This is a genomic window from Pseudomonas sp. Eth.TT006 (genome assembly GCF_054456575.1).
Window position 1 is genome coordinate 288,358 of sequence record NZ_JBTJEN010000005.1, and the last position, 87,056, is coordinate 375,413.

81 protein-coding genes and 2 pseudogenes (1 of these 83 running past the window's edge) are annotated in these 87,056 nt (G+C 61.2%); 30 read left to right on the forward strand and 53 right to left on the reverse strand.

All coding sequences use genetic code 11. The features are described 5' to 3' along the window. The 3 genes from ACXR0M_RS10840 to ACXR0M_RS10850 all read left to right on the forward strand — a co-directional run. Nucleotides 1-323 carry the 3' portion of a transporter substrate-binding domain-containing protein gene (locus tag ACXR0M_RS10840; protein WP_458831890.1) on the forward strand. Its footprint begins 475 nt before the window's first position, so the window shows 323 of its 798 coding nt (coding positions 476-798); its start codon lies off the left edge, out of view; its stop codon occupies nucleotides 321-323. Between the two features lie 131 nt (nucleotides 324-454). Beyond that, the gene (locus ACXR0M_RS10845; protein ID WP_458831891.1) at nucleotides 455-1,414 is read left to right on the forward strand and encodes an amino acid ABC transporter permease; all 960 of its coding nucleotides are present in this window, start codon (nucleotides 455-457) and stop codon (nucleotides 1,412-1,414) included. Further along, nucleotides 1,407-2,141 (forward strand): amino acid ABC transporter ATP-binding protein, encoded by a 735-nt coding sequence (locus ACXR0M_RS10850; protein WP_458831892.1) that lies wholly within the window; start codon nucleotides 1,407-1,409, stop codon nucleotides 2,139-2,141. Before ACXR0M_RS10845 ends, ACXR0M_RS10850 begins: the two co-directional genes overlap by 8 nt. A gap of 154 nt (nucleotides 2,142-2,295) precedes the next feature. Here the strand turns inward: ACXR0M_RS10850 and ACXR0M_RS10855 are convergent, their stop codons facing one another. From ACXR0M_RS10855 to ubiE, 11 genes and pseudogenes are all read right to left on the reverse strand, one after another. Continuing rightward, entirely contained in the window at nucleotides 2,296-3,168 is an 873-nt protein-coding gene (locus ACXR0M_RS10855; protein ID WP_458831963.1) for a methyl-accepting chemotaxis protein, read from the reverse strand. Beyond that, a pseudogene (locus ACXR0M_RS10860) lies at nucleotides 3,154-4,212 on the reverse strand (methyl-accepting chemotaxis protein); the annotation flags it as partial. The pseudogene ACXR0M_RS10860 and the gene ACXR0M_RS10855, both read right to left, overlap by 15 nt. Nucleotides 4,213-4,411: 199 nt before the next feature. Then, on the reverse strand, nucleotides 4,412-5,119 hold the full coding sequence (locus tag ACXR0M_RS10865; protein WP_458831893.1) for a 16S rRNA (uracil(1498)-N(3))-methyltransferase: 708 nt from the start codon (nucleotides 5,117-5,119) through the stop codon (nucleotides 4,412-4,414). Next, nucleotides 5,116-5,907, reverse strand: coding sequence for a twin-arginine translocase subunit TatC (gene tatC, locus ACXR0M_RS10870; protein ID WP_458831894.1), 792 nt, complete (start codon nucleotides 5,905-5,907; stop codon nucleotides 5,116-5,118). Before tatC ends, ACXR0M_RS10865 begins: the two co-directional genes overlap by 4 nt. Beyond that, the gene (gene tatB / locus ACXR0M_RS10875) at nucleotides 5,904-6,347 is read right to left on the reverse strand and encodes a Sec-independent protein translocase protein TatB (RefSeq protein WP_458831895.1); all 444 of its coding nucleotides are present in this window, start codon (nucleotides 6,345-6,347) and stop codon (nucleotides 5,904-5,906) included. Before tatB ends, tatC begins: the two co-directional genes overlap by 4 nt. A gap of 10 nt (nucleotides 6,348-6,357) precedes the next feature. Then, nucleotides 6,358-6,639 carry a twin-arginine translocase TatA/TatE family subunit gene (locus tag ACXR0M_RS10880; protein ID WP_003220847.1) on the reverse strand — a complete coding sequence of 94 codons (282 nt, stop codon included), beginning with the start codon at nucleotides 6,637-6,639 and terminating at the stop codon, nucleotides 6,358-6,360. Nucleotides 6,640-6,664: 25 nt separating this feature from the next. Further along, nucleotides 6,665-6,997 carry a phosphoribosyl-ATP diphosphatase gene (locus tag ACXR0M_RS10885; protein ID WP_003220849.1) on the reverse strand — a complete coding sequence of 111 codons (333 nt, stop codon included), beginning with the start codon at nucleotides 6,995-6,997 and terminating at the stop codon, nucleotides 6,665-6,667. Further along, nucleotides 6,990-7,391, reverse strand: a complete 402-nt coding sequence (gene hisI / locus ACXR0M_RS10890) for a phosphoribosyl-AMP cyclohydrolase (protein ID WP_458831896.1) — start codon at nucleotides 7,389-7,391, stop codon at nucleotides 6,990-6,992. Before hisI ends, ACXR0M_RS10885 begins: the two co-directional genes overlap by 8 nt. Before the next feature lie 120 nt (nucleotides 7,392-7,511). After that, the gene (ubiB, locus tag ACXR0M_RS10895; protein WP_458831897.1) at nucleotides 7,512-9,116 is read right to left on the reverse strand and encodes a ubiquinone biosynthesis regulatory protein kinase UbiB; all 1,605 of its coding nucleotides are present in this window, start codon (nucleotides 9,114-9,116) and stop codon (nucleotides 7,512-7,514) included. Continuing rightward, nucleotides 9,113-9,736: a ubiquinone biosynthesis accessory factor UbiJ gene (locus ACXR0M_RS10900; RefSeq protein WP_458831898.1), complete on the reverse strand. Its 624-nt coding sequence runs from the start codon at nucleotides 9,734-9,736 to the stop codon at nucleotides 9,113-9,115. Before ACXR0M_RS10900 ends, ubiB begins: the two co-directional genes overlap by 4 nt. Further along, nucleotides 9,736-10,506 (reverse strand): bifunctional demethylmenaquinone methyltransferase/2-methoxy-6-polyprenyl-1,4-benzoquinol methylase UbiE, encoded by a 771-nt coding sequence (gene ubiE, locus ACXR0M_RS10905; RefSeq protein WP_003220857.1) that lies wholly within the window; start codon nucleotides 10,504-10,506, stop codon nucleotides 9,736-9,738. The genes ACXR0M_RS10900 and ubiE overlap by 1 nt, the downstream gene beginning before the upstream one ends. Before the next feature lie 166 nt (nucleotides 10,507-10,672). On the opposite strand from ubiE, the gene ACXR0M_RS10910 reads away from it, so the two are divergent. The 3 genes from ACXR0M_RS10910 to ACXR0M_RS10920 all read left to right on the forward strand — a co-directional run bounded on the left by ACXR0M_RS10910 (nucleotide 10,673) and on the right by ACXR0M_RS10920 (nucleotide 12,509). Next, nucleotides 10,673-10,948, forward strand: coding sequence for a polyhydroxyalkanoic acid system family protein (locus ACXR0M_RS10910; RefSeq protein WP_127648617.1), 276 nt, complete (start codon nucleotides 10,673-10,675; stop codon nucleotides 10,946-10,948). A gap of 249 nt (nucleotides 10,949-11,197) precedes the next feature. Next, entirely contained in the window at nucleotides 11,198-11,620 is a 423-nt protein-coding gene (locus ACXR0M_RS10915; RefSeq protein ID WP_458831899.1) for a phasin family protein, read from the forward strand. 10 nt (nucleotides 11,621-11,630) lie between these two features. Next, nucleotides 11,631-12,509 (forward strand): phasin family protein, encoded by an 879-nt coding sequence (locus ACXR0M_RS10920; protein ID WP_458831900.1) that lies wholly within the window; start codon nucleotides 11,631-11,633, stop codon nucleotides 12,507-12,509. Nucleotides 12,510-12,765: 256 nt separating this feature from the next. On the opposite strand, the gene ACXR0M_RS10925 is transcribed toward ACXR0M_RS10920, so the two are convergent. From ACXR0M_RS10925 to ACXR0M_RS10970, 10 genes are all read right to left on the reverse strand, one after another. Beyond that, nucleotides 12,766-13,386: a TetR/AcrR family transcriptional regulator gene (locus tag ACXR0M_RS10925; protein ID WP_283437986.1), complete on the reverse strand. Its 621-nt coding sequence runs from the start codon at nucleotides 13,384-13,386 to the stop codon at nucleotides 12,766-12,768. 30 nt (nucleotides 13,387-13,416) lie between these two features. Beyond that, nucleotides 13,417-15,099 (reverse strand): class II poly(R)-hydroxyalkanoic acid synthase, encoded by a 1,683-nt coding sequence (gene phaC, locus ACXR0M_RS10930; protein ID WP_458831901.1) that lies wholly within the window; start codon nucleotides 15,097-15,099, stop codon nucleotides 13,417-13,419. Nucleotides 15,100-15,238: 139 nt separating this feature from the next. Then, nucleotides 15,239-16,093, reverse strand: a complete 855-nt coding sequence (gene phaZ / locus ACXR0M_RS10935; RefSeq protein WP_458831902.1) for a poly(3-hydroxyalkanoate) depolymerase — start codon at nucleotides 16,091-16,093, stop codon at nucleotides 15,239-15,241. A 153-nt stretch (nucleotides 16,094-16,246) separates the two neighbouring features. Then, complete coding sequence (gene phaC / locus ACXR0M_RS10940; protein ID WP_458831903.1) at nucleotides 16,247-17,926, reverse strand: class II poly(R)-hydroxyalkanoic acid synthase; 1,680 nt, start codon at nucleotides 17,924-17,926, stop codon at nucleotides 16,247-16,249. Between the two features lie 259 nt (nucleotides 17,927-18,185). After that, complete coding sequence (locus ACXR0M_RS10945) at nucleotides 18,186-18,557, reverse strand: gamma-butyrobetaine hydroxylase family protein (protein ID WP_458831904.1); 372 nt, start codon at nucleotides 18,555-18,557, stop codon at nucleotides 18,186-18,188. A 104-nt stretch (nucleotides 18,558-18,661) separates the two neighbouring features. Then, nucleotides 18,662-19,999 (reverse strand): ATP-dependent protease ATPase subunit HslU, encoded by a 1,338-nt coding sequence (gene hslU, locus ACXR0M_RS10950; RefSeq protein ID WP_458831905.1) that lies wholly within the window; start codon nucleotides 19,997-19,999, stop codon nucleotides 18,662-18,664. Between the two features lie 55 nt (nucleotides 20,000-20,054). Further along, nucleotides 20,055-20,585 (reverse strand): ATP-dependent protease subunit HslV, encoded by a 531-nt coding sequence (gene hslV, locus ACXR0M_RS10955; protein WP_090280391.1) that lies wholly within the window; start codon nucleotides 20,583-20,585, stop codon nucleotides 20,055-20,057. Nucleotides 20,586-20,871: 286 nt separating this feature from the next. Next, nucleotides 20,872-21,588, reverse strand: a complete 717-nt coding sequence (locus ACXR0M_RS10960) for an SPOR domain-containing protein (protein WP_458831906.1) — start codon at nucleotides 21,586-21,588, stop codon at nucleotides 20,872-20,874. Nucleotide 21,589: 1 nt separating this feature from the next. Continuing rightward, nucleotides 21,590-23,326, reverse strand: coding sequence for an arginine--tRNA ligase (gene argS, locus ACXR0M_RS10965; protein WP_458831907.1), 1,737 nt, complete (start codon nucleotides 23,324-23,326; stop codon nucleotides 21,590-21,592). A 213-nt stretch (nucleotides 23,327-23,539) separates the two neighbouring features. Next, a complete protein-coding gene (locus ACXR0M_RS10970) occupies nucleotides 23,540-25,759 on the reverse strand; it encodes a primosomal protein N' (RefSeq protein ID WP_458831908.1) in 2,220 nt (739 codons plus the stop codon). 287 nt (nucleotides 25,760-26,046) lie between these two features. Here ACXR0M_RS10970 and rpmE point away from each other — a divergent pair, with 287 nt between their 5' ends. The 3 genes from rpmE (at nucleotide 26,047) to ACXR0M_RS10985 (ending at nucleotide 28,544) form a co-directional block, all read left to right on the forward strand. Then, nucleotides 26,047-26,268 carry a 50S ribosomal protein L31 gene (rpmE, locus tag ACXR0M_RS10975; RefSeq protein WP_064585593.1) on the forward strand — a complete coding sequence of 74 codons (222 nt, stop codon included), beginning with the start codon at nucleotides 26,047-26,049 and terminating at the stop codon, nucleotides 26,266-26,268. Nucleotides 26,269-26,309: 41 nt separating this feature from the next. Beyond that, nucleotides 26,310-27,092, forward strand: coding sequence for a thermonuclease family protein (locus ACXR0M_RS10980; protein WP_458831964.1), 783 nt, complete (start codon nucleotides 26,310-26,312; stop codon nucleotides 27,090-27,092). 183 nt (nucleotides 27,093-27,275) lie between these two features. Next, complete coding sequence (locus ACXR0M_RS10985) at nucleotides 27,276-28,544, forward strand: malic enzyme-like NAD(P)-binding protein (RefSeq protein WP_458831909.1); 1,269 nt, start codon at nucleotides 27,276-27,278, stop codon at nucleotides 28,542-28,544. A gap of 231 nt (nucleotides 28,545-28,775) precedes the next feature. On the opposite strand, the gene ACXR0M_RS10990 is transcribed toward ACXR0M_RS10985, so the two are convergent. Then, nucleotides 28,776-31,223, reverse strand: a complete 2,448-nt coding sequence (locus ACXR0M_RS10990; RefSeq protein ID WP_458831910.1) for a penicillin-binding protein 1A — start codon at nucleotides 31,221-31,223, stop codon at nucleotides 28,776-28,778. Between the two features lie 215 nt (nucleotides 31,224-31,438). Here ACXR0M_RS10990 and ACXR0M_RS10995 point away from each other — a divergent pair, with 215 nt between their 5' ends. The 11 genes from ACXR0M_RS10995 to hemE all read left to right on the forward strand — a co-directional run bounded on the left by ACXR0M_RS10995 (nucleotide 31,439) and on the right by hemE (nucleotide 47,243). After that, nucleotides 31,439-32,503, forward strand: a complete 1,065-nt coding sequence (locus ACXR0M_RS10995) for a pilus assembly protein PilM (protein ID WP_458831911.1) — start codon at nucleotides 31,439-31,441, stop codon at nucleotides 32,501-32,503. Then, nucleotides 32,503-33,069, forward strand: a complete 567-nt coding sequence (locus ACXR0M_RS11000; protein ID WP_458831912.1) for a PilN domain-containing protein — start codon at nucleotides 32,503-32,505, stop codon at nucleotides 33,067-33,069. Before ACXR0M_RS10995 ends, ACXR0M_RS11000 begins: the two co-directional genes overlap by 1 nt. Then, nucleotides 33,066-33,689: a type 4a pilus biogenesis protein PilO gene (pilO, locus tag ACXR0M_RS11005; RefSeq protein WP_458831913.1), complete on the forward strand. Its 624-nt coding sequence runs from the start codon at nucleotides 33,066-33,068 to the stop codon at nucleotides 33,687-33,689. Before ACXR0M_RS11000 ends, pilO begins: the two co-directional genes overlap by 4 nt. Next, entirely contained in the window at nucleotides 33,686-34,213 is a 528-nt protein-coding gene (locus tag ACXR0M_RS11010) for a pilus assembly protein PilP (RefSeq protein ID WP_458831914.1), read from the forward strand. Before pilO ends, ACXR0M_RS11010 begins: the two co-directional genes overlap by 4 nt. A gap of 13 nt (nucleotides 34,214-34,226) precedes the next feature. Further along, nucleotides 34,227-36,299 (forward strand): type IV pilus secretin PilQ, encoded by a 2,073-nt coding sequence (pilQ, locus tag ACXR0M_RS11015; protein ID WP_458831915.1) that lies wholly within the window; start codon nucleotides 34,227-34,229, stop codon nucleotides 36,297-36,299. A gap of 4 nt (nucleotides 36,300-36,303) precedes the next feature. After that, the gene (aroK, locus tag ACXR0M_RS11020) at nucleotides 36,304-36,822 is read left to right on the forward strand and encodes a shikimate kinase AroK (RefSeq protein WP_027611316.1); all 519 of its coding nucleotides are present in this window, start codon (nucleotides 36,304-36,306) and stop codon (nucleotides 36,820-36,822) included. Nucleotides 36,823-36,973: 151 nt separating this feature from the next. After that, nucleotides 36,974-38,074 (forward strand): 3-dehydroquinate synthase, encoded by a 1,101-nt coding sequence (gene aroB / locus ACXR0M_RS11025; protein WP_458831916.1) that lies wholly within the window; start codon nucleotides 36,974-36,976, stop codon nucleotides 38,072-38,074. Between the two features lie 10 nt (nucleotides 38,075-38,084). After that, nucleotides 38,085-39,674 (forward strand): AAA family ATPase, encoded by a 1,590-nt coding sequence (locus ACXR0M_RS11030; protein ID WP_458831917.1) that lies wholly within the window; start codon nucleotides 38,085-38,087, stop codon nucleotides 39,672-39,674. Nucleotides 39,675-40,024: 350 nt separating this feature from the next. After that, the gene (gene gltB, locus ACXR0M_RS11035; RefSeq protein WP_458831918.1) at nucleotides 40,025-44,470 is read left to right on the forward strand and encodes a glutamate synthase large subunit; all 4,446 of its coding nucleotides are present in this window, start codon (nucleotides 40,025-40,027) and stop codon (nucleotides 44,468-44,470) included. Between the two features lie 33 nt (nucleotides 44,471-44,503). Then, entirely contained in the window at nucleotides 44,504-45,922 is a 1,419-nt protein-coding gene (locus ACXR0M_RS11040; protein ID WP_007909438.1) for an FAD-dependent oxidoreductase, read from the forward strand. Nucleotides 45,923-46,175: 253 nt separating this feature from the next. Then, on the forward strand, nucleotides 46,176-47,243 hold the full coding sequence (hemE, locus tag ACXR0M_RS11045) for a uroporphyrinogen decarboxylase (RefSeq protein ID WP_458831919.1): 1,068 nt from the start codon (nucleotides 46,176-46,178) through the stop codon (nucleotides 47,241-47,243). Between the two features lie 177 nt (nucleotides 47,244-47,420). On the opposite strand, the gene ACXR0M_RS11050 is transcribed toward hemE, so the two are convergent. Next, the gene (locus tag ACXR0M_RS11050; RefSeq protein ID WP_458831920.1) at nucleotides 47,421-48,695 is read right to left on the reverse strand and encodes an MFS transporter; all 1,275 of its coding nucleotides are present in this window, start codon (nucleotides 48,693-48,695) and stop codon (nucleotides 47,421-47,423) included. Between the two features lie 118 nt (nucleotides 48,696-48,813). On the opposite strand from ACXR0M_RS11050, the gene ACXR0M_RS11055 reads away from it, so the two are divergent. Then, nucleotides 48,814-49,707, forward strand: a complete 894-nt coding sequence (locus ACXR0M_RS11055; RefSeq protein ID WP_458831921.1) for a LysR family transcriptional regulator — start codon at nucleotides 48,814-48,816, stop codon at nucleotides 49,705-49,707. A 150-nt stretch (nucleotides 49,708-49,857) separates the two neighbouring features. On the opposite strand, the gene ACXR0M_RS11060 is transcribed toward ACXR0M_RS11055, so the two are convergent. The 3 genes from ACXR0M_RS11060 to ACXR0M_RS11070 form a co-directional block, all read right to left on the reverse strand. After that, nucleotides 49,858-50,298: an excinuclease gene (locus tag ACXR0M_RS11060; protein ID WP_458831922.1), complete on the reverse strand. Its 441-nt coding sequence runs from the start codon at nucleotides 50,296-50,298 to the stop codon at nucleotides 49,858-49,860. 350 nt (nucleotides 50,299-50,648) lie between these two features. Continuing rightward, on the reverse strand, nucleotides 50,649-50,903 hold the full coding sequence (locus ACXR0M_RS11065; RefSeq protein ID WP_458831923.1) for a hypothetical protein: 255 nt from the start codon (nucleotides 50,901-50,903) through the stop codon (nucleotides 50,649-50,651). A gap of 69 nt (nucleotides 50,904-50,972) precedes the next feature. Next, on the reverse strand, nucleotides 50,973-51,296 hold the full coding sequence (locus tag ACXR0M_RS11070) for a DUF6124 family protein (RefSeq protein ID WP_458831924.1): 324 nt from the start codon (nucleotides 51,294-51,296) through the stop codon (nucleotides 50,973-50,975). A gap of 375 nt (nucleotides 51,297-51,671) precedes the next feature. Here ACXR0M_RS11070 and ACXR0M_RS11075 point away from each other — a divergent pair, with 375 nt between their 5' ends. After that, nucleotides 51,672-52,274, forward strand: coding sequence for a helix-turn-helix domain-containing protein (locus tag ACXR0M_RS11075; RefSeq protein WP_458831925.1), 603 nt, complete (start codon nucleotides 51,672-51,674; stop codon nucleotides 52,272-52,274). Beyond that, nucleotides 52,258-53,136, forward strand: coding sequence for a queuosine precursor transporter (locus ACXR0M_RS11080; protein WP_458831926.1), 879 nt, complete (start codon nucleotides 52,258-52,260; stop codon nucleotides 53,134-53,136). Before ACXR0M_RS11075 ends, ACXR0M_RS11080 begins: the two co-directional genes overlap by 17 nt. 53 nt (nucleotides 53,137-53,189) lie before the next feature. Here ACXR0M_RS11080 and queC read toward each other — a convergent pair whose 3' ends face one another. The 22 genes from queC to ACXR0M_RS11190 all read right to left on the reverse strand — a co-directional run bounded on the left by queC (nucleotide 53,190) and on the right by ACXR0M_RS11190 (nucleotide 72,805). Further along, on the reverse strand, nucleotides 53,190-53,888 hold the full coding sequence (queC, locus tag ACXR0M_RS11085) for a 7-cyano-7-deazaguanine synthase QueC (protein WP_458831927.1): 699 nt from the start codon (nucleotides 53,886-53,888) through the stop codon (nucleotides 53,190-53,192). Nucleotides 53,889-54,155: 267 nt separating this feature from the next. Next, nucleotides 54,156-54,599 (reverse strand): excinuclease, encoded by a 444-nt coding sequence (locus ACXR0M_RS11090; protein ID WP_458831928.1) that lies wholly within the window; start codon nucleotides 54,597-54,599, stop codon nucleotides 54,156-54,158. A gap of 29 nt (nucleotides 54,600-54,628) precedes the next feature. Next, the gene (locus tag ACXR0M_RS11095; protein WP_458831929.1) at nucleotides 54,629-55,855 is read right to left on the reverse strand and encodes a beta-ketoacyl-ACP synthase; all 1,227 of its coding nucleotides are present in this window, start codon (nucleotides 55,853-55,855) and stop codon (nucleotides 54,629-54,631) included. Continuing rightward, nucleotides 55,855-56,583 carry a 3-oxoacyl-ACP reductase FabG gene (gene fabG / locus ACXR0M_RS11100; protein WP_458831930.1) on the reverse strand — a complete coding sequence of 243 codons (729 nt, stop codon included), beginning with the start codon at nucleotides 56,581-56,583 and terminating at the stop codon, nucleotides 55,855-55,857. Before fabG ends, ACXR0M_RS11095 begins: the two co-directional genes overlap by 1 nt. Beyond that, nucleotides 56,576-57,040 (reverse strand): hotdog family protein, encoded by a 465-nt coding sequence (locus ACXR0M_RS11105; protein ID WP_458831931.1) that lies wholly within the window; start codon nucleotides 57,038-57,040, stop codon nucleotides 56,576-56,578. The genes fabG and ACXR0M_RS11105 overlap by 8 nt, the downstream gene beginning before the upstream one ends. Then, the gene (locus tag ACXR0M_RS11110; RefSeq protein WP_458831932.1) at nucleotides 57,037-58,233 is read right to left on the reverse strand and encodes a beta-ketoacyl-[acyl-carrier-protein] synthase family protein; all 1,197 of its coding nucleotides are present in this window, start codon (nucleotides 58,231-58,233) and stop codon (nucleotides 57,037-57,039) included. The genes ACXR0M_RS11105 and ACXR0M_RS11110 overlap by 4 nt, the downstream gene beginning before the upstream one ends. Next, entirely contained in the window at nucleotides 58,230-58,841 is a 612-nt protein-coding gene (locus ACXR0M_RS11115; protein WP_458831933.1) for a hypothetical protein, read from the reverse strand. The genes ACXR0M_RS11110 and ACXR0M_RS11115 overlap by 4 nt, the downstream gene beginning before the upstream one ends. Beyond that, a complete protein-coding gene (locus tag ACXR0M_RS11120) occupies nucleotides 58,841-59,566 on the reverse strand; it encodes a class I SAM-dependent methyltransferase (protein ID WP_458831934.1) in 726 nt (241 codons plus the stop codon). Before ACXR0M_RS11120 ends, ACXR0M_RS11115 begins: the two co-directional genes overlap by 1 nt. Continuing rightward, nucleotides 59,563-60,810, reverse strand: coding sequence for an NAD(P)/FAD-dependent oxidoreductase (locus ACXR0M_RS11125; protein WP_458831935.1), 1,248 nt, complete (start codon nucleotides 60,808-60,810; stop codon nucleotides 59,563-59,565). The genes ACXR0M_RS11120 and ACXR0M_RS11125 overlap by 4 nt, the downstream gene beginning before the upstream one ends. Continuing rightward, entirely contained in the window at nucleotides 60,797-61,960 is a 1,164-nt protein-coding gene (locus tag ACXR0M_RS11130; RefSeq protein WP_458831936.1) for a cation:proton antiporter, read from the reverse strand. Before ACXR0M_RS11130 ends, ACXR0M_RS11125 begins: the two co-directional genes overlap by 14 nt. Further along, nucleotides 61,957-64,296 carry an MMPL family transporter gene (locus tag ACXR0M_RS11135; protein ID WP_458831937.1) on the reverse strand — a complete coding sequence of 780 codons (2,340 nt, stop codon included), beginning with the start codon at nucleotides 64,294-64,296 and terminating at the stop codon, nucleotides 61,957-61,959. The genes ACXR0M_RS11130 and ACXR0M_RS11135 overlap by 4 nt, the downstream gene beginning before the upstream one ends. Next, nucleotides 64,280-64,882, reverse strand: coding sequence for an outer membrane lipoprotein carrier protein LolA (locus ACXR0M_RS11140; protein ID WP_458831938.1), 603 nt, complete (start codon nucleotides 64,880-64,882; stop codon nucleotides 64,280-64,282). The genes ACXR0M_RS11135 and ACXR0M_RS11140 overlap by 17 nt, the downstream gene beginning before the upstream one ends. Next, a complete protein-coding gene (locus ACXR0M_RS11145; RefSeq protein WP_458831939.1) occupies nucleotides 64,879-65,304 on the reverse strand; it encodes an acyl-CoA thioesterase in 426 nt (141 codons plus the stop codon). Before ACXR0M_RS11145 ends, ACXR0M_RS11140 begins: the two co-directional genes overlap by 4 nt. Beyond that, nucleotides 65,297-66,841: an HAL/PAL/TAL family ammonia-lyase gene (locus ACXR0M_RS11150; protein ID WP_458831940.1), complete on the reverse strand. Its 1,545-nt coding sequence runs from the start codon at nucleotides 66,839-66,841 to the stop codon at nucleotides 65,297-65,299. Before ACXR0M_RS11150 ends, ACXR0M_RS11145 begins: the two co-directional genes overlap by 8 nt. After that, the gene (locus ACXR0M_RS11155) at nucleotides 66,822-67,769 is read right to left on the reverse strand and encodes an LpxL/LpxP family acyltransferase (RefSeq protein ID WP_458831941.1); all 948 of its coding nucleotides are present in this window, start codon (nucleotides 67,767-67,769) and stop codon (nucleotides 66,822-66,824) included. The genes ACXR0M_RS11150 and ACXR0M_RS11155 overlap by 20 nt, the downstream gene beginning before the upstream one ends. Further along, the gene (locus tag ACXR0M_RS11160; protein WP_458831942.1) at nucleotides 67,766-68,500 is read right to left on the reverse strand and encodes a glycosyltransferase family 2 protein; all 735 of its coding nucleotides are present in this window, start codon (nucleotides 68,498-68,500) and stop codon (nucleotides 67,766-67,768) included. The genes ACXR0M_RS11155 and ACXR0M_RS11160 overlap by 4 nt, the downstream gene beginning before the upstream one ends. Before the next feature lie 77 nt (nucleotides 68,501-68,577). Then, entirely contained in the window at nucleotides 68,578-70,257 is a 1,680-nt protein-coding gene (locus tag ACXR0M_RS11165; RefSeq protein ID WP_458831943.1) for an AMP-binding protein, read from the reverse strand. Next, nucleotides 70,254-70,799 carry a COG4648 family protein gene (locus tag ACXR0M_RS11170; RefSeq protein ID WP_458831944.1) on the reverse strand — a complete coding sequence of 182 codons (546 nt, stop codon included), beginning with the start codon at nucleotides 70,797-70,799 and terminating at the stop codon, nucleotides 70,254-70,256. The genes ACXR0M_RS11165 and ACXR0M_RS11170 overlap by 4 nt, the downstream gene beginning before the upstream one ends. Next, nucleotides 70,796-71,050: an acyl carrier protein gene (locus ACXR0M_RS11175; RefSeq protein ID WP_458831945.1), complete on the reverse strand. Its 255-nt coding sequence runs from the start codon at nucleotides 71,048-71,050 to the stop codon at nucleotides 70,796-70,798. Before ACXR0M_RS11175 ends, ACXR0M_RS11170 begins: the two co-directional genes overlap by 4 nt. A gap of 9 nt (nucleotides 71,051-71,059) precedes the next feature. Beyond that, complete coding sequence (locus ACXR0M_RS11180) at nucleotides 71,060-71,320, reverse strand: phosphopantetheine-binding protein (protein WP_458831946.1); 261 nt, start codon at nucleotides 71,318-71,320, stop codon at nucleotides 71,060-71,062. Continuing rightward, complete coding sequence (locus ACXR0M_RS11185) at nucleotides 71,301-72,110, reverse strand: lysophospholipid acyltransferase family protein (protein WP_458831947.1); 810 nt, start codon at nucleotides 72,108-72,110, stop codon at nucleotides 71,301-71,303. Before ACXR0M_RS11185 ends, ACXR0M_RS11180 begins: the two co-directional genes overlap by 20 nt. Then, nucleotides 72,086-72,805, reverse strand: a complete 720-nt coding sequence (locus ACXR0M_RS11190; protein ID WP_458831948.1) for a beta-ketoacyl synthase chain length factor — start codon at nucleotides 72,803-72,805, stop codon at nucleotides 72,086-72,088. The genes ACXR0M_RS11185 and ACXR0M_RS11190 overlap by 25 nt, the downstream gene beginning before the upstream one ends. Nucleotides 72,806-73,167: 362 nt before the next feature. Here ACXR0M_RS11190 and ACXR0M_RS11195 point away from each other — a divergent pair, with 362 nt between their 5' ends. Further along, complete coding sequence (locus tag ACXR0M_RS11195; RefSeq protein WP_458831949.1) at nucleotides 73,168-73,938, forward strand: ParA family protein; 771 nt, start codon at nucleotides 73,168-73,170, stop codon at nucleotides 73,936-73,938. Nucleotides 73,939-74,063: 125 nt separating this feature from the next. Here the strand turns inward: ACXR0M_RS11195 and trxC are convergent, their stop codons facing one another. Next, nucleotides 74,064-74,498, reverse strand: coding sequence for a thioredoxin TrxC (gene trxC, locus ACXR0M_RS11200; protein WP_458831950.1), 435 nt, complete (start codon nucleotides 74,496-74,498; stop codon nucleotides 74,064-74,066). 191 nt (nucleotides 74,499-74,689) lie between these two features. Between trxC and ACXR0M_RS11205 the strand changes: the two genes are divergently transcribed. Both ACXR0M_RS11205 and ACXR0M_RS11210 read left to right on the forward strand, forming a co-directional pair. Further along, nucleotides 74,690-74,986 (forward strand): type II toxin-antitoxin system HigB family toxin, encoded by a 297-nt coding sequence (locus tag ACXR0M_RS11205; RefSeq protein WP_458831951.1) that lies wholly within the window; start codon nucleotides 74,690-74,692, stop codon nucleotides 74,984-74,986. Next, nucleotides 74,983-75,384, forward strand: a complete 402-nt coding sequence (locus ACXR0M_RS11210; protein WP_458831952.1) for a helix-turn-helix domain-containing protein — start codon at nucleotides 74,983-74,985, stop codon at nucleotides 75,382-75,384. The genes ACXR0M_RS11205 and ACXR0M_RS11210 overlap by 4 nt, the downstream gene beginning before the upstream one ends. A gap of 6 nt (nucleotides 75,385-75,390) precedes the next feature. On the opposite strand, the gene selO is transcribed toward ACXR0M_RS11210, so the two are convergent. The 4 genes from selO to ACXR0M_RS11230 form a co-directional block, all read right to left on the reverse strand. Then, nucleotides 75,391-76,854 carry a protein adenylyltransferase SelO gene (gene selO, locus ACXR0M_RS11215; RefSeq protein ID WP_458831953.1) on the reverse strand — a complete coding sequence of 488 codons (1,464 nt, stop codon included), beginning with the start codon at nucleotides 76,852-76,854 and terminating at the stop codon, nucleotides 75,391-75,393. A 48-nt stretch (nucleotides 76,855-76,902) separates the two neighbouring features. After that, a complete protein-coding gene (gene mscK / locus ACXR0M_RS11220; RefSeq protein ID WP_458831954.1) occupies nucleotides 76,903-80,256 on the reverse strand; it encodes a mechanosensitive channel MscK in 3,354 nt (1,117 codons plus the stop codon). Between the two features lie 34 nt (nucleotides 80,257-80,290). Next, nucleotides 80,291-82,033, reverse strand: a complete 1,743-nt coding sequence (locus ACXR0M_RS11225; protein ID WP_458831955.1) for a potassium/proton antiporter — start codon at nucleotides 82,031-82,033, stop codon at nucleotides 80,291-80,293. A 531-nt stretch (nucleotides 82,034-82,564) separates the two neighbouring features. Then, a complete protein-coding gene (locus ACXR0M_RS11230; RefSeq protein WP_458831956.1) occupies nucleotides 82,565-84,190 on the reverse strand; it encodes a methyl-accepting chemotaxis protein in 1,626 nt (541 codons plus the stop codon). A gap of 279 nt (nucleotides 84,191-84,469) precedes the next feature. Here ACXR0M_RS11230 and ACXR0M_RS11235 point away from each other — a divergent pair, with 279 nt between their 5' ends. From ACXR0M_RS11235 to ACXR0M_RS11250, 4 genes and pseudogenes are all read left to right on the forward strand, one after another. Then, on the forward strand, nucleotides 84,470-84,700 hold the full coding sequence (locus ACXR0M_RS11235) for a hypothetical protein (RefSeq protein WP_458831957.1): 231 nt from the start codon (nucleotides 84,470-84,472) through the stop codon (nucleotides 84,698-84,700). Then, entirely contained in the window at nucleotides 84,697-84,999 is a 303-nt protein-coding gene (locus tag ACXR0M_RS11240; protein WP_007967308.1) for a cell division protein ZapA, read from the forward strand. The genes ACXR0M_RS11235 and ACXR0M_RS11240 overlap by 4 nt, the downstream gene beginning before the upstream one ends. Before the next feature lie 145 nt (nucleotides 85,000-85,144). Next, nucleotides 85,145-86,170: pseudogene (locus tag ACXR0M_RS11245) on the forward strand (HAMP domain-containing protein); the annotation flags it as partial. Between the two features lie 135 nt (nucleotides 86,171-86,305). Continuing rightward, on the forward strand, nucleotides 86,306-87,037 hold the full coding sequence (locus tag ACXR0M_RS11250; protein ID WP_458831965.1) for a methyl-accepting chemotaxis protein: 732 nt from the start codon (nucleotides 86,306-86,308) through the stop codon (nucleotides 87,035-87,037). The last annotated feature ends 19 nt before the right edge of the window (nucleotides 87,038-87,056 follow it).

The following is an 87,056-nucleotide window of genomic DNA, read 5'->3' on the forward strand; positions in this document are numbered from 1 at the left end:
GGAAGCTGATAGCCAAAGCCAAATACCACGGCTATGACAACGAGCAGGAAGCCGTGCTCGACGTGGTCAACGGCAAGGCCGACGCGTTCATCTACGACGCGCCGTACAACGTGGTCGCGGTGAACAAGGTCGGCGCCGGCAAACTGGTGTTCCTCGACAAGCCGTTCACCTACGAGCCGCTGGCCTTCGGCCTGAAGAAGGGCGATTACGACAGCCTCAACTTCATCAACAACTTCCTGCACCAGATCCACGAAGACGGCACCTACGATCGCATCCATGACAAGTGGTTCAAGAGCACCGAGTGGCTCAAGGACATGGAATAAGCCCGGTCAGACAGACCGAGTCGCCCCATTCGCGAGCAAGCCCGCTCCCACATTTGAAATGCATTCCAATGGTGGGAGCGGGCTTGCTCGCGAGGAGGCCCTCCAGAGCAACATAAAATCCGGAACCTGCAATGAAACAGAAAAAAGCCCAATGGCCCTGGCACGTCCTGACCGTGCTGGTGCTGGTCGGCCTGGCGGGCGCGTTGTATTACGCCACGTCGCTGATGTCCTACGAATGGCGCTGGAATCGCGTGCCGCAATACTTCGCCTATCAGGCCGAAGAATCCCAGCGCGCCAGCGACATCTCCACGGTCACCGAACTGGTGCGCAAGGGCGGCAGCGCGCAAGTCACCCTGCGTAACGACGCCGGTGACGAGCAGCACCTGACCGTCGACGAGAACAGCCTGCAATTCGCTCAGGGCGACGATGTGGCTGAAGGCGACGTCGTGGGTGTGACCCGGCATTGGGCGGCAGGGCCGCTGTTGTGGGGGCTGTGGACCACGCTGTGGCTATCGGTAGTCTCGGGTGTGCTCGGGCTGCTGATCGGTCTGGTCACCGGGCTGTGCCGCCTGTCGAGCAACCCGACCCTGCGCGACCTGTCGAGCACCTACGTCGAACTGGTGCGCGGCACGCCGTTGCTGGTGCAGATCTTCATTTTCTACTTCTTCATCGGCACGGTGATGAACCTGTCCCGCGAGTTCGCCGGGATTGCCGCGCTGTCGCTGTTTACCGGCGCCTACGTGGCCGAGATCATCCGGTCCGGCGTGCAGTCGATCGCCCGTGGCCAGAATGAAGCGGCGCGTTCGCTCGGTCTCAGCGCCGGTCAGTCGATGCGTCACGTGGTGCTGCCGCAAGCGTTCAAGCGCGTGCTGCCGCCGCTGGCCGGGCAGTTCATCAGTCTGGTCAAGGACACTTCGCTGGTGTCGGTGATCGCGATCACCGAACTGCTGAAAAGCGGTCGCGAAGTCATCACCACCTCGTTCTCGCCGTTCGAAATCCTGTTCTGCGTCGCCGGCCTGTACCTGTTGATCAACCTGCCGCTGTCGAAATTCGCCAGTCGGCTAGAGCGGAGGCTCGCGCAAAGTGATTGAAGTCCGCGATCTGGTAAAAGTCTTCGACACCCGTGGTCAGGTGGTGCGTGCCGTGGATAACGTCAGCACCACGGTGGCCAAGGGCGAAGTGCTGGTGGTGATCGGCCCGTCCGGTTCCGGCAAATCGACCTTCCTGCGTTGCCTCAATGGCCTGGAAGCGTTCGATTCGGGCTCGGTGAGCATCGACGGCCTGCAACTGGCCGACCCGAAAACCGACGTCAACGCCTACCGCCGCGAAGTCGGCATGGTGTTTCAGCATTTCAACCTGTTCCCGCACATGACCGTGCTGGAAAACCTTTGTCTGGCACAGAAAGTCGTGCGCAAGCGCGGCAAGAAAGAGCGCGAGGCCAAGGCGATGGAGCTGCTGAAAAAGGTCGGTATCGCACAAAAGGCCAACGAGTTTCCCTCACGCCTGTCCGGGGGTCAGCAACAGCGTGTGGCGATTGCCCGGGCGCTGGCGATGGAGCCGAAAGTCATGCTGTTCGACGAACCGACGTCGGCCCTCGACCCGGAAATGGTCGGTGAAGTGCTGGACGTGATGAAGAACCTGGCCGTGGAAGGCATGACCATGGTCTGCGTCACCCACGAAATGGGCTTCGCCCGGGAAGTGGCGGATCGGGTGCTGTTCTTCGATCACGGCAAACTGCTGGAAGATGCCGCACCGCACGAGTTCTTCGATGCACCGAAGGATCCGCGTGCGCAGGCTTTCTTGCGTCAGGTCCTGTAACTGCGGCGTCCCCTCCGACGCCATCGCTGGCAAGCCAGCTCCCACAGTGATCGGGTTGAACACAACCTTTGTGACCGACACAAATCATGTGGGAGCTGGCTTGCCAGCGATAGCATCACCTCGGTCCAAAGCGAACCGAGATGGATGAATCACCTCAAACCTTGAACCGTCCCACCAGCGTCTGCAAATGCGTCCCCAACCGTGCCAGCTCGACACTCGACGCCGCGGTCTCTTCGCTCGCTGCCGAGGTCTGCTCCGACACATCCCGCACATTCAACACGCTACGGTTGATCTCCTCGGCCACGGCGCTCTGCTGCTCGGCCGCTGCGGCGATCTGCTGGTTCATCGCCTGAATCGCCGATACGGTCTGGGTGATGCTTTCCAGTGAGCTGCCAGCACGGCGGGTCAGTTCGACGCTGCTGTCGGTCAGGCTGCGGCTGTTGTCCATGATGGTCGCCACTTGCTGGGTGCCGTTCTGCAGACCCACGATCAGTTCTTCGATCTCTTCAGTGGACTTCTGGGTGCGCTGGGCGAGGCTGCGCACTTCGTCGGCGACCACCGCAAAACCACGCCCGGCCTCACCGGCACGGGCTGCTTCGATCGCGGCGTTGAGCGCCAGCAGGTTGGTTTGCTGGGCCACGGACTTGATCACGTCGAGCACGCTGCCGATCTTGTCGCTCTCGCGCTTGAGTTCGCCCATGGCGTCGGTGGAGTGGCTGACTTCCGCCGCCAGACGCTCGATCTGGGCGATGGCTTCACCCACCACCTTGTCGCCTTCACGGGCCTGCTGGTCGGCGGCCACTGCAGCTTCCGAGGCTTCCTCGGCGTTGCGCGCAACTTCCTGCACGGTGGCGGTCATTTCGTGCATGGCAGTGGCGACCTGATCGGTCTCGACCTTCTGATTGTTGACCCCGGCGCTGGTCTGCTCGGTAACGGCGGACAGCTCTTCAGCGGCGCTCGCGATCTGGGTAACGCCGTCGCTGATCCCGCCGATCAATACGCGCAGGCCTTGGGTCATGCTCTGCATCGAACGCTGCAACTGGCCGAGTTCGTCTTGGCGCTGCGACACCAGATTGTGAGTCAGATCGCCGGCAGCCACTTGTTCGGCGACTTTCAGGGTCTGGTTCAGCGGAATGATGATCTGCCGGGTGATCGCCCACGCCGCAAGCAAACCGAACGACACCGCCAGCAGGGTGGCGATGATCAGCATGTTCTTGGCGTGAGCGGCATCGGTGTCGCGCACGACGGTCTGCGATTCGGTGAGTTTCTTGCTGACGTCGAGCAGGATATCGCCCTGAGCGGTCATGGTGAGCCCGGCCTTGGCGTTATTCACCTGGGAGTCACGGAACTGGCTGACGGCGGCGCGGTAGGCCTTGATCGAATCGGTGGCCTGTTGCAGGTTGGCGATGTGCTGTTCCGGCAGTTTCGACGGCAGGCTCTCGAGATTTTTCAGGGCGTTGTCGATGGCGTCCAGCGCCGGCTGTTCCGCATCTGCCTTGCCGCTGTAGGTGTAACCACGCACCTGATAGCGCGCCTGCTGCAGCAGCTTGCTCAGCTCGATCACGCTGTTGAATTGCGCGACGCTGTCGCCCTGCAGCATGGATTTCTCGACTTCGCTCACCTTGGCCACGGCATTGTCGGCGTTGGCGCCGAGCTTGCTGCGGGCGTCTTCGCGTTGCACGGTGGCTTGGGTCATTTGGCCAAAGGCGCGTTTGTACTCGGCGACGGCGGCCAGTTGCTGATCGACCATGGCCGCATCGGATGGCTGCTCGATCAGGCTGCGCGCGGTCTGCAGGCCACTTTCCAGTTTGGTCAGCAAGTCGTTGACCGCGCCCGGGCCCTGTTCGCCACGGCGTGCTTCATAGTCCAGGCGCGCCAGGCGCAGGTCCTTGGTCAGTTCGTTGAGGCTGGAGATAAAGCCGAGCTTGTCACCGCGGCTGATAATGCCGCTCATGCCGGTCCAGCCGGTGAAGGTGATCAACAGCGTCAGCAACAGCACCAGGCCGAAACCGATTCCCAACTTGCGTTTGACGCTGACGTTTCCAAGACTCTCGGCTAACCAACGGTACATGCGACGACTCCCCTCGGACCACTACTAATTGGACTTATGAAGAGGGTATCGGCCGGGTGATGGCAATCTGTAAGCCATTTATCCACAGGTTCCGCACGCTCCCTGTAGGAGCTGCCGCAGGCTGCGATCTTTTGATGTTGTTTTTTAGAAGCAAGATCAAAAGATCGCAGCCTTCGGCAGCTCCTACAGGGGAGGGGGGTCAGAACAGGCGGGCGAGGAGGGCGGTGACGGCGGTTTCGACGCGCAGGATGCGCTCGCCCAGCTGCACCGGTTGCAGGCCGGCTTTGCCCAGCAGATCGATCTCGTAGGGAATCCAGCCGCCTTCGGGGCCAATGGCCAGGGTCACCGGTTCGTTCAGGGCGCGCGGGCACGGCGGGTAGTTGCCGGGATGGCCGACCAGGCCGAGGGTGCCTTCAGTGATCGCTGGCAGACGGTCTTCGACAAACGGTTTGAAGCGCTTCTCGATGATGATCTCAGGCAGCACGCTATCGCGGGCCTGTTCGAGGCCAAGGATCAGATTCTCGCGAATCGCTTCCGGTTCCAGGAACGGCGTCTGCCAGAAGCTTTTCTCGACCCGGTAGCTATTGACCAGAATCACCTTCGACACGCCCATGGTCGCCACGGTCTGGAACACCCGGCGCAGCATCTTCGGGCGCGGCAGGGCCAGCACCAAGGTTAGCGGCAACTTGGCCGGTGGTGGCTGATCGAGGCTGACGCGCAGTTCCGCTTCATCGGCTTCAAGGCGCAGCAATTCGGCCGAACCCATCAGCCCGTTGATACGCCCGACCCGCAGGCTGTCACCGACTTGCGAGCGATGCACTTCCTGCATGTGGGTCAGGCGCCGATCACGCAGCACGACGCGGTCGGCCGCGATGAAGTCGGCCTCTTCGAGCAACAGCAGGTTCATGCCTGGGTCGCTGGCGGCTGGTCGTTGTGATCGTCGGCCGGGTTTTCGTCCGGACGTTCGCGCCTGCTGACCAGGCCTGCGAACAGAATGCCGATTTCAAACAGCATCCACATCGGCACCGCCAGCAGGGTCTGCGAGAAAATGTCCGGCGGGGTGAGGATCATGCCGACCACGAAGCAGCCGATGATCACGTACGGGCGAATCTTCTTCAGGTATTTGACGTCGACCACGCCGATCCACACCAGCAGCACCACGGCCACCGGAATCTCGAACGCCACACCGAAGGCGAAGAACAGCGTCATCACGAAGTCGAGGTAACTGGCGATGTCGGTCATCATTTCCACGCCGGCCGGGGTGGCGGCGGCGAAGAACTTGAAGATCAGCGGGAACACGAAGTAATAGGCGAACGCCATGCCGGTGTAGAACAGCAGGATGCTCGATACCAGCAGCGGCACGGCAACGCGCTTTTCATGCTTGTACAGGCCCGGTGCGATGAAGCCCCAGATCTGATGCAGGATCACCGGAATCGCGAGGAACAGCGAGACCATCATCGTCAGTTTGAGCGGCGTCAGGAACGGCGACGACACGTCAGTGGCGATCATCGTTGCGCCGACTGGCAGGTACTGGCGCAGCGGGGTCGAGACGAAGGTGTAGATCTGCTGGGTAAAGGCGAACAGCCCGGCAAAGATGATGAAGATCGCCGCCACACAACGCAGCAGGCGGGTGCGCAACTCGGTCAGGTGCGAGACCAGCGGCATGTGCTGGTCGTTTTCGGGGAGATCGCTCATGGGGCTCGCGGCGGCAGTGTTGGGTCGTGAGGCGCTGGTGTGATCGGCGCGGCGGTTTGAGCTACGTGTTCAACCGATTGTTCTGCAGCAGCAGGCGCAGGTGTTGTCGGTGCTATCACGGGCGCAGGCACAGGCACTGCAGGCGCATGAATCGTCTGCTCCCCCACAGGCTCGACCGGCGTCGGCTCCTGCTGAACCGGGGTGAAAATCTTCCGCGCTTCCTGCTCCAGCGACAGGATGTGCTCGTTGTGCAGCTGCCGACGGATCTCGTCGGCACCGATTTCACGTTCAACTTCCTGTTTGATCGCATTGAAGCTGCGCTTCAGGCGCCCGACCCACAGGCCGGCGGTGCGCGCAGCGCCCGGCAGACGCTCGGGACCCAGCACCAGCAGGGCAACGAGGCCGACCAGCAGCAGTTCAGAGAAGCTGATACCAAACATTAGTCAGTGCTCACACGTCTTTGCGGATCGGCTCTTCGACTTTCTGCGCCTGCACGTCGATGGTGTGCGGCGGGTTGGCCTGAGCGGTGGCTTGCGGCTGTACCGGTGGTACCGGTTGCGCAGGCGTTACGGTCGGATCGGCAGCAGGTTTCTCGTCGTCGTTCATGGCTTTGCGAAAGCCCTTGATCGACTCACCGACGTCGGTGCCGAGGTTTTTCAGTTTCTTGGTGCCGAACACCAGCACCACGACAACCAGAATGACGATCCAGTGTTTCCAGTCAAAAATGCCCATGTTGCTGTTCCTCTCTAAAAAGTGTTCAGGCGGACGGGCGCGAGGCTTTCTCGACGTGTCCGGACAGGCCAAAGCGGCGATCCAGTTCATCCAGCACGGCCTGCGGATGCTGCCCCAGTTGGGCGAGCATGACCATGCTGTGGAACCACAGGTCGGCGGTCTCGTAGATCACATCGCTGCAGTCACCGCTGATGGCGGCATCCTTGGCGGCAATAATGGTTTCGACCGACTCTTCGCCGACTTTCTCCAGAATCTTGTTCAGGCCCTTGTGATACAGACTGGCGACATACGAGCTGTCGGCTGCGGCGCCTTTGCGCTCCTCCAGCACCTGGGCCAGACGGGTCAGGGTGTCACTCATGTTTGTGTCCTGCGCAGTAGATAGCGTGCGGGTCTTTCAGCACCGGATCGACGGTCTTCCAGTCGCCGTTCTCGAAGACCCGGTAAAAGCAGCTTTGACGGCCGGTATGGCAAGCGATGTCGCCAATCTGTTCGACCATCAGGATGATCACGTCGGCGTCACAGTCCAGACGCATTTCATGCAGCGTCTGTACGTGGCCGGACTCTTCGCCCTTGCGCCACAGCTTGCCACGGGAACGTGACCAGTAGATGGCACGGTTTTCCGCTGCGGTCAGCGCCAGGGCTTCGCGGTTCATCCAGGCCATCATCAGCACGCGTCCGGTCTTGTGATCCTGGGCAATCGCCGGCACCAGGCCATCGGCGTCCCACTTGATCTCGTCCAGCCAGTTTTTCATCTTCAATTCCCGAAACGCAGCTACAAGCGTTGAGCTTCAAGCTGCAAGTAAAAGCAGATTGCGGTGTCACGGTAACGTCCGGCTTGCAGCTCGCAGCTTATAACTTGCAGCTTATTCCTGCTATCGGCGAACGACCAGATACAAACCGACTGCCACCATGATTCCGGCCGGCCAGTGCCCCAACTCCTGCAGCGGGCCGCCGATGGCGAGGATCGCCCCGCCGGCAAGATGCGCGCAACCGAGCAGGCGCAGGAACCAGTCGTCCTTGCGTCGGTGCCACGGTGGTGGCGGGTCGTAGGCGTGCGGTTGCGACATGCGTTCGAGCAAATCGCGGGCCATGTTGGCCAGATGCGGCAGTTGTTCGAACTGGCTCTGCACGTTGCCCAGCAAGGCTTTCGGGCTGACGCGCTCGCGCATCCAGCGCTCGAGGAAGGGCTGCGCGGTGTTCCACAGATCCAGATCCGGGTACAACTGACGGCCGAGGCCTTCGATGTTCAGCAGAGTCTTTTGCAGCAGCACAAGCTGCGGCTGGACTTCCATGTTGAAGCGCCGAGCGGTCTGGAACAGGCGCATCAGCACCTGGCCAAATGAAATATCTTTTAACGGTTTTTCGAAGATCGGTTCGCACACGGTGCGGATCGCCGCTTCGAATTCGTTGAGCTTGGTTTCCGCCGGCACCCAGCCCGAATCGATGTGCAACTGCGCCACGCGGCGATAGTCGCGCTTGAAGAAGGCGAACAGGTTGCGCGCCAGATAGTCCTGGTCTTCCGGGGTCAGGCTGCCGACGATGCCGCAGTCGATCGCGATGTACTGCGGACTCCACGGGTTGACGGTGCTGACGAAGATGTTGCCCGGGTGCATGTCGGCGTGGAAGAAACTGTCGCGGAACACTTGGGTGAAGAAGATCTCCACGCCGCGCTCGGCGAGCATTTTCATGTCGGTGCGCTGATCGGCGAGGGTCGCCAGATCCGTCACCTGAATCCCGTAGATGCGCTCCATCACCAGCACTTTCGGCCGGCACCAGTCCCAGTAGACTTGCGGCACGTAGAGCAGCGGCGAGCCTTCGAAATTGCGCCGCAACTGGCTGGCGTTGGCCGCCTCACGCAGCAGATCGAGCTCGTCGTAGATGGTCTTTTCGTAGTCCAGCACCACGTCCACCGGGTGCAGCAGGCGCGCATCGGCGGAAACTTTTTCGGCGGCGCGGGCGAGGATGAACAGCCACGCCAGGTCCTGGGCGATCACCGGTTTCAGGCCCGGACGGATCACCTTGACCACCACTTCTTCGCCGGTTTTCAGCTGTGCGGCATGCACTTGCGCCACCGAGGCCGAGGCCAGCGGCTCGACATCGAAGCGGCTGAACACTTCGCTGATCTTCTTGCCCAGTTGCTCTTCGATCAGCTTGACCGACAGCTGCGAATCGAATGGCGGCACGCGATCCTGCAGCAGCATCAGCTCATCGGCGATGTCTTCCGGCAGCAGATCGCGGCGGGTCGAGAGAATCTGCCCGAACTTGATAAAGATCGGCCCCAGATCCTGCAACGCCAGGCGCAGGCGCGCGCCACGGTTCAGCTCCAGCTTCTTGCGCGGCAGCCAGCGCCACGGCAACACATAGCGCAGCGCCAGAAGAAACCACGGCAGCGGCAGCTCGAACAGCAGGTCATCGAGGCGGTAGCGGATCACGACGCGCTGAATGCGCAACAGACGGCGGACGGCAAGCAGCTTCATGCGTTATCGCTTGGGTCGAGGGATCGGGAAAGGCGCTCGAAACGCGCCTCGAGACGTTCCAGATCAAGTTTGATCCGGTCCAGTTCGCTGAATCGCGCTTCGGCTTCGCGCTGCCCGACGAGGGTGCGCGATTCTTCGGCGAGGTATTCGGCGAGGTTCTGGTTGAGGCTGGCAAATCCTTGTTGATACCAGCGTGCGCGGCTGCGCAGGTGACCGCCAATCAGTTGCGTGGCGACCGGGCCGAGCCAGCGCGAGAGTTCGTACTCCCAGTCCAGCTCGAGGTCCTGCAGCACACCAGCCAGTTCCAGCAGCACGCCGCTGTCACCGTCGAGCTCGACTTCCGGGGCGTGCAGCACCGCGGTCTTGTCTTTGCTTACGGCCAGTTTCGCCAGGCTCGACGCGGGCGCGCGCAAGGTGCAATCCACCCCGGTTTCCCAGTGGGACGCCAGCATCAAACCTTCGTCGCTCGGCAGGATAAACAGTTGCAGTGCCGGGTTGCGGCAATCGACGGCAATCACCTTGCCGGTCAGATGCGCCAGCCGCGGCAGCGCCGTGCTGTCGAGCCGCAGCACCCGGTTCAGACCGAGTTCGACGCTGGCGAGCAGCCCGGTGAGCAGCATCAGGGTTTGATGCCGCGGTGCAGGGCGACGATGCCTGCGGTCATGTTGTGATAGGTCACGCGGTCGAAGCCGGCGTCGACCATCATCGACTTCAGGGTTTCCTGATTCGGGTGCATGCGGATCGATTCGGCCAGGTAGCGATAGCTTTCCGAGTCGTTGGTGATCAGCTTGCCCATCAGCGGCATGAAAGCGAACGAGTAGGCGTCGTAGGCCTTGGACATCAGCGCGTTGGTCGGCTTGGAGAACTCCAGCACCAGCAGGCGCCCGCCGGGCTTGAGCACACGCAGCATCGAGCGCAGGGCGTCTTCTTTGTGCGTCACGTTGCGCAGGCCGAAAGCGATGGTCACGCAATCGAAGTGGTTGTCCGGGAACGGCAGCTTTTCCGCGTCCGCCTGAACGAATTCGACGTTGCCCGATACACCCAGGTCCAGCAGGCGGTCGCGACCGACCTTGAGCATCGATTCGTTGATGTCGGCCAGTACCACTTGGCCGGTCGGGCCGACCAGATGCGAGAACTTTTTGGTCAGGTCACCGGTGCCGCCGGCGATATCCAGCACGCGGTTACCGCTGCGCACGCCCGACAGTTCGATCGCAAAGCGCTTCCACAGACGGTGCATGCCGCCCGACAGAAGGTCGTTCATCAGGTCGTACTTGGCGGCTACCGAGTGGAACACCTCAGCGACTTTTTCCGCTTTCTGGCTTTCCGGAACGTTTTTGAAGCCGAAGTGAGTGGTGGGTTCGGCATCGCTGCCTTTGCGCTGATCAGTCATATCGCTGTCACCAAAAGAGAATGCGCGACATTCTAATCCCCAAGCCATGCTTTGTCTTGGAATGGCTAAAGGTAAGATGGGCAACCTTCGGGACGATTTGCCGCAGACGCGGTCAAGATTTACCGACAAGCATTCATCGCTACATTCAAAAATCAGGAGTCCTGTCATGGCCAAAATCAGTGTTGAGCGTGCCCACAACCTGGGCAAGGAAGCCGCCCGCGAGAAGGCCGACAAGCTGGCGCAGAAACTCTCCGACCAATACGGTCTGGAGCCGCAGTGGTCCGGCGACACCCTGAACCTCAAGCGCTCGGGCGTGAAAGGCGCGGTACACGTGGCCGACGACTCGATCAGGGTCGATGTGGAACTGGGCCTGATGATGTCGGCCATGAGCGGCATGATCAAAGCCGAGATCGAGAAGGCGCTGGACAAAGCGTTGGTTTGACGCTTTTTTTGCTGAATCCCGAATCCCTGTGGGAGCGGGCTTGCCCGCGATGGCGGTGGGTCAGTTAACAGAGTTTCTGGATGTGCCGCCCTCATCGCGGGCAAGCCCGCTCCCACAGGTTTCGTGTTTGTCCTGACGTGCTTTTATGTCAGTTGTTAGGGTGCCGTTTCTAATTTTTCTCCCTACTTTGTGCCTGAGCCCGACACATCTGCGGGCAGTTCCTCAAACCTTCTGCGCGTGAGGTGCACCATGGCCAAAGTCATTTTGAAGAAAAAAATCGACGCTTCGAATTCTGCTCTGAGCGACGTCAAATCCTATGCCCGCAAGATCTGGCTGGCAGGCCTGGGGGCCTACGCCAAGGTTGGCCAGGAAGGTAGCGACTACTTTCAGGAGTTGATCAAGGCTGGTCAAACGGTTGAAAAGAAAGGCAAAAAGGTCGTCACCGCAAAACTCGAAGCGGCCAACGCCGAGATCGATGAAGCCAAGGGCGAAGTCAGCTCGTTCAAAGGTCGCGTCGAAGACCGGCTCGACAAGGTCGAGAAGGCGTTCGACTCCCGTGTGGCAAGCGCCTTGAATCGTATCGGCATTCCGTCTAAACATGACGTTGAGACACTCTCTGCTAAGCTCGATGAGCTGACGGCATTGCTCGAACGCGTCGCGCGTAAATCTTAAGGAGAACGGGATGGCTGGCAAAAAGAACACCGATAAAGAAGGCAGCTCGTGGATTGGGAAAGTCGAAGACTACTCCCGCAAAATCTGGCTGGCTGGTTTAGGCGTGTACTCGAAGATCGACACTGACGGCAGCAAGCTCTTCGAGTCACTGGTCAAAGACGGCGAGAAAGCCGAGAAGCTCACCAAGTCGGCCGTCGGCAAAAAAGTCGATGCCGCCAAGGACTCCGCTTCCTCAGCCAAGTCGCGCATCAGCGGCGTGAAAGATCGCGCACTGGGCAAGTGGGACGAGCTGGAAGGGGCTTTCGACAAGCGCCTGAACAGCGCGATTTCGCGCCTGGGTGTGCCAAGCCGCAATGAAGTCAAAGCGCTGCACAGCAAGGTTGAAACCCTGACCAAGCAGATCGAGAAACTCACCGGTCTGAAAACCCAACCGGTCGCGGCGAAAACCGCTGCCGCCAAGCCGGCCGCCAAAACTGCCGCGGCTAAACCTGCGGCGAAAACCGCAGCCAAGCCACTGGCCAAAGCTGCAGCCAAACCCGCAGCAAAAGCCGCGGCCAAGCCTACGGCGAAAACTGCAGCGGCAAAACCAGCGGCAAAAACCGCCGCCGCCAAGCCCGCCGCGAAAGCTGCAGCCAAACCGGCAGCCGCCAAAACTGCAGCGAAACCGGCCGCCAAACCAGCGGCGAAAACCGCTGCGGCCAAACCGGCTGCCAAGCCTGCGGCGAAAAAACCGGCAGTGAAAAAACCGGCCGCGCCGAAAGCCGCTGCACCAAAACCGGTGACCACGCCGGCCGCACTGGCAAGCACGTCGAACTCCGCCTCGGCCCCAACCCCGGCGCCTGCTCCGACTGCTGCATCGACGCCGTCGACGCCAACCAGTCAGTCCTGATTCTTCAGGGCAAAAGCCAACGCCCGGCCTGTGAAGGTCGGGCGTTTTTGTGTGTCTGATCCAGGAAGCCCCTCACCCCAGCCCTCTCCCAGAGGGAGAGGGGGCCGACCGAGGTGTCTGGCGTTATACATCGACCTGAAAGTTCGCGTCGATTATGGATTCGGTACAACACTTTCAGGTCGGCGTAATTACCAAGCATCTCGCGGTCAGTCCCCTCTCCCTCCGGGAGAGGGTTAGGGTGAGGGGGCTTTTGGGGTCAGTCGTGATCTTCGAGATATTGCAATGCCATCCGCTCGGTCGCCACCTTCACCGGCGGCAGCAAATGCGGCGCCACCAGCATCATGATCTGGTACACGACCAGCCTGACCTCACCCTCGCGATCAAGAATCCGCTGATAGTCCAGCGAAAACAGCAGGGTCATGGTGATCTGCTCCACCAGTTGCCCCAGCGCCTGGGTATCACTGACCAGTTGCCCTCCTGCTTTCAACCGCGCCAGCAACGACGCCAGCGTGCGCTTCAAGGCATTGAGCAGGTTGCGAATGCCCTTGGCCAGTTTCGGCAGGCGTCCGGCGAGGTTCGACAGGTCCTGGAACAGAAAGCGGTACTGCGCCAGGCGCTCGACGATCAGGTGCAGAAACAGCCAGTAATCCTCCGGCGCCAGCTCGACATCCGACGGCGGATCGAGCAGTGGTGCCAGTTCGTTCTGGAAGCGCTCGAACAGTCCAAGAATCAACGGCTCCTTGCCGTGGAAGTGGTAGTAGAGGTTGCCGGGGCTGATCCCCATTTCATTGGCAACTTCCATGGTGGAGACATTGGGCTCACCCTTTTCGTTGAACAGTTGCAGGGCACATTCGAGAATCCGGTCGCGGGTTTTCATCCAGTCTTCTTAGAAAAATTCGGTTAAGCGTCAGCGCACATGCACGTAGGTGCCGGGTGCTGCCTCCATCGGTGGATAGTTCGGGTTGCCGAGGGTCATCAAGGTCTCGCGCTGGGCGCCGGAGCGCTGTTGAATCCATTCCAGCCACTGCGGCCACCAACTGCCATCAACCCGTTTGGCGTCGTAGTACCAGGCGCGCGGATCGCTGCTCAGCTTGCCGTTCTCGACGTAAGTGGCTTTCGGGTTGCTCGGCGGGTTGAGGATGCTTTGCACATGGCCGCTGTTGGACAGCACGAAGCGCCGCTCACCGCCGAGCAACAGGGTCGAGCGGTACACCGCGTCCCACGGCGTGATGTGGTCGTTGATGCCGGCCACGCTGAAGCTGTCGACCGTGACTTTCTGCAGATCGATCGGCGTGCCGCAGACTTCCAGACCGCCGGGGTGGGTCAGCGGGTTGTGCTTGAAGAAGTCCAGCAGGTCGCCATGGAACGCGGCGGGCAGGCGGGTGTTGTCGTTGTTCCAGTAGAGGATGTCGAAGGCTGGCGGCTCTTTGCCCAACAGGTAATTGTTGACGAAGTAGCTCCAGATCAAATCGTTGGGGCGCATCCAGGCGAACACCTTGGCCATGTCGCGCCCGTCGAGCACACCTTTCTGATAGGAGCGGCGCTTGGCGGCTTCGATGGTCTGCTCGTCGGCAAACAGCGTGGTCGGGGTTTCGATCTCGCTGTCGAGCAGGCTGACCAGATAGGTCGCGCTGGAGACTCGCCGCAGCTGCCGTTTGGCTTGCAGATGGCCCTGCAGCGCGGCGATGGTCAGGCCGCCGGCGCAGGCACCCACCAGGTTGACGTCGCGAGCGCCAGTGATCGCCCGGCAGATGTTCATCGCCTCTTCCACGGCCTCGACATAGGTCGACAGGCCCCATTCGCGATGGCGCACATCCGGGTTGCGCCAACTGATCATGAAAGTCTGCAGGCCGTTCTTCAGGGCGTACTGGACGAAGCTGTTGTGCGGGCTGAGGTCGAAAATGTAGTACTTGTTGATTTGCGGCGGCACCACCAACAGTGGCTTGGCGTACTGCTTTTCGCTCATCGGCCGGTACTGGATCAGTTCCAGCATCTCGTTGCGAAACACCACGGCGCCGGTGGTGGTGGCGACGGTCTTGCCAACCTCGAAAGCCTGTTTGGTCACCTGGCGCGGCAGGCCGTCGTTGTGCAGCAGATCATCGAACAGATGGCTCAGGCCGCGCACCAGGCTGTGGCCACCGGAGTTGAACATCTCCTTGACCGCCAGCGGATTGAGCAGGGTGTTGGAGGGCGCCACGGCGTCGTTGAGCAGGCTGAAGGCAAAGTGCGCACGGGCGCGGTCGTCCTCGCTCATGCTGCCTTCGTCAATCCAGCTCTTGACCTGTTTCTGCCAGGCCAGATACGCCTGCAGGCTGCGCCGGTAAAACGGATTGAGGCTCCACGCCGGGTCGGCGAACCGCGCATCCTGCGGGTTGATCGGGTGCAGGGTTTCACCGAGCAGCACGCGCCCGAGCTGGCCGCCGAGTTTCAAGGCGTGCCGGGCACTGTGCAGCGGATTGCGCAGACCGTGGGCCGCGACGCTGCGCAACGTCGAGATCAAGTCGCGGCCACGCAGGCCGGTCATCGCACTTTGTGCATTGATGAACACGGCAGGACTGGGCACTGTGCCCGTCGCAGGTTTGTCGCGCATGACTCAACACTCCTTCGTCTTCAGGTCAAAAACAAACTCACCGAACCAGAACACCATAGTCGCTGTTATGGGTTGTTGCCTGCGCCGCGTCCTGCCACGCTTTTCGTCGAAAACCCTGCATAAAACCTGCCGCTGCGCTTCAGCCGCCCAACGGTGTCGGGTGCGGGTGCATTACGGCGCGCTGCCGTTCTTCCTCGAGGAACTTCATGATGATCGGCGCCACGGCTTCGGCGCGGGTGATCAGGAACAGATGACCATCATCGATGATGTGCAACTGGGCGTTGGGAATGCGCCAGGCGAGCATGCGCATGTTGATCAGCGGGATCAGCGGATCGTCGTCGCCGGCCAGTACCAGGGTCGGCTGATGGATCTTGTGCAGCCAGTGAATGCTGGTCCAGCCCAGGCCCGCGAACAGTTGCCAGTAGTAACCGAGCTTGCCCGCCGAACGCACCTTGGCCGCATGGCTGGCAGCCAGCGTCGGGTCGCGGCGGAACGAGCCGCCGTAGATCATCGGCGCGATGCGGATCACGTGCGAGGGCTGGATGTAGCGTCGCGGGCTGGCCATCATCCACAGCACTTTCGGCTTGCCCGGCACCATCACTGCGCCGGCCGCAGTCGCGGCCAGCACCAGTTTCTTGCAGCGTTCGGGATAGTCGTGGGCGAACTGCTGCGCCAGCGCACCACCCCAGGACACGCCGATGACGTTGACCTGACCGTAGTCGAGGTAATCGAGCATCCGCGCCGTCAGTTTGGCCAGCCCGGGGAAACGATACGGTCGGCTCGGCGTCGACGAACCGCCGACACCGGGCACGTCGAAGGCGATCACTTCCAGATCCGGGTCCAGCGCCGCGACAAACGGAAACACCAGCTCCAGGTTGGCGCCGATGCCGTTGAATATCAGCAAGGGCGTCAAATGAGGCTTGCCGGGGCGTACCGCGGTGCGCAGGGTCTGCCCATCCAGGTCGACGGTACGGAAAACGAACGGTTGCGGCATGCGTCAAGGCCCTGTGGGTCAATCTCAGTATCACCTCGTACACCTGTGGGAGCGGGCTTGCTCGCGAAGGCGTCGTGTCAGTCGCCATTGATGTTGGCTGATCGACCGCTTTCGCGAGCAAGCCCGCTTCCACAGGTGAGTGAGGTGCGTCAGTTATCGCTCGTGAACGTAAGTGCCCGGCGAAGCCTCGCCTGCCGGGAATGCCTTGTTGCCGAGTTTCGTTGGTGCTTTCTTCAATTCGCCCGAGCGCTCGGCCTGCCAGGCCTGCCAGTACAGCCACCAGGAATCAGTGTGCTTGGTCGAGTTCTCTTGCCATTCATCGGCATTGGCGGCCAGGCCTTCGCTGGTCATGTAGCGCGATTTCGGGTTGCCCGGCGGATTCAGAATGCTCTGGATATGCCCGCTGCTCGACAGCACGAACTCGACCTTGCCGCCAAACAGCTGGGCCGACTTGTAGCAGGACTTCCACGGGGTGATGTGGTCGTTGGTGCCGGCGAGCGAGAAGATGTCGGCGGTGACCTGCTTGAGGTCGATCGGCGTGCCGCACACTTCCAGTGCATTGGGGCGGGTCAGCGGGTTGTTTTTGAACATTTCGATCAGGTCGCCGTGGAACGCGGCCGGGAGTCTGGTGGTGTCGTTGTTCCAGAACAGGATATCGAACACCGGCGGCTCATTGCCGAGCAGGTAGTTGTTGACCCAGTAGTTCCAGATCAGGTCGTTCGGACGCATCCATGCAAAGACCTTGGCCATGTCCTTGCCTTCGAGCACGCCGGCCTGATACGAGTGACGCTTGGCGGTCTCCAGGGTCTGTTCGTCGACGAACAGGGCGACATCGCTGTCCAGGGTGGTATCGAGCACGCTGACCAGCAACGTCAGGGCGTTGACCTTGTTCTCGCCGATCGCGGCGTAGTGGCCGAGCAGGGCGGTGCAGGTGATGCCGCCGGAGCAGGCGCCCAGCATGTTCACGTCTTTGCTGCCGGTGATCGCGGTGACCACGTCGACCGCTTCCTTCAGCGCATCGATGTAGGTCGACAGGCCCCACTCGCGCTGGGCCTTGGTCGGGTTGCGCCAACTGATGATGAAGGTCTGCACGTTATTGCGCAGGCAGAAGCGCGCCAGGCTCTTGTCCGGGCTCAGATCGAAGACGTAGAACTTGTTGATCTGCGGCGGCACCACGAGCAGCGGCCGCTCGTGAACCTGCTCGGTGATCGGCTTGTACTGGATCAACTCCAGCACGTCGTTGCGAAACACCACCGCGCCTTCGGTGATACCAAGGCTCTTGCCGACCTCGAACGCGCCCATGTTGACCTGGCTCGGCATGCCGCCGTTGTGCACCAGATCCTTGGCCAGATGCGAGAGGCCATCGAGCAGGCTTTTGCCGCCGGTCTCGAAGAAGCGTTTGACTGCCGCAGGGTTGGCCGCCGTGTTGGTCGGGGCCATGGCTTCGGTCATCAGGTTGATCACGAAGTGCCCGCGGGCGATGTCTTTGGGCGACAGGCTGCTGTCGTCGATCCAGGCATGGAGCTCCTTGCGCCAGGCCAGGTAAGTTTGCAGATAACGTTTGTAGAGCGGGTTCTGACTCCAGGCCGGATCGGCGAAGCGACGGTCATCGCTGGCCGGTTGCAGTTCGGATTTGCCGAACAGCACGTTCTTCAGCTCGAGACCGAAATGGGTCACGTGCTTGACGCTATGGATCGGTTGTCTGATGGCCTGGGTCAGCACCATTCGAGCAGAGGCCAGCAGATCCTTTCCGCGCAGCCCAACGACGGGATTAAGCCCCAGGGTGTTTTCCGAGGCTTGATACTTCAGGTCATCGTTATTCTTGTTACTCATCTACGACGCTCCATTGTCCTGAGACGAGTACCCGGTTTGGTGCTGTGCAGTTCCACAGCCAGATGCCAGGTACTACTGCTCGGGTGACCGTTAATTCTGCATAGCTGCTTTACAGTCGTAGAGCATTGCAGGGAACTTGCCAGCTCCATTGGTTACCCGAGTTTAATTTTTTTCGCAAGCAGGCCGATCCTCGGCCACACAGCGGAGCATTCAAACAGATGAATTTAGAAAATGCCCTCTAAAGAGCAAGAGTCTCGGACTAGAGCATCAGCTTGACGATCGACTGGTCCGGATCGCGGGTTTTCCCGGCGGCTTTGAGCTCGGCGAGATAATCGGCCCAGAGTGCGTCATGGCGTCGCCCCAGCTCGTACAGGTAATCCCAGGTGAACAGGCCGCTGTCGTGACCGTCGTCGAAGGTCAGTTTCAGTGCGTAGTGACCGGCCGGTTCCAGACCGCTGAGGCCGACATGCAGCTTGCCGAATTGCAGGATCGGTTTGCCGTGGCCCTGGACCTCGGCGGAGGGGGAATGCACGCGCAGGAATTCTGCGGGCAGGGTGTACTCCTCGCCGGACGCGTATGTGAGCGTCAGGGTTTTCGAGGCTTTGTGCAGTTTGATGTCGGTAGGAATCATAAAAACAGCCTTGAGCTGCAAGCAACAAGCTGCAAGCTTAACTCAGCTTGCAGCTTGCAGCTTGCAGCTTGCAGCTTGCAGCTTGCAGCTTGCAGCTTGCAGCTCTACAGAATGTAGCGGGACAGGTCTTCGTTCTGCGCCAATTCGCCCAGGTGGCTGTTGACGTACTCGGCGTCGATCAGGATCGGCTTGTCATCGTGTGCGCTGGCGAGGTCGCCGGCACTGAACGATACCTCTTCCAGCAGACGCTCGAGCAGCGTGTGCAGGCGACGGGCACCGATGTTTTCGGTCTTCTCGTTGACCTGCCAGGCGATCTCCGCCAGACGCTTGATGCCTTCCGGCTGGAACTGGATGTTCAGGCCTTCGGTTTTCAGCAGTGCGCAGTATTGCTCGGTGAGCGAGGCGTGCGGTTCGCTGAGAATGCGTTCGAAGTCTTCCGGGCTCAGCGCCTTGAGTTCGACGCGGATCGGCAGACGACCCTGCAGCTCTGGCACCAGATCGCTCGGCTTGCTCAGGTGGAACGCACCGGAGGCGATGAACAGGATGTGGTCGGTCTTGACCATGCCCAGTTTGGTGTTGACGGTGCAGCCTTCGATCAGTGGCAGCAGGTCGCGCTGTACGCCTTCACGGGACACGTCGGCACCGCCGACATTGCCGCGCTTGGCGACTTTGTCGATCTCGTCGATGAACACGATGCCGTGCTGCTCGACCGCTTCCAGTGCCTTGGCTTTCAGCTCTTCTTCGTTGACCAGACGCCCGGCCTCTTCATCGCGCACCAGCTTCAGCGCTTCCTTGACCTTGAGCTTGCGTGCCTTTTTCTTGCCCTTGCCCATGTTGGCGAACAGGTTCTGCAACTGGCTGGTCATCTCTTCCATGCCCGGCGGCGTGGCGATTTCGATGCCGGCCACTTCAGCCACTTCGATCTCGATTTCCTTGTCGTCCAGCTGGCCTTCGCGCAAGCGCTTGCGGAACAGCTGACGGGTGTTGGAATCGCTGCTTGGCGCTTCTTCGTTGCTGAAGCCCATGCGTGCCGGTGGCAGCAGGGCGTCGAGGATGCGGTCCTCGGCGGCGTCTTCGGCGCGGTGACGCACGCGGGTCATTTCCTGCTCGCGGAGCATCTTGATCGCGGCGTCGGCCAGATCACGGATGATCGATTCGACGTCGCGGCCAACGTAGCCGACTTCGGTGAACTTGGTCGCTTCGACCTTGATGAACGGCGCGTTGGCCAGTTTCGCCAGACGCCGGGCGATCTCGGTTTTACCGACACCGGTCGGGCCGATCATCAGGATGTTCTTCGGGGTCACTTCAACGCGCAGCTCTTCAGGCAGCTGCATGCGGCGCCAGCGGTTGCGCAGGGCAATCGCGACGGCGCGCTTGGCATCGTCCTGGCCGATGATATGGCGATTGAGTTCGTGGACGATTTCGCGGGGAGTCATGGACATAATAATTGGCGGTCCTCAAGCAGAAACAAGCCGTGGCACACAGGCCGCGTCAGGCTTATTCAGCGAGATCCTGCTCCTCAATGGTCTGGGTGTGGTTGGTGAATACACAGATGTCGCCGGCGATGCCGAGGGCGGTTTCGACGATCTCACGGGCCGACAGGTCGGTCTTTTTCAACAGCGCGCTGGCCGCCGCTTGGGCGAAGGCGCCGCCGGAACCCATGGCGATCAGGCCGTCTTCGGGTTCGACCACGTCACCGTTGCCGGTGATGATCAGCGAGGCGTCCTTGTTGGCGACCGCGAGCATGGCTTCGAGGCGGCTCAGGGAGCGGTCGGTACGCCATTCTTTGGCGAGTTCGACGGCGGCGCGGATCAGGTGGCCCTGGTGTTTCTCGAGCTGGCCTTCGAAACGTTCGAACAGGGTGAAGGCGTCGGCGGTGGCACCGGCGAAACCGGCGATGACCTGGCCGTGGTACAGGCGGCGAACTTTCTTCGCGTTGCCTTTCATCACGGTGTTGCCGAGAGAAACCTGGCCGTCGCCGCCCATGACGACTTTGCCGTGGCGGCGGACTGAAACGATGGTGGTCAAGGGAAGAGTCTCCACGCAGCGGGGCGAAAGTGCCTTATGCCCATTCATATGGGGGTGCTGGAGAGGATTTCAACCGGGAAGGGTAATGGGAGACGAATGGTGTGTGACGACTGTGGCGAGGGGATTATCCCCGATGGGACGCGAAGCGGCCCTTGAACCTGCAATTGCAATCGGTCTGACACACCGCGAATGCCGGATTTACGACTGCTGCGCAGCCGGTCGGGGATAAATCCCCTCACCACAGGGATTGTGGGCAACCTCCGGGAGAGGTGCCCACGATGGATAATCAGCGGCTCTGGCGTTGTTGTAACAACAGGTTGCTGAAGCCGGCGCCGGCCAGTTGTTTCTGTGCCGTGGTCAGTTGTTCGCGGTTGCTGAACGGGCCGACCAGGACGCGGTACCAGGTTTCGTCCTTCACCGTGCCCGACTCGACCGAAACGGCCTGGCCCAGCAGGATGATCTGCGCTCGAACCTTGTCGGCATCGGTTTCCTTGCGGAACGAGCCGGCCTGTAGGAAGAACTTGGTCACGGGCGCGGCTTTGCTCACCGGTGGCGCTGGCGGCGGGGTGATCCCGGCCAATGCTGCCTGCGCACGCGCGGTGTCGATCTTCGCCGCTTCTGCCGGGGTTACCGGCGTCGTCGGGATGTTCGGCACTTGCGGCGTCGGCAGGGTTTTCTCCGGCACGGCGTCCGGCGGCACGATCACTTCCGACTCCGGCAGCAGGGTGTAGAAGTCGTACTTCGGCTTCACTGGTTGCGTCGGGCTCGGCGGGGTCTTGTTGGCCTCGGCGATCTTCGACGCTTTCTGCTGTTGTGCCTGCTCGACTTTCTCGCGCTTGACCGTGTCGCTGCCCTTGCCCGGCTCCAGTTTCATCAGGAACACGATGAACGCGCCGACCGTCAGGCCGATGGCCATCCACAGCCAGCCCGGGATCGGTTGCTTTGCAGGAGCTTGGTAACGGCTGGCGCCACGCTTGGGTGCAGGTTTTTTCTTGGCAGCCAACTTACATGCGCTCCAGAGTTTCCAGGCCCAACAGTTCCAGGCCTTGCTTGAGAGTACGGCCGGTCAGCGCGGCCAGACGCAGACGGCTCTGCATCTGGACCGGCGTTTCGGCGGCGAGGATCGGGCAGTTCTCGTAGAAGCTGGAGAACAGACCGGCAACGTCGTACAGATAGGTGCAGAGGATGTGCGGGGTGCCTTTTTCCGCAACGTTGTTCAGCACTTCGCCGAACTGCGCCAGCTTGGCTGCCAGCTCCTGCTCGTGTGCGGCTTCGAGGACGATCTGGCCGTCGACTTCGCTGAAATCCTTGCCCAGTTTGCGGAAAACGCCAGCCACACGGGTGTAGGCATACAGCAGGTAGGGCGCGGTGTTGCCTTCGAAGTTGAGCATCAGGTCGAAGTTGAAGCTGTAGTCGCTGGTGCGGTGCTTGGACAGGTCGGCGTATTTCACCGCACCGATGCCAACCACTTTGGCGATCTTGCGCAGTTCGTCTTCGGCCAGCTCCGGGTTCTTTTCCTTGACCAAGTTGTAGGCACGTTCCTGCGCTTCGGTGAGCAGGTCGATCAGTTTCACGGTGCCGCCGTCACGGGTCTTGAACGGACGGCCATCAGCGCCGTTCATGGTGCCGAAGCCCATGTGCTCCATCTCCATCGGATGGGTCACGAAACCGGCCTTGCGTGCCACGGCGAACACTTGCTGGAAGTGCAGGGCCTGACGCTGGTCGACGAAATACAGCGCGCGGTCAGCCTTGAGCTTGCCGCTGCGGTAGCGCACGGCGGCCAGGTCAGTGGTGGCATACAGGTAACCGCCGTCAGCCTTGACGATGATCACCGGCAGCGGCTCGCCGTCGGCATTCTTGAACTCGTCGAGGAACACGCACTGGGCGCCGTTGCTTTCCACCAGCATGCCGGCGGCTTTGAGGTCGTTGACCACGTTGATCAGGTCGTCGTTGTAGGCGCTTTCGCCCATCACGTCGGCCATGGTCAGTTTGACGTTGAGCAGTTCGTAGATCTTCTGGCAGTGCGACAGCGAGATGTCCTTGAACCGGGTCCACAACGCCAGGCACTCGGCGTCGCCGGCCTGCAGCTTGACCACCAGACCACGGGCACGGTCGGCGAACTCCGGGGATTCGTCGAAACGCTGCTTGGCAGCGCGGTAGAAGTTTTCCAGATCGGACAGCTCGTCGCTGGTGATCGGGTTTTCCTGCAGATAGGCCATCAACATGCCGAACTGGGTCCCCCAGTCGCCGACGTGGTTCTGACGGATCACTTCGTCACCGAGGAACTCGAGAACGCGCGCCACGCCGTCGCCGATGATGGTCGAGCGCAAGTGGCCGACGTGCATCTCCTTGGCCAGGTTCGGCGCCGACAGGTCGACCACGGTACGCTGCGCCGGGCCGGCCTTGCGCACGCCAACGTGAGCGTCGGCCAGGGCGGCGTCGAGGCGCGAGGCCAGGGCCTGGGTGTTCTGGAAGAAATTGATGAAGCCCGGGCCGGCGATTTCCGCCTTGCTGACGTTTTCGTCGGCCGGCAGCGCGGCGATGATTTTCTCCGCCAGATCGCGCGGCTTCATGCCCGCAGGCTTGGCCAGCATCATGGCGATGTTGCTGGCGAAGTCGCCGTGAGTCTTGTCACGGGCGTTCTCCACCTGAATCGCCGGCGACAGGCCTTCAGGCAACACACCTTCGTTGACGAGTTGGGTGAGGGCTTGTTGGATCAGCTGGCGAATGGTGTCTTTCATGGTCTTCTCTTTCGACCGCAAGCGCGGCGGCGCATCGATGCGCGGGTGGAAAAACTGGGCATTATCCGTTGCGAAGACGGGCTTGCCAACCTTAGCAGGCAGGATGTGGATATGTGGTGACATTAGAAGCAAAAGATCGCAGCCTGCGGCAGCTCCTACACAGGGTTTAGCGTTTTTCTGCAGGAGCTGCCGCAGGCCGCGATCTTTTGCTCTTCAATACAAATCGACCGGATCAACATCCAGCGACCAGCGCACCGCGCGCCCGCTCGGCATCTGCTCCAGCTCCAGCAACCAGCTGGCGAGCAACCGATGCAGCGGTGCCCGCGCCGTCGCCTGCACCAACAGCTGCGCTCGATAGCGCCCGGCACGCCGCTCCATCGGCGCCGGCACCGGCCCGAGCAGCTCAATACCACCCAGACGGTGTTCGGCGAGCAAACGCTCGGCGGCGCTGCAGGCTTCATCGAGAAAGCCCTCTGCCTGGCCCGGCTTGTGCGCTTCGGCGCGCAACAGCGCCAGATGCGAAAACGGCGGCAGCCCGGCGGCGCGGCGCTCACTCAAGGCCTGCTCGGCAAAGGCGAAGTAACCCTGCTCGGTCAACTGCACCAATAACGGATGGTCAGCGAGGTGCGTCTGGATGATCACCTTGCCCGGCTCTTCAGCCCGCCCGGCGCGCCCGGCCACCTGCACAATCAATTGCGCCATGCGCTCGCTGGCGCGGAAGTCGCCGGAGAACAGTCCGCCGTCGGCGTCCAGAATCGATACCAGCGTAACCCTTGGGAAGTGATGCCCCTTGGCCAACATCTGAGTGCCGACCAGAATGCACGGCTGACCTTTCTGGATTGTCGCGAACAACTGATTCATCGCGTCCTTGCGCGAAGTGCTGTCGCGGTCGACGCGCAGCACCGGGTAGTCCGGGAACAGAATCGCCAGCCGCTCCTCGGCGCGTTCGGTGCCGGCGCCCACGGGACGCAAGTCGACCTTGTTGCACTTGGGGCACTGGCGCGGCGTGCGCTCGACGTTGCCGCAGTGGTGGCAGCGCAGTTCGCCATAGCGCTGGTGCACGGTCATCCGCGCATCGCAGCGCGAACACTCGGACATCCAGCCGCAATCGTGGCACAGCAGCGTCGGCGCAAAGCCGCGGCGGTTGAGGAACACCAGCACCTGCTGGCCGGCGGCGAGGGTCTGGCCGATGGCTTGTTGCATCGGCCCGGAAATCCCGCTGTCCAGCGGACGGCTTTTCACATCCAGACGCAGGAAACGCGGTTGTTTGGCGCCACCGGCCCGCTCGTTGAGGCGCAGCAAACCATAGCGCCCGGTGTAGGCGTTGTGCAGGCTTTCCAGCGACGGTGTGGCGGAGCCGAGCACGATCGGAATGTTTTCCTGGCGGGCGCGCACCAGCGCCAGATCCCGAGCGTGGTAGCGCAGGCCTTCCTGCTGTTTATAAGAGCCGTCGTGTTCTTCGTCGATGATGATCAGCCCCGGGTTTTTCATCGGGGTGAACAGCGCCGAGCGGGTGCCGATAATAATGTCGGCCTCGCCGTCCCGGGCGGCGAGCCAGGCATCGAGCCGCTCGCGGTCGTTGACCGCCGAATGCAGCAGGGCGATGCGTGCGTTGAAGCGCTGCTCGAAACGCGCCAGGGTCTGCGGCCCGAGGTTGATTTCCGGGATCAGCACCAGCGCCTGCTTGCCGGCTTCGAGGGTCTCGCGGATCAGTTGCAGATAGACTTCGGTCTTGCCGCTGCCAGTGACGCCCGCCAGCAAAAACGCGTGATAACTGTCGAACCCGGCGCGGATCGCCTCGTAAGCGGCGCGTTGTTCACTGTTCAGCGGCAGTTCCGGCTGCGCCAGCCAGTGTTCGTGCCGTACGCCCGGGGCGTGCCGGCGGATGTCCACCTGCACCAGACCCTTGGCCAGCAGCAGATCGAGGCTGTCTTTGCTCAGCATCAGCTTGCTCAACAACTGATGGGCGACGCCGTGCGGATGCTGCGCCAAGGTCGCCAGTGCTTCGCGCTGGCGTGGCGCGCGGGCGATGCGCGGATCATCGAGGCTGGCGTCGGGCGTAATCGACCAGAAGCGCTCCTGGCGAGCCTCGGCCGGTTCGCCCTGACGCAGCAGCACCGGCAACGCCCAGCTCAAGGTGTCGCCAAGGCTGTGCTGGTAATACTGCGATGTCCACAGGCACAGCTTGAACAGGGCTGGCGGCAGCGGCGGTTCGGTATCGAGCAGGGCCAGCGCCGGTTTGAGTTTTTCCAACGGCACGTCGCTGGTGTCGGTGACTTCGACCAGAATCCCGATCATCTCGCGCCGACCGAACGGCACCCGCAGGCGCATGCCCGGCTGCAACCGGTCACGCGACACCCCGGCCGGCGCTCGATAATCGAACAGGCGGCGCAGGGGCGAAGGCAGGGCGAGGCGCAGAATGGCGTCGGGCACGCGGGGAGATCTCTATAAACGCAAGGAAGGGGCAAGCGCAGATCAATTGTGGGAGCGGGCTTGCTCGCGAATGCGGTGTGTCAGGCACTGAGTCATTAACTGGCACGACGCATTCGCGAGCAAGCCCGCTCCCACAATGGAATGCGTTAAAGGCCGGGAGCCTAGCAGACGGTCGGTCTCAGGGACAGCTTGCGCGATTGACATTGTCTGGTAGAATCCGCGGCCTAATTACGTGCGGTATTCAACAATAGTGTTGGATGGCGGCACGCTAGCCTGAGGAATGCACCATGAAAGCCGATATCCACCCGAATTACCCAGAAATCGCTGTTACCTGCTCCTGCGGTAACAAGTTCGAAACTCGTTCGACCTTCGGCAAAGCCCTGGCGATCGACGTTTGCAACGAATGCCACCCGTTCTACACCGGTAAGCAGAAGACTCTGGACACCGGCGGCCGTGTGCAGAAGTTCGCAGACCGTTTCGCTACTTTCGGCGTCGGCAAAAAAGCCTGAGGCTGATCATTTTGGAAAGTCGTTTCGACTTCTCCAGACTGATGAAAAAGGCGTCCCTTGTGGGCGCCTTTTTTGTGTCTGCGATTTGGCTGTCCGCGGCCCAGGCCTTTTGCCCGGCGCCCGCCGGCCTGAGCAGTGTCAGCGTGCAGCGCGTGGTCGACGGCGATACGTTGCGCCTGAGCGATGGGCGCAGTGTGCGCATGATCGGCCTCAACACACCGGAACTGGGCAGGCAGGGGCGCGGCGACCAGCCCTTCGCCGTGGCCGCGCGCAAACGCCTCGAAGCCTTGGTGGCGGACAGCGGCGGTCGGGTCGGTTTGCTGCCGGGCAAGCAGGCCAAGGACCATTACGGCCGCACCCTAGCGCACGTCTACAGTGCCGGCGGCGCCAATCTTGAAGCGCAAATGCTCGCCGACGGCCTCGGATTTCAGGTCGCGGTGGCGCCGAACGTCGATCTGGTCGCTTGCCAACAGGCAGCCGAGCGCAGTGCGCGGCAGACCGGTCGCGGCCTCTGGCGCCAGTCGCCTGTACTGAAAGCGCAGCAGATTGAGGATTCCGGTTTCGCCGTGATCAGCGGGCGTGTGAGCAAGGTTCAGCGCAATCGTGGCGGAATCTGGATCGAGTTGCAGGGTTCGGTTGTATTGCGCGTTGCGCCCAATCTTGTCGGACAATTCGACGCGTCCCGCTGGCAGGCGCTGAAAGGCACGCAGATCGAGGCGCGCGGGTGGATCGTTGATCGATCACGGCGCGGCGGCCTGAAATCGGGGCAACCGCGCTGGCTGTTGCCACTGACCGATCCATCGATGCTGCAAAGCGCTCGCTGAAAAAAGTTGTAGACATTTTTTCTGTCGATTGTGAACAGTCCAACCCTTGTGCGCCGTGGCTCTTGGCCCAAAGTCGTAGGACAGGGCGCTTGACAGGGGTGACTGCTCAGTCTTGTGGGGACTATGCGAGGCGCGTATCCTCGCTGACCAGTCTGTCCAACAGTAAAAAAGCGGAATGCCAAAATGTCTGATCTGAAAACTGCCGCTCTCGAATATCATGCCAATCCTCGTCCGGGGAAGCTGAGTGTCGAGCTCACCAAGGCCACTGCTACTGCCCGCGACCTGTCGCTGGCCTACAGCCCCGGCGTAGCTGAACCAGTACGTGAGATCGCCCGCGATCCTGAACTGGCCTACAAGTACACCGGCAAGGGCAACCTGGTTGCAGTCATTTCCGATGGCACCGCGATTCTCGGCCTGGGTAACCTCGGCCCATTGGCTTCCAAGCCAGTGATGGAAGGTAAAGGCGTACTGTTCAAGCGCTTCGCCGGTATCGACGTATTCGACATCGAAGTCGATTCCGAAAGCCCGCAAGCCTTCATTGACACCGTAAAGCGCATCTCCATCACCTTCGGTGGCATCAACCTGGAAGACATCAAGGCACCTGAGTGCTTCGAGATCGAACGTGCTCTGATCGAGCAGTGCGACATTCCGGTGTTCCACGATGACCAGCACGGTACCGCGATCGTGACCGCGGCCGGTATGATCAACGCCCTGGAAATCGCCGGCAAAACCCTGCCGGAAGCCAGGATCGTCTGCCTCGGCGCCGGCGCAGCAGCCATCTCCTGCATGAAGTTGCTGGTGAGCATGGGTGCCAAGGTCGAGAACATCTTCATGGTTGACCGTACCGGTGTGATCCACTCCGGCCGTGACGATCTGAACCAGTACAAAGCTGTCTTCGCTCACGCGACCGACAAGCGCACCCTGGACGACGCCATCAATGGTGCAGACGTGTTCGTCGGCCTGTCCGGCCCGAACCTGCTGACCGCCGAGCAACTGAAGCTGATGGCCGCCAACCCGATCGTGTTCGCGTGCTCCAACCCGGATCCGGAAATCTCCCCGGAACTGGCTCACGCCACCCGTAGTGACGTGATCATGGCCACCGGCCGTTCGGACTACCCGAACCAGGTCAACAACGTCCTGGGCTTCCCGTTCATCTTCCGTGGTGCTCTGGACGTTCGCGCCAAGCGCATCAACGAAGAAATGAAAATCGCTGCCGCCAATGCCCTGCGTGAACTGGCCAAACTGCCAGTGCCACAGGACGTGTGCGACGCCTACGGTGGCGCGCCGCTGGAATTCGGTCGTGAGTACATCATTCCGAAGCCAATGGACAAGCGCCTGATCACCCTGATCTCCGACGCCGTGGCCAAAGCCGCGATCGAGACTGGTGTGGCGACCCTGCCGTATCCGAAGAACTACCCGCTGAAAAGCGTGGATGAAGTGTTCAACGGCTAAGTCGTTGTAGCGCTTCAACCGAAAGCCCCGGCTCGTGAGAGTCGGGGTTTTTTATTAGGTAGATCAAAAGATCGTCCGAACGCGGCCCGAGCCTTCGGCAGCTCCTACAGGTTCAGTGTTCGTTCGTGAATACTGTAGGAGCTGCCGAAGGCTGCGATCTTTTGATCTTCGCTCCAGGCAATAAAAAGCCCCGCACTTCAATCGAAGGCGGGGCTTTTCAATGTTGCTGGATCAGAACAAATCGATCGGCGCCTGCTCATCCGCCGGCAGCGGGCTGCCCGGTACGACGCCGTTACCCAGCTCGTTCACCGATGGCGGGGTATCTTCGGACTTGAACAGTTCGAAGTAGGCCCCAGGCGTGCTAGGCGTCGCTGCCCGGCCGCTGACCGGATCCACCCGCAGGCTGAGGATGCCTTCCGGCTCAGGCTGCACATGCGGCGGCTTGTCCTTCAGTGCCGCCGACATGTAGTTCATCCATATTGGCAGCGCCACGGTGCCACCGAACTCGCGGCGACCGAGGCTTTCCGGCTGGTCGAAACCGGTCCATACGGTGGTCACGTAATCGCCGTTGTAGCCGGAGAACCACGCATCTTTCGATTCGTTGGTGGTACCGGTTTTGCCTGCGATGTCGCTGCGGCCCATGGCCAGTGCGCGGCGGCCGGTGCCGAGCTTGATCACGTCCTGCAACATGCTGTTGAGGATGTAAGTGGTGCGGCCGTCGACAATCCGCTCGGCCACGGCCGGCGTCTGTGGCGCGGCGGTAGCGCCCGGGGCTTCACCCGGAACCGGCGCGGCGTTGACGGTGATCGGCTGAGTGGCTGGTGCAGCCAGGCCGTCGGTGGCCGACACGCCTTGTGGCACGGTCGGCGGGTTGGCGACGAACAGCGTGTCGCCATTACGGCTTTCGATCTTGTCGATGATATACGGGGTGATCTTGAAGCCGCCGTTGGCGAAGGTGCTCCAGCCAGTGGCGATTTCCATCGGCGTCAGGGTTGCGGTGCCCAGCGCCAGCGACAGGTTCGGCGGCAGATCCTGCTTGTTGAAGCCGAAGCGGGTGATGTAGTCGATGGTCTTGCCTACACCCATCGCCTGCAGCAGACGGATCGACACCAGGTTACGCGACTTGTACAGCGCCTCGCGCAGACGGATCGGGCCGAGGAAGGTGTTGGTATCGTTCTTCGGCCGCCAGACCTTGTCCAGGTATTCGTCGACGAACACGATCGGCGCGTCGTTGACCAGGGTCGCTGCGGTGTAACCGCTGTCCAGCGCGGCGCTGTAGACGAACGGCTTGAAGCTCGAGCCCGGCTGACGCTTGGCCTGCAGCGCACGGTTGTAGTTGCTCTGCTCGAAAGCGAAACCACCGACCAGCGAGCGAATCGCACCGTTCTGCGGATCCAGCGACACCAGCGCGCCTTGCGCCTGCGGAATCTGGCTGAACTTCAGCGAGTTGTTCGGCTGACGCTGCACGCGAATCAGATCGCCGACCTGCGCCACATCCGACGGCTGGCGCGGCGCGGCACCCATGCTGTTGGTATTGAGGAACGGTCGCGCCCATTTCATGGTGTCCCAGGCGACGTGTTCTTCGCCGGTACGGGTCAGCACCTGCAAGCCGTTCTTGTCGACCTGCGTGACGATGGCCGGCTCCAGGCTGCTGATGGTGCGCTGCTTGGTCAGCTCGGTGGCCCATGCTTCGTGGGTCTTGCCCGGCAGACGCGACTCGGGGCCACGGTAACCATGGCGCTGGTCGTAGGTCATCAAGCCTTCGTGCAGGGCGGTGTTGGCCATTTCCTGCAGGTTGCTCGGTACCGTGGTGGTGACGCGGAAACCTTCGGTATAGGCGTCGCTGCCGTAGCGGCCGACCATTTCGGCGCGGGCCATTTCAGCAATGTACGGCGCGTTCACTTCCGGGGTCGGTACGTGATAGCTGGCGTTCAGCGGCTCGTTGATCGCGGCGGTGTAGTCGGCCTCGGAAATCTTCCCGAGCTTGTACATGCGCCCGAGGATCCAGTCGCGACGCTCTTTGCTGCGCGCCGGGTTGGCCAGCGGGTTGAAGCGTGACGGGGCTTTCGGCAGGCCGGCGATCATCGCCATCTGCGCCAGGCTGATGTCGCGGATCGACTTGCCGTAATACACCTGCGCAGCGGCCTCGATGCCGTAGGCGCGGTTGCCCAGGTAGATCTTGTTCACGTACAGCTCGAGGATCTCGTCCTTGGTCAGCTGCCGTTCGATCTGCAGGGCGAGGAGAATTTCCGTGGTTTTGCGCGAGAAGCTGCGTTCGCTGGTCAGGAAGAAGTTCTTGGCCACCTGCATGGTGATGGTGCTGCCGCCGGACTGGATGTGGCCGCTTTTCACCAGTTGGGTCGCCGCACGCATCAGGCTGCTTGGATCGACGCCATAGTGGTTGGCGAAATTGTCGTCTTCAGCACTTAGTAACGCATTAATGAAATTGGGCGGAATGTCGGCGAAACGGATCGGAGTCCGGCGCATTTCGCCAAATTCTGCGATCAACTTGTTGTCGCTGCTGTAGACGCGCAGGGGAATCTGCAACTGAATGCTTCGCAGCGCCTCCACAGACGGCAAACCCGGACTAAGGTAAAGAAACGCGCCGCTGAGACCTAAAAGCAGTCCGCAGAAAACGGCGACGATGGACCAACCGAAAAATTTCAGCAGACGAATCAAGGCTTTTGAACATCCAGGCAAAGAATGAATGTGGCGACAGGGTTCCGGGAACACACAGAACGACCTGGGCCGGCAGTAAAAAGCGGAAAAAAACGCTGCGCATTATAAGCACTTTTCTGCTGGGGGCGTCATTTGCGCTTCTGTCAAGACGGGGTGAAGGAACGCAATGCGTATTACAGAGTCCGTAACTCACGGAAAGTCATAGGGAATTGGTAGTGCTGGGACTCTTCAATAAAAAGACCAATACGTTACTGGGGATCGACATCAGCTCCACCTCGGTGAAGCTGCTGGAGTTGAGCCGGCAGGGCGACCGCTACCGGGTCGAGGCCTATGCAGTGGAGCCGCTGCCGCCCAGCGCTGTGGTCGAAAAGAATATCGCCGAACTCGAAGGCGTGGGCCAGGCCTTGTCCCGGGTGCTGGCCAAGGCGCGCACCGGCACCCGCAGCGTGGCGGTGGCGGTGGCCGGCTCGGCGGTGATCACCAAAGTCATCGAAATGGATGCCGGGCTGACCGACGACGAGCTGGAAAACCAGCTGAAGATCGAGGCCGATCAGTACATTCCCTATCCGCTGGATGAAGTGGCCATCGATTTCGAGGTCCAGGGTGTTTCGCCGCGCAGCCCGGAGCGAGTCAATGTGCTGCTGGCCGCCTGTCGCAAGGAAAACGTTGAAGTCCGCGAGGCGGCGCTGGCGCTGGCCGGGCTCACCGCGCGGGTGGTCGATGTCGAAGCCTACGCGCTGGAGCGCTCGTTCGGCCTGCTCGCCACCCAGCTGGCAGCCTCGCAGGAGCGCCTGACCGTGGCGGTGGTGGACATCGGCGCGACCATGACCACCCTCAGCGTTCTGCATAACGGCCGCATCATCTACACCCGCGAGCAACTGTTCGGTGGCCGGCAACTGACCGAGGAAATCCAGCGCCGCTACGGCCTGACCGTCGAGCAGGCTGGCCTGGCGAAGAAGCAGGGCGGTCTGCCCGACGACTACGTCAGCGAGGTGCTGCAGCCATTTCGCGAGGCGCTGGTGCAGCAGGTGTCGCGCTCGCTGCAGTTCTTCTTTGCCTCCGGGCAATACAACGCGGTCGATCACATCCTGCTGGCCGGCGGCACGGCCTCGGTGCCGGGACTGGATCGCCTGATCGAGCAGCGTCTGGGCACGCCGACCCAGGTCGCCAACCCGTTTTCCAACATGGCCTTGAGCAGCAAAGTCAACGCCGGGGCCCTGGCCAGTGACGCGCCGGCCCTGATGATTGCCTGCGGGCTCGCGCTCAGGAGTTTCGACTGATGGCGCGGATCAACCTACTCCCCTGGCGTGAGGAGCGCCGCGAAGAACGGCGCAAACGCTTTCTGCTGATCCTGACCGGGGTTTTCGTCGGATCGGTGGGCGCGTTGTTCATCGCCGATCAGATCTTCAGTGCCGCCATCGAGCGGCAGGCCGCGCGCAATGCCTATATCGGCAAGCAGATCGCCGTGGTCGACGAACGAATCAAGCAGATCAGTGACCTCAAGGCGCGGCGTCAGCAACTGGTCGAACGCATGCGCATCATCCAGGACCTGCAGGGTAACCGACAGATCAGCGGGCGGATTTTCGATCAACTGGCGCGCACGCTGCCGGATGGCGTGTATTTCACCAGCGTGAAACTGCAGGGCAAGACCCTGTCCATCAGCGGTGCAGCCGAGTCCAACAATCGGGTGTCGGAGCTGATGCGCAATCTGGATGCTTCCGACTGGTTTGATGCGCCCAGCCTCAACGAGGTGAAAGCGACGACCGCCGGTCAGGTGGATCAGGCCAACGTCTTTCAGTTGACCGTCCGTCAAACGCAGCCAGCCATTGTGGAGGGCGATAAATGAAACCGTCCGAATGGCTGCAGGGTTTGCGCAATATCGACTTCAACGATCTGGATACCAGCAACATCGGCTCGTGGCCGGCCGCGGTGAAGACCATCGCCGGGGCACTCTTGGCGGTGCTGGTGTTGGCGCTTGGCTATAACTTTTTCATCAGCGACATGGAAAACCAGCTGCAAGCCAAGCGTCAGGAAGAAGACACCTTGAAGGAACAATTCGCCAGCAAGGCGCGCATGGCCGCCAATCTGGAGCCGTACACCGAGCAGATGAAGGAAATGGAGAACTCCTTCGGCGTGCTTCTGCGGCAACTGCCCAGCGATACCGAGGTTCCGGGGCTGCTGGAGGACATCACGCGCACTGGTTTGGGCAGCGGGCTGGAATTCGAAGAAATCAAGCTGTTGCCCGAAGTCACTCAGCCGTTCTACATCGAACTGCCGATCCAGATCACCGTCACCGGCGCCTATCACGACCTCGCCACCTTCGTCAGCGGCGTCGCCGGGTTGCCCCGGATCGTCACGCTGCATGATTTCGAACTCGAGCCCGCCAACCCGGATGGCGGGACCAAGCTGCGCATGAGCATCCTCGCCAAGACTTACCGCTATAACGACAAGGGGCTGGAAAAATGACCCCGATGCGTTATTTCGCCCTGTCGGTGCTGTTGCTGGGGCTGAGCGGTTGCGGCAGCAGTGATGAATTCGGCGACCTCGATGCCTACATGAACGAAGTGCGCCTGAGGCCGGCTGGCCGGATCGAACCGACGCCGACTTTTCACTCTTATCCGACGTTCACCTACAGCGCGGCCAACTTGCGCAGCCCGTTCTCGCGTCAGGTGCGGGTCGATCTGGCCGGGCAGCAGCGTGGTGCGCGCAATGTCAAACCCGACCCGCACCGGGTCAAACAGTACCTGGAAGGTTTCAACATCGAGCAGTTTGAAATGGTCGGCACGATCTCCAACGCCTCCGGCTCCTTTGCCCTGCTGCGCGGCGCGGGTGGCGTGCATCGGTTGAAAGTCGGCGATTACCTGGGGCGCAACGACGGGCGCATCGTCGCCATCAGCGCCACCCAGGTCGATGTGGTCGAGATCGTGCCCGACGGCGAAGGCGCCTGGCTGGAGCGTCCGCGCACCATTCCTTTGAAAGAGCACTCATAGTGGAAGTCGAACAATGAACAGGATTTTTTCCACCCTCGGTTTTTCGCTATGGATAGCGCTGTTGTCACCGATGGTTCAGGCGGCCAGCCTCAAAGCGCTGGATGTCGCGGCGTTGCCCGGTGACCGGGTCGAGCTGAAGCTGTCGTTCGACGGACCGCCGCCACAGCCCAAGGGCTACACCACCGAATCCCCGGCGCGCATCGCGCTGGATCTGCCGGGCGTTTCCAGCCAACTGACGAACAAGACCCGTGAGTTGGGCAGCGGCAACGCACGCAGCGCCACGGTGGTCGAGGCCAACGACCGGACACGCCTGATCATCAACCTGACGCAACTGACGCCCTACGCTGCGCGGGTCGAAGGCAACAATCTGTTGGTGGTGGTCGGGCAGGGCGCCAGACCTGCGGCTACGCGCCCCGCTGCGGTTGCGCCGCGCCCGGTCGCGGCGCCGGCGAAGGCTTACGCGCCTGTTGCCAAGGCCATTCGTGGCGTCGATTTTCAGCGCGGTGCGGCGGGAGAGGGCAACGTGGTCATCGATCTGTCCGACCCGACCATTGCCCCGGACATTCAGGAACATGATGGCAAGATCATCCTCAGCTTTGCCCGGACCCAGTTGCCCGACCGCCTGCGGGTACGCCTCGACGTCAAGGATTTCGCCACCCCGGTGCAATACGTCAACAGCGCCGCCACCGGTGATCGCGCTGTCATCACGGTCGAACCCAGCGGCACGTTCGACTATTCGACCTACCAGACCGATAACAAACTGACCGTGAGCATTCGGCCGATGACGGTCGACGATCTGCAAAAGCGCAACGTCGACCGCAACAGTTACAGCGGTGAAAAGCTTTCGCTGAACTTCCAGGACATCGACGTACGCTCGGTGCTGCAACTGATCGCCGACTTCACCAACCTCAATCTGGTGGCCAGCGACACGGTGCAGGGCGGGATTACCTTGCGCCTGCAGAATGTGCCGTGGGATCAGGCACTGGATCTGGTGCTGAAAACCAAAGGCCTGGATAAGCGCAAGATCGGCAACGTGTTGCTGGTGGCGCCGGCTGATGAAATCGCCGCCCGCGAGCGCCAGGAACTGGAATCGCAGAAGCAGATCGCCGAACTGGCGCCGCTGCGGCGCGAATTGCTGCAGGTGAACTACGCCAAGGCAGCGGACATTGCCAAGCTGTTCCAGTCGGTGACCAGCGCTGAAGCGAAGATCGACGAGCGCGGTTCGATCACGGTGGATGAGCGCACCAACAACATCATTGCCTACCAGACCCAGGATCGTCTCGACGAACTGCGGCGGATCGTGGCGCAACTGGATATTCCGGTGCGTCAGGTCATGATCGAGGCGCGGATCGTCGAGGCCAACGTCGATTACGACAAGAGCCTGGGCGTGCGCTGGGGCGGTTCGGTCCAGAACAAGGGCAACTGGAACACCTCCGGGGTGAGTAACGGCACCTCGACCACCATTGGCACCCCGGGCAGTACCAGCAGCAACTCGCCGTTCGTCGACATGGGTACGGTCGGCAATACCTCGGGGATCGGCATCGCCTTCATCACCGATAACGTGCTGCTCGACCTTGAACTGACGGCGATGGAAAAGACCGGCAACGGCGAAATCGTCTCCCAGCCGAAAGTGGTCACCTCGGACAAGGAGACGGCGAAGATCCTCAAGGGCACCGAGATTCCATATCAGGAGGCCAGCTCCAGTGGCGCGACGTCGGTGTCGTTCAAGGAGGCATCGCTGTCACTGGAAGTGACGCCGCAGATCACCCCTGACAATCGCATCATCATGGAGGTCAAGGTCACCAAGGATGAACCGGACTACCTGAACAAAGTGCAGGATGTACCGCCGATCAAGAAGAACGAGGTCAACGCCAAAGTGCTGGTAAACGACGGCGAGACCATCGTGATCGGCGGCGTTTTCTCAAATACTCAAAGCAAGGTCGTAGATAAGGTGCCATTTCTTGGCGATGTGCCGTATCTTGGCCGCCTTTTCCGGCGTGATGTGGTTTCGGAGAAAAAATCCGAGCTGCTGGTATTTCTCACTCCGCGTATCATGAATAATCAGGCGATTGCTGTGAGTCATTGATTCTGTGCGAAATTTGATTCTTGTAGGACCGATGGGCGCTGGCAAAAGCACCATCGGCCGGTTGCTGGCCAAAGAGCTGCGCCTGCCGTTCAAAGATTCCGACAAGGAAATTGAGCTGCGCACGGGTGCCAATATCCCGTGGATCTTCGACAAGGAAGGCGAGCCCGGCTTTCGCGACCGTGAGCAGGCGATGATCGCCGAGCTGTGCGCGTTCGACGGCGTGGTGCTGGCGACCGGCGGCGGCGCGGTGATGCGGGACGCCAACCGCAAGGCCCTGCATGCGGGCGGGCGGGTGGTGTATCTGCACGCATCCGTTGAACAGCAGGTTGGCCGCACTTCCCGCGATCGCAACCGGCCGTTGCTGCGCACCGCCGATCCGGCAAAAACCCTGCGTGACTTGCTGGAGATCCGCGATCCGCTGTACCGGGAGATCGCCGATCTGGTGGTGGAAACCGACGAACGGCCGCCGCGCATGGTGGTGCTCGATATTCTCGACCGCCTGGCACAGCTTCCACCCCGTTAAAGCGCCGCCGGAAATGCGCTATCCTCGGCGACCTGTCACGGCCGTCGAGGTTGTGGCGGATGGCATGCGAGCGGCGTCACATCAGCCAAAGGTCGCGGACATCCAATCATTCAAGGCAGGACGCCTGCTTCCATCTTCACTGTGGGGACACATGCAGACACTCAAGGTCGATCTAGGCGAGCGCAGCTACCCGATTCATATTGGCGAAGGTTTGTTGGGTCAGCCCCAGTTGCTGGCGCCGCACATCCATGGGCGGCAAGTGGCAATCATCTCCAACGAAACCGTTGCGCCGCTCTATCTTGAACGTCTGACCCAAAGCCTTGCGCAGTACTCGGTGATTTCCGTGGTGCTGCCGGACGGCGAAGCCTTCAAGACCTGGGAAACCCTGCAACTGATCTTCGACGGCCTGCTGACTGCCCGTCACGACCGCCGGACCACGATCATCGCCCTCGGCGGCGGGGTCATCGGTGACATGGCCGGTTTCGCTGCTGCCTGCTACCAGCGCGGCGTCGACTTCATCCAGATTCCTACCACACTGCTGTCGCAGGTCGATTCGTCGGTGGGCGGCAAGACCGGCATCAACCATCCGCTGGGCAAGAACATGGTCGGCGCGTTCTATCAGCCGAACGTGGTGCTGATCGATACCGCGTCGCTGAAAACCCTGCCGGCGCGTGAGCTGTCGGCCGGTCTGGCGGAAGTCATCAAGTACGGGCTGATCTGCGATGAGCCGTTCCTGAGCTGGCTCGAAGAGAATGTCGATGCCCTGCGCGCGCTGGATCAGCAAGCCCTGACTTATGCGATCGAGCGCTCCTGCGCCGCCAAGGCTGCAGTGGTCGGCGCCGATGAGAAGGAAACCGGCGTGCGCGCCACGCTCAACCTCGGCCACACCTTTGGCCACGCCATCGAGACCCACATGGGCTATGGTGTCTGGTTGCATGGTGAAGCGGTGGCCGCTGGCACCGTGATGGCGCTGGAGATGTCCGCGCGTCTGGACTGGATCAGCGAGCAGGACCGCGATCGCGGCATTCGTCTGTTCCAGCGTGCCGGTCTGCCGGTGGTTCCGCCGCAGGAGATGAGCGAAGCCGATTTTCTCGAACATATGGCAATTGATAAAAAAGTGATCGACGGTCGTCTGCGCCTGGTGCTGCTGCGCCGGATGGGCGAAGCGGTGGTGACCGCCGATTATCCGAAAGAGGTTCTACAGGCCACGCTGGGTGCGGATTACCGCGCTCTGGCTCAGCTTAAAGGTTAATAAGATTCCGATGACTAGTTTGCATGCCGACGAGGCGTTCCTCGGCCATTTCCAGTTAAGTCACGACCCTTTCGCGCCGCGGGTCCCGGGCTTCAAATTCTTTCCCGCCCAGCGCAAGCCGGTGCTCGGTCAATTGCACCACCTGGCGCGTTACAGCCAGCTGCTGCTGGTAGTCACTGGCCCGCAAGGCAGCGGCAAGACGCTGCTGCGTCAGGCGCTGGTTGCCAGCACCAACAAGCAATCGGTGCAGAGCGTGGTGGTTTCCGCCCGTGGCGCCGGTGATGCGGCTGGCGTGTTGCGTCAGGTGGCCCAGGCGCTGGACGTGGCGCAGGCCGAAGTCGGTGCGATTCTCGCGCAGGTTGTACAGCTCGCCCTGACCGGTCAGGAAGTCTATCTGCTGGTGGACGACGCCGAGCAGCTCGACGAATCCGCCCTCGAAGCATTGATGGCGCTGGGTGCCGGTGCACCGGAAGGGCGCCCGCACGTGTTCCTGTTTGGTGAATCGTCGCTGATCGCGCAACTGGAGGCCTTGCACCTCGAGGAAGAGCGCTTCCACGTCATCGAACTGCAGCCGTATACCGAAGAAGAGACCCGCGAATATCTCGACCAACGGCTCGAAGGTGCGGGCCGGGGTGTCGAACTTTTCACCGCGGATCAGATCTCTGAGATTCACGAAAGCTCGGAGGGCTGGCCTGGCAACATCAACCAGGTCGCTCGCGATGCACTGATCGAAGTCATGATTGCCAGCCGCTCTGCGGTCAAGCGTCCAAGTATGGGGTTCAACATGCCGAAGAAACACGTATTGGCGATTTCCGCCGTCGTTGTGGTCGCGGTCGCCGCCGCCTGGCTGATGCCGGGTCGCAACAAGGCGCCAACCACCGGCGCACCCGCCAACGAACAGGCACAACTGCCATTGGGTCAGGGCGCCAAGGGTGGCGCGCCGAACGTCGAGTTCGCCGGCAATACCCAGCCGATGCCGTTGCCGCTGGTCGGCAACTCGCAGCCGGTGATGCGTGGCCCGTTGGCCGAAGCCGCTGGCGGCATTACCGAAGGTGACGACGGTGTACCGGTCGAAGGCTCCAGCGCGACCCCGCCGACCGTGACCACTTCCGCACCGCCTGCGGGCGTTCCGGCAGGTCCGGCACCGACGCCAGTCCCTGTCCCTGCGGCCAAACCGACTCCGGCGCCGACTCAGGTCGCCACCGCCAAGCCTGCTCCGGCAGCGCCAGTGGCCAAACCGGCACCAGCTCCGGCCAAGCCTGCAGCGGCCGCCAAGCCGGCCGAGAAGCCGGTTACCGTGGCCAAAGCGGCCGGTGGCAGCTGGTACGCCGGTCAGCCGACCAGCAACTACGTGGTGCAGATTCTCGGCACCAGCTCCGAAGCGACCGCGCAGAACTTCGTCAAGGAGCAGGGCGGCGAGTACCGTTATTTCAAGAAAGTCCTCAACGGCAAGCCTCTCTACGTGATCACCTATGGCAGCTTTGCCAATCGTGATGCAGCCGTTTCTGCCATCAAGGCCTTGCCAGCGAAGGTTCAGGCTGGTAAACCTTGGCCTCGCACTGTCGCCAGCGTCCAACAGGAACTGGCAACAACTCGCTGAAGATTCGGCGGCCTTACCCAGGCCGCCTCTCCAAGCACCTCAAAATTTCTACGAGTGCGCGCCGTCTCTACAGACCGCGTGCCTTGTGGTGTCTGCGTCACAGTAGTCTTTGAGTCGTTGCAGTCAAAATTAAAAAAGTTTTGACTAGCACAGCAGATCGCTTTAAACCTTTCACAAATGCGACATGAATTTGCGACATTTCGTCGTCAAATTTGTGAGCCTCTGTGTCGCTGTGTACAATGACCACCCTTTTGCCCCCGCAAAGCCGGCGTACGTTCGGCGCGGCAAGCAAGTGGTTGAATTGAAAAGAAATTTGCCTCGTAAAGAGGCAGCCTGGTGAGAAAGTGTCTATGAAAGCAGGTCTGTACCAACCAGATGAATTCAAGGATAACTGCGGTTTCGGCCTGATAGCCCATATGCAGGGCGAGCCCAGTCATACCCTTTTGCAAACGGCCATCGAGGCCCTGACCTGCATGACCCACCGCGGTGGGATTAATGCCGACGGCAAGACCGGTGACGGTTGCGGTCTGCTGATTCAAAAGCCTGATACCTTCCTGCGCGCGATTGCCCAGGAAAGCTTTGGCGTCGAACTGCCCAAGCAGTACGCCGTGGGCATGGTCTTCTTCAATCAGGATCCGGCCAAGGCCGAAGCCGCTCGCGAGCACATGAACCGCGAGATCCTTGCTGAAGGCCTGCAACTGATCGGCTGGCGCAAGGTTCCGATCGACACCAGTGTCCTCGGCCGCCTGGCCCTTGAGCGCCTGCCGCAGATCGAGCAGGTGTACATCGGTGGTGAAGGCCTGAGTGATCAGGACATGGCGGTCAAGCTGTTCAGTGCCCGTCGTCGCTCGTCGGTGGCCAACGCCGCCGATACCGACCACTACATCTGCAGCTTTTCGCACAAGACCATCATCTATAAAGGCCTGATGATGCCGGCCGACCTGGCCGCGTTCTATCCGGACCTCGGTGACCAGCGCCTGCAGACCGCGATCTGCGTGTTCCACCAGCGCTTTTCCACCAACACCCTGCCGAAATGGCCGCTGGCGCAGCCATTCCGCTTCCTCGCCCACAACGGCGAGATCAACACCATTACCGGTAACCGCAACTGGGCGCAGGCCCGTCGGACCAAGTTCACTAATGATCTGATGGATCTGGAAGAACTCGGCCCGCTGGTCAACCGTGTCGGTTCCGACTCCTCGAGCATGGACAACATGCTCGAACTGATGGTCACCGGAGGCATCGACCTGTTCCGTGGCGTGCGGATGATCATTCCGCCGGCGTGGCAGAACGTTGAAACCATGGGCCCGGATCTGCGTGCGTTCTACGAGTACAACTCGATGCACATGGAGCCGTGGGACGGCCCGGCCGGCGTGGTCATGACCGACGGTCGCTACGCGGTGTGCCTGCTCGACCGTAACGGTCTGCGCCCGGCGCGCTGGGTCACCACCACCAACGGTTTCATCACCGTTGCCTCGGAAATCGGCGTCTGGAACTACCAGCCACAGGACGTGATCGCCAAGGGCCGTGTCGGTCCGGGGCAGATCCTCGCCGTGGACACCGAAACCGGGCAGATCCTCGACACCGATGCGATCGACAACCGTCTGAAGTCCCGTCATCCGTACAAGCAATGGCTGCGCAAGAATGCCTTGCGTATCCAGGCGACCATGGAAGACAACGACCACGGTTCGGCGTTTTACGACGTCGATCAGCTCAAGCAATACATGAAGATGTATCAGGTCACGTTCGAAGAGCGTGATCAGGTCCTGCGTCCGCTCGGCGAGCAAGGCTACGAAGCCGTGGGCTCGATGGGCGATGACACGCCGATGGCCGTGCTTTCGCAGCGTGTGCGCACGCCGTACGACTATTTCCGCCAGCAGTTCGCGCAGGTCACCAACCCGCCGATCGACCCGCTGCGTGAAGCGATCGTGATGTCGCTGGAAATCTGCCTTGGTGCCGAGCGCAACATCTTCCAGGAATCGCCGGAACACGCCTCACGCGTGATCCTCAGCTCGCCGGTTATTTCGCCGGCCAAGTGGCGCTCGCTGATGAACCTCGAGCGTCCGGGCTTCGAGCGGCAGATCATCGACCTCAACTACGAGGAAAGCGTCGGTCTCGAAGCGGCGATCCGCAACGTTGCCGATCAGGCTGAAGAAGCCGTGCGTGCCGGGCGTACCCAGATCGTTCTGAGCGACCGCCATATCGCCCCGGGCAAACTGCCGATCCACGCCTCCCTGGCCACCGGCGCGGTGCACCACCGCCTGACCGAAAAAGGTCTGCGCTGCGACTCCAACATCCTCGTGGAAACCGCGACCGCGCGCGATCCGCACCACTTCGCGGTGCTGATCGGTTTCGGCGCCTCGGCGGTCTATCCGTTCCTGGCCTACGAAGTGCTGGGCGACCTGATCCGTACCGGTGAAGTGCTGGGCGACCTCTATGAGGTGTTCAAGAACTACCGCAAAGGCATCACCAAAGGTCTGCTGAAGATCCTGTCGAAGATGGGCATCTCGACCATCGCTTCGTACCGTGGTGCGCAGCTGTTCGAGGCCATCGGCCTGTCCGAAGAAGTCTGCGAGCTGAGCTTCCGTGGCGTACCGAGCCGGATCAAGGGTGCGCGTTTCGTCGACATCGAAGCCGAGCAGAAAGCCCTGGCCACTGAAGCCTGGAGCCCGCGCAAGCCGATCCAGCAGGGCGGTCTGCTGAAGTTCGTCCACGGTGGCGAATATCACGCCTACAACCCGGACGTGGTCAACACCCTGCAAGCCGCTGTGCAGCAGGGCGACTACGCCAAGTTCAAGGAATACACCTCGCTGGTGGACAATCGTCCGGTGTCGATGATTCGTGACCTGTTCAAGGTCAAGACCCTCGACACGCCGCTGGACCTTAGCGAAGTCGAACCGCTGGAATCGGTGCTCAAGCGCTTCGACTCCGCCGGTATCTCGCTGGGCGCGCTGTCGCCGGAAGCCCACGAGGCCTTGGCCGAAGCCATGAACCGCCTCGGCGCGCGTTCCAACTCCGGCGAAGGCGGTGAGGATCCAGCACGTTACGGCACCATCAAGAGCTCGAAAATCAAGCAGGTCGCCACTGGCCGTTTCGGCGTGACCCCGGAATACCTGGTCAACGCCGAAGTGCTGCAGATCAAGGTCGCGCAAGGCGCCAAGCCGGGCGAGGGCGGGCAACTGCCGGGCGGCAAGGTCAACGGGCTGATCGCCAAACTGCGTTACGCAGTGCCGGGCGTGACCCTGATTTCGCCGCCGCCGCACCACGACATCTATTCGATCGAAGACTTGTCGCAGTTGATCTTCGACCTGAAACAGGTCAACCCGAAGGCGCTGGTTTCGGTCAAGTTGGTAGCGGAAGCGGGCGTTGGCACCATCGCTGCCGGTGTGGCCAAGGCCTACGCGGACTTGATCACCATCTCCGGCTACGACGGTGGCACCGGTGCTTCGCCGCTGACCTCGATCAAGTACGCCGGCGCACCGTGGGAACTCGGCCTCGCTGAAACCCACCAGACCCTGCGCGGCAACGACCTGCGCGGCAAGGTCCGGGTGCAGACCGACGGCGGCCTGAAAACCGGCCTCGACGTGATCAAGGCAGCAATCCTCGGCGCTGAAAGCTTCGGCTTCGGTACTGCGCCAATGATCGCCCTGGGCTGCAAATACCTGCGCATCTGCCACCTGAACAACTGCGCCACCGGCGTTGCGACGCAGAACGAGAAGCTGCGCAAGGATCACTACATCGGTACCGTCGACATGGTGGTGAACTTCTTCACCTACGTCGCCGAAGAAACCCGTGAGTGGCTGGCCAGACTTGGCGTGCGCTCCCTCGAAGAGCTGATCGGCCGCACCGATCTGCTGCAAGTGCTCGAGGGCCAGACTGCCAAGCAAAACCACCTGGATCTGACCCCGCTGCTGGGCAGCGATCATATCCCGGCGGACAAGCCGCAATTCTGCGGCGTTGAGCGCAACCCGCCGTTCGACCAGGGCCTGCTGGCCGAGAAAATGGTCGAGATGGCCTCGTCGGCAATCAACGACCTCAGCGGTGCCGAGTTCGATCTGGACATCTGCAACTGCGACCGTTCGATCGGTGCGCGGATCTCCGGGGAAATCGCGCGCAAGCACGGCAACCAGGGCATGGCGAAAGCGCCGATCACCTTCCGCTTCAAGGGCACTGCCGGGCAGAGCTTCGGCGTGTGGAACGCCGGCGGTCTGAACCTGTACCTGGAAGGCGACGCCAACGACTACGTCGGCAAAGGCATGACCGGCGGCAAACTGGTCATCGTGCCGCCGAAGGGCAGCGTCTATCAGACTCAGAACAGCGCCATCATCGGCAACACCTGCCTGTACGGCGCTACCGGCGGCAAGCTGTTCGCCGCTGGCACCGCGGGCGAGCGTTTCGCCGTGCGTAACTCCGGTGCCCACACGGTTGTGGAAGGCACTGGCGATCACTGCTGCGAGTACATGACCGGTGGTTTCGTCTGCGTCCTGGGCAAGACCGGTTACAACTTCGGCTCTGGCATGACCGGTGGTTTCGCCTACGTGCTCGACCAGGACAACACCTTCGTTGACCGGGTCAACCACGAACTGGTGGAAATCCAGCGGATCAGCGGCGAGGCGATGGAAGCCTATCGCAGCCACCTGCAAAACGTGCTGAACGAGTACGTCGCGGAAACCGACAGCGAGTGGGGTCGTGAACTCGCCGAGAACCTCGATGACTACTTGCGTCGTTTCTGGCTGGTCAAGCCGAAGGCTGCCAACCTGAAATCGTTGCTTTCCAGCACTCGTGCCAACCCGCAGTGATATGCGCCTGAAGAGTTTGATGAGGTTTTAACAATGGCTGAACGTCTGAATAACGACTTCCAGTTCATCGATGTCGGGCGCAAGGATCCGAAGAAGAAACTGTTGCGTCAACGCAAGAAAGAGTTCGTCGAGATCTACGAACCGTTCAAACCCCAGCAGTCGGCCGATCAGGCCCACCGCTGCCTGGGCTGCGGCAACCCGTATTGCGAATGGAAGTGCCCGGTGCACAACTTCATTCCCAACTGGCTGAAACTGGTGGCCGAGGGCAACATCCTCCAGGCCGCCGAGTTGTCGCACCAGACCAACACCCTGCCGGAAGTCTGCGGCCGGGTGTGCCCGCAGGATCGTCTGTGCGAGGGTGCCTGCACCCTCAACGACGGCTTCGGCGCGGTGACCATCGGTTCGGTCGAGAAGTACATCACCGACACCGCGTTCGCCATGGGCTGGCGTCCGGACATGTCCAAGGTCAAACCGACCGGCAAACGTGTCGCGATCATCGGTGCTGGGCCAGCGGGCTTGGGCTGCGCTGACGTGCTGGTGCGTGGTGGCGTGACCCCGGTGGTGTTCGACAAGAACCCGGAAATCGGCGGTCTGCTGACCTTCGGCATCCCCGAGTTCAAGTTGGAAAAGACCGTGTTGAGCAATCGCCGCGAAGTCTTCACCGGCATGGGCATCGAATTCCGCCTCAACACCGAGGTCGGCAAGGACGTGACCATGGAGCAACTGCTCGCCGAATACGATGCGGTGTTCATGGGCATGGGCACCTACACCTACATGAAGGGCGGTTTTGCCGGTGAAGATCTGCCGGGCGTGTATGACGCGCTGGACTTCCTGATCGCCAACGTCAACCGCAACCTGGGCTTTGAAAAGTCGCCGGAAGATTTCGTCGACATGAAAGGCAAGAAGGTCGTGGTACTCGGCGGTGGCGACACGGCGATGGACTGCAACCGCACGTCCATCCGTCAGGGCGCCAAGTCGGTGACCTGCGCTTATCGTCGTGACGAAGCGAACATGCCCGGCTCGCGCAAAGAGGTGAAAAACGCCAAGGAAGAAGGCGTGAAATTCCTCTATAACCGCCAGCCGATCGCGATCGTCGGTGAAGACAAGGTTGAAGGCGTCAAAGTGGTCGAGACCCGTCTCGGCGAACCGGACGCCCGTGGCCGCCGCAGCCCCGAGCCGATCCCGGGCTCCGAAGAGATCATCCCGGCCGACGCCGTGGTCATCGCCTTCGGTTTCCGCCCGAGCCCGGCGCCGTGGTTCGAACAGTTCGAGATCCAGACCGACAGTCAGGGCCGCGTTGTTGCGCCTGAGCAAGGTCAGTACAAACACCAGACCAGCAACCCGAAAATCTTCGCCGGTGGCGACATGGTGCGCGGTTCCGACCTGGTGGTGACGGCGATCTTCGAAGGGCGCAATGCTGCTGAAGGGATCCTGGATTACCTGGGCGTCTGATTACATTTCAACCTGAAATGCGATCAAAAATGTGGGAGCGGGCTTGCTCGCGAAAGCGGTCTGTCAGCCAACTGCAATGTTGGATGTGCCGGCGCTTTCGCGAGCAAGCCCGCTCCCACGTTGGTTTCCGGGTGTTGCTGATAGCGCATTTCCAACGCAATAAATTGACCCGATAGACAAAAGGCTGACCTGCATCCGTGCCTTTTGCGTCGCGCTCTGAGAAAATGCCCGCACTTTTTTTCCGGATGCCGACATGACTGCCCTGAAGAACGACCGTTTCCTCCGCGCCCTGCTCAAGCAACCCGTTGACGTCACCCCCGTGTGGATGATGCGCCAGGCCGGCCGTTACTTGCCTGAATACCGCGCCAGCCGTGCCCACGCCGGTGATTTCATGAGCCTGTGCATGAATCCGGAGTTCGCTTGCGAAGTCACGTTGCAACCGCTCGACCGCTATCCGCAACTGGACGCGGCGATCCTGTTTTCTGACATCCTCACCATTCCCGATGCCATGGGCCAGGGCCTGTACTTCGAGACCGGTGAAGGCCCGCGTTTCAAGAAAGTCGTCAGCACCCTGGCCGACATTGAAGCGTTGCCGATTCCGGATCCGCACAAGGATCTCGGCTATGTGATGGACGCGGTCAGCACCATCCGCCGCGAACTGAACGGCCGCGTGCCGCTGATCGGCTTCTCCGGCAGCCCGTGGACCCTGGCGACCTACATGGTCGAAGGCGGCTCGTCGAAAGACTTCCGCAAGACCAAAGCCATGCTCTACGACAACCCGCAAGCCATGCACCTGCTGCTGGACAAGCTGGCGCAGTCGGTGACGTCGTACCTCAACGGCCAGATCCAGGCCGGCGCGCAAGCGGTGCAGATCTTCGATACCTGGGGCGGCAACCTGTCGGCGGCGGCGTACCAGGAATTCTCCCTGGCCTACATGAAGAAAATCGTCAGCGGCCTGATCCGCGAGCACGACGGGCGCAAGGTGCCGGTGATCCTCTTTACCAAAAACGGCGGCCTGTGGCTGGAAAGCATCGCCGAAGCCGGTGCCGACGCACTGGGCCTGGACTGGACCTGCGACCTCGGCAACGCCCGCGCCCGCGTTGGCGACAAGGTCGCCCTGCAAGGCAACATGGACCCGACCGTGCTCTACGCCAAACCGGAAGCGATCCGCACCGAAGTCGGGCGCATTCTGGCCAGCTATGGCAAGGGCAGCGGCCACGTGTTCAACCTCGGCCATGGCATTACCCCTGAGGTCGATCCGGAACACGCCGGCGCCTTCCTGCGTGCGGTGCACGAGTTGTCGGCGCAGTACCACGAGTGATCGCCCGACAATAAAAAACGCCCGGCTAAATGCCGGGCGTTTTTGTTTCCACGATCTGGGGGCGAAAACAGATCAACTGTGGGAGGGGGCTTGCTCCCGAAGGCGGTGGTTCAGCACCATCTTCATTGACTGTCTCACCGCATTCGGGAGCAAGCCCCCTCCCACAGGGGGTTTTTGTCAGGCTTTGACTCCGCCGAGCGGCGGCAACTTCGCCAGTTTCAACGCCACCCCCAGCGCCACCAGCAACAACGCGCCGATAAACAAACCAATTCCATTCCACCCGCCGAGATGCCAGAACACCCCGCCCGCCGTCCCGGCGATGCTGGAGCCGGCGTAATAACTGAACAGGTACAACGACGATGCCTGTCCTTTGGCCTTGGTCGCCCGCCGCCCGATCCAGCTGCTCGCCACCGAGTGCGCGGCAAAGAAGCCGAAGGTGAAGATCAGCATGCCGACGATCACCAGCAACAGCGGCGTAAACATGGTCAGTGCCAGGCCTGCAAACATCAGCGCGATGGTCGCCCACAACACCTTGCGCCGCCCCAGTTTGTCCGCCAGCGAACCAATCTTCGCCGAGCTGTAGATCCCCGACAGGTACACCACCGACAGCAGCCCCACATACACCTGATCCAGATGGTACGGCGCGGCCAGCAGGCGATAGCCGATGTAGTTGAACAGGGTGACGAACGCGCCCATCAGCACGAACGCTTCGAGAAACAGCAGCGGCAGGCCGGCGTCGCGAAAGTGCATGGTGAAGCCGTCGAGCAGGCTGCGCGGGTGCAGCGAGCGCGAGCGGAAGTTGCGGGACTCGGGGAGGATCTTCCAGAACACCGCCGCCGCGACCAGCGCCAGGCCGCCGATCACCAGCATCGCCGTGTGCCAGCTGACGAAATCGATCAGCACCCCGGTGATCAATCGCCCGCTCATCCCGCCAATCGCGTTGCCGCCGATGTACAGCCCCATTGCCAGGCCGATGTGCTGCGGATGGATCTCTTCGCTGAGATAGGTCATCGCCACCGCCGCCAGGCCGCTCAACGACAGGCCGATCAGCGCGCGCATGATCAGCACGCCGTGCCAGCTCGGCATCATCGAGCTGGCGATGGTGCACAGGGCGGCAGCGAACAGCGCCGCGACCATCACCGGTTTGCGCCCGACGCGGTCGGAGATCGGCCCGGTGATCAACAGACCGAAGGCCAGCATGCCGGTCGCCACCGAGAGAATCAGGCTGCTCTGCGCCGCGTTGATCGAATATTCGTGGGACAGCAACGGCATCATCGGCTGCACGCAATACAGCAGGGCGAAGGTGGCGAAGCCGCCGCTGAACAGCGCCAGCACCGTGCGCATGAACATCGGCGTGCCTTTTTCGATGTAAATCTCCTGCAGCTCGGCGAGCACATCGTCCGCGGCAGCGGGCGGGATTTCATGGGCGAGGGGGGCGGCAGCTGTTTTCACTTCAGACCTCGGAGGGCACGGCCAGGCAGGCAATGAAAAAATCATATAGCTGGCTAATGTTTCTATCCAATATATTGTTCGACCTGTTTGATAGCTTTAACGACTTAATGGGGTGTTCATGGAATTGCGTCACTTGCGCTACTTCATCGCGGTTGCCGAAGAACTGCATTTCGGCCGCGCGGCTCAGGTGCTGGGTATTTCTCAGCCGCCGCTGAGCCAGCAGATCCAGGCGCTGGAGCAAGAGGTCGGCGCACGACTGTTCGAGCGCACCAATCGTCGGGTCGAACTGAGCGAGGCCGGCCGCTTGTTTCTGCAAGAGGCGCGGTTGGTGTTGGCGCAGGTCGACAAAGCCGCGGATGTCGCCCGGCGTGCGCAACTCGGTGAGCTCGGTGAGTTGAAGATCGGCTTCACCTCGTCGGCGCCGTTCAATTCGACTATCCCCCAAGCGATCTTTGCCTTTCGCCAGCGGTTCCCGGCGGTGCATCTGAACCTGCGGGAGATGAGCAGCACCATGGTCGCGGATGCGCTGGTGGATCAGTCGATCGAAGTCGGCATCATGCGTCCGCTGGGTCTGCCGGATTCGTTAAGTGTGGTCGAGTTGATGCGAGAGCCGCTGGTCGCGGTACTCAGCGCCAAACATCCGCTGGCGCAGGGCAGCGAGGAAGGGCTGTTCCTCTCGGCGCTGGCGCTGGAGCCGTTCGTGTTCTTTCCGCGCAGCTACGGCAGCGGGCTGTATGCGCAATTGCTCAGCCTGGCGCGCGATGCCGGATTCAGTCCGCACTTCGCCCAGGAAGCCGGGGAGGCGATGACCATCATCGGTCTGGTCGCCGCCGGGCTGGGGGTTTCGGTGTTACCGGCGTCCTACCAGCGCATGCGCATTGATGGCGTGGTCTATCGACCGCTGCTCGACCCGGAAGCGGTGTCGGCGGTGTGGCTGGTGCAGCGCAAGGACCAGAAATCGCCGATGGCCAAGGCGTTTGTCGAGTTGCTCACGCGCAAGGTTGAGCCTTGAATTGTGTGATGGCTGCCGGCCTCTTCGCGGGCAAGCCAGCTCCCACAGTTTTCGGTGTCGTACACACAGTTTGACTACACCCAATACCCTGTGGGAGCGGGCTTGCCCGCGAAGAGGCCAGAGGCAGCGCCCGAGAAATATTCAAACGCTCTACTGAGGCAACCGCACCAGATCCCCCTTCAACGCCACCCGCGTGGCAAACACCCCTGCCCGGCACTCATAGGTATTCAGATCCTTGCGCACATGCTGGTCGTAATAACTGACGATGTTGACCACCGCATTCGCCCCGACCCGCTTGGCCTCGGCCTGCAACTTGATCAGGTTCGACTGCAGCACCCACTCGCAGGAATCGTTGTCACTCTTGTTGAAACCGTTGGTGCGCAAATCGCTGACCACATCCCGGCGCAGCAATTGCTGCGTGCCCTGCGGCCCGTTGCCGATCAGATAGAACTTCACACTGCCATCCAGCCGTCCGGCGCGAATCGCGTCTGACAGCACTGTTTCGAACGGCATGTACATCAGATGGGTGGCGTGGCTGGTACTGGGCAACAGCCCGAGGAGGGTGGCGGTAATCAGGGCTTTCACGTGCATGGTCATCTCCTTGACGGTGAAAGAGAACCGCGGTTGATCGATGGACAGGGCTCGCCGGTTTGGCAGGCATTTGGTCCAGGCCCGCATTCCAAGTGTAGTAGTCGTTCAGATGAGGAGGGATCAGGGCCTCTACATTTCCGGTAACGGAACTGCCTGAGGGGCGGTTGTGGGGCACTGCCATTTCAGGCAATACTGCCTGCGTTCCCGAAAGGGGCTTGTGAGACTCTGAGGATCCTGGGTAACCAGCCATCAAAGAGCCAGACAGGTGACGAGCGATGACAAGTCAGCCTGTTTGTGAAAGGGCGCCGAAAGGCGCCCTTTGTCGTTCCTGCGGTTAAATTCTGTGCCTCCTAAACCGCAACGTCATCCTGCAAGCGGCGCCCGATGACGTCGAGCAAGTCGCAGCCATCGCGTAACGAGGTGACTAAAACCTTTGCCAGCTCACTGTAGATCCCCTCACTGAATGCCAGATTTTCAAGAAACTGCGTCGCGGTGCGTATGCGATAGGTGGCTATTTCGTGAAGTACATCCAAAGGTGCTTCAGTGTCTATCAGCAATGTTGGGATTGTGCAGTCGATTCCAGTAATAGGTCTGTATCGGTCCATGACAAAAAAGCTCCTTCGGTAAATACGTCGGTATGCGCTGGCTAACGTTGATTGAGGCCTCGGGCCATCTCAAGGTGGATCCAGGTTGTCTAGTGCCCGGTTCACTAACAATTCGCTCAGCACGATGAGCTGCTGAATGGCCAGCGTCACGTTGCGGTATGACCCCTCCATTTCGCCTGCGAGATTCGTAGCCATGACGCTTAGCGAAGCAAGGTTTTCGCTGGCATGGCAGAGCAGTGACTCGGTGCCAATATTCGGGAGGATGGTGAATATGTCAGTCGACTCACGGTTCTGCGAACCATGATTGGTGAAGGGGTCGATGGTTTGACGCTGTTCGAACCATGGATGTTTTGTGGCAGGCGACTGCAAATGCTCAGAGTCGAGATTTGTCATTGTTGAGCTCCCTTTGTTTTTTGTGAAAAGCGGTGTCCATTCCAGCTGTTCATAACGGATCGGCAGTGTTTTATGAGCTGGCGCCCGTCTATTTATATCTAAAAAAATCATAAAAACTGATCAAAAATATTAACGTTTGTGTAAATAAATGATTCGTTAATAAATTTGTAAGCTCGCTCTTTTTCTCTTGTGGGATTTTTCCCTGAATTATTTGTTTGGTTAAACTTCGACTTAAACGATGATTTGTGGCTGTACAATTCAGTTGCGGTGGTGATGTTTTCCTGTTTGTCGGTCAGTAGTGGGCATGTGTCGAAAAAATAAGCCCCTGCCTTCTGCTGATGTTTTTAATCTCCCTAGTGATTGGTAGATACGTAAATGCATAAGAAAGAAAGGACGGAAAAATTAAAGCGTAATGTAAAGTACCTCATAGATAGTCGAGGGGAATCACGTATTTCGTTGTGTAATTCCAGTGGGCTAACCAGAACAACCATCTACAATATCCTGGAAGGGAGAGTGGTGAATGTTCAGCAGTCGACTATTCGCAAAATATCGGATTTTTTTGGTGTCTCTTACGAGGAAATCGAATCAGTCGATTTTGAGGAGAAAGAAATAATCGAAGCGACTCTGTCACTCCATGGAAACAAGAATCCTGCTGCCGTGCCTGTCATCAAAGAGTCTTTTCTTTTACAGAGCCTGGATAAAAGGATCGGAGAACTGGTGGTGTCGCATCCATTGACCTATTACTTTGGTATGGCCAGTAATCTTATAGGTGTACTTTTGGAAGGCAAAACAAGCGGGGGAAATGATGCAGGTGATCTATTGATAGTGAGGAAAGGCGTTACGAGCAGTAGTGCAGAGAATCTGGTTTATGACAGGAGTGCGAGAAAACTTATGATCGTTATTGGCTCTCATCTAGATTCAGGGGTGTGCGTCATAGGCGAGTTGGTAGAGGAGAGGTTCAATGTCGGTAGTTTCTGATCTTGGGAATCGAAAATATAAATTACTGGCTTTTGAAACCGAAAAGAAACTTGCTGTGGTGATGATCGTCTCAACAGGAAAGCTGATTAAGCTAAAGTTGGCAGAGCTGCTCAGAAGCGATGTGATGGATGATTTGAGTAAGGCGGAAATCAAGAGCGTATACAGGAAGTATTACGCCACAGAGAGCGTGGTGACTGCTTATGATATGACGGATAGAAACGAGCGCTCATGGGTGGTATACACGGGGCTGAATCTCCTACTGTTAGTGCTTTATGTGTTTTCGAACATCGGTGCGACAAAATTGATATATCTAGAAAAGCTGGATATTGTTTTAACGCCGGGAGTGTTTCTTTATCCCCTTACATTTCTAGTTGTAGATATGCTTAATGAATTGTATGGATTCAGGCTGGCGAGAAAAGCAATTTTTTTTGGATTTATAGGTAATGCGATGATTATATTGCTGTTAAGTGCAGTAGAAGCTATGCCAGGTATGCCAGGCTGGAAATTGGATGGTCCATATGCTGAAGTGATATCGCATGTGTCTGCGGTTTTATTGGCGTCGTCTATCTCGTTTCTGTTTTCAGAATATGTTAATTCCTATTTGCTGTGCAAGATTAAGGAGTTGACGAGTTCTAAATATCTTTTTCTGCGGGTTTTTTTAAGTACTTTTTTTGCGGTTTTAATTGATAGTATACTTTTTTGTTTTATCGCTTTTTATGGTGTTATGTCTAGTTCGGAAATTGCATCAATAATTTGCGTGCAAATCGCCATAAAGATGTTCTTCGCATTTTTCAATGTTCTCCCCGCGTATGGCGTGAGAAGCTTGTTTAAAAAGTTTGTAATGGAAAACAAGGCTGTTTGAGCTCTGGATTGGCAGGGGCGCGCTTATGGCTCTCGCCCCTGTTCGTCATAGGATTAATATAATTTCAATCTGTATCTGATGCTGTTTAAGTGTTTTTTCTTGTTTTTCAAAAATGCTTCGAGTCCTCTCGATCGCAAACTACAAGCATCACAATCGCCACAGCCACTGCCTTTGATGCCGTTATAGCAAGACAGAGTCTGATGGCGGACCAAGTCCAATTGGTCATGGTGGTCAGCCAGTGCCCATGTTTCGGCCTTGGTCAGCCACATAAGTGGGGTTTCAATATTCAGTTCGTATTCCATTCCAATCCGGACTGCTGCATTGAATGAGCTTATAAAATCATCTCGACAATCCGGATAGCCAGAGAAGTCCGTTTCACATACGCCTGTTATAACAGTCTGTGCCTGGATCTGATATGCGTAAATGGAAGCCAAAGTTAAAAATAGAATATTCCTTCCCGGAACAAATGTATTAGGCAATACAGCACCGAACGGGTTGGCGGTCGGAACCGGAATGTTCTCACGTGTCAGACTGCTGACGGTCAAGTCATTCAACAGGTTAACGTCTAGCACGCTATGGGCGGTCACATCGAACGCTTTGGCGAGTTGTCGGGCCACATCGATCTCTGCGCGGTGGCGTTGTCCATAATCGAACGTCACACAGTGAATTTCATCGTAATTTGGTAATGCATGGATCAAACAGGTTGTTGAGTCCTGGCCGCCACTGAAAACGATAACCGCTTTTTTACGCATTTTTTCGTCCTTGGGGTGTACCGCTTCATCGCGGCGGCATCAACCTTACAGAGTAGAAAATGTACTGAGTGTCGGACGCTTCCTAAATGACACGTTGAGCTTTCCTTATGTGCTGTTTTTTGAGTAATAGATGAAAAAGGCGCCAGTAGAGCCCTTTTCTCGCGGTGGTAAGTTTTAACCCGTCATCAATCAACGTGCACCCAATTCCCGTAGATGCTGAAAACGAAAAGGGCGCCCGATGGCGCCCTTGCGACAGTGCTCCGGCGGTTACTGCACGTTCGCCAGATCACCTTTCAACGCAACACCGGCCATGATCGCGCCGGCATGGCATTCGTAGTTCTGCGAATCCTTGCGCTCGTTGCTCTTGTAGAAGCTGACGATGTTGGTCACGGCGTTGGCGCCGGCATTTTTTGCCGCCTGGTGCAGGCTGATGATGGCCGACTGCACGACCCATTCGCAGGCCACTTGATCGGACTTGTTGAAGGCATTGGTCTTCTTGTTGGTCACGGCGCCGCTGCTGACGACGGTGACTTTGCCGGCCGGGGTGGTGCCGGCCAGGTAGAACTTCACACTGCCGTCGATCTTGCCGCTGCGGGTCGCTTCGGCCACGGCTTTGTCGAATGGCAGGAAGATCTGGGTGTCACGGGCCTGGCTGACTGTTGGCAAGGCGCAGAGCAGCAGGGAAGCGATGGCAAGCTTGGCGAAACGCATGAAGGTCTCCTTGACCTGAATGGATAGGGTTATGGCCAGCGGCGGAAAATCAACGAGGTGTTGACGCCACCAAAAGCGAAATTGTTGTTCATCACGTACTCGTGCTGCATTGCGCGGAATTCGCCGCGCAGGTAATCGAGCTTGCCGCAGTGCGGGTCGACCTCGTCGAGGTTGAGCGTGTGCACGTACAGATCGCGATTCATCATTTCGATGCTGAACCACGACTCCAGCGCCCCGCAGGCTCCGAGCGTGTGGCCGAGGAAACTCTTCTGCGAGCTGATCGGCATGCGTTCGCCGAACAGACTGCTGGTGGCCAGTGTTTCGGCAATGTCACCCTGTTCTGTAGCGGTGCCGTGACCATTGACGTAACCGATGGCATCCGGCGTGAGCCCGGCGTCTTCCAGTGCCAGCTCCATGGCGCGGCGCATGGTGATCTGCTCGGGGCGGGTGGTGTGCTGGCCGTCGGCGTTACTGCCGAAACCGACGATTTCGGCATGGATTCTTGCGCCGCGTGCCAGGGCGTGTTGCAGCTCTTCGAGCACCAGCATGCCGCCGCCTTCGCCGATCACCAGACCGTCGCGGCCCTGGTCGTACGGGCGCGGACTGGTCTGCGGTGCATCGTTTTTCAGGCTGGTGGCGTAGAGCGCGTCGAAGACCATGGCTTCGGTCGGACACAGCTCTTCGGCGCCGCCGGCGAGCATCAGCGGCAGACGGCCGAACTTGATCGCTTCATAGGCGTAACCGATGCCCTGGCTGCCGCTGGTGCAGGCGCTGGACGTCGGGATCAGGCGCCCGGTGAGGCCGAAGAAAATGCTGATGTTGGCGGCGGTGGTGTGCGGCATCATCCGCACGTAGGAGTTGGCGTTGAGGCCTTCCGCCACCGAGTTCAGCAGCATGTTGCCGAACGCCTTGATCTCGTCGGTGCTGCCGGTGGACGAACCGCAGGCCACGCCCATGCGCCCGTCCTTGATTGTTGGGTCGCCGAGCAGACCGGCGTCGGCCAGTGCCTGTTCCGCCGCGCCGACTGCCAGCCGCGACACCCGGCCCATGCTGCGCAATTGCTTGCGCGTCCAGTGCGGCTGGACCACGAAGTCATCGATCGGCCCGGCCAGGCGAGTGTTGAGTTCGCTGAAGCGGTCCCACTCATCCATGCGGCGGATGCCGCTGCGGTTGGCTGCGAAGTTGCCGGCGATGGTCTGCCAGTCGCTGCCCAGTGAGGTGATGCCGGCCATGCCGGTGACGACGACGCGCTTCATCAGCACAGGCCTCCGTTGACCGCCAGGACCTGACGGGTGATGTACGAGGCTTCCGCCGACATCAGGAAATTCACCGCAGCAGCGACCTCTTCCGGGGCGCCCATGCGTTGTGCGGGGATCATTTTCATCAGCTCTTCCACCGGCACGTTATCATCCAGCATCGCCGTATCGATCAGGCCCGGGGCGACGCAGTTGACCGTGATTTTGCGCTTGCCCAGTTCGATCGCCAACGCCTTCGCAGCGCCGATCACGCCGGCCTTGGAGGCGCTGTAGTTGACCTGGCCACGGTTGCCGATCAATCCGGACACCGAGGTGATGCAGACGATCCGACCGGCGGCGCGGCGACGGATCATCGGCATCATTACCGGGTGCAGGACGTTGTAGAAACCGTCGAGGTTGGTGCGCAGCACCACGTCCCAATCGTCATCGCTCAGCGCCGGGAAGGCACCGTCGCGGGTCAGCCCGGCGTTGAGCACCACGCCGTAATAGGCGCCGTGGGTTTCGACGTCGGCTTCAAGAATGGTTTTGCAGGTTTCACGGTCGGCGACGTCGAATTGCAGGATGCGCGCCTTGCGGCCCAGTGCTTCGATCTCGGCCTGCACCGCTTGCGCTTCGGCGACGCCGCTGCGGCAATGCAGGACGATATCGTGTCCGGCCTGGGCCAGACGCAAGGCAATGGCGCGGCCGATGCCACGGCTGGAGCCGGTGACCAGTACGGATTCAGTCATCGTTCGACTCCCGGTGTTGTTCAAGATATTCGGATGGCTGCGGCGGTCGGAACACATTCAGGCGGGCACTGGCTTCGATGCCGGGGCCGTGGATGTGGCATTCGAACACGCCCATGCCGTTGTCGTCTTCCAGCGAGCGGATGCCGTGGATGGTCAGTTCGCTGCCGGCCGCAAAGGCCTCGACGTTGCACTCGAATTTACGCGTGCCGAGCAGGAAACCCAGGGCTACCGGGTTACCTTTCTGCCGGGCGTGGCAACCGGCAAATGCGGCGACGCTTTGCGCCATCAGCTCGACGCCGACCCATGCCGGCAGGCTGCCGTCGGCCAGGCTGAACAAACCGTCGGGCTTTACCGTGAGGCAGGTATGAATCTGTTCCTCGTCGAAACTGAGAATGCGGTCGAGCAGAATCATGTCGCCAGCGTGCGGCAGCAGTTCGGCGAGCGGCCAGTCGGTCATGGGGCGTCTCCGATAATCAGGCTGACGTTGTTGCCCCCGAAGGCAAACGAGTTGCTCATCAGGTAGCGCGGTGCAATGGACGACAGGCGCTGGTTCGCGGTCACCCAGTTCAGCGCGGGCAGGGCAGGATCGGCCTCGGCGTCCCAGACGTGCGGCGGCAGCGCCTGTTGCGGGTTGTCGGCGCTCAGGCTCAGCCAGCAGAACGCCGCTTCCAGCGCACCGGCGGCGCCGAGGGTGTGGCCGGCCATCGGTTTGGTCGACGAGCAGGCCACGCCGTCCGGGAACAGCGTGGCGACCGCCAGACTTTCCATCGCGTCGTTGTGCTGGGTTGCCGTGCCGTGCAGGTTCAGGTAGTCGATCTGCGCCGCTTGCAGCTGGGCGCGGTGCAGGGCTTTTTGCATCGCCTGCAGCGCGCCGCGACCGCTGGGTTCCGGCGCGGAAATATGGTGTGCGTCGGAGCTGGCCCCGGCGCCGAGCAGGGCGATGGCCGGGCCATCAGCGCGCTCTTTGCTCATCAGAAACAGCACCGCTGCTTCGCCGATGTTGATGCCGTCGCGGTTGACCGAGAACGGATTGCAGCGCTGGTCGGACACCGCCTCCAGCGCGCTGAAACCGTTGAGCGTCAACTTGCACAGGCTGTCGACCCCGCCGCACAACACCGCATCGCACAGGCCCAGATCGAGCAGGCGCTGCGAGCTCATCAATGCTCGGGCGCTGGAGGTGCAAGCGGTGGAGATTACGTAGGCCGGGCCGCTGAGTTGCAGCCAGTCGGCGAGGAAATTCGCCGGGGCGCCGAGTTCCTGTTGCCGATAGTCGTATTCGACGGGGAACTGCTGCTCACGAATGTAGTGAGCCAGCCCGCGACTGGCTTCATCGATGCCCGACGTGCTGGTGCCGAGCACTATGCCGATGCGCTCGCGGCCATAGGTCTGGATGGCCCGATCAATGTCAGCGCGAATCTGCAGCGCGGCCTCCAGCAGCAGTTGATTGTTACGGCTGCTCTGGTCAGCCAGTTCCGCCGGAATCATCGCCAGCTCACCCTGCACCGCCGCCACCGGCAACGCGCGCTCGGCGACCCAGCCGGACTCAAGGCGCATGCCTGAGCAGTCGCCGGCAAACAGATTCTGCGCGACGTGTTGCTTGTCGCGGCCCAGCGCGCAGATCACGCCGAGGGCATTGAGGTAGGCAGTCATGGCGTCGGTTCACCGAGGGGAGAGACCCGATAATGCGGGCCTTGGGGCAGGTTCAATTCGAAGCTCAACGGTTGCGTATAACGGATCACCCAGCGCGGCGGCAGCGAGCGCTGCCCGGCCTGTTGCTGGGCATCGGGATAATTGCGCAGCAGCTCGCCGGACGGGGTCAGGGCGAACAGCAGCGCGGCAAACAACTCGCGGGCTTCCGGGTTGGGCGGCAGCAGCCCGTCGGCCTGCCAGTGGCCGGCGATCAGTTGTTGCCGCGCCTGCGGAATGCCTAGCGGGTCCATCATCGACCAGCGAATGCCGGGACCTTCGTGCTGGATCACCAATAGCCAGTCCTGGCGTTGATCGGCTTGCTGGCGTTCGATGTGCAGTTGCAGCGGCAGGTGCAGGGTCGGTTCAGCCGCCGGTAGCGGCGCGTGGCTGGCGCAGGCGCTTAACAGCAGAGAGCAGAGCGCCAATATCAGCCACCCCAGAGCCCCTGTGGGAGCTGGCTTGCCAGCGATGGCTATGGCACATCCAACATCAATGTTGTCTGACCCACCGCTATCGCTGGCAAGCCAGCTCCCACAGGGGTTCAGGTGTGCAGATCGAAAGCTGCGCATCAGATGGATTCCTGCATTGGCTTGCGCGCAACCACGTTCACCAGCGTTTCCTCACGCTGGCCAAACGGTTTCGGCTTGAGCAATCCCAACCGCTCCAGCAAGCCAAAATCCTTCGCCCGGCTCCACCACAGATACGGGTAGGACACATTGCGCTCAGCAAACTCGAAACCCTGCTGGCGAATCATCTCCAGATACTGCGCCGCACTTTTCTGCATGTGCATCGGATGGCGGAACAGCCAGCGGATCACCCAGGTATCAATGTAAGCCTCGGTGGACTCGGCGAACAGCAGATAACCGCCCGGTTTGAGCACGCGATAGAACTCGGCGAGGGCTTTTTCCTGCTCGACCAAGTGATGAAAAGTCTGATGGCAGAACAGCAGATCAACGCTGGCGTCCGCCACATCAAGCGTCGCGCAGTCGCTGCCGATCAGCTCGACCTCGAAGCCTTGGCGCGCCGCTTCTTCGGCGCTCAACTCCAGGCTGTGCGGATCGGCATCGACGCCAATCAGCCGTTGTGGGGCGAAGGTCTGGCGCAGATGGCGGAACGATTTGCCCTGGCCACAGCCGGCATCGAGCAGCACCGGATTGGCCGGCAGCGATTCGCTGAACAGTCCGCGCAGATCGTTGATCGCCACGCGCAACACATGGTGCTGCCAGGTGTGGCTGCGCAGGAACCAGAAACCGAAACGGGTTTCCTCGACGTAGCTGTCGCTCAAGTAATTCATGGGGCGTCCTTTGCGCAGAGTTCGGAAATCATCTTCAACCGGCGGCGTGCTTCGCTGACGAACGGGTTGCGTTCATCCCAGGCGTAACCGGCGAGGATCGAGCAGATCATCCGGCGGATATCCGCCTGGCTGTCTTCATAAAAAATCACGTCCTGGAAGGTGCCGGCGTACCAGCCCTCGACGTAGCAGCGGAAGGTGTCGACTCCGCGCTTCAGCGGCTCGGCGAACTCGCGCTGCCAGTCGACGCTTTCGCCCTGCAGCTGCCGATGCAGCACGGCGGCGGCCATGCTCGCCGAGCGCATGGCGATGGTCACGCCGGAGGAAAACACTGGGTCGAGAAATTCCGCCGCATTGCCGAGCAGGGCGAAGCCCGGGCCGTGCAAGGTTTTCACATTGGCCGCATAGCCGCCAAGCGTCCGCGCCGGGGTGTCCCACACGGCGTTGTTCAACACGCCGGCGAGGCTCGGGGTTTCGCCGATGAAACCGCGCAGGCAGGCATCCAGATCGCTGTCGCGGCCGGCGAAATGTTCTGCGGCCGCGACCACGCCCACTGAGCAGCGACCGTTGCTGAACGGGATGGTCCAGAACCAGATGTCGCGATGCTCTGGATGGGTGGTGACGAGGATTTTTTCACGGTCGAAAGCCGGATTGTCGATGTGATCTTCGACATGGGTGAACACCGCCTGACGCACCGGGAAATTCGACGGCGCTTCCAGATCGAGCAGGCGCGACAGCACGCGCCCGTAACCGCTGGCGTCGAGCACGAAATCCGCTTCGACACGGTACTCGCTGCCGTCCTCGCGCAGCACGTCGAGCTGCGGTCTGGCGCGGTCGAAATCGACGCGGACGATGGCCTCGCCGTAACGGATCTCGACCCCTTGCAGTGCCGCCTGATCCGCCAGCAACTGGTCGAAATCGGCGCGCTGCACCTGGAACGTGGTCGGTTTGCCTTTGGTGAAGGTGTCGCCGAAATCGAAGGCGCTGTAGCGCTCGCCCCAGGCGAACGCGGCACCGGTCTTGCGCTGGAAACCGGCGGCGTTGACGGCGTCGAGCATGCCGGCCTCTTCGACGAAATCCAGGCAATGACTCAGCAGGCTTTCGCCAATGGAAAAGCGTGGAAAGTGCTGCCGTTCGATCACCAGCACGTCGTGGCCCTTGCGCTTGAGCAAAGCGGCGGCGATGGCACCGGACGGGCCAGCGCCGATGATCACGACCTGACGGAATTCCATTTCAACGCTTGGCATGTGAGCTCCCGGGGGCGGTGGCGGCAAGTTTCAGGGTCGCGCGATGCAGGCCGATCAGGGCCGGCAACAGCGTCGCGATCAGGCCCATCAGCATCAGCGCGAAGTACAGCGCCGGGCTGATGAGTTGTTGTTGCAGCAGCAGGTTGAGAAAGACGATTTCGCTGAGGCCACGAATATTCAGCAGCACACTTTCGCGCCAGCGACTGGCCCCTGCGAACGACGCACCGGCCCAGCCCAGACCCAGCCAGTTGCCGAGCAGTTTACTGGCAATCGGCAACAGCAGCAGCGCCGCCCATTGCCCGGCGCCAAGGCTGGAGAGGGCGCTGTGCACGTCGATCTGCACGATGCCGAAGGTGAGGATCAGCGGGATCGCCATCCACGTCTGCAGGCGGCTCATCCACCGCGCCGGCAGCGGCAACACCAACGGCACTTTCAGCAGCGCCATGCACAACAGGTAGCCGATGCCGAAAATCAGGGCGTTGAGTTTGTAGTGTTCGGCCAGCACCAGCAGCGCGAAGAAGCCGAGGCTGTAGGTCAGCGGACGGCGCACGCGCAACAGATACAGCAGCGCCGGCACGCAGGCCAGGCCGAGTGGCAGCAACAGAGTGCTCAGGTGCAGACTGCCTTGAGCGAGGCCAAACAGCGTCCAGCAGGTCAGGTCGATCAGGATCGCCGTTTGCACCAGACGACGGGTGGCGGCGGGCGGGTAGTCGATGTGGCGCAGGTACAGGTACAGCACCGGGATCGCGGTAATCGCGAACACCAGACCGATCGCCAGCGAATTCAGCCACGGTTGCGCCGGCAGCAGCCAGGCAGCGACTGCGAGGCCGCAAGCGAACGGCACGGCAAAACTCGGCACGGCGATTTTCACGCTCTGGCGGTCCAGCCGCAGGTCGATCACGTCGCTGAGAATGTGTCCGAGCAGCAGCGCGAAGCTCAGGCTGTAGAGGTCTTTCAGCCAACCCGGCGCAATCAGTGCGGCGCCGCTGAGTTGCCAGCCCGGTTCGATCCAGCAATACATCAGCAACGGCAGGCCGAAGCTGGCCAGCAGCAACTGGCTGACGATCGGAATCAGGCCGAAATGCCGGCCGATACGGGTCGCCACGGCGAACAACGCCAGGGCCATCAGCCAGAAGCCGACGATCATCATGCTGCCGGCTCCGCGACGGCGGAGCTGTGCGCATGCCGTCCGGCCCACGGTGCGAGGACGAAGCTGAAGGCCAGTCCGAGGCTCACCGCCAGGCCGAAATTGCTCACCGCCGGCGTGCTGGAGACGGCCAGCAGACCGAACGACAGCCAGGTGGTCAGCGCCGCCAGCAAGGTGCCGAGCAGGCTGACCGCCGCCCCGCCAACCTGCTCGCGCATGAGGATCGCGTAATCGACACTGATCGCCGTCACCAGCAGCAGGCCGAACAGGCTGAACAGGGTCAGCGGCTGACCGAGCCAGCCGAGGCTGGCGAGGCTGCACAGCGCCGCCAGCAGCGGCAGGGCGACGATGCGCAGGGCGCCGCCGACGCCGAACGGCACGATCAGCACCAGCACGATCAACACGCAGGAGGCGAGTTTCAGTTCGGCGGCGCTGATCTGGGTCGCGGCGAATACGTTGTTCAGTTCGCCGAGGCGATCGACCAGCATCACCCCCGGCAGATCCAGCGCCTGCACCCGCAGCAGCGCCGGATTGTTCAGCCCTTGCAGGCTGGTCATCGCCGCCACGCCGTCATCGGTCGGGCCCAGCCACAGCGTGCGGTAAGGCTCGCCCAAGGGCCCGGCCAGCGCCGCATCGATGTCTTCGGCGGGCAACTGCTGCAACTGTTGCAACTCGCTTTGCAGCGCGGCGAGCGGGACGCCGAGGTCGAGCAATGGTTGCCAGAACTGCGGCAGTTTGCTCAGTGCCTCGCGCACTTGCTGTTGCTGGCTCGGCGGGCTGAGCAATTGATCGAGGGCCAGATAACCTTGCAGTTTGTTGAGGTTGACCAGTTGCTGCAGGCGTTCGCTGAGTGCGGCCTGACGTTCCAGCAACTGCTGCTGATTGGCCGCGCGCACCAGGAAAAACTGGCTGGTCGGCTGGTAGCCGGTGATGCGCGCGATGGTCTGCGCTTCATCGGTCAGGTGTTGCGGGGCACCGATCCATTGGCGAATGTCGTTCTTGCTTTGCAGTTGCACCAGACCGCCAGCGCAGAAGGCGATCAACAGCGCCAGCAGCAGCGGCGTGCGCACGTGTTGCAGCAGGGTTTCGCGCAGTTGCACCAGACGTTCGGCGAGGCGCAGCGGCCATTGCGCGGGCTGCAGCTCAACGTTTTTCAGCAGCGCCGGCAGCAGGCACACCGCGGACAGGTAAGCGCCGAGCAATCCGGCGGCGGAGAACACCGCGATTTGCGTCAGTGCCGGGAACGGCGTCCACGCCAACGCCAGATAGCCGATGGCGCTGGTGATCAGGCTCAGCGTCAGCCCGGAGAGCGTCAGGCGTAACGCCGGCCAGCTGCGCCACGGCTTGAGGCTCCAGCTCTTCGACAGATAGTGCAGCGGATAATCTACCGCCACGCCGATCAGGCTGGAGCCGAGCACCAGCGTCATCACGTGCATGTGGCCGAACAGCGCCACACAGGCCACCGCGCCGAACAGCATGCCCACCAGCACCGGCACAAATGCCAGCAATACTCGCCAGCGGCGAAACGCCAACAGCAACAGCAACAGAATGCCAAGGGTGGCGCCGCCGCCGACCCAGGTCATTTCCCGGGTGGCCTGTTGCTGACCGTTGGCTGCATAGAGCAGACCGCTGGCGGCCAGCAGTTGCACGTCGGCTTTGGCCGCCTGCTCGCGACTGTGCTGCAGCAGATCCGCGACCTTCAGCGGCAGGTTCATGTCGAAGGCGTTGCCTGTGGTGCGTGCGCGCAACAGCACCCAGCGCTTGCCGTCGGCATCGGCGACCAGTGCGCCGCTGCCGATGTCCAGTTGCACCGCGCCATGTTTCGGCTGGCTGTTCTGGATGCGTCCGGTGAGGCCCAGCCAGTCGTCCTGGCTCGGCACCAGCGTGAAGCCATTGAACGGGTCGAACAGCGCCTGCACCCGCTGCTGAATAAACGCGTCGGGATGTTCGATCAGCAGTTGCCGGTCATCCGCCGAGAGCATCGCCAACCGCCCTTGCAGCAACTGCGTGCGCAGGGCCGGGAGGTCGGCCTGCAGGTTCCACTGAACCTTGTCGAACAGACCGCTGGCCTGCCATTGCTCGCCCAAGGTCTGGGCCATGGCGACCGCTTGCTGGCGATCGGCGTGGCCGACCAGCACCAGCATTTCGCGGTTGAGGGGTTCCTGCATGCGTTGTTCGGCGCGCAGTTCGAGCGCATCAGGGTCGGTGCCGGGCACCAGTTCCATGAGGTTGGCCGACAGCGGCGCGCCATGGCGCCACTGCCAGCCGGCCAGCGCGATCACCGCCAGCAGCAGGATCAGAAACAGCCACGGCAGCCTGCGTTCACTCGGCAAAGTCATGTTGCTCCGTGTCGCTCAACGGCTGGCTGGCGCTGCTGTCCTGCATGCGCAGCACGGTGCTGTCGCCCTGGGTTTCCAGCAGTTCGATGGTCTGCACCAGCTCACCGCCGTTGATATTGATCCGGTTGAACACTTGCTTGAGCAGCAGCGAACGCGGAGTCAGGGTCAATTTCCACTGCTGTGCGTCGCCGCTCAGGGCCAGCTCGAAATCCCGTTGCAGGCCGCTGCTGTCACCTTGCAGCACGGCGAGGAACAAGCGGTTCTGCTCGGCCCCGGCGCTCTTGTTCGGCAGCAGTTGCCAGCCATTGCCGTCACGGCGCGCAATGCCGTTGGCGGTGATGCGGTAATCCTGTTGCAGCGGGGTTTTCAGCAGCCACAGCAAGCCGTGGTTTTTCGCCAGAACAAAGCTGCCCTTGCTGATCAGCGGCTGGGGCAGGGCGCGCAGGTGTTTTTCCTGGATGAACTGACCGTGGATCACGTCCGGTTTCGCCAGTTGCTCGCTCAGCTGTTGCAGGTCGAAGGCGTTGGCCAGACTTGAAACGGCGAGCAGCGCCAGGGCGCCAAGGTATTTGCCGAGCAGCTTCATCGCAGGATCCTTTCCACCGCGTCGGTGAACACTTTGGGTGAGGCCAATTGCATCTCGCGGCTGCTGATCTCGACCGCCACCTGCACCGAACTGGCACGGGTCAGGCGTTCGCCGGTCTGCAGGTCGGTGATCAGGTAATTGATCTTCAAGCGGTTCTCCCATTCCACCAGACTGGCGCGCACGTTCAGGCGCTGGCCGAACACCGCGCCACGCACATAGCGCAGTTGCAGGTCGATGATCGGCCAGGCGTAGCCCGACTCGGCCATCTGCGTGTAGTTGTGGCCGATCTGGTCGAGCAGCGCGCAACGCGCCACTTCCAGGTATTTGACGTAATGCCCGTGCCAGACCACGTGCATCGTGTCCACGTCGAAAAACGGCACGAGTATTTGCGTGTCGGCGTGCAGGACTCCGGCGCTACGCATGCAGCCTCCAGTGTTGCTCGGCGATGCGTTGCAGGCACAGGCGCAGGTCGCCTTCCAGGGCGCGATCTTCGATCACTGGCGGGAAGTCCTTGGCCAGCGCTTCGTGCATGGCGGCCAGGGCGGGTGGCAGCGGCCGAGCATGCTGATCGCGAGCGCGCAGCCAGACGCCCTGATTCGCCGCGAGCAGCGTGGCAGCGGCGACCTGCTCGGTCAGTTCCAGCACACGGATTGCGTCGCGGGCGGCGATGGTGCCCATGCTCACCTTGTCCTGGTTGTGGCACTCGGTGGAGCGCGAAAATACGCTGGCCGGCAGGGTGTTTTTCAGGGCTTCGGCGGTCCAGGCGCTGGTGCCAATCTGCACGGCCTTGAAGCCGTGGTTGAGCATGGCGCGATCCGCCGGAGCGCCGGACAGGTTGCTCGGCAATCCGTGGTTGTAGCGCTCGTCGACCAGCAGCGCGAGTTGCCGGTCGAGCAGGTCGGCAACGTTCGCCACCAGGTTTTTCAGGCTGTCCATGGCGAAGGCGATGTGCCCGCCGTAGAAGTGCCCGCCGTGCAGCACGCGCTCGGCTTCGGCGTCGATGATCGGGTTGTCGTTGGCGCTGTTGAGTTCGGTTTCGATGAACGAACGCAGCCAGTTCAGGCTATCGGCCAGCACACCGAGCACATGCGGGGCGCAACGCAGCGAGTAGCGGTCCTGCAGGCGATGCAGTGGTGCGGTCGGCGCATCGATCGCCAGATCCTTGCGCAGCCACGCGGCGACCTGCATCTGCCCCGGGTGTGGCTTGGCGGCGAACAGGCGCTCGTCGAAGTGTTCCGGGTTGCCTTGCAGCGCGACCACGTTGAGCGCGGTGATGCGCGTGGCCAGTTGCAGCAGGTAGTCAGCGCGGGCGTAGGCGAGGCAGGCCAGACCGGTCATGACCGCCGTGCCGTTCATCAGCGCCAGCGCTTCTTTCGGGCGCAACACCAGCGGCGTCCAGCCCAGCTCGCGATGCACGTCAGCGGCCTGGCGGCGTTCGCCACGGAACAGCACTTCGCGCTCGCCGGACAGGGTCGCGGCGACGTAGGACAGCGGCGTGAGATCGCCGCTGGCACCCACCGAACCTTCTTCGGGAATCAGCGGCAGAATGTCGTGTTCAAGAAACGCCTGCAGACGCTCCAGCAGTTCAATGCGCACCCCGGATACGCCGTGGCACAGCGACTGCAACCGCGCGGCGAGCACGGCGCGGGTGGCCTGGGCGTCGAGCAGTTTGCCCAGCCCGCAACCGTGGAAGGTGTACAGATGACGGGGCAGCGCCTCGACGTGATGCAGCGGCACCGCGACCACGCAGGAATCGCCGTAACCGGTGGTCACGCCATAGATCACGCCTTCCTTGTCCAGCAACGAATCGAGAAACCGCGCGCCCTTGGCGATGCGCTCACGGTAATCGGCGTCGTTCTGCAACTGCACGGGCGCCTGACGGTTGGCCAGGGCCAGCACGTCTTCGATGCGCAAAGGGCGTTCGCCGAAGGTTACCGGCTCATGGGTTGGCGTCGTCATCGGTCTTCCAGAAAGGGTAAAAGTTGAACCATTGCTGCGGGGCTTCGAGGCAATAGTGACTCAGGCGCTGCGCATAGCGGGTGGCCCACTGATGAATGACCTGCTCGCGCTCACGGCGGGTCCACACCACGCTGTCGGCGAACGGTTCGAGGGTCAGGCGATAGTGGCCGTCCGCTTGTTTCAGGCACATCAGCAGATTGACCGGGCATTTCAGCAAACCGGCCAGCAACCACGGCCCTTGCGGAAACGGCGCCGGGTGGCCGAGAAAGTCCACGGTGACGCTGCGCCCACCGTGCAGCGGCACGCGGTCGCCGGCGATCGCCAGCCACTCGCCGCGCTCCAGGCGCTCGTGCAGTTGCAACATGATCACCGGATCCAGTTCGCTGACCTGAATCAGGCGCAGATTGGTCGCTCCGGCCTCGCCCAGCAGACGGTTGAACTGCTCGGCGTGCTTGGTGTGCACCAGCACGTTCATGGTGACCTTTTCGCCGATTTCCGCCAGTGCCCGACACACTTCGAGGTTGCCCAGGTGCGCGCCGACCAGCAGTTGCCCGCGACTGCCGCGCAACTGATTGCGCAGCAATGCCGGGTCGATGATTTCGATCTGCTCGATGCGCAGCTTGCCGTTCCATACGTCGAGCTTGTCGAGCAGCGAATCGGCAAAGGCCATGAACTGCGCGAACACCCGCCGGTGGCTCGGACGCAGATCGGCGCGCTGGCTCCAGTCGGCCAGCCGCTGCTGGTACTGCCAGGTGCTGTGGCGGGCGGTGCGGCCGAACAGGAAAAAGTACAGGACGATGCCGTACAGCAACGGGCTGAGCAGGCGCCGGCCAAGGACTTTGGCCGCCAGCGCAGTGAATTTCATCAACAGGAAACTGCCGCGCTCTTCGCGGTCGGCCCAGTGCTTTTCGTTGCGCTCGACGCTCATGTTCGCCACCGGCGCCAGAGGATCAGCGGCAGGCGCAGCAGCATGCCGAAGAACAACCGGGTGTGCATGCTGGAAATCAGCGCGTTGTCATGAAACAGACGGAAGTGCGAAACGCCGTCCAGCGGGTAATGCACGCTGGTCTGTAGCCAGCGCATCGGCTGATTGCGCCACGCCAGGCGCACCAGAATGTCCGAGTCGAAATCCATGCGCTTGCCGACCCGTGCCGAGTCGATCAGCGCCAGCGTCGGCGCGAGCGGATACACACGAAAACCGCACATCGAATCGCGGATCTGCAGCGACAGCGTGTTGATCCAGACCATCACGTGAGTCAGGTAGCGCGCGTACAGTCGGCCCTTGGGCACGCTGTCGTCGAACAGCGGGTAACCGCAGATCAGCGCGTCCGGATGGGCGCTGGACTCCTCGACAAAACGGGCGACGTCGTGCAGGTCGTGCTGACCGTCGGCATCGACCTGCAGGGCATGGCTGAAGCCCAGGCGCGCGGCTTCGCGCAGGCCGGTCATCACCGCGCCGCCCTTGCCCTGATTGAGGGTCAGGCGCACCAGGTAGACATTGTTCCGTTCGGCCAGCGCATCCAGCACCTTGGCGCAGGAGGGCGTGCTGGCGTCGTCTACCAGAATACATGGCAATGCTTGGGCGAGCAGCGCGTCGACCACGGTGCCGATCGCGGTTTCGTGGTTGTAGACCGGGATCACGGCGCACGGGTTATGCATGACGATTCTCCACAGGATGACTGCAGATCCTGTAGGAGTGAGCCTGCTCGCGATTGAGTGCGCAGCACTCACCCTGCTTAAGCATTTACGCGCTCCAGAATAATTCGCCCGCTCGAACAGGTCGCGGTGTCATTGCGGTAAGCAAAATACAGTTTGCTGCGCTCGCGATCGAAACGCAGGTGCAGCTGGATTTCATCGCCGGGGCGCACCAGTTGCTGGAATTTCAGCACTTCCATGCCGGCGAATTTACCCGGCAGGTCCAGCAGTTGCTGACCGAGTTTCAGCGCCCATTCGACTTGCACCACACCGGGCAAAACCGGGGCTTTGGGGAAGTGACCGCTGAAGTAGGCAAGGTCCGCCGGTACCGCCAGTTGCAGGCTCCATTCGCCAGCGCTTTCGACTTGTTCCAGCACTTCCGGGCCTTTCGGTCGCGGCGCCAGCAGCAGCGCTTCGATGTCGGCCTGTGGCAGCTTGCCTTGGCTGTTCAGCGGCAGTTGCCGCACCAGCCGCCAGCGCCGAGGCAGCGCCAGCGCTTCGCAATGTTGACTGAGGTGTTTGCGCAGGGCTTCGGTCAGGCTGCGGCGGCCATGTTCACGCAGGGCGAACAGACCCTCGTCACTGAGCACCAGCAGTGCCCCGAGTACCGCACGATTTTCCTGAACCACGCCCAGCCGTGCTTCGGCGACCCACTCATGGGCGACCAGCGCCTGCTCCAACATCGGCAGGGAAATACGCTTCTCTTCGAGTTTGACGATGCGGTCCAGCCGCCCCAGCAGTTCGAAACGGCCACCGGCGGCGATGCGCGCGGCGTCGGCGGTGTGTTCGACGTGCCCCGTCGGCAGATACGGTGAGGCGATCAGCAGCGCGCCGTCGCTGTCCTGGCTCAGCTCGACCCCGGCGAACGGCTGCCACAGGCTGGTGCCCTGACGCCAGGCGATGCCGCCGGTTTCCGAGCTGCCGAGAATTTCTGTCGGCCACTGTTGCAAGCGTTGCTGCAGGCTGTGCGCGGCCTCTGCCGGCAGCGCGCCGCCGGAGGAAAACACCCGGCGCACGGCACTCAGGGCCGGCCAGTCGAGGTTGTCGCCCATGCGTTTGAGCAACGCCGGGCTGCCGACCCAGGCGAAGGCCGGGTGTTCGCGGCTGGCGCGTTGCAGGTCTTCCGGAAACGCCAGTTGCTTGCGCACGAACCCGCGCCCGGCGCACAGCGGCCACAGCACGCGAAACAGCAAGCCATAGATATGCTGGGTGGCAACGCTGCCGATGATCCAGGCCTCGCCGAGATCCGCCCCCCACAGTTGCTCCAGCGCCTCGACCTCGTTGGCCAGTTGGCGCAGGTTTTTCTCGATGCGCTTGGGCTCGCCGCTGGAGCCGGAGCTGCACAGACTCAGGCGGCACTGCTCGAGATCCAGCTCCGCGCCGGGCAGGGCCGATTGCAGCAGATCGTTCAAGTGCACGTCAGCGTTGTGATCGGTCAGCCACAGATCGACTTCACTCGACCAGCGCTGGCGGGTCTGCGCTTGCAGGTCGGCAGGCAGCAACACACTGACGCCGGCGCGCCAGGCACCGAGCAGGGCGATGGCAAGGTCGGCGGCATCTTCCAGATGCACCGCCATACGTTGCACGCCGCGCGCCTGCAGGCCGGCGGCAACGCTCAGTGCCTGCTCGCGCAGTTGCGTGTGGTCAAGGGCCGGGATGTCAGTGATGACTCGCCCCGGCAGGGCCTTGAGCAACAGGTGCTCAAGTTTTATCCAGTTCATTTACGGCCTCTTACCCGTTGTCGTATCAGCCATTCAATGGCAAACATCAAGCCGATCAATCCGTAGGAGATCAGGCCGGTGTACAACATCCACCAATGCAGCGGCGCCCACAGGGTCAGGAGGGCGGCGCACAAACCGTTGCAGAAGAAAAACACGCTCCAGGCCATGGTGACCTGGCGGGTGTAGCGGATCGCCTCGGGCGGCAGTTGCGGCTCGCGCAGCCGCGCCAGGCGCTCGACCATCGGCGGGCCCCATTTCAGGCTCAGGCTGAACAGCACCAGCATGAAGCCGCTGATCAGCACCGGGTACCAGCGCAGCAACAGCGGGCTGTCGAACAGCGCCAGCAACCCGCAGAACACGATTGCCACGCAAGCCATCCACAGACTGCCGGGCTTGCGCTCGCCAGTCAGCGCGCGGGCCAGCCACAGGCTGCCGAGCAGCAGCCCGAACTGCCACGGGGCGAAGTGCTCCATGCCGAAATACACCGCAAAGGGGTACAACAGGCCCGCCAGCAGCAGGCCGAGGCCGATCAAACGGCTCATGCGGCCGGTTGAACCAGACGGAAGACCGCCTCGACCACGTCACCGACGGTACGCACCGATTTGAATTCTTCGGCGGCGATTTTCTTGCCGGTCTGGCGTTTGATGTGATCGATCAGGTCGACCGCGTCGATGCTGTCGATTTCCAGATCCTGATACAGGTTGGAGTCCAGGCTGATGCGCTCCGGCTCCAGTTCGAACAGCTCGACCAAGGCATCGCGCAGGGTGTTGAAAATATCGTCACGAGTTTGCATGGTCCGGTCTCAAGCTGCCTGTTTTGCCGTGACGAAAGCCGCAAGGCTCGCCACGTTGGTGAAGTGGTTACGGGTGTCTTTGGCGTCGGCGTCGATCTTGATGCCGTACTTTTTCTGGATTGCCAGACCCAGTTCCAGCGCATCGACGGAATCCAGGCCCAGGCCTTCGCCGAACAGCGTCAGCTCGTCGCCGATGTCGTCGACGCTGATGTCTTCGAGGCCGAGGGCGTCGATGATCAGCAGTTTTATCTCACGGTGCAGATCGCTCATCTTCGGCGAGCTCCTTGATGAAGTAGGTGTGCAAATAGTCGTTGAGCTTGCGCGAGGCTTGCGGGGCGGGGCCTTGCGTGGCGAAAGTCTGTGGGTCTATATCGGCCCCGACGCGAAAACTGAAGTGCACGCGGCGGCGGGGGATGCGATACCAGGGTTCGGCCTTGGTCAGGGTGGTCGGGCTGACCTTGATCACCACCGGAGTGACGATTTTCGCACCGCGCAGGGCAATCGCCGCAGCCCCCCGATGAAAGGCCGGTGCCTGCCCCGGCTGGGTGCGGGTGCCTTCAGGGAAAATGATCAGGGTCTGGCCGTTTTCCAGAGACTGGGCGGCGGCGTCGAGCATGTCCATGCTGCCGTCATTGCTGATGTATTCGGTGCTGCGCAGCGGGCCACGGGTGAAAGGGTTTTCCCACAGGCTTTTCTTCACCACGCAATTGGCCTGGCGCACCAGACCAATGAGGAACACCACGTCGATCAGCGACGGGTGGTTGGCGATGATCATCTGCCCCGGACGACCGAGGCGTTCAGCGCCTTGAATGTCATAGGTCAGCACACCGCTGCGGGCCATGAACCGGACGAAAAACCAGAACAGCCGACTGACCGTCTGCCGCGCGCGCTGCCGGTGTTTCAGGGCATCACCGGGCAGGCAGCCGAGCAGCGGAAACACCAGCATGCGCAGGCACAGCCCGCCCAGCCCGAACAGAGCGAAACTGGCGGCAGTGGCCAGCAAACGCCAGTAGTAGGCGTCGCGGGTTTTCTCGGTCACGGGTTGCGTTGCCAGGTCCATACACGATTTTTCCAGGCATGTTGGCAATGGGACTGCTGACCGAGCAGGGTTAGCAACAGATTCAGTGCGTGCGGCCAGTGCGCCTTGGACAGTGCCGCCGGGCCGCTGTTCAGGGTCAGCCGCCAGTCGGTACCCGGGGTGAGCAACAGACCGACTGCGTAGGGGAAGGGCACGTCGTCGATCCATTTCGAGTAAGCCTGGGGCGGCTGTTCTTCGGTGATGATCAGCAACACGGCCGGGGCGCCTTCGTCGAGCAGCGCTGCGGCTTCAAGCATGCCGTGTTCGAGGCCGTCGCCAGCCGCTGCGAGGGCGCTCATTTCGCTGGTTTCGCCGCGCATGATCGACCACAGGCCGATGATGGCGTTGTGTACCGACAGGCTGAACTGGGTCGGCGACAACGGTTCGTCCTTCGCCAGGTCGCTGAGGATGTCGAAGGTGCGCGGGGTTTCGCCGTGTCGCGAAACAAACACCAGCGGCAGGTTCTCCCGTCCGTCGGCCAGCGGCCAGCCGACGCTGAACGCCATCCGCGCCAGGCGGCTGAGACGCCGGCGCTGCATGGCGGGCAGGAACGACACATCGGGCGCGGCATCGCTGCTCTGGAGTACGACCGGCTGTCGGCTCCAGGCCTGCCAGGCGTCCACGCTGTCGAGCCCCGGGGCCCACGCGCGCCATTGGGCGATGTTGAAGTTGATCACGGATGTTCATCCCGCCCCTGCGGGCTTGTAGTGACGCTTTGAGTCGCCAGAGCCGCGGCCGACCTGACGTGGCGCAGGGCGCCGGGTGGCGCGCATTATCCCGGTGCGGTGAGTGTGTAGCAAATGTTGGTTACGTTTTGCCCAGCGAAATGTACCGAGTGGTTCGTAGAAAAGCTGTCATTTGGCCATTATCCAGATCAAGGCAGACATGTCTGTCAGGCAACTCGGCGCTGGAAGGCGGTTTTTGCTCTGTTGTGATGCAGATATTTGCACCGGACCCTGTAGTCCGCGTCCAGCGAGGTAGCGAAGCCAACCCGCGCGCAACTACACTCGGTCATTCATTGATACACGGAGGTTTTGTCATGCGGCGCGTGGTGTTCAATCAGAAAGGTGGCGTGGGCAAATCCAGCATTGCCTGCAATCTGGCGGCGGTCAGTGCCAGCGAGGGTTATCGCACGCTGTTGGTGGATCTCGATGCCCAGGCCAACTCCACTCAGTATCTGACCGGGCTCACGGGGGACGACATCCCGATGGGCATCGCCGATTTCTTCAAGCAGACCCTGTCTTCAGGGCCGTTCTCGAAAAAGAACCAGGCCGATATCTACGAAACCCCGTTCGACAACCTGCACATCATCACTGCCACCGCCGAACTGGCCGACCTGCAGCCCAAGCTTGAGGCCAAGCACAAGATCAATAAGCTGCGTAAGTTGCTCGACGAGTTGTCGGAAGACTACGACCGGATCTACCTCGACACCCCGCCGGCGCTGAACTTTTATGCGGTGTCGGCACTGATCGCCGCCGATCGTGTGCTGATTCCCTTCGATTGCGACAGCTTCTCGCGGCAGGCGCTGTACGGGCTGCTGGCGGAAATCGAAGAGTTGAAGGAAGACCACAATGAAGGCCTGGAAGTCGAAGGCATCGTGGTCAACCAGTTCCAGGCCCGCGCCAGCCTGCCGCAGCAGATGCTCGAGGAATTGATCGCTGAAGGCTTGCCAGTGTTGCCGGTTTACCTGACCAGCTCGGTGCGCATGCGCGAATCGCACCAGGCCAGCACACCGCTGATCCACCTCGATGCGCGGCACAAACTGACGCAGCAGTTTGTCGAGCTGCATAACCTGCTTGAAGATGCCTGATAGCGGGACAATCCACGATCCTGTGGGAGCTGGCTTGCCAGCGATGAGGGCCGCAGATTCAGTATCTCCATCGACTGATCCACCGCCATCGCTGGCAAGCCAGCTCCCACAGGTTCTGTGTTGGGTCAGATCCCCTGACTACGCAACCACGCCATCAACTGCGGCATCGGCAACGCCCCGCTCTGCCGCGCCACTTCTCGACCATTCATGAACAGAATCAGGCTCGGAATCGAACGAATCCCCAACTGCGCCGACAGCTGCTGATTGGCTTCGCTGTCGAGCTTGGCCAACCGACACTTACCCGCCAACTGCGCCGCCGCCTGTTCGAACACCGGCGCAAACGACTTGCACGGCCCACACCAATCCGCCCACACATCCACCAGCAACGGCAGATCACCCTTGATCTGACTGGCGTAGTCACCTTGCTTGAGTTCGAAAGGCTTGCTTGACAGCACTGCGGATTTGCAGCGCCCGCACTTCGGGTGATCGCCAAGGCGCTCGGCGGGGATGCGGTTGAGGCCGTTGCAGGCGGGGCACGGGATGAGGAGTGGGGTGGTCATGGGCAAGGTCCGGTGAAGAGCGATAAACCCTAGTTGGAGACGTTTGCTCATATTTTCAATCATGCGGATCTCGATGGTGGGCCTAGGCTGAGACGTACCGGGCAAACCGTTGGTCGGCTGGGTTTATCGCAATTTGCGATAATTTGATCTTGTGATTAACTTTCCATAGCAGAATGCGATAAGGATGTTGCATGCATGTGTTCAGTGAAAAACCAATTCGAGAGGCCAAAGCGCAGTGGCCACAGGCAGCAACTGCGCTAGCGCAGTGGTTTCGCCTTGCAAGCAGAAGTTACCCAAAAGATTTCGCGGCAATGAAGTCGATATTTCCTGCGACCGACAAGGTCGGTGAACTCCACGTTTTCGATATTGGTGGAAACAAACTGAGGCTGATCGCCTTTGTCAGTTATCGATCGCAGAGGCTTTACATCAAGCACGTGCTCGACCATCGCGAATATGCTCGCGGCAAATGGAAGGAGGGAAAGGTATGAGTAGTTTGATCAAGACAGTTGCCGAGCACTGGGAGTTTGTCTCTCCGTTGCTTCGCAAGCCGAAAAATGAAGAGGATTACGATGCCTTGGTGCAGGCGGTCGGCGAGATCCTTGAGCTAACCGGTGATGATGAATCGCATCCACTGGCGAGTTTGGTGGACATCATCAGTGACTGGATTGCTGAGTGGGATCGCACACACCATCCGATGGCCGAGGCGAGTGGCGAAGAGGTCCTTGGCTACATGATGCGCGAACATGGACTGACACAAAGCGACCTGCCGGGTGTGGGCACCCAATCCGTCGTTTCGGAAATTCTGAACGGCAAGCGCAAATTGAACCTGCGGCAAGTTCGCTGGCTGGCTGACTACTTCAAAGTGCCTGCAGAAGTGTTCATCTAGGCTGGTTCAGGAAGAACAACTGATCTCCAGATGCTTGCCCCACTCCGGTGGCCGCTCGGCATAGCTCTCCATTCCAGGCTGTTCCTCGAATGGTTTGCTCAACACCGCATGCAGCCGGCGCACTTCCGAGTAATCGCCTTGTTCGGCAGCATCGATTGCCTTCTGCGCCAGGTAGTTGCGCAGGATGTACAGCGGATTGACCGCATGCATCCGCGCTCGGCGTTGTTGCTGGTCGGTTGCGCCATCGCGGGCGACACGGGCAACGTAGCGCTCGCCCCAGGCATCGAAGCCTTTGATGTCGACGAAGTCATCGCGCAACCGGGCGACGGCCTGTTCGGCAGATTCTTCGCCCAGACGACGGAAGAACAGCGTGTAGTCGACGCCGCTGTTCTGCATCAGTTGCAGCAGGTTTTCCACAAGTGTCTGGTCGTCGTCTTCGGCGCTGGTGAAGCCGAGGCGGCGGCGCATCAGGTCGAGGTAGTGCGCCTGGAACAGCGGCAGGTACAAACCGAGGGTTTCGCGCAGGGCTTCGACGCTGATGAACGGCGTCAGGGCCTGGGCCAGGGCGCTGAGGTTCCACTGGCCGATCGGCACCTGATTGCTGAACGAGTAGCGGCCCTGGTCATCGGAGTGGTTGCAGATGAAGTGGGCGTCGAAATCATCGAGGAAGGCGAACGGGCCGAAGTCGAAGGTGATGCCGAGGATCGACATGTTGTCGGTGTTCATCACCCCGTGGCAGAAACCGTAGGCCTGCCACTTGGCAATCAGTTCGGCATTGCGCTCGACGATCTCGCGGAACATCACCAGATACGGCTCCGGTTGTTCCAGGCATTCAGGGAAGTGCAGCGCCAATACGTGCTCGCCGAGTTGCTTCTGCTGCTCGGGACGCTTGGTGTAATAGAAGTATTCGAAGTGGCCGAAGCGAATGTGGCTCGGCGCCAGGCGCAGCACCATCGCTGCGCGCTCCTGCTTTTCGCGCCACACCGGGGTGTCGGAGCCGATCACGCAGGCCGCGCGTGAAGACGGAATGTTCAGCGCGTGCAGCGCTTCGGAAGCGAGAAATTCACGGATCGACGAACGCAACACTGCACGACCGTCGCCCATGCGCGAAAACGGTGTCTGCCCGGCGCCCTTCAGATGCAGGTCCCAGTGTTCGCCGGCGTTGTTGTAGACCTCACCCAGCAACAGTCCACGACCATCGCCCAGTTGCGGGGTATAGCCGCCAAACTGGTGACCGGAATAGACCATCGCCCGTGGCTCGGCATCGGCCCACAGCTTGTGGCCGCCGAACAGTTCGGCGAATTCCTGGGTCTGCGCGGTGGCCGGCTCGAGATCAAGCAACGCCAGCGCCGCCGGGCTGGCGACGACCAGGCGCGGGTTGTCGATCGGCTCGGGCAGCACATGGGCGGAGAACGCATCGCCGAGGCGGGCGAAACGATTGTCGAAGGTCAGTTCGTCGAGGGCTTTCACGGGCCGGCTCCAGCAGAATGTCCGAGCATTCTGCTGGGAATAGACCGGTTAGTCGAGTTTGGCCGGCGGCGGCTCTTGCAGCGGCTTTTGCTCGTCGCTGATCGGCACGACGGTTTTATTCTCGTCTTCGATCGGCACCAACTTGTATTCCTGGCCATGAAGGTTCTTCAGGTACACCTCCATCTGGCGGAAGGAGATGTTGATGTGCTGCTTCTTGAACTCGCGGTTGATGAAGCGGTTCACTTCGTCGAGCACCGGGTTGCGGTCGCCGAGATCACGCACGTGCATGCGCAATTCGTGGTCGAGGGTGCTTTCGCCGAAGTTGAGGAAGTACACGTGCGGCTCGGGTTCCTTGAGTACCCGCGGGTTTTCCCGGGCGGCCTTGAGCAGCAGTTCCTTGACCAGATCCAGATCGGAGCCGTAATCCACACCAAGTTTCAGCGTGACCCGGGTGATGGTGTCGGTCAGCGACCAGTTGATCAGTTGCCCGGTAATGAACGTCTTGTTCGGGACAATGATGTCCTTGCGGTCAAAGTCGGTGATGGTCGTGGCACGGATGCGGATCTTGCTCACCGTGCCCGAGAGGTTGCCAATGGTGATGGTGTCGCCGATCCGCACCGGGCGTTCGAACAGGATCATGATGCCGGAGATGAAGTTCGCGAAAATCTCCTGCATCCCGAAACCAAGACCTACCGACAGCGCCGCCACCAGCCACTGCAACTTGTCCCAGCTGACGCCGAGGGTCGACAGGGTCGAGACGAAACCGACGCCGGCGATCACGTAGGACAGCAGGGTCGTGGTCGCGTAGGCGCTGCCCTGCGCCAGGTTGAGTTTCGACAGCACGAACACTTCGAGCAGACCGGGCAGGTTGCGCGCCAGGGCGAAGGTGATGCCGATGATGATCAGCGCGCCGAGCATGTCGCCGATGCTGATCGGCACCATGCTCATGTTGGCACCAGTACCGCTGGTGTATTCGTAAAGGGTGATGTTGTCGAGGTACGAGAACACCGAAATCAGGTCGGCCCAGACCCAGTACAGCGCGGCGATGAAGCCGCCGAGCAGCGCCAGACGGATCAGGCGCAGCGACTGTTCGTTGACCTTTTCGATGTCCAGCGTCGGCTCTTCGATCACCGCTTCGCCGTCGCCGGCCTCCTTGGCGGCCTGGCGTTTGGCCAGGGCGCGCTGGTAGGCCAGACGCCGTGCGGCGACCGCCAGACCGCGGACGAAGGTGGCCTCGATCACCAGCCAGAACATCAGCAGGTACAGGGTGTTGATCAAACGGTCGCTGAGTTTCAGTGCGGTGTAGTAGTAGCCGAAGCACACCGCGACGAACAGGGCGATCGGCAGCAGGGTGAACATCACGCCCACGGCCTTGCGGAACAACGAGGCGTTTTCGTGGGCCGGGCTGCTGATCAGCAAGCGGCTGAGCAGCCACGCCATCAGCGCGTAGCAGGTCAGCACCACCGGCATGCCGATCACATCGTCGGCCAGCGCCGCCGGTTGCAGCTCGGCAACGGCCACCACGGTCACCAACGCCATCACCACCAGCCCGAGGCGACGTACCCAGCCCTGGAGGAACTCGACTTGCGGTTTGTCCCAGCGGAAGTGCAGCTCGGCCACGCCACCCGGCGAAAGAATCCGGTAAGCGGTGTAGAACACCAGCCACGCCTGACCCATCTGCAGCAGCGCCGCGCCCATATTGGCGTTTTGCCCGCGGGCGTCGATCTGCAGGGCCAGACCGCACAGGCCCAGACCCAGCGCCACCGGCATCGCCAGCAGAATATTGATCAGGATCGCCTGCGGCGTATGCCACTGGCTGTCACGCTTGAAATGGCCGATGTCCTGGTGAACCTTGTTCAACCGTGCGTACAACGCCTTGCGCCGCCACAGCAGGGCGCCGATCAGCAAGGCCAGCGGCAGGAACAGCAACGGTCGCTGAGTCAGGCCGTCGGTCAGCTCGCTCAGGCTCGACGCCAGCGGCAGGGTGTCGATCTGGCGTTTGAGCCGTTCCGGCACGCTGCGAATCCATTCGGCGTCCAGCGGCTTGTTGCTGGGAATCCAGAACATCTGCTCGTCGAGGGTCGCACGCAGGCTTTGCGCGGTGCTCAGCAGTTGTTTCTGGTTCAGTTGCAGGGTGATCGATTCATTGAGCACCGCGCTCAGCTCGCGGTTAAGACGCTCCAGCAGGTCGGCGCGGGTGTTGGCCAGTTCCAGCAGGCTCTTGCGCAGTTGTGGGGTGACTTGCTCCGGTGGCTGGGTCGACAGCAGGTTGTCGACGTAGGTCGCCGGGCTGCTGAGCAGTTCGCGCTGCTGGCTGACTTCGAACTGATACAGGCGAATGTCCGCGATCTGGTCCGCCAGATCACGGTCAACCTTGAGTCGCGGCAGCGCCTGCTTCTGCTTATAGAGAATCTTCGACAGCAGCAGGCTGCCCTTGAGCACGTTGATCTGCTCGTCGAGGGCTGAGTCGCTTTGCGTCAGGGTGTCGAGCTGCTGTTTGGTCTGCAAGTTCTGCTGGGTGACCTCGTTGAGGCGGTCGGTGCTTTTCAGCAGGTAGTCGGAGAGCTTGAGGTTGGCCGCGCTTTCGGTGGCGAGCAGGCTGCTGCCGCCGGCCTTCTGTGCTTCGATCGACTGCTGGGTGACGGTTTCCTGCGACTGCGCCAGACGCTTCTGGTTGATCAGGGTCTGCAGTTCCTGGATCTCGCGGTCGAGGCGGTCGGATTTCTCCGAGAGCAGGTCATGCTGGCTGTTGCCCAGATCCTGCAACTGACTGTTGCCGGCCAGTTCCTGACGGCGCAGCGGAATCAGCGCGTTCAGCGCGGCGAGTTCGGCATTCAACTGATCGCGCTGCTCGGCACTGACGGTCTTGCCCGCGTCCTTGCCGGACTTGAGGATGGTGTTGATCTGCTGGATACGCGTCTGGCTGCTGGAAATCTCCGCCTGCGCACGCTCGGGGCGGGTCTGCGCAGTGATGATCAGGCTGTTGGCGTCGGCCAGAGCCTTCTGCAGATCGCTTTGCTGGGTCGAACGCTCGGTGAGGATCTGCTCCAGTTGCTGGATCGATTCCTTGGGGAAGCGCTGCGCCACCGGCACCACGGCTGTGGCCTTGAGGCGCGTCAGTTCGCGGGTGTTCTCGATGGTCTGCCGGGGAGCTGTCGCCAGTTGCTGCTTGAGGTCGATCAGCTTCTGCTCGTAATCATGCCGGTTGTTGAGCTGATTGAGCGTGCCTTGCAGGACCGTTTGCAGGGCCTTTTTATCGGCATCCGGCAGCTTACTGTCGGCCAGTTTGTCCAGGCTGGCCTGCACGGCTTCGCTGGAGGGCGGTTCGGCGGCGTACAGCGGGCCGACGGAGAGACTCAGGCCCAGCAGGGCCGCGAAAAAAAAGGAGCGCAGGGTAGGCATAGAGACCGGTCAAGCAAGTGAGAATGGACGCAGTTTAGAGGAAGAGACCGGGACCCGGGCGACTTCCTTCGGGGAATCTGACGCCCACTTTGCCGATCTTGTTCCCGTCCATGACCGCGACCGTCCAGTGGGTGTTGTTCCACTCCACCTGGTCACCCACGATCGGTGCACCACCGACCTTGTGGGCGATGAACGTGCCCAGGGTCATGTCCGGATCGATACCTTCGGCCGGCAACCCGTACAGCGCGGCAACCGCTTTAAGCTGGGCGTCTCCTTCGAGCACGAAGTCGCCGAAGAAGCGCAGATCCAGCCCGCGTTGTGGCGCCTGGCTGAACAGTTTGCCGAGGGCCGGCAGGTTGTGTTCATGGCCGATCACACACAGTAAATCATCGACTTCCAGCACCGTACTACCCGACGGATGGAGCAGTTGCTGGCCGCGAAACAGCGCGGCGATCCGCGTGCCTTCGGGCATTTTCAGCTCACGCAGGGGCGAGCCGATGCACCATTTCTCGGCGCCGAGCTTGTAAACGAACAGCTCCCACTCGCTGGTGATGTGCACTTCCAGCGCGGAACGGGAGATTGGCGCTGGCTCGGGCGGTACCGTCACCTTCAGCAATTTGGCCACCCACGGCAGGCTCGTGCCCTGCACCAGCAGCGACACCAGCACGATGAAGAACGCGAGGTTGAAGTACAGCTGCGCATTCGGCAGCCCGGCCATTAACGGGAACACCGCGAGAATGATCGGTACCGCGCCGCGCAGGCCGACCCAGGAAATAAACGCTTTTTCCCGGCCATGGAACGCCTTGAACGGCAGCAGGCCGACCAGCACCGACAGCGGCCGGGCGAACAGAATCATCCACAGTGCCAGGCCCAGCGCGGGCAGGGCGATCGGCAGCAAATCATGCGGTGTCACCAGCAGGCCCAGTACCAGGAACATGCCGATCTGTGCCAGCCAGGCCATGCCGTCAAGCATGTGCAAAATACCGTGGCGGCTGCGCACTGGGCGGTTGCCGATTACCAGGCCGCACAGGTACACCGCAAGGAAACCGCTGCCGTGCAGGGCGTTGGTCAGGGCGAACACCACCAGACCGCCGGCGATTACCAGAATCGGATACAGGCCGGTGGCGAGGTTGATCCGGTTGACCAGTTGCAGCATCAGCCAGCCGCCGCCCAGACCGATCACGCCGCCGATGCCGAACTCGCGGATCAGGTGGGTCAACAGGCTCCAGTGCAGGCCAGTCTGGCCGCTGGCGAGCATGTCGATCAGGGTCACGGTGAGGAACACCGCCATCGGGTCGTTGCTGCCGGATTCGATTTCCAGGCTGGCGGTCACCCGTTCGTTGAGGCCCTTGCCGCCGAGCAGCGAAAACACTGCGGCGGCGTCGGTCGAGCCGACGATGGCGCCGATCAGCAGGCCCTGAATCAGGTTCAGATCAAACAGCCACGCCGCCGCCATGCCGGTCAGTCCGGTGGTGATCAACACCCCGACCGTCGCCAGCGACAGCGCTGGCCACAAGGCCACGCGGAAACTCGAGACTCGGGTGCGCAAGCCGCCGTCGAGCAGGATCACCGCCAGGGCAAGGTTGCCGACCAGATAGGCTGTCGGGTAGTTATCGAAAATGATCCCGCCGCCATCGACACCGGCGGTCATGCCGACCGCGAGAATGATCACCAGAATGGGGATGCCGAGACGGGAGGAAAGAGAGCTGACAAGAATGCTCGCACCTACCAGCAACGCGCCGATCAAGAACAGGCTGTTGATGGTCGTCGCATTCAAAGGCAGTACTCCAGAAGCGTAAAGACGGGCACAAACTGACCATGCAGTCTGCGTGCCAGCGATTCTAACCTGTTGAAATGCGGTGCTGTCAAAAAGCTTTTCAGCGGGGTATGCGGGATATGGGTTCGGCTGGCGATTGCTGCCCTCACCCTAACCCTCTCCCGGAGGGAGAGGGGACTGACCGCGGTGTTTATGCGAGGTGCACCGACTTGCAATTGCGAGTCGAACTCAAGATCTGAAAAGCCCCCGGTCTGCTCCCTTCCCCCCAGAGAGGGACTGATCGCGGCGTTTATGCGAGTTGCACCGACTTGCAATTGCGAGTCGAACTCACAATCTGAAAAGCCCCCGATGTGCTCCCTTCCCCCCAGAGAGGGGACTGACCGCGGTGTTTATGCGAGTTGCACCGACTTGCAATTGCGAGTCGAACTCAAGATCTGAAAAGCCCCCAATCTGCTCCCTTTCCCCTCGCCCCCTTGGGGGAGAGGGTTGGGGTGAGGGGGTGGCTTTTGATCTTGACCTTGATCTAAAAAATCAAAGGCTAAAGCGCCCAACCATGTTGTTCAGGTCCAGCGCCAGACGCGACAGCTCGTTGCTCGCCGCACTGGTCTGATTCGCGCCGGTTGCCGATTGCACCGACAGGTCACGGATGTTGACCAGGTTGCGATCCACTTCGCGGGCCACTTGCGCCTGTTCTTCGGCGGCGCTGGCGATCACCAGGTTGCGCTCGTTGATCTCGACGATGGCGGTGTTGATGGTGTCCAGCGACATGCCGGCGCCACGGGCGATGTTCAGCGTCGATTCGGCGCGTTCGGTGCTGTTGCGCATCGAATCCACGGCGTGTTCGGTGCCGCTCTGGATGCTGCCGATCATGCGTTCGATCTCGCTGGTCGACTGCTGGGTGCGGTGCGCCAGCGCACGCACTTCGTCGGCCACCACCGCGAAACCACGCCCGGCTTCACCGGCACGTGCCGCTTCGATCGCCGCGTTGAGGGCGAGCAGGTTGGTCTGATCCGCCAGGCCGCGAATCACGTCCAGCACCTTGCCGATGTCGCGGGATTCATTCGCCAGGTCGCCGATCAGGTTCGCCGTGCTCTGCACGTCGGCACTCATGCGTTCGATGGCGCTGACGGTTTCCTGCACCAGGTCACGCCCGTCGCCCGCCGAGGTGGTGGCGTTTTTCGAGGCTTCCGAGGTGCTCACCGCATTGCGGGCGACTTCTTCCACGGCGCTGGTCATTTCGTTGACCGCAGTGGCGGCCTGTTCGATTTCGTTGTTCTGCTGGGTCAGACCGCGAGCGCTTTCGTCGGTAACGCTGTTCAGCTCTTCCGCCGCAGACGCCAATTGTGTGGCCGAGCCGGAGATACGCTGCAAGGTGTCGCGCAGTTTCGCCTGCATCTTGGCCATGGCAGCCAGCAAGCGTCCGGCTTCGTCGCTGCCGTCGACGTGGATCGGCTGGGTCAGGTTGCCTTCGGCGATGGTTTCCGCCGCGTCCAGCGCTTTCGAAATCGGTTTGGTGATGCTGACGGTCAGCAGCCAGGCAAACAGCAAGGTCAGGCCGGTGGCGATCACCAGCAGAGTCACCACCAGATTGAATGCCGAGGAGTACTGGTCGGCCGCTTCCTGATTGGTCTGGCTGATCTGCTCGCCGTTGATCTGCATCAGGCGGTTGAGCACGGTGTTCATCGCTTCGGAGTTGTTCAGCAACTCGGTGTTGAGCAGGTTGCGCAGCTCATCCACCTGATTGTTGCGCGACAGGCTTTTCATCCGGTCTTCGATCTGCCGGTACTGGCCCAGCAGCTGCACGTATTGATCATAAGCCGCGCGTTCCTGCGGGCTGCTGATCAACGGCTCGTAGGCCGATTGGGCGGCGCGGATCTGCTGGTTGCGGGAGTCCAGCAGTTCCATGGTCTTTTGCTGAACGTCCGGCTCGCGGTTGACCAGCAAGCGATACGACAACACGCGCAAGCGCAGGGTCAGCTGGGTGAACTCGTCGAGGTTCTTGATGCTTGGCACGCTGCTGGACGTGATGTCCTCGGCCGCGCCGCGAATTTTGCTCATCTGGTTCAAGGCGAACACGCCGAGAATCAGCATCAGGCCGCCGATCAGGGCGAAACCAGTGAACGCCCGGGGGGCGATATTCATATTGCGAAGGGACATGGGTGCTTACCGAAGAAGGGCCGCATCCATGCGAGCTGAGACTGCTGTATGAAGGGACTTATCGGTCATACGACTAAAGTCTTGAGGTGGTGTGCGTATTTGTCGCATGGGGCCTGGGGCGACGAAGTGCAGGAACCAGATCGGCAGATCACAGTCTTTTAAACTCGCGAGAACGGTCGGCCACCAGGAAAATCAAGGCCTTGCGCCGGTTAAACCCTGGCATCGGCAATGACTTTTCTTTATCGTACGCGCCCTTTGAAAAACGCCTGGAAGATCAAAATGTTGGAAGCATCCCTCAGCCAATTGGAACAGCTTGTCAGTGACTTGGTGCAACAGAACCAGACGCTGACGCAAACCAACCAGACCCTGTCCATGGAGCTGGCTCAGGCCAAGGATGAAAACGAAAGCCTGCAACTGAGCCTGATGGAACAGGAAGAAAAGCACGGCGCCACCGCCGCGCGCATCCAGGCGCTGGTTGATCGCGTCAACGCAGGTCCTGTCAGCGCATGAACCACGGCACCGCAGGGGTAAAAGTCATCTCCATTCTCGGGGAAGACTATTCGATCAAGGCACCGGCCGGGGAAGAACAGACCCTGCTGGACGCAGCCTTGATGCTCAAGGCTGCACTGGCCGACACCAAACGCAAATACCCGACACTGATCGGCGACCGCCTGCTGGTGCTGGCGGCGATGAATCTGTGCTCGCAGCAGATCGAAATGAAGAAGCAACACCAGCAGGAACTCGACCGTTACCAAGAGCAAGTCAGCGCCACGGTCGACACCATCGCCAAGACCATCAATCAGGGCTGATGGGGTTGCGCACAACCAAAGAATAAATTGTCGATTGGTTTGTATACAATCGGCACGGCTGTTGCATTGCTTCGGCCACTTATTCTTTGGGGGTGCTCCCATGCAGTTCTGGCGTCGCAGTATTCAATGGCAACTGATTCTCAGCATGGGCACCGCCCTGCTGGTCAGCATCCTGATCGTGGTTGGCATTTATACCCTGGTGGTCAACCGCCTCGCCCAGAGCTATCTGGTCGAGCAAGCGCTGCCGTCGAGCATCGAAGCGACGCGCAACGACATCGAACGCATCCTCGTCCAGCCACTGACCGCCGCCAAGGACATCGCCAGTAACCGCATGGTCCGCGACTGGCTGGCCGGCGGTGAGGACAGCAGCAAAATGGCGGCCTTCACTCAGTATCTGGAAGGCATCCGCGCCGAACACAAAGCGTTCACCGCGCTGATCATCGGCACCGAGTCCAATCATTACATCACCGAAAAAGGCCTGGATCGGACCCTCAGCCGGGCCAAACCAGCCGATGCCTGGTTCTATTCCTTCCTCGACAGCAACCAGCCGCGCACCCTGAATATCGACAACGACGGCGCCACCGGAGAACTGGCGTTGTTCATCGACCTGAAGGTCGAGCAGGCCGGCAAAGTCGTCGGCGTGGCGGGCCTCGGCCTGAGCATGAAAGAGCTGTCGGAGCTGATCCACAATTTCAGTTTTGGCGAGCGCGGCAAGGTCTATCTCGTGCGCTCGGACGGTCTGATCCAGGTTCATCCTGAGGCACAGTTCAGTGGCAAACGCACCCTCGCGGAGCAGATCGGTGCTTCAGCGGCGCAAGCCGTCATGGGGCAAAAAACTGCGGTGAACGCGACCTTCCAGCGCGACGGCGAAGACTTCCTCGCGTTCAGCCTGCCGCTGCGTGATCTCGGCTGGACACTGGTGGCCGAAGTGCCACAGTCGCAGATCTATGCCGAAGCCCGAAAAGCCATGTGGATGAGTGGCGGCATCGGTCTGCTGGTAGCGCTGGTGTGTCTGGCGCTGGTGGTGTGGCTGGCCCAGGGATTGGTACGACCGATTCGTCAGGTAACAGCCGCGCTGGTAGCAATCGGTAGCGGCGGTGGAGATTTGACCCATCGGTTAGATTCCAGTCGCGCCGATGAGCTGGGCGATCTGGCTCGGGGCTTCAATCGATTTCTCGACAGTCAGCGCGGAATGATCGGCGAAGTGCTGACCACCAGCGAGCGCTTGCGCACCGCCGTCGGCCAGGTGGCGAAGGTGGTGGACAACACCGCCGAGCGCTCCGGCCGCCAGCAGGAAATGACCGACATGGTCGCCACTGCTGTTCACGAAATGGGCCTGACTGTGCAGGAGATCGCGCAGAATGCCGGCAATGCCGCGCTGGCTTCGCAAACCGCGCGCGATGAAGCGCTGCAGGCGCGGGAAGTGGTCGGTGGCTCGATCCGCCATATCGAAAGCATGTCCGACGAGATTGGCGTGGCCGCCGGAGCGGTGGGGGAGCTGGCGCAGCAGGTGGCGTCGATCGATTCGGTGCTGGCGGTGATTCGTGGGGTGTCCGAGCAGACCAACCTGCTGGCACTCAACGCGGCTATCGAAGCTGCGCGTGCCGGGGACATGGGCCGTGGGTTTGCGGTTGTTGCTGATGAAGTGCGCACCCTGGCGCGCAGGACCCAGGCGTCCACCGACGAAATTCAACAGATGATCGGCAGCCTCAAGCAGGGCGCCGAGAATGCGGTGTCCTCGATGCGCACCGGGCAGGCCGCGACCGGCACCGGAGTGGAATCGAGCCAGCGCACCGGGGCTTCGTTGACCGCGATTACCGGGCAGGTCGAGCGCATCAGCGACATAAACCATCAAGTGGCGACGGCGACGGAAGAGCAGTCGGCGGTGACCGAAGAGATCAACCGCAACGTGCAGGGCATTTCCGATCTGGCGCGGGCCACGGCCGGCGAGGTGCGGGCGTGTAGCGAGGATTGTCAGATGTTGCAGCGTTTAGCGGATGATCTGGCGCGGCAGATGGGTGGGTTCAAGTTGAGTTGATGCGCTGTCAGTTCTGGCC

Excerpts from the sequence above, each read along its gene's own strand:
- fabG (WP_458831930.1), bottom strand. The coding sequence starts at position 56,583 with ATGACTGAATCCGTACTGGTCACCGGCTCCAGCCGTGGCATCGGCCGC.
- ACXR0M_RS11180 (WP_458831946.1), bottom strand. The coding sequence starts at position 71,320 with ATGAGCGATCTGCACCGTGAGATAAAACTGCTGATCATCGACGCCCTC.
- queC (WP_458831927.1), bottom strand. The coding sequence starts at position 53,888 with ATGCGTAAAAAAGCGGTTATCGTTTTCAGTGGCGGCCAGGACTCAACA.
- ACXR0M_RS11230 (WP_458831956.1), bottom strand. The coding sequence starts at position 84,190 with ATGTCCCTTCGCAATATGAATATCGCCCCCCGGGCGTTCACTGGTTTC.
- ACXR0M_RS10920 (WP_458831900.1), top strand. The coding sequence starts at position 11,631 with ATGGCTGGCAAAAAGAACACCGATAAAGAAGGCAGCTCGTGGATTGGG.
- ACXR0M_RS11155 (WP_458831941.1), bottom strand. The coding sequence starts at position 67,769 with ATGAGCGTCGAGCGCAACGAAAAGCACTGGGCCGACCGCGAAGAGCGC.
- ACXR0M_RS10985 (WP_458831909.1), top strand. The coding sequence starts at position 27,276 with ATGTCTGATCTGAAAACTGCCGCTCTCGAATATCATGCCAATCCTCGT.
- ACXR0M_RS10845 (WP_458831891.1), top strand. The coding sequence starts at position 455 with ATGAAACAGAAAAAAGCCCAATGGCCCTGGCACGTCCTGACCGTGCTG.
- ACXR0M_RS10915 (WP_458831899.1), top strand. The coding sequence starts at position 11,198 with ATGGCCAAAGTCATTTTGAAGAAAAAAATCGACGCTTCGAATTCTGCT.
- ACXR0M_RS11075 (WP_458831925.1), top strand. The coding sequence starts at position 51,672 with ATGCATAAGAAAGAAAGGACGGAAAAATTAAAGCGTAATGTAAAGTAC.
- ACXR0M_RS10925 (WP_283437986.1), bottom strand. The coding sequence starts at position 13,386 with ATGAAAACCCGCGACCGGATTCTCGAATGTGCCCTGCAACTGTTCAAC.
- ACXR0M_RS10945 (WP_458831904.1), bottom strand. The coding sequence starts at position 18,557 with ATGATTCCTACCGACATCAAACTGCACAAAGCCTCGAAAACCCTGACG.
- ACXR0M_RS11010 (WP_458831914.1), top strand. The coding sequence starts at position 33,686 with ATGACCCCGATGCGTTATTTCGCCCTGTCGGTGCTGTTGCTGGGGCTG.
- argS (WP_458831907.1), bottom strand. The coding sequence starts at position 23,326 with ATGAAAGACACCATTCGCCAGCTGATCCAACAAGCCCTCACCCAACTC.
- hisI (WP_458831896.1), bottom strand. The coding sequence starts at position 7,391 with ATGAAAAACTGGCTGGACGAGATCAAGTGGGACGCCGATGGCCTGGTG.
- ACXR0M_RS11095 (WP_458831929.1), bottom strand. The coding sequence starts at position 55,855 with ATGAAGCGCGTCGTCGTCACCGGCATGGCCGGCATCACCTCACTGGGC.
- ACXR0M_RS10910 (WP_127648617.1), top strand. The coding sequence starts at position 10,673 with ATGGCCAAAATCAGTGTTGAGCGTGCCCACAACCTGGGCAAGGAAGCC.
- ACXR0M_RS11175 (WP_458831945.1), bottom strand. The coding sequence starts at position 71,050 with ATGCAAACTCGTGACGATATTTTCAACACCCTGCGCGATGCCTTGGTC.
- trxC (WP_458831950.1), bottom strand. The coding sequence starts at position 74,498 with ATGACCACCCCACTCCTCATCCCGTGCCCCGCCTGCAACGGCCTCAAC.
- ACXR0M_RS11210 (WP_458831952.1), top strand. The coding sequence starts at position 74,983 with ATGAGTAGTTTGATCAAGACAGTTGCCGAGCACTGGGAGTTTGTCTCT.
- ACXR0M_RS11205 (WP_458831951.1), top strand. The coding sequence starts at position 74,690 with ATGCATGTGTTCAGTGAAAAACCAATTCGAGAGGCCAAAGCGCAGTGG.
- ACXR0M_RS11060 (WP_458831922.1), bottom strand. The coding sequence starts at position 50,298 with ATGCACGTGAAAGCCCTGATTACCGCCACCCTCCTCGGGCTGTTGCCC.
- ACXR0M_RS11135 (WP_458831937.1), bottom strand. The coding sequence starts at position 64,296 with ATGACTTTGCCGAGTGAACGCAGGCTGCCGTGGCTGTTTCTGATCCTG.
- hslU (WP_458831905.1), bottom strand. The coding sequence starts at position 19,999 with ATGTCCATGACTCCCCGCGAAATCGTCCACGAACTCAATCGCCATATC.
- ACXR0M_RS11235 (WP_458831957.1), top strand. The coding sequence starts at position 84,470 with ATGTTGGAAGCATCCCTCAGCCAATTGGAACAGCTTGTCAGTGACTTG.
- pilQ (WP_458831915.1), top strand. The coding sequence starts at position 34,227 with ATGAACAGGATTTTTTCCACCCTCGGTTTTTCGCTATGGATAGCGCTG.
- phaC (WP_458831903.1), bottom strand. The coding sequence starts at position 17,926 with ATGAGTAACAAGAATAACGATGACCTGAAGTATCAAGCCTCGGAAAAC.
- ACXR0M_RS11250 (WP_458831965.1), top strand. The coding sequence starts at position 86,306 with ATGGTCGCCACTGCTGTTCACGAAATGGGCCTGACTGTGCAGGAGATC.
- ACXR0M_RS11110 (WP_458831932.1), bottom strand. The coding sequence starts at position 58,233 with ATGACTGCCTACCTCAATGCCCTCGGCGTGATCTGCGCGCTGGGCCGC.
- ACXR0M_RS11160 (WP_458831942.1), bottom strand. The coding sequence starts at position 68,500 with ATGCATAACCCGTGCGCCGTGATCCCGGTCTACAACCACGAAACCGCG.
- ACXR0M_RS11130 (WP_458831936.1), bottom strand. The coding sequence starts at position 61,960 with ATGATGATCGTCGGCTTCTGGCTGATGGCCCTGGCGTTGTTCGCCGTG.
- ubiB (WP_458831897.1), bottom strand. The coding sequence starts at position 9,116 with ATGAAGCTGCTTGCCGTCCGCCGTCTGTTGCGCATTCAGCGCGTCGTG.
- ACXR0M_RS11030 (WP_458831917.1), top strand. The coding sequence starts at position 38,085 with ATGACTAGTTTGCATGCCGACGAGGCGTTCCTCGGCCATTTCCAGTTA.
- tatC (WP_458831894.1), bottom strand. The coding sequence starts at position 5,907 with ATGAGCGATCTCCCCGAAAACGACCAGCACATGCCGCTGGTCTCGCAC.
- ACXR0M_RS11195 (WP_458831949.1), top strand. The coding sequence starts at position 73,168 with ATGCGGCGCGTGGTGTTCAATCAGAAAGGTGGCGTGGGCAAATCCAGC.
- ACXR0M_RS11120 (WP_458831934.1), bottom strand. The coding sequence starts at position 59,566 with ATGAATTACTTGAGCGACAGCTACGTCGAGGAAACCCGTTTCGGTTTC.
- ACXR0M_RS10900 (WP_458831898.1), bottom strand. The coding sequence starts at position 9,736 with ATGCTGCTCACCGGGCTGCTCGCCAGCGTCGAACTCGGTCTGAACCGG.
- ACXR0M_RS11145 (WP_458831939.1), bottom strand. The coding sequence starts at position 65,304 with ATGCGTAGCGCCGGAGTCCTGCACGCCGACACGCAAATACTCGTGCCG.
- ACXR0M_RS11040 (WP_007909438.1), top strand. The coding sequence starts at position 44,504 with ATGGCTGAACGTCTGAATAACGACTTCCAGTTCATCGATGTCGGGCGC.
- mscK (WP_458831954.1), bottom strand. The coding sequence starts at position 80,256 with ATGCCTACCCTGCGCTCCTTTTTTTTCGCGGCCCTGCTGGGCCTGAGT.
- ACXR0M_RS11090 (WP_458831928.1), bottom strand. The coding sequence starts at position 54,599 with ATGCGTTTCGCCAAGCTTGCCATCGCTTCCCTGCTGCTCTGCGCCTTG.
- ACXR0M_RS10855 (WP_458831963.1), bottom strand. The coding sequence starts at position 3,168 with ATGCAGAGCATGACCCAAGGCCTGCGCGTATTGATCGGCGGGATCAGC.
- ACXR0M_RS11105 (WP_458831931.1), bottom strand. The coding sequence starts at position 57,040 with ATGACCGACTGGCCGCTCGCCGAACTGCTGCCGCACGCTGGCGACATG.
- ACXR0M_RS11165 (WP_458831943.1), bottom strand. The coding sequence starts at position 70,257 with ATGAACTGGATAAAACTTGAGCACCTGTTGCTCAAGGCCCTGCCGGGG.
- ACXR0M_RS10885 (WP_003220849.1), bottom strand. The coding sequence starts at position 6,997 with ATGAGTGACACCCTGACCCGTCTGGCCCAGGTGCTGGAGGAGCGCAAA.
- hemE (WP_458831919.1), top strand. The coding sequence starts at position 46,176 with ATGACTGCCCTGAAGAACGACCGTTTCCTCCGCGCCCTGCTCAAGCAA.
- ACXR0M_RS11240 (WP_007967308.1), top strand. The coding sequence starts at position 84,697 with ATGAACCACGGCACCGCAGGGGTAAAAGTCATCTCCATTCTCGGGGAA.
- ACXR0M_RS11170 (WP_458831944.1), bottom strand. The coding sequence starts at position 70,799 with ATGAGCCGTTTGATCGGCCTCGGCCTGCTGCTGGCGGGCCTGTTGTAC.
- ACXR0M_RS11055 (WP_458831921.1), top strand. The coding sequence starts at position 48,814 with ATGGAATTGCGTCACTTGCGCTACTTCATCGCGGTTGCCGAAGAACTG.
- ACXR0M_RS10865 (WP_458831893.1), bottom strand. The coding sequence starts at position 5,119 with ATGAACCTGCTGTTGCTCGAAGAGGCCGACTTCATCGCGGCCGACCGC.
- phaZ (WP_458831902.1), bottom strand. The coding sequence starts at position 16,093 with ATGCCGCAACCGTTCGTTTTCCGTACCGTCGACCTGGATGGGCAGACC.
- ACXR0M_RS11125 (WP_458831935.1), bottom strand. The coding sequence starts at position 60,810 with ATGCCAAGCGTTGAAATGGAATTCCGTCAGGTCGTGATCATCGGCGCT.
- ACXR0M_RS11140 (WP_458831938.1), bottom strand. The coding sequence starts at position 64,882 with ATGAAGCTGCTCGGCAAATACCTTGGCGCCCTGGCGCTGCTCGCCGTT.
- gltB (WP_458831918.1), top strand. The coding sequence starts at position 40,025 with ATGAAAGCAGGTCTGTACCAACCAGATGAATTCAAGGATAACTGCGGT.
- ACXR0M_RS11185 (WP_458831947.1), bottom strand. The coding sequence starts at position 72,110 with ATGGACCTGGCAACGCAACCCGTGACCGAGAAAACCCGCGACGCCTAC.
- aroB (WP_458831916.1), top strand. The coding sequence starts at position 36,974 with ATGCAGACACTCAAGGTCGATCTAGGCGAGCGCAGCTACCCGATTCAT.
- ACXR0M_RS11150 (WP_458831940.1), bottom strand. The coding sequence starts at position 66,841 with ATGACGACGCCAACCCATGAGCCGGTAACCTTCGGCGAACGCCCTTTG.
- tatB (WP_458831895.1), bottom strand. The coding sequence starts at position 6,347 with ATGTTTGGTATCAGCTTCTCTGAACTGCTGCTGGTCGGCCTCGTTGCC.
- rpmE (WP_064585593.1), top strand. The coding sequence starts at position 26,047 with ATGAAAGCCGATATCCACCCGAATTACCCAGAAATCGCTGTTACCTGC.
- ACXR0M_RS10980 (WP_458831964.1), top strand. The coding sequence starts at position 26,310 with ATGAAAAAGGCGTCCCTTGTGGGCGCCTTTTTTGTGTCTGCGATTTGG.
- ubiE (WP_003220857.1), bottom strand. The coding sequence starts at position 10,506 with ATGACTGATCAGCGCAAAGGCAGCGATGCCGAACCCACCACTCACTTC.
- phaC (WP_458831901.1), bottom strand. The coding sequence starts at position 15,099 with ATGCGCGACAAACCTGCGACGGGCACAGTGCCCAGTCCTGCCGTGTTC.
- ACXR0M_RS11070 (WP_458831924.1), bottom strand. The coding sequence starts at position 51,296 with ATGACAAATCTCGACTCTGAGCATTTGCAGTCGCCTGCCACAAAACAT.
- ACXR0M_RS11115 (WP_458831933.1), bottom strand. The coding sequence starts at position 58,841 with ATGCGCAGCTTTCGATCTGCACACCTGAACCCCTGTGGGAGCTGGCTT.
- ACXR0M_RS11065 (WP_458831923.1), bottom strand. The coding sequence starts at position 50,903 with ATGGACCGATACAGACCTATTACTGGAATCGACTGCACAATCCCAACA.
- ACXR0M_RS11080 (WP_458831926.1), top strand. The coding sequence starts at position 52,258 with ATGTCGGTAGTTTCTGATCTTGGGAATCGAAAATATAAATTACTGGCT.
- ACXR0M_RS11000 (WP_458831912.1), top strand. The coding sequence starts at position 32,503 with ATGGCGCGGATCAACCTACTCCCCTGGCGTGAGGAGCGCCGCGAAGAA.
- pilO (WP_458831913.1), top strand. The coding sequence starts at position 33,066 with ATGAAACCGTCCGAATGGCTGCAGGGTTTGCGCAATATCGACTTCAAC.
- ACXR0M_RS10880 (WP_003220847.1), bottom strand. The coding sequence starts at position 6,639 with ATGGGCATTTTTGACTGGAAACACTGGATCGTCATTCTGGTTGTCGTG.